The following is a 115,343-nucleotide window of genomic DNA, read 5'->3' on the forward strand; positions in this document are numbered from 1 at the left end:
TCGCGTTGCGCACGATGTTCAGGACGGCCTGGATCATTTGCTCACGATCGATCAGAACGTCGGGGATGCTTGGGTCGTAGTCGCGCACCAAAGTAATGCAGCCCTGGCTTTCCGCTTCGACCAGGTGGCAAACACGCTCCAGCACTTCATGGACGTTGCACATGGCCAGCGACGGCAGCTTGTTGGAGCCGAGCATGCGATCGACCAGATTTCGCAGGCGGTCGGCTTCTTCAATGATCACGTTGGTGTAATCGCGCAGGCTTTCTTCCGGCAGTTCACGGGCCAGCAATTGCGCCGCGCCACGAATGCCGCCCAGTGGATTCTTGATCTCGTGGGCCAGACCGCGCACCAGCATCTTGCTGGTTTCCTGCTTCGACAACTGGGCCTCTTCCTTGGTGATCCGTAGCAAGCGATCCCGAGGGTGGACTTCGAGCAGCAGCAGGGTGTCGCCGTTGCTCAGGATCGGCGTGACCGCGTAATCGACCGTCAGGGTCTGGCCGGTGAGGGCGGTGAGCATCGCTTCGCGCTTGGTGAACGGGTGCGCCTGCTGGACAGCCTGGCGCAAGGAATTGAGCGCTTCGGTGGATTCGGTGAACAACTCGCTGATGAACTGCCCATGGCTGCGCTGACCGCTAATGGCCAAGAGCATTTCCGCCGCTGGGTTCATGTACTCAAGGCGCAATTCGGCATCGAGCAAGATGGTCGCGGTGGTGAGGTTGTCGAGTAGCAAACGGTGGAGTGCGTCGCTAATGGTCATCGGGACCTCTTTTAGGGCAAAGCATGCGCAAGAAAAAAGCGCTGACGCGAGGAAAATGCAAAAACCAAACCAAGGCTCCGAAAAGAAGCGTTGGAAGCCTGAAACGGGCGTTTGACGCTCGATTGCGTGGCGTTCTGCCACCTTCGGCGGGTAGTTTCGAACCAAAATGGGTTGGAATCTGGCGAAGGTGCAACCAATCGCACCAATATAGTGCGCAAAGCTGAGTGGCGTTAGAAGAGCCGCAGAAACGGATTTTTTTCTTCTTCGGGTTTGTCGGCGAGCGGGCATTCCGGCCGTTGACCGTAATCGGTAAGCACGCAGGGTTTGACCTTGCGCTTCTGCGCCAGGGACACGCGCTGCATGTGGAATGGCTGATTGGCGGTGCGTTCGACGGTTCGGCCTTGTTCGTCGAGAACTTCCACGGACAGCTGATGGGTGCCGCGATCGATATTGCTCAGCGGGAACACCGGGCTAATGCCGGGCTCAGCCGTGGGTTGGCCATCTAGCAATAACCGGTAGCGATGGCCTTTTTGCAGGCCTGGCTCGCTGCTGATGCTGACGATGATTTCACCTGCAGTGCTGCGTACCGTGGCATCAGGCTCCGGGACCAGAATTCGCAGCATGTCGTAGTGGAACAGAGGGCTGTACTCGGCTTTCCTGGCGGTGTGGGCCGCTACGGAGGCTGTGCTGGACATTCGATTGCTGGTTGCCAGCGGCACGCGCTTGGCATCGCCGGGTTTGGGCTGGTCGGTGAAAACCCGATTGCCTTGCGCATCGATGTAAGTAAAAACCTCCGCCGATGCCGGCTGGGCCAACAGCAGGCCGATCAGCAGCCAGGCCTTCAAGGCTTGTGCACCCGTTGCACGGTGAACGTCACGCTAGGGCTTTGCTGGACCACGGTGTCGCCGTCGATCACCTGAACCGCCAGGCTGTGCAAGCCGCGGTCGATGTTCACCAGCTGCAGGATCGGCACGTTGCCCGGTTGGCCGTAGGGTTGGTCGTCCAGTACCAGTCTGAACAGGTGCGGGCCTTGCAGGCGTGGTTTGATCAGCACGTTGACGGTGAAGGTGCCGTTGTTGGCGCGCAAGGCTTCTGTGGTCGGCAGACCCGTAAGCTCGAGCACCTCGTAGACGCTGTTGGCCTGTTCGCGGGTGTTGGGTTGGGTAGGAGGCCTGGGCGCTGCCTGGGGCTCAACACTGTTGAGCGGTGGCAACTCGACCGGTTGCGCCCGCACGCCATCGGGCGGCTGGTTGCTGTACGCGGTGTTGCCGTTGGCGTCCGTGTACTTGTAGATCTGCGCTGCGGCGGGCAGGGCGATCAGCAGCAGAATGAAGAGAAAACCACGACCCATAAAATCGACCGGAAACGAAAACGTTGGGTTGCAGCATAGGTCAGGGTTGGTAGTAGACCCAAGTCGCTAAACATTTGGGCATGATTTGCGGGGTTATCAAAAGTCCATAAAAAAGGCCTCCCGAAGGAGGCCTTTCTTGTCACGCCGCTTGCGCAGGCGCTACCGGATTAGCAGCTGTAGTACAGCTCGTATTCCAGTGGGTGTACGAAGGTGCGTACTTTGATTTCTTCTTCGCTTTTCAGGGCGATGTAAGCGTCGATGAAGTCGTCGGAGAACACGCCGCCTTTGGTCAGGAACGCACGACCTTTGTCCAGCTCTTCCAGGGCTTCTTTCAGGCTGCCGCAAACTTGTGGGATCTCTTTCGCCTCTTCAGGCGGCAGGTCGTACAGGTTTTTGTCAGCTGCGTCGCCAGGGTGGATCTTGTTCTGGATGCCGTCCAGGCCAGCCATCAGCAGTGCTGCGAAAGCCAGGTATGGGTTGGCAGCCGGATCCGGGAAACGTGCTTCGATACGGCGGGCTTTCGGGCTCGACACGTAAGGAATGCGGATCGAAGCGGAGCGGTTACGGGCCGAGTAGGCCAGCATCACTGGGGCTTCGAAGCCTGGAACCAGACGCTTGTAGGAGTTGGTCGCCGGGTTGGTGAAGCCGTTCAGGGCCTTACCGTGCTTGATGATGCCGCCGATGAAGTACAGAGCGGTATCGGACAGGCCGGCATAGCCTTCGCCTGCGAAGGTGTTCTTGCCATCTTTCCAGATGGACATGTGAACGTGCATGCCCGAGCCGTTGTCGCCGTAGAGCGGCTTAGGCATGAAGGTCGCGGTGCGACCGTAGGCGTCAGCAACGTTGTGCACAACGTACTTCAGGGTTTGGGTTTCGTCGGCTTTCTTCACCAGGGTGTTGAACTTGACGCCGATTTCGTTCTGGCCGGCAGTTGCCACTTCGTGGTGGTGAACTTCGACGGTCAGGCCCATTTCTTCCAGTGCGTTGCACATGGAGGTACGGATTTCGTGGTCGTGGTCGAACGGTGGAACCGGGAAGTAGCCGCCTTTGACGCCTGGACGGTGGCCCTTGTTGCCGCCTTCGATGTCCTGGTCGGACATCCAGGAACCCTGTTCGGAGTAGATCTTGAACATGGAACCGGAGATGTCGGACTTGAATTTCACCTGGTCGAAGATGAAGAACTCTGGCTCTGGACCGGCGAATGCGGTGTCACCGATACCGGTGGCTTTGAGGTGCTCTTCAGCACGCTTGGCGATCGCGCGTGGGTCGCGGTCGTAACCTTGCATGCTCGAAGGTTCGATGATGTCGCAGACCAGGATCAGGGTCGGCTCTTCGGTGAACGGGTCCAGAACGGCGGTGGAGTCGTCCGGCAGCAGGATCATGTCGGAGGCTTCGATGCCTTTCCAGCCAGCGATGGAGGAACCGTCGAACATCTTGCCGACTTCGAAGAAGTCTTCATCCAGCGCGTCGCGAGCCGGCATGGTCACGTGGTGCTGAGTGCCTTTGGTGTCCGTGAACCGCAGATCAATCCACTTGACGTCATGATCTTTGATGAGTTGAACCGACTTCGACATAGTGTCCTCCGGGTGGCTTAGGGCTGGTAGTGGATGCCCTTAAATGTTTGTGATGCCGGCGCGAATACTCTGCCAAGGCAACCTGCCTCACAAGGGAGCAAATTGCATGCCAGTGCCCCAGCATGGGTTTTTTGCCCCAATTTCACGCTTATAGAGGCCCGAGACGCATAAAAGCCGGAATTCGCGCCCCCTAATGTAGCGCTCAAGTCTCTCTGTGACCTGTTTTGGTGCGTGCAAAACCTTCTGCACATTAACTGGTTAAACCTTGAGCAATTTCCGCTATAATCCGCGCCCCCCTTTTTCGGCAGGCCCTGCGCGCGCTGTTTCCATGAAATTAATCGTAAAAGTCTTCCCCGAGATCACCATCAAGAGCCGCCCGGTACGGATGCGTTTCATCCGCCAATTGGCCAAGAACATCCGTGCCGTGCTCCGCGATCTGGACCCGGCTGTGGTGGTGAACGGCGTGTGGGACAACCTCGAGCTGGAAACCCGTGTCAGCGACCCCAAGGCCCTGAAAGAGATGGGGGAGCGCCTGAGTTGCATGCCGGGCATCGCGCACTTCCTGCAAATCGACGAGTACCCGCTGGGGGATTTCGACGACATCGTTGAGAAGTGCAAACAGCATTACGGCGATGCGCTGGCCGGGAAGATTTTTTCGGTGCGTTGCAAACGCGCCGGCAAGCACCCATTCAGCTCCATAGACATCGAGAAATATGTCGGCAGCCAGTTGCGCCGTCAGTGCGGTGCCGCCGGGATCGACCTGAAAAAGCCTGAAATCGAAGTCCGCATCGAAGTTCGCGACCAACGGTTGTTTGTCATCCACAGCCAGCACAACGGCATCGGCGGTTATCCGCTGGGCGCGCTGGAGCAGACGCTGGTGTTGATGTCCGGTGGTTTCGATTCCACCGTCGCGGCTTACCAGATCATGCGACGCGGCCTGATGGCGCATTTCTGCTTCTTTAATCTGGGCGGACGAGCCCATGAACTGGGCGTTATGGAAGTCGCGCATTTCATCTGGAAGAAGTACGGCAGCTCCCAACGCGTGTTATTTGTCAGTGTGCCGTTCGAGGAAGTGCTGGGAGAAATTCTCGGCAAAGTCGATAACAGTCATATGGGCGTAGTATTGAAGCGTATGATGTTGCGCGCTTCTTCCCAAATTGCCGATCGACTGCACATTGAGGCATTGGTGACCGGTGAGGCGATCTCCCAGGTGTCGAGCCAGACATTGCCGAACCTGAACGTGATCGACTGCGTGACCGACAAACTGGTCTTGCGTCCGCTCATCGCCAGCCACAAGCAGGACATCATCGACCTGGCCAACGAAATCGGCACCGCCGATTTCGCCCGGCACATGCCGGAATACTGCGGCGTCATCTCGGTCAATCCGAAGACCGCAGCCAAGCGCCATCGCGTCGAGCATGAAGAGAAAGAATTCGATATGGCGGTACTCGAGCGCGCGCTCGAAAACGCCAAACTGGTGCCGATCGATCGCGTGATCGATGAATTGGGCCAGGATGTTCAAATTGAAGAAGTCAGCGAAGCGCTGGCCGGTCAGATCGTCATCGATATCCGTCATCCGGATGCTGCTGAAGACGACCCGCTGGACCTCGCTGGCATCGAGGTACAAACGATGCCGTTTTATGCACTGAACGCTCGTTTCAAGGAACTGGACCCTACTCGCCAGTACCTGCTTTATTGCGACAAAGGCGTTATGAGTCGCCTGCATGCCCACCATTTGCTCAGTGAGGGGCATGCCAATGTGCGCGTTTATCGACCGAGCTAAGTGCCCGGGGCTGTTTGCCTGTGGCTTGCGTCACCGGCCCCCCGACGCCGCCGTCAAGCTGTAACGGCAAGGCCTGACTCTACTGTAAATCGCTGCCAAGACTTGTCAGCGCACCGAATCCTCTGATCGAGATACACAAGTGATCGAAAATCTACGCAACATCGCCATCATTGCTCACGTTGACCATGGTAAAACCACCCTGGTAGACAAACTCCTGCGTCAATCCGGCACTCTGGAGCGCAACGAGCTCAACGACGAGCGCGTGATGGACTCCAACGACCAGGAAAAAGAGCGCGGTATTACCATTCTGGCGAAAAACACCGCCATCAACTGGAACGGCTACCACATCAACATCGTGGACACCCCGGGCCACGCCGACTTCGGCGGCGAAGTTGAACGCGTAATGTCGATGGTTGACTCCGTTCTGCTGCTGGTTGACGCTCAAGACGGCCCTATGCCGCAAACCCGTTTCGTGACCAAGAAGGCTTTCGAAGCCGGCCTGCGTCCGATCGTGTGCATCAACAAGGTTGACCGTCCAGGCGCGCGTCCGGACTGGGTTCTGGACCAGATCTTCGACCTGTTCGACAACCTGGGTGCCACCGAAGAACAGCTGGACTTCAAAGTCGTCTACGCCTCGGCCCTGAACGGTATTGCCGGTCTGGACCACAACGAAATGGCTGAAGACATGACCCCGCTGTACCAGTCGATCGTCGACAACGTACCAGCGCCGGCTGTTGACCGTGACGGTCCGTTCCAGATGCAAATCTCCGCACTGGACTACAACAGCTTCCTGGGTGTTATCGGTGTTGGCCGTATCGCCCGTGGTCGCATCAAGCCGAACTCCCCGGTTGTCGCGATCGGCGCCGACGGCAAGAAGCGTAACGGTCGTATCCTGAAGCTGATGGGTCACCACGGTCTGCACCGTGTAGACGTTGACGAAGCAGCTGCAGGCGACATCGTGTGCATCAGCGGTATGGACTCGCTGTTCATCTCCGACACCCTGTGCCACCCGGACACCGTTGAAGCGATGAAGCCGTTGACCGTCGACGAGCCAACCGTTTCCATGACCTTCCAGGTAAACGACTCGCCATTCTGCGGTAAAGAAGGCAAGTTCGTGACTTCCCGTAACATCAAGGAACGTCTGGACAAAGAGCTGCTGTACAACGTTGCACTGCGCGTTGAAGAAGGCGACTCGGCTGACAAGTTCAAGGTTTCCGGTCGTGGCGAACTGCACCTCTCGGTACTGATCGAAACCATGCGTCGCGAAGGCTTCGAAATGGCTGTAGGCCGTCCGGAAGTGATCATCCGTCTGGTTGACGGCGTGAAGCACGAACCGTTCGAAAACGTCACCATCGACCTGCCGGAAGAATCCCAGGGCAAGGTGATGGAAGAGATGGGCCTGCGTAAAGGCGACCTGACCAACATGGTGCCGGATGGCAAGGGCCGTGTACGTCTGGAATACAACATCCCTGCTCGTGGCCTGATTGGTTTCCGTAACCAGTTCCTGACCCTGACCAACGGTGCTGGCATCCTGACCTCGATCTTCGACCGTTACGACGTGATGAAGTCCGGCGACATGTCCGGCCGTCAGAACGGCGTTCTGGTTTCGGTTGAAACCGGCAAGGCACTGACCTACTCCCTGGAAACCCTGCAGGCGCGTGGCAAGCTGTTCGTAGAACACGGTCAGGAAATCTACAACGGTCAGATCGTTGGTCTGAACAGCCGTGACAACGACCTGGGCGTTAACCCTACCAAGGGCAAGAAGCTCGACAACATGCGTGCTTCGGGTAAAGACGAAACCATCGCTCTGGTTCCACCTGTTCGCTTCACCCTGGAACAGGCTCTGGAATTCATCCAGGACGACGAGCTGTGTGAAGTGACGCCTAAGTCCATCCGTCTTCGCAAGAAGATCCTGGACGAAAGCGAGCGTACCCGCGCTGCCAAGAAAGCCAAGGCATAAGATTTAGCCCTGGCTGAACGAAAACGCCCCCGGTCGAAAGGCCGGGGGCGTTTTTGTTTGTCTGGGGTTTGTGCGGTGCTTGTGCTGGCCCCATCGCTGGCAAGCCAGCTCCTGCAAGGTTTCGCGTCGTATATAAAATCTGTGTACGGCAACAATCACTGCAGGAGCTGGCTTGCCAGCGATGGCGGCCTGTCAGCCGCCACAAATCTCAGGAAATATCAGAACCGCTCGATCGAACGCGAACTCTGCTCGCGCACCACTTCCTTCGGCTTGTACGCGCAATACCCCGGTCGAGGACCGATTTTCGGGTGGTTGCGGCAAGTATCCGGGCGCTTTTCATAAATAGTGCACAGACGGCTCTTACGATCCAGGTACAGGCAATCGTTGTTGCTCATGCGCTGGAGAGTGAAGATTCCCGACTTCTGGTTGAACCGCTCGACCAGGCCCTCCTTTTGCAGGCGCTTGGCGATGTTCTTCGGCGGATCCCCCAGCTCGAATTCATCGACCACGCCGATACGGATCAGATCCTTGATCTTGACCTCGACCGGCAGGGTGCAGCAGCTGGACATGCACGAACCGCACATCGGGGCAGAATATTTTGCCCAGGTATCGAGTCGGTCGATCTCCGCGGCGGCGATCAGGTTGGGCTTCATCATCGGTTGTTACCAGCGTGTGCATCAGGGCGCGCGATCATACCGGGACGGGTGAATTTTTGAACAACCTTTCGCCAGATTTTTTCTTTGGTGTGCGGCAACCCTCTAATCCGGCACGGCCCCTGCATTGATTCCGGTTCACGACAATGTATTGCTGACGCTATTCGCACTTACAGGAAATACTGCCGAACCAGAGCCTCTACCGCCTGTCAGACCGACTAGGCTCAGACAACTCAAAGCTCGCTCGAGGTCCTATCGATGACTCAAGAACCACTTGTTCGCGAAGCAGAGGTGGCCGCATTCCGCGACGCCGTCTTGACCAAACTCACCTATGCGGTGGGCAAAGACCCGGATCACGCCTTCGACCATGACTGGTTCGAGGCCATTGCCCTGGCGGCGCGCGATCACATGGTCGAGCACTGGATGGACCACACGCGGCAGATTTACCGCAAAGGCCAGAAGCGTGTTTACTACCTCTCCCTGGAATTCCTCATTGGCCGCTTGCTCTACGACAGCCTGAGCAACCTTGGCCTGCTCGACGTCGCGCGCGAGGCCCTGACCGAGCTCGGTGTCGACCTAGAGCGCATCCGTCTGCTGGAGCCCGATGCCGCGCTGGGCAATGGTGGCCTCGGACGCCTGGCGGCGTGCTTCATGGAAAGCATGTCGACCTTGGGCATTGCCGGTCATGGCTATGGCATTCGTTATGAGCACGGCCTGTTCCGACAGGCCATTGTCGACGGCTGGCAACAGGAGCAAACCGAACACTGGCTGGATTTCGGCAACCCCTGGGAATTCGAGCGTCCCGAGGTGGTTTATCCGATCGGCTTCGGCGGTGGCGTCGAGACCGTGACCGATGAGGCCGGCAAGTCCAGGCAAGTCTGGCACCCGGCGGAAACCGTGCGGGCGATTGCCTACGACACACCCGTTGTCGGCTGGCGCGGGGCGAGCGTGAACACCCTGCGTCTGTGGCGGGCACGGGCCATGGAAGACTTGCACCTGGAACGCTTCAACGCCGGTGATCACCTGGGCGCAGTGGCTGAAGTGGCGCGGGCCGAGAGCATCTCCCGCGTGCTCTATCCAGCGGACAGCACCGAAGCCGGCCAGGAACTGCGCTTGCGTCAGGAATATTTCTTTGTCGCCGCGTCCCTGCAGGATTTGCTGCGCCGTCACCGCAACATGCACACCTCGGTACTGACCCTGGGCGATCACGCGGCGATCCAGCTCAATGACACGCACCCGTCGATTGCCGTGGCTGAACTGATGCGCCAATTGGTCGACGTCTATGACGTGGCGTGGGATGCCGCGTGGCAGGTCACCGTCGATACGCTTTCGTATACCAACCACACCTTGCTGCCCGAGGCGCTGGAAACCTGGCCGGTGGGGTTGATGGAGCGCATGCTGCCACGGCACATGCAGATCATTTACCTGATCAACGCCCAGCACATCGATTCGCTGCGCGCCAAAGGCATTCACGATTTCGACGTGCTGCGCGCAGTGTCGCTGATCGAAGAAGACAACGGCCGCCGGGTGCGCATGGGTAATCTGGCGTTCCTGGGTTCCCACAGCGTCAACGGCGTATCCGGGTTGCACACGCAACTGATGCGCAAAACCGTGTTCTCCGAGCTGCACAAGCTCTACCCGGAGCGGATCAACAACAAAACCAACGGCATTACCTTCCGCCGCTGGCTCTATCAGGCCAACCCTGAGCTGACCTCGATGCTGGTCGACGCGCTCGGTCCGGATCTTCTGGATAACCCCGAAGCGCGATTGCTCGATCTGGAGCCGTTTGCCGAGAAGACCGCGTTTCGCAAGGCGTTCGCCGAGCAGCGTTTGCACAGCAAGAAAGCCTTGGCGTATCTCATTCATGAGCGACTGGGCGTAGCGGTCAATCCGGCGGCGATGTTCGACGTGCAGGTCAAACGGATCCACGAGTACAAACGCCAGTTACTCAATTTGATGCACACCGTGGCCCTGTACCAGGCGATTCGCGCCGAGCCGGAAATCGATTGGGTGCCACGGGTGAAAATCTTCGCCGGTAAAGCGGCGGCCAGTTATCACCAGGCCAAGCTGATCATCAAGCTGACCAACGACATCGCCCGGGTGGTCAACAACGACCCGACCGTGCGTGGCTTGCTCAAAGTGGTGTTCCTGCCCAACTACAACGTCAGCCTCGCGGAGAGCATCATTCCGGCGGCGGATTTGTCCGAGCAGATCTCCACCGCCGGTTTCGAGGCGTCCGGCACCAGCAACATGAAATTCGGCCTCAACGGTGCGCTCACCATCGGTACGCTGGACGGCGCCAACGTGGAGATGTGCGAACGCATCGGCGCCGAACACATGTTTATCTTCGGTCTCAGCGCGCAGCAGGTTGAAGCGCGCAAGCAGAACCACGAGTTCAGCGCAGTGCCGGACATTGCCGCGTCTCACCGACTCAACGATGTACTGCAAGCGATCCGTGGCGGGGTGTTCTCGCCGGATGATCCGTCGCGCTACACCGGGTTGATCGATTCGCTGGTCGATTACGACCGTTTCCTGGTCTGCGCCGACTTCGATTCCTACTGGAGCGCGCAGATGCGGGTCGAAGCCCATTGGCATGATTCCAAGGAGTGGTGGCGTTCGGCGGTGCTGAACACTTCGCGCATGGGCTGGTTCTCGTCTGACCGGACGATTCGTGAGTACGCGACGGATATCTGGAAGGCGTTGGACTGACATTTTTGCTTGAGGCCCGGTGCTGACCGGGCCTGATCGATATACTGAGGGCGGTTCTGCCGTCAGGATTCAGAAACACCGCAATCCCTGTGGGAGCAGCTTGCTCGCGATGAGGGCCTGACATTCACCATCAATGTGAATGTAAGTCCGCCATTGCGAGCAAGCTCGCTCCCACAGGTTTTTGTGGTTTCACACTAGACTGATCCTGACACTGAATCGCCGGACACGCCCCGCCATGGGGGCCGCTTAGGGATATCGACCATGCAATGGATGTTGATGCTGATTGGCCTGGTGCTGGGCTGGATACTCGACGAGTCGTTCAGCGATGCGCTGCTGGGCGCGCTGCTTGGCCTGGCAATCGGCCAGGCCATTCGCCTTGGCCGTTTGGCTGTGCAGGCCGACGCGCAACGGCGCTTGCTTGAACAGGCGCAGGTGGCCTTGCATGCTGTCGAACAACGGCTGGCGGTACTGGAAGTGTCCGGCGTCAAAGTGCCCGAGGCCAGTGAACCGGTCATCAGCGCATCCGCTCCCGTCCCCGACATTGTGGTCGCGCAACCCCCCACTGAACTGGTCTGGGAGCTGCCGCCGGAACTCGAACCCGTCACCTCCGCAGCCACCGAAACCGGTCCTGCGCCATCGTTCGATGCCTGGAAACCGGAGGCGGTCGCCGGCGAGCCGCAGGCGCCTGCGGCACCCCAAGGCCCTGGCTTTATCGAACGCGCCATTAATGGCGCCCGTGCCTGGTTGTTCGGTGGCAACACCGTGCTGCGGGTCGGCGTGGTGTTGTTGTTTCTCGGTCTGGCGTTCCTGTTGCGTTACGCGACTGAAGGCGTGGTGGTGCCGGTTGAACTGCGTTACGCCGGTGTCGCGGCGGCGGCGTTGGGACTGCTGGGTCTTGGATGGTGGCTGCGCAGCCGAAACAATAATTACGCATTGATGCTTCAGGGTGCCGGGGTCGCGGTGCTGTACCTGACGGTGTTCGCAGCAATGCGATTGCATCCGCTGCTCGACCCTTCGACGGCGTTTGGGCTGCTGGTGGCGGTGACGGTGTTTTCGGCGATTCTCGCCATTACCCAGGATTCGTTGGGGCTGGCCGCTGCGGCTGCATTGGGCGGGTTTGCCGCGCCGATTCTGGCGTCCACCGGTAGCGGTAGCCATGTTGCGTTGTTCAGCTATTTTGCCTTGCTCAATGCCGGCATCCTGGCCATCGCCTGGTTCAAGGCCTGGCGAATGCTCAACGTGATCGGCTTCGTCGGTACCTTCGGCATCGGTTTCGCCTGGGGCGCACGCGCCTACACGCCGGAGCTGTTGTGGAGCACCGAGCCGTTTCTGATTCTGTTCTTCCTGATGTATCTGGCCATCGGTCTGCTGTTCGCCCGCCGCAAGTTGCTGGAGATCGGCGATGCGCCCGAGGGCAGCGACCGCAACGCACTCCTGCAGTGGTCGGCCCGCAAGGGCGACTACGTCGATGGCACGTTGCTTTTCGGTCCGCCGCTGGTGGGCTTCGGTTTGCAGTTCGCGTTGGTGCAACACCTGGAATTCGCCGCCGCGTTCAGTGCCTTGGCGCTGGGCATCATCTATATGGGCCTGGCCCGTCTGCTGTATAGCGGTCGTACGTTGCTGCTGGCAGAAACCTGCCTGGCCTTGGGCGTGATCTTCACCAGCCTGGCAATTCCGCTGGGGCTCGATGCGCGCTGGACGACAGCGGCTTGGGCCGTAGAAGGCGCGGGGATTTTCTGGCTTGGCCTGCGTCAGCAACGACCGATGGCCCGGGCATTCGCCCTGCTGCTGCAACTGGGTTCGGCGCTGACGTTTCTCAGCCAGCTGAGCGATGGCGAGGGCAGCCTTCTTGACGGTGTGCCGTTGGGTGCATTGCTGCTCGGTGTCGCGCTGTTGTTCAGCTTCTATCAATTGCATAAAGCCCCGCCCGAGCAGATGTCAGCGTGGGAGCGCAAAGGTGTTCCGGTGTTGGCTTGCCTCGGCCTGACATTCCTCTATCTGCTGGCGCCGCTGTTCTTCTTCACCGAGGGCACAACGATCAGTTGGGCGCTGGCCGGGTTGATCACGTTGTTTGTCGGTCTGCGCCTGCCGTCGCGTACCTTCGTGTTCACCGCCATGGCCGTGCAGTGGCTCGGGGGTGTGCTGTTCCTGGAGGTCGCACCGTTGTTCACCGAGGATTTACGGCCGTTGGCCCACGGCGGTTTCTGGACGCCATTGATACTCGGCCTGGCGGGGTTGGTCGGCGCCTGGCACGTGCAGTTCAGCAAGCCGGCCACGGCGTTTGATGGACTGACGCTGCAACGTCTGTCTCAGGCATTGCTGGTGTGGGGCGCGGGCTGGTGGGCGCTGGCGTGGGTCAGCGAAGTGCTGCGGTTTGCTCCACCGAGCCTGCAAGCAGCGTTGTTGCTGGCGGTCGCGGCGCTGAGCGTTGCGTTGTGGGCCATGCTGGCGTTGCGTCTGAATTGGTCATCACTGGCGTTGCTTTGCACTTTGCTGATCCCGGCTGCGGGCCTGATTTTGCTCGCCGCATGGCATTCGCGTTATCACCCGTCGGCCAACTTCGGCTGGCTGGCGTGGACGGCGCTGTTCGTGGTGCATTTCATCTCGCTGCGACGCCTGGCACCGCTGTTGCCTGCGTGGGCGCTCAGTGCCGCCCATGTACTCGGTTGCTGGCTGCTGATCGGCGTGCTCGCACTGGAGTTGCGTTACGGCTTGTTGCTGTTGTCCGAGCAATACAACGCCTGGCGCTGGTTGGGCTGGGCGATTCTGCCAAGCCTGTATCTGGTGCTAATGGCCGCGCCCCGAAATTGGCCGTGGCCGGTTTCGGATTATTCCCGCGAGTATCGTGTGTACGCCGCCGCGCCTTTGGCGTTGTTGATGCTGGGCTGGTTCTGGCTAGCCAATGCGCTCAGTGACGGCATGGCCGAGCCGCTGCCTTACGTACCGTTGATCAATCCGCTGGCGCTGGGATTGTTGTTTGCACTGTTCGGCGTGTACGTCTGGTCGCGCAGCGTCGTGACGCAACTGGAGGTGCGCAAGGACTACGCCGCGCGCGCCACGCAACTGATCGCTGGCGTCTCGCTCTTCGTGTTCTTTACTGCACTGGTGATGCGCACGGCGCACCATTGGGGCGGCGTGCCGTTCCAGCTCGATGCGTTGCTCGAATCCATGTTGGTGCAGGCCGGACTGTCGATCGTCTGGACGTTGATCGCCCTGAGTCTGATGATCGGCGGCCATTTGCGTCATCGTCGCGAAGTCTGGCTGATCGGTGCGGCGCTGATCGGCGTGGTGGTGGCGAAGCTGTTCTTTGTCGAATTGAGTAACCGTGGCGGGCTGGCGCGGATCGTGTCGTTTATCGGCGTTGGTGTGTTGCTGTTGGTGGTGGGCTACTTTGCCCCGTTGCCGCCCAAGCGCGCCGAAGCGGCGGATGCCGGAAAACCGGCCCCGCAAACAGGAGGAGTGTCGTCTTGAGTCAAAAGCTGAACCTGAGTTGGTTGGGCGTGGTTGCCATGGGGATGGCGCTCTCGGCTGGCGCACAGGAAAAACTCGCGGACTTCACCACGCAAGTGCCGCTGTCCGTCAGCGGCGAGGGGCCGTGGTATCGACTTGAGCTGCCATTGGCGGTGCAATTGAATGCCCGGCAAACCGACTTGAGCGATGTTCGCGTGTTCAACGCCGATGGCGAGTCACAGGCCTACGCCCTGGCGCGGGCCACTCCCCAAGCGAAAGACGGCCGAACGCTGACCGACGTCAAATGGTTCCCGCTGTACAACTCGGCGGACGCCACCGAGCACGCGCCGAGCGTGCGGGTGCAATCGAGTGACAACGGCACGCTGGTCGAAGTGCAGCCTTCCAGTCAGTTGGAGGCAGGCGAGGAAGAGTTGCGCGGCTGGCTGCTCGATGCCAGCGTAATCAAGGCGCCGTTGCAGCAATTGATCCTCGACTGGACCAGCGAGCGCGACGGCTTCCAGCGCTTTACCATCGAGGCCAGTGACGATTTGCAAAACTGGCAGTCCTGGGGAGAAGGGCAGGTCGCGCGACTGACCTTTGCCGATGAGCGGGTCGAGCAACATGAAGTCGGCCTGCCGGGGCAATCGGCGCGCTACTTGCGTTTGCTGTGGGAGACACCGCAATCGGCGCCGATCCTGACGTCGGCGCAACTGCAAAGCAGCCGCAGCCTGCCGCTGCCGTTGGTCTGGTCGCAAGCGTTGGCCGGCAGCAGCGTGAAGGCCGGTGAGTACACCTGGCAATTGCCGATGGGCGTCAATGTCGAGCGAGTGCAGGTCGAGCTGAGCCAGCCCAACAGTCTGGCGCCGGTGATGCTGTCCGGTCGTCGTGATAGCAGCCTGCCGTGGCAACCGTTGAGCAGCGGTTTACTTTATCGCCTGACCCAGAGCGGCCAGGACGTGGTGCAAGACCAATTGCAGTTGCCGGGGCAAACCGTGCAGCAATTGAAACTGACCGTGGACGAGCGCGGCGGTGGCTTGGGCGCGCAGGCACCTTTCGTGAAGTTCGCCGTGCGGGCAACGCATCTGGTGTTCCTGGCACGCGGGCCGGGGCCGTATACGCTGGCGCTGGGCAATACGACCGTGAAGGCAGCAAACCTGCCTTTGTCGACGCTGATACCGGATTACAGCGCGGCGAAACTGGCGACACTGGGCAAAGCTGCGGTGGATGGCGGGGTGGTGACACCGACGGCTGCGACAGTGCCGGTGACGGTGGGCACCGACTGGAAGAAATTCGGCCTGTGGGCGGTGCTGTTGCTCAGCGTGCTGTTCCTGGCGGCGATGGCCTTCAGTCTGTTGCGCAAACCGCCGGTCAAACCTTGAAGTCCGGGTGCTGCGCCCCCGATCGCTGGTAGCCAGCTCCCACAGGTACTGCGGTGTCCCTGTGGGAGCTGGCTTGTCAGCGATGGCGTCGGAACTGACCCTGAATTATCGAAACTGCCCTCTATCGGTGCCTCACATCCGGCCCATTTCCATCTACGCTCAACCCCGCGCATGAACTCTCTTCAGCCGATCACGTCTGATAGGAGGAAATACGCCCCGACTCGCGTTAAACTGCGCGGGTTTTTAGCCCCCCCCCATTCCTCGGAGCCTTCCATGTCCCGCGTTACCTTGAGTCGCTATTTGATTGAGCAGACCCGTAGCAACAACACTCCTGCCGATCTGCGCTTCCTGATCGAAGTGGTGGCGCGTGCTTGCAAGGAGATCAACCACGCCGTGTCCAAAGGCGCGCTCGGCGGCGTTCTGGGCAGCATGGGCACTGAAAACGTCCAGGGCGAAGTGCAGAAAAAGCTCGACGTGATCTCCAACGAGATCCTGCTCGAAGCCAACGAATGGGGCGGCCACCTGGCCGGCATGGCGTCCGAAGAAATGGACAACGCCTACCAGATCCCGGGCAAATACCCGAAAGGCGCGTACCTGCTGGTTTTCGATCCGCTGGACGGTTCGTCGAACATCGACATCAACGCTCCGGTCGGCACGATCTTTTCGGTACTGCGTTGCCCGAACGAATATCTGAGCCAGAACGAGCCTTTGAATGAAAAGGCCTTCCTGCAGCCAGGCACCCAGCAAGTCGCCGCCGGTTACGCGATCTATGGCCCGCAGACCATGCTGATCCTGACCTTGGGCGACGGCGTGAAAGGCTTCACCCTGGACCGTGAAATGGGCAGTTTTGTACTGACCCACGAAAACATCACCATTCCTGAAGCCACCCAGGAATTTGCCATCAACGCGTCCAACCAGCGTCACTGGGAAGCCCCGGTACAGCGCTACGTAGGCGAGCTGTTGGCAGGCGATGAAGGCCCGCTGAAAAAGAACTACAACATGCGTTGGGTTGCCGCGATGGTCGCCGACGTACACCGCATCCTGACCCGTGGCGGTTTGTTCATGTACCCACGCGACAGCCGCGAGCCTTCGAAGCCGGGCAAACTGCGCCTGATGTACGAAGCCAACCCGATGTCGTTCCTCGTGGAACAGGCGGGCGGTGCTTCCACTGACGGTCACCAGCGCATCCTCGACATTCAGCCGGAAGGCCTGCACCAGCGCGTAGCGGTGTTCCTCGGTTCGAAAGAAGAAGTGGCCCGCGTAACGGCTTACCACAAGGAATAAACCATGACTGCGCCCTGGCAGCCGTTGCTCGAATGGTGGTTCGGAACCTCTGAATCAGCAAAGGAAGTGGCGGCGCAAAAGGGCAGGTTGTGGTTCGGCAAGCGTGACAGCCAGGACCTCGAAGCGCGCGAGCGTTTCGGGGACTGGGTCGAGCAGGCACTGGCCGGCGGATTGACCGAGTGGGCGCAACGTCCCGAAGGTTGGCTGGCGCTGGTGCTGTTGCTCGATCAACTTCCGCGAATGATCTTTCGCGACTCTCCCAAATCCTTTTCCGGCGATCTCAGGGCTCAGGCACTGGTAGCGCAAGGCATTGCTGCGGATTTCGATCGGCAGTTGCAGCCGATCCAGCGAGTGTTCATTTATCTGGTGCTGGAGCACTGCGAGCACCTGGCGGTGCAGAACGAATGCATCTCGCGGTATATCGAGCTGGTGGCGCAACAATCCGAAGATGACCGGGCGTTGTTTGCCGATTATCTGGATTACGCCGAGAAGCATCAGAAAGTGATTGCGCAGTTTGGACGGTTTCCCCATCGCAATGCGGTGTTGGGGCGCGAATCTACGGCAGAAGAGTTGGCGTTTCTGTCGAAGCCGGGATCAAGGTTTTAGAATTGTATTGCCGCTGATGCCGCCATCGCTGGCAAGCCAGCCCCTACAGTGTCATGTGTCGGCACACAAAATGTGTGCCCGACAACGATCATTGTGGGAGCTGGCTTGCCAGCGATGGGGCCAGCGAAAGCGCCTTAGATCCTGAAACTACCCACCAATTGCTTCAACCGCGCCGCTTGCTGCTCAAGGTCAGCACACGCGCGCAAGGTCGCTTGCAGGTTCTCCACACCTTCCTGATTCAGCGTGTTGATCTCGGTGATGTCGACGTTGATCGATTCCACCACGGCCGTTTGCTCTTCGGTGGCGGTCGCTACCGACTGGTTCATGCCGTCGATTTCGCCGATGCGCTGGGTCACGCTGCCCAGGCGTTCGCCGGCCTGGTTGGCGATACCGACGCTGCTTTCGCTCTGGCGCTGACTGTCGGTCATGATGCCCACGGCCGCACGGGCGCCGACTTGCAGTTCTTCGATCATGGTCTGCACTTGCTGTGCGGAGTCCTGGGTGCGATGGGCAAGGTTGCGTACTTCGTCGGCGACCACCGCGAAACCGCGTCCGGCCTCACCGGCTCGTGCCGCTTCGATGGCGGCGTTGAGCGCCAGCAGGTTGGTCTGCTGGGAGATGCTGGTGATCACTTCCAGAATCTGCCCGATGTTGACCGTGTTGCTGTTGAGCGTCTCGATATTGCCGCAGGAATCGCTGATTTTTGCCGAGAGCTGCTGCATCGCCGCGATGGTTTTATCCACCACCTGCTGGCCGTCTTCGGCCAGGCTGCGCGCATCGCTGGAGTGCTGCGAGGCGAGGGCGGCGTTCTGGGCGATTTCCTGGGCGGCGGCGCCGAGTTGATTGATCGCCGCGGCCACGCTGCTGGTGCGCGAGGCTTGCTGGTCGGAGTTGTACATCGACGAGTTGGAGGCCGCCACCACACGCAGGGCGACTTCGTTGACCTGGCCGGTGGCCGAGGACACTTCGATGATCGAGGTGTGAATGCGCTCAACGAAACGGTTGAATGACAGCCCCAGCGCGCCGAATTCGTCGTGACCGTGAATGGTCAGGCGTTTGGTCAGGTCACCCTCGCCTTCGGCGATGTCATGCATGGCGCGACCCATGGTCAGCAGCGGTTGCATCAACAGGCTGATCAGCATGCCCAGCAGTGCGATGATGATCACCACGGCAATCACCATGGCGATGAATGCCGAGGTGCGGAATTCACTGAGCATCGAGAACGCGGTGTCCTGGTCGAGCACCAGTGCCACGTACCAATCCGCCGACGGCACACCGTTGACGTGGGTGAAGGAGATGAACTGGCGCTTGCCGTCGATCTCGACTTCTTTCATGCCCGGGCTGACGTTCGGCGCACCGTTGGGGTAAGCCTCGGCCAGGTTCTTGAGCACCAGTTTGTTGTCCGGGTGGATCAGGATCTTGCCATCGGCGCCGACGATGAACGCGTGGCCGTGACCGCCGAAGTTCAGCGAGTTGATGATCGCGCTGACGCTGGACAGGTCGATGTCGGCGCCGGCCACGCCGATCATCTGGCCCTGACGTTGCACCGGTGTGGCCACGGTGATCACCAGTTTGCCGGACGAAGCGGCGATGTACGGCTCGGTGACGATGGTCTGTTGCGCGCTGTTGGCGGCCTTGTACCAGCCACGGGCGCGTGGGTCGTAGTCTGGCGCACGGTTGCCGGCCGGGACCGAGAACATCACCCCGTCGGCGCCACCGAAGTAACTCAGCTGGAAATTGCCGGTGTAGGCGGGCAGGTCGATGATCCGTTTCAGGCTGGCCGGGGCATTGCCGTCGGCACTCACCTGCTGGGCCATCGATTGCAGCAACTGCATGCGGCTTTCCAGCCAGGTCTGGATGTTGCTGGTGGTCAGGCTGCCGAGTTCCTGCATCGACGCTTCGGTGCTGCTGCGCAAGGTCTGCCGTTGGCGATAGTCGTTGAACAGGATGAAACAAGCGAATGCGACGGCCACCACGAGGGCGGCAGCCAACAAAATCTTGTGGCTGAACTTCATGTTTCGAGTCATTGGATGAGCTACCGCAGGAAATCTGGTCAACAAAGGGGGGCAATGGCCACCGACGTGGCTTTGCGTTGCATTTGTGTCGACTGGGCGGCGCCAAAGATTAGGCGGATTTGCGCAAATCCGACGAAATACTCGATAGCCATGCAAAGTGGCTGATTTGCCGGATAAAGACAGACGAGTGGCCTAACAAATAGGCCGCCGGGCAGGGAACCAGATTGGGGTTTTCTCTTCTAAGGTTCTGCTTGGCAGTCATGCCATTCCCCATCGCCCCTGGAGTTCACATGTCGCTGCGATCCATCGCCCTGCTTTCGTTCTGCGTGTTGTTGGCTGCGTGCAGCAAAGTCAATCAGGAAAACTACTCGAAGCTCTCGGCCGGCATGGCCAAGGCCGAAGTGGAAACCTTGTTGGGCAAACCCGCCGATTGCTCTGGCGCGCTCGGCATGTCCAGTTGCACATGGGGTGACAAGAACAGCTTTATCAGCGTGCAGTTCGCCGGTGACAAAGTGTTGATGTTTTCCGGCCAAGGCCTGAAGTAAACCGGGGCGACGTGCCCACGGGAGAAAAACAATGAAGCGGTTATTGATAATGCTTTTTGCCGGCCTGGTATTGGCCGGCTGTGCCAGTTCTGGCCAGGATCCGTTGGCGCCCAAGACTGCCAACAGCGTCAACCTCAAGCGTTACCAGGGCACCTGGTACGAGTTGGCCCGACTGCCGATGTACTTCCAGCGCGACTGCGCGCAATCCGAAGCCCACTACACTCTGTTGCCCGACGGTAACGTCGCGGTGTTGAACCGTTGCCTGACAGCGCAGTGGCAATGGGAAGAGGTCAAGGGCACGGCTTATCCACAGGTGCCGGGTAAAACGGACAAGTTGTGGGTCGAGTTCGATACCTGGTTTTCGAGGCTGATTCCGGGCGTGGCGAAGGGCGAATACTGGGTGCTGTATGTCAGCGATGACTACAAGACCGCCATTGTCGGCGACCCGAGCCGTCGCTACCTCTGGCTGCTGTCTCGTACCCCGACCGTCAACGGTGTGGTGCGTGAAGACTTGCTGAGCAAGGCGCGTCAGCAGGGTTACGACACCACGCGATTGATCTGGCGGGCGTCGGATACGCAGATGGCCAAGACCTCGAACTGATAGCGCATTCTTGTAGGAGCCGGCTTGCTGGCGATTCAGGCACCTCGGTGTGTCAGGCAATCGCAATCGCCAGCAAGCCGGCTCCTACAAAGCTAGGGCGTTAGCCCAAGAGATCGCGCAGAACTTGAGTGAAGGCGCGATTGCTTTCCTCTTCCCCGGCATGCCGCCCATCACGCACGACCCACTGCCCATTCACCAGCACATCCCGCACCTGACGATCACCACCGGCAAACAACCAGCGATTCAAAATCCCGTCACCACTGGCCGTCGCCAGATACGGATCATTACCGTCCAGCACCAGCCAATCCGCACGCTTGCCCACTTGCAGCGCTCCAATCGGCTGACCCAACGCCTGCGCGCCGCCCTCCAGGGCCGCATCAAACAGCGTGCGCCCGACCATCGGCTGATCCGCGCCATACAAGCGGTTGCGCCGCTGATCGCGCAGTCGCTGGCCGTATTCCAGCCAACGCAACTCTTCCACCACGCTCAACGAGACATGGCTGTCGGAGCCGATGCCCATGCGCCCGCCCTGGGCGAGGAAGTCCACCGCCGGGAAAATTCCGTCGCCGAGGTTGGCTTCGGTGGTCAGGCACAAGCCGGCGATAGCGCGGCTTTTGGCCATCGACGAGACTTCTTCCGGGTTGGCGTGGGTCGCGTGGACCAGGCACCAGCGCTGATCGACGTCGACATTCTCGTACAGCCATTGCAACGGACGTCGGCCGCTCCAGCTCAGGCAGTCGTCGACTTCTTTCTGTTGTTCAGCGATGTGGATGTGCATCGGGCACTGCTTGTCGCTGGCGGCCAGTACTTCGCTGATCTGTTGCGGCGTGACCGCGCGTAGCGAGTGGAAACACAAACCCAGCGACTGAGCCTTTTGTTGCGCCAGTACGGGTTGCAAGCGCGATTGCAGTTTGAGGTAGTTTTCGGTGCTGTTGATGAAGCGACGCTGACCTTCGTTCGGCGCCTGGCCGCCGAAACCGGAATGGCTATACAGCACCGGCAGCAGGGTCAGACCAATGCCGGCCGAGCTGGCGGCCTGGCTGATACGCAGGGCCAGCTCGGCCGGGTCGGCATAGGGCTGGCCATCGGTGTTGTGGTGTACGTAGTGAAATTCCGCGACCGATGTGTAACCGGCCTTGAGCATTTCGATGTACAGCTGACGGGCGATGACGCCGAGTTGCTCCGGGCTGATTTTTCCGACGAGGCGATACATCAAGTCGCGCCAGGTCCAGAAACTGTCATTCGGATTGCCCGCCACTTCCGCCAGCCCGGCCATGGCCCGCTGGAAGGCGTGGGAGTGCAGATTCGGCATGCCCGGCAGCAACGGACCGCTTAACCGTTCAGCGCCATCTGCGGTGGAATCGGCCTGGATATGGGTCAATACGCCGTCGGCGCTGACCTCAAGACGTACATTATTGGCCCATCCACTAGGCAGCAGCGCGCGTTCGGCAAAGAAGGCGGACATGGTTCAGCACCCCATTGTGTGTTATTTGTATATACATATACAGACGTTTGCCTGCCCGGTAAACTCCGGCAAGCTAGCGACATCAATCAAATGACCAAGGATTAACCGTGCCGACTCCGCCTCCAGTCTCTCCGTTGGCCGCGAACATGGGCGACAGTCCGGCGCCCTTGTACGCCCGCGTCAAACAAATGATTACCCAGCAAATTGACAGTGGAAACTGGCCGCCGCACTACCGCGTGCCGTCGGAAAGCGAACTGGTCAGCCAGCTCGGCTTCAGCCGCATGACGATCAACCGCGCCTTGCGCGAGATGACCGCCGACGGTCTGTTGGTGCGCATGCAGGGGGTTGGTACGTTCGTCGCCGAGCCGAAAAGCCAGTCCGCCCTGTTCGAAGTGCACAACATCGCCGACGAAATCGCCTCCCGCGGCCATCGCCACACCTGCAAAGTGATCACCCTGGAAGAAGAGGCCGCCGGTTCCGAGCGCGCCCTGGCCCTGGACATGCGCGAAGGGCAGAAAGTCTTCCACTCGCTGATCGTGCATTTCGAAAACGATATTCCGGTGCAAATCGAAGACCGTTTCGTCAACGCGCTGGTGGCGCCGGACTACCTCAAACAGGACTTCACCCTGCAGACGCCTTACGCCTACCTCAACCAGGTCGCGCCGCTGACCGAAGGCGAACACGTGGTCGAGGCGATCCTGGCCGAGCCGTCCGAATGCAAATTGCTGCAGATTGAGAAAGGCGAGCCGTGCCTGCTGATTCGACGCCGCACCTGGTCTGGCCGCCAGCCCGTGACCGCCGCTCGATTGATTCACCCCGGTTCCCGTCATCGTCTGGAAGGACGCTTTCATAAATGAGCAGTTTGAAAGTTCTACGCGCCAAAGATTACCCGCGCATGCCGTGGAAAAACGGTGGTGGCAGCACCGAAGAAATCACCCGCGATGCCGGCACCGGCCTGGACGGATTTGGCTGGCGCTTGTCGATTGCCGATATCGGCGAGTCCGGTGGGTTTTCCACATTCGCCGGTTACGAGCGGATCATCACGGTGTTGCAGGGCGATGGCATGACCTTGTCGGTTGACGGCCACAACACGCGGCCGTTGTTACCGCTGGACCCGTTTGCGTTCAGCGGCGAGAGCAAGGTTTCCTGCACGTTGCTCGGCGGGCCGATCCGCGATTTCAACCTGATCTATGCACCACAACGCTACGGCGCGCGGTTGCAATGGTTGAGTGGTGAGCAGCGTTTTTTCAGTGAGGCCGGTACTGTGCTGGTTTTCAGTGTCAGTGAGGCGCTTGAGGTGAGGATCGGTAACAGTGCCCAGCAACTGGGTCGCCATGATTGCCTTCAGCTTGTTGGTAACATAGGTCTTCTCGAGGTTTCCACTCGCGGCGCCTGCTGCGTGATCGAATTGACAGAGCGCTGAATCACACCCTGTAGGAGCCGGCTTGCTGGCGATAGCGATCGTAAGGACGCTATCGCCAGCAAGCCGGCTCCTACGAAGCTGTTGCCCAAAGCGCACCACTTTGTTACCGAACGCCCCAGCGTGGCGCAAAACCCCGCTCAAGTAACAGCCTGCATCCCCTCCAAAAAATCTCCGCGAAAAATTTCATCTTCATCAGAACCCTTGTTTCATGGGCTCTCCAGCCGTTTCCGGATTTTTCTTGAATGCCCATCCAACAAGTTGGCCGCTTGATTGCATATGCTTGTATGTACAAGTAAAGACGTATGCGTATGAGTCACGAAGACTCAACCGTCGTCCACTGATTCGCCGGTGTGCACTGATGCCCATCGGCTTGCTCGCCCACTGCCTGGGTTGGTTTTGGATTGATTGCTGAGGAGTTTTTTCGTGACTAAATTTCGTGACGTTGAAATCCGCGCTGCTCGCGGTAACAAGCTGACCGCCAAGAGCTGGCTGACTGAAGCGCCGCTGCGCATGCTGATGAACAACCTCGACCCGGAAGTCGCCGAGAACCCGAAAGAACTGGTGGTTTACGGTGGTATCGGTCGTGCGGCACGTAACTGGGAATGCTACGACAAGATCGTTGAAAGCCTGACCAACCTGAACGACGACGAGACCCTGCTGGTGCAATCCGGCAAGCCGGTCGGCGTGTTCAAGACCCACAGCAACGCTCCACGCGTGCTGATCGCCAACTCCAACCTGGTACCGCACTGGGCGAGCTGGGAGCATTTCAACGAACTCGACGCCAAAGGCCTGGCCATGTATGGCCAGATGACCGCCGGCAGCTGGATCTACATCGGCAGCCAGGGCATCGTCCAGGGCACCTACGAAACCTTCGTCGAAGCCGGTCGCCAACACTACAACGATGACCTCAAAGGCCGCTGGGTACTGACCGCTGGCCTGGGCGGCATGGGTGGCGCTCAACCGCTGGCCGCCACCCTGGCCGGGGCCTGCTCGCTGAACATCGAATGCCAGCAGGTGAGCATCGATTTCCGCCTGAAAAGCCGCTACGTCGACGAACAAGCCAAAGACCTCGACGACGCACTGGCACGCATCGAAAAATACACCAGGGAAGGCAAGGCGATCTCCATCGCCCTGCTGGGTAACGCGGCAGAAATCCTGCCGGAACTGGTCAAGCGTGGCGTACGCCCGGACATGGTCACCGACCAGACCAGCGCCCACGACCCGCTCAACGGTTACCTGCCGGCCGGCTGGACCTGGGACGAATACCGCGCCCGCGCCAAGACCGAACCTGCCGCTGTGATCAAAGCCGCCAAGCAATCGATGGCCGTGCACGTTAAAGCGATGCTGGACTTCCAGAAAATGGGCGTGCCGACTTTCGACTACGGCAACAACATCCGTCAGATGGCCCAGGAAGAAGGCGTGGAAAACGCATTCGACTTCCCAGGCTTCGTTCCGGCTTACATCCGTCCGCTGTTCTGCCGCGGCATCGGCCCGTTCCGCTGGGCTGCACTGTCGGGGAACGCTGAAGACATCTACAAGACCGACGCCAAGGTCAAAGAGCTGATCCCGGACGACGCCCACCTGCACAACTGGCTGGACATGGCCCGTGAGCGCATCAGCTTCCAGGGCCTGCCGGCACGTATCTGCTGGGTTGGCCTGGGCCTGCGCGCAAAACTGGGCCTGGCGTTCAACGAAATGGTTCGCAGCGGTGAGCTGTCTGCGCCAATCGTGATCGGCCGCGACCACCTGGACTCCGGTTCGGTATCGAGCCCGAACCGCGAAACCGAATCGATGCAGGACGGTTCCGACGCGGTCTCCGACTGGCCACTGCTCAACGCTTTGCTGAACACCGCGAGCGGCGCGACCTGGGTTTCCCTGCACCACGGCGGCGGCGTCGGCATGGGCTTTTCCCAGCACTCGGGCATGGTGATCGTCTGCGACGGTACTGACGAAGCGGCCGAGCGTATCGCTCGCGTTCTGCACAACGACCCGGCCACCGGCGTTATGCGTCACGCTGACGCGGGTTACCAGATCGCCATCGACTGCGCCAAGGAACAAGGCCTGAACCTGCCGATGATTACCGGTAAATAAAGCAATAACCCAACCTGTAGGAGCCGGCTTGCTGGCGATTCAGACACCACGGTGTGTCAGGCAAGACGCCATCGCCAGCAAGCCGGCTCCTACAGGGATTGCCAACCCAGAATAACAATCCACAGAGGTTGAATCATGGCTGTTAACAGCGGGCGTGCAGGCAGCAAACCGTTGATCGAGAAACGTTCGATCGACTACATCCCGGAAGCGGAGAGACACGGTCGTCTGTTCAGCCAGTTCACCTTGTGGATGGGTGCCAACCTGCAAATCACCGCGATTGTCACCGGGGCGTTGGCCGTGGTGCTGGGCGGTGATGTGTTCTGGTCGCTGATCGGTCTGCTGATCGGCCAACTGCTCGGCGGTGGCGTGATGGCGCTGCATGCCGCGCAAGGGCCGAAGCTTGGCCTGCCGCAGATGATCTCCAGTCGCGTGCAGTTCGGCGTCTATGGGGCGGCCATCCCGATCGTGCTGGTGTGCCTGATGTACCTGGGCTTTACCGCAACGGGCACGGTACTTTCCGGCCAGGCGCTGGGCCAGTTGTTTGGCGTCAGCGACAGCGTCGGTATCCTCATTTTCGCCAGTGTCATCGTGCTGGTCACGGTGCTCGGCTATCGGGTGATCCATTGGATCGGCCGTGTCGCCAGCGTCATTGGAGTGATTGCCTTTGTTTACCTGTTCGCTCGCCTGATGAGTCAGACAGACGTAGGCGCACTCCTGCAAATTCGTCACTTCAGCTGGAGCAGCTTCCTGTTGGCGGTGTCGCTCGCGGCGTCCTGGCAGATCGCGTTCGGCCCTTATGTGGCTGACTACTCACGCTACCTGCCGAGCAACGTTTCTTCGGTGAAAACCTTTTTCGCCGCGGGTGCGGGTTCGGTCATAGGTGCACAGGTGGCGATGATCCTCGGCGTGTTTGCCGCCGCTTCGGCCAACGGGCAATTCGCTGGCCACGAAGTGGCGTACATCGTGGGTCTGGGTGGTACCGGTGCCACTGCTGCGCTGCTGTATTTCAGCATCGCGTTCGGCAAGGTCACCATCTCCACGTTGAACTCGTACGGCAGCTTCATGTGCATCGCGACCATCATCAGCGGCTTCCGTGGTGACCTGAAGGTAACGCGCTTTCAGCGTTTGCTCTTCGTGCTGGTCATCGTCGGTGCCGCGACCCTGATGGCGTTGCTCGGACAGCACTCGTTCCTCGGTGCGTTCAAGTCTTTCATCCTGTTCCTGCTGGCGTTCTTCACGCCATGGAGCGCAATCAACCTGGTGGACTACTACTGCATCACCCGCGAGCGTTATGACGTCCCGGCACTGGCCGATCCGAATGGTCGCTACGGTCGTTGGAACGCTCTGGGTATCAGCGTCTATGTTTTCGGTGTGCTGGTGCAGTTGCCGTTCATTTCCACCAAGTTCTATACCGGTTCAATGGTGGCGGCCCTGGGTGATGTGGATATTTCCTGGATCATCGGCCTGGTGCTGCCCGCTGCCGTGTATTACGTGTGCGCAAAAAAATGGCATGGCTCAGTACCCGATCACCTGATTCTGCCGGTCGAGCAGGACAGCATTGTACAAACTAAAACAAGCGGGGCCGGACGCGCTGCGGCGCAGGCCTGACTGGACGTGGACAGGGCTGGATGCCTCTTGACTGCCGTAAGCCCATTCATGATTAGGAGCGTCACTACAATGAAATCGAACAAGACCCTGCTGACCACTTTGCTTTCCATGGGCCTGTTGGCCAGCGCTGGTGCCACCCAGGCGGCGGGCTGGTGCGAGTCGGGTAAACCGGTGAAATTCGCCGGCCTGAACTGGGAAAGCGCCATGCTCTTGACCGACGTGATGCAAGTCGTTCTGGAGAAAGGTTACGACTGCAAGACCGACAGCCTGCCGGGCAACTCCATCACCATGGAAAACGCCCTGAGTAGCAACGACATCCAGGTGTTCGCCGAAGAGTGGGTTGGCCGCAGCGAGGTCTGGAACAAAGCCGAGAAGGCCGGCAAAGTCGTTGGTGTCGGTGCTCCAGTGGTCGGTGCTGTCGAAGGCTGGTACGTGCCGCGCTATGTGATCGAAGGCGACGCCAAGCGCAAGCTGGAAGCCAAGGCCCCGGACCTGAAAAACATTGCCGACCTGGCCAAGTACTCTGCGGTGTTCAAGGACGCCGAAGAGCCATCCAAGGGCCGTTTCTACAACTGCCCGGCCGGCTGGACCTGTGAGCTGGACAACAGCGAAATGCTGAAAAGCTACGGCCTGGAAAGCAGCTACACCAACTTCCGCCCTGGCACCGGCCCTGCGCTGGATGCCGCGGTGCTGTCGAGCTACAAGCGTGGCGAGCCGATCCTGTTCTACTACTGGTCGCCAACCCCGCTGATGGGCCAGATCGACGTGGTAAAACTCGAAGAGAAGCCAGGCGTGAACAAGACCGTGACCATCAAGGTCGGCCTGTCCAAGACTTTCCACGAAGAAGCGCCGGAACTGGTGGCTGTGCTGGAAAAGGTCAACGTGCCAATCGACCTGTTGAACCAGAACCTGGGTCGCATGAGCAAGGAACGCATCGAGTCGCCAAAACTGGCCAAGATCTTCCTGAAGGAACATCCTGAAGTCTGGCACGCATGGGTGAGCGAAGACGCAGCCAAGAAAATCGACGCGGCCTTGTAGGTTGGGCTTCTCCGGCTGTCGACAGCGGCAGTCGGATGCTTGATCGCAACCCCTTGATTGAGAGTCTCTTATGTTTCCCGAAAGCTTTACCTTTTCCATCGCCGACTGGGTCAACGGTTGGGTCGATTCGCTGGTCACCAACTACGGCGACGTGTTCCGCAGCATCTCCGATACGCTGCTGTGGGCCATCGTCAATCTCGAAAGCGTGCTGCGTGCCGCGCCCTGGTGGCTGATGCTGGCGATCGTGGGGGGCGTTGCCTGGCACGCAACCCGTAAAGTCGTGACCACCGCCGTCATTGTCGGCTTGCTGTTCCTGGTGGGTGCGGTCGGCCTCTGGGACAAGCTGATGCAGACCCTGGCGCTGATGATGGTGGCGACGGTCATTTCGGTACTCATCGGCATCCCGCTGGGCATTCTTTCGGCACGCAGCAATCGCCTGCGTTCGGTGCTGATGCCGCTGCTGGACATCATGCAGACCATGCCGAGCTTCGTGTACCTGATCCCGGTATTGATGCTGTTCGGTCTGGGCAAGGTCCCGGCGATTTTCGCCACGGTGATCTACGCCGCGCCGCCGCTGATCCGCCTGACCGATCTGGGCATTCGCCAGGTTGACGGCGAGGTGATGGAAGCGATCAACGCCTTCGGTGCCAACCGTTGGCAGCAACTGTTCGGCGTGCAACTGCCGCTGGCCCTGCCGAGCATCATGGCGGGTATCAACCAGACGACCATGATGGCCCTGTCGATGGTGGTGATTGCGTCGATGATCGGTGCCCGTGGTTTGGGTGAAGACGTGCTGGTGGGGATTCAGACCCTCAACGTCGGACGCGGCCTCGAAGCCGGTCTGGCGATTGTGATTCTGGCTGTAGTGATCGACCGCATTACACAGGCGTACGGTCGTGCACGGCATGAGGTGAGCAAATGAACAACGCAACCGTGAGCAAGATCGAAGTCAAAAACGTCTTCAAGATTTTCGGCAACCGTTCCAAGGATGCGCTGGCGATGGTTGGCCAGGGCAAGACCAAGGAGCAGGTGCTGTCCGAAACCGGCTGCGTGGTCGGCGTCAACGACCTGTCGTTGAGCATCGGCAGCGGCGAGATCTTCGTGATCATGGGCCTGTCGGGCTCCGGCAAGTCGACGCTGGTTCGCCACTTCAACCGCCTGATCGACCCGACCAGCGGCGCGATCCTGGTGGACGGCGTGGACATCCTGCAATACGACATGGAAGCCCTGCGCGAATTTCGTCGGCGCAAGATCAGCATGGTGTTCCAGAGCTTCGGCCTGTTGCCGCACAAGAGCGTACTGGACAACGTTGCCTACGGCCTGAAAGTCCGTGGCGAAAGCAAAGCCCTGTGCAATGAACGTGCGCTGCACTGGATCAATACCGTGGGCCTCAAGGGCTACGAAAACAAATACCCGCACCAGCTTTCCGGTGGCATGCGTCAACGTGTGGGCCTGGCCCGTGCCCTGGCGGCGGACACCGACATCATCCTGATGGACGAAGCCTTCAGCGCCCTCGACCCGCTGATCCGCGCGGAGATGCAGGATCAGTTGCTGGAGCTGCAAAAGACCCTGCACAAGACCATCGTCTTCATCACCCACGACCTCGACGAGGCCGTGCGCATCGGCAACCGCATCGCGATCCTCAAGGACGGCCGCCTGATCCAGGTCGGCACGCCGCGCGAGATCCTGCATTCGCCAGCGGATGAGTATGTTGACCGGTTCGTACAGCGTCGGGCGGCGGTGGTTTAAAGACTGGCAGTGTCTGTGCCGGCCCCATCGCTGGCAAGCCAGCTCCCACAGTGTTCTGTTGTGTGAACGAAATATGCGCAATACGACCACGTCCCTGTGGGAGCTGGCTTGCCAGCGATGAGGTCGGTGAAGCTGCATCAATATTCAGGTTGTAAGCACGAGGTCAAAGATGTCCCAGGCTGAAAAAATCGTTATCACCGAAGTGCCGGTCACCTGGCAGGACGTGGTCGCCGTCGCCCGTCATGGCGCACAGCTTGAACTGTCGGCGCCGATCTGGGCGCGGATCGAAAACGCGCAGGCCATCGTCCAGCGCATCGTCACCAGTGGCGAACGTGCCTATGGCATCAACACCGGCCTGGGTGCGCTGTGCAACGTTTCGCTGCAGGACGAGCAACTCAGCCAGTTGTCGCGCAACACTTTGCTCAGCCACGCTTGCGGCGTTGGCGCGCCGCTCAGCAATGAGCAGACCCGCGCGATCATGTGCGCCGCCGTCGTCAACTACAGCCACGGCAAATCCGGCCTGCATCGCCAAGTGGTTGAAGCACTGCTTGCGCTGCTCAATCGCGGCATCACCCCGCAAGTGCCGTCCCAGGGCTCCGTGGGCTACCTGACCCACATGGCGCACATCGGCATCGCGCTGCTGGGCGTCGGCAATGTCAGCTATCGCGGGCAGGTCGTTTCCGCGCAGCAGGCGTTGGCCGCAGAAGGGCTGCAGCCAGTCAAGCTGGGCGCGAAGGATGGCTTGTGCCTGGTCAACGGCACCCCGTGCATGAGCGGTCTGAGCTGCCTGGCCATTGCTGACACCGCGCATCTGCTGGAATGGGCCGACGTCATCGGTGCCATGAGCTTCGAAGCGCAGCGCGGACAGATCGACGCGTTCGATGCCGAAATCATCGCGCTCAAGCCGCACCCGGGCATGCAGCAAGTCGGTATCAACCTGCGTGCGTTGCTCGACGGCAGCGAAGTGATCGCTCAAAGCAAAGGCATTCGCACCCAGGATGCATTGAGCATTCGCTCGATTCCTCAAGTGCACGGCGCCGCTCGCGACCAATTGCTGCATGCGACCCGGCAAATTGAAACCGAACTCAACAGCGCCACCGACAACCCGCTGGTGTTGGGTACCGCGCAGAACTACCGCGTGGTTTCCCAGGCCAACCCGCACGGTCAGTCCGTGGCGTTGGCGGCGGACCTGCTGGCCATCGCCATGGCGGAAATCGGCTCCATCGCCGAGCGTCGCCTGGACCGCTTGATCAACCCGCACGTCAGCGGCCTGCCAGCGTTCCTGGTGGCCAATCCGGGGGTGAATTCCGGAATGATGATCGTGCAATACGTCGCCGCGTCGCTGTGCGCGGAAAACCGCCAGTTGGCGCAACCGGCAGTGCTCGACAACTACGTCACTTCGGGCCTGCAGGAAGATCACTTGAGCCTGGGCACCAACGCCGCGCTGAAGCTGCATCGCGCACTGGAAAACTGCACGCAGATCCTCGCCATCGAGTACTTGCTGGCGGCCCAGGCGTTTGAATTTTTGAAAGAGCAGCGTTTCGGCGCCGGCACCGATGCCGCGTGGCGTCTGCTGCGTGAACGCGTCCCGGCCTACGATCAGGACCGCTGGTTGGCGCCGGACATCGCCGCCGCTGCTGGCGTGTTGAAAGAAGCGAATTTGCTGCACAAGACGTTGCCGAACCTGAACTGATTTCTACATAAGCCAGCGTGCCAAGGCGCCAGCCCCCTCAAAAAGGGGGAAGCGACGGACAACGGAATTATCCGGAGCGTCTGGTAGTTAATAAAAAACTCTCAAAAGGAGAACAAAATGACTGCGCTAAACCTGATTCCCGGCCAACTGACCCTCGCTCAACTGCGTGACGTGTATCAGCAACCGGTGAAGCTGACCCTCGACAACAGAGCCTCCGCCCAGATCGAAGCCAGCGTTGCCTGCGTGGAACAGATCCTCGCCGAGAATCGCACCGCCTACGGCATCAACACCGGTTTCGGCCTGCTGGCCTCGACCCGCATCGCCAGCGAAGACCTGGAAAACCTGCAGCGCTCGCTGGTGCTGTCCCACGCCGCCGGTGTTGGCCAGCCGATCAGCGACGACCTGGTGCGCTTGATCATGGTGCTCAAGGTCAACAGCCTGAGCCGTGGTTTCTCCGGCATCCGTCGCGTGGTCATTGACGCGCTGATCGCCCTGATCAACGCCGAGGTTTACCCGCACATTCCGCTGAAAGGTTCGGTCGGCGCTTCCGGTGACCTGGCGCCTCTGGCCCACATGTCGCTGGTGCTGCTGGGTGAAGGCAAGGCGCGCTACAAGGGTGAGTGGATGGAAGCGACTGAAGCGCTGAAAGTCGCCGGTCTGACCCCGCTGACCCTGGCCGCGAAAGAAGGTTTGGCGCTGCTTAACGGCACGCAAGTATCCACGGCATTTGCCCTGCGTGGCCTGTTCGAAGGCGAAGACTTGTTCGCCGGTGCCCTGGCGCTTGGCGGCCTGACCGTTGAAGCGGTGCTGGGCTCGCGTTCGCCGTTCGACGCGCGCATCCACGCTGCACGTGGCCAGAAAGGCCAGATCGACGCCGCTGCCGCTTATCGCGACCTGTTGGGTGAGCGCAGCGAAGTCTCCGACTCCCACGAAAACTGCGAGAAGGTCCAGGATCCGTACTCCCTGCGTTGCCAGCCACAAGTCATGGGCGCGTGCCTGACCCAGTTCCGTCAGGCCGCTGAGGTGCTGGCCATCGAAGCCAACGCCGTGTCGGATAACCCGCTGGTTTTCGCTGCTGAAGGCGATGTGATTTCCGGTGGCAACTTCCACGCGGAACCTGTGGCCATGGCCGCTGACAACATGGCGCTGGCCATTGCCGAAATCGGCTCCCTGAGCGAGCGCCGCATCTCGTTGATGATGGACAAGCACATGTCGCAACTGCCGCCATTCCTGGTGGCCAATGGCGGCGTGAACTCTGGCTTCATGATCGCCCAGGTGACCGCCGCGGCGCTGGCCAGCGAGAACAAGGCGTTGTCCCATCCGCATTCGGTAGACAGCCTGCCGACCTCCGCCAACCAGGAAGACCATGTGTCCATGGCCCCGGCGGCGGGCAAGCGTCTGTGGGAAATGGCCGAGAACACTCGCGGGATTCTCGCGGTGGAATGGCTGGCGGCGGTGCAGGGCCTGGACCTGCGTAATGGTCTGAAGACCTCGCCGAAGCTGGAAAAGGCGCGGGCAATTCTGCGTAACGAAGTGCCGTTCTATGAGAAGGACCGGTTCTTTGCGCCGGACATCAATGCGGCGACTGAGCTGCTGGCTTCGCGTTGCTTGAACGAGCTGGTGTCGACGAAGTTGCTGCCTAGCCTGTAAGGGCGCCATCGCCGGCAAGCCGGCTCCTACTGGTTTACGCGATCTGTAGGAGCTGGCTTGCCAGCGATTCGATTTTGAATTTTGTGGAGACTAAGGGATGAAAACCCTCTGGCAACACTGCCACGTCGCAACCATGGCGCAAGGCGTCTACTCGGTCATCGAGGACGCGGCCATCGTGACGTCCGGTGCGCTCATTGAATGGGTTGGCCCGCGCGCCGAACTGCCGGCGGGCGAGTATCCGGCGGTCAATGATTTGAACGGGGCCTGGGTCACGCCGGGCCTGATCGACTGCCACACCCATACGGTGTTCGGCGGCAACCGCAGCGGTGAGTTCGAGCAGCGCCTGCAAGGCGTCAGCTACGCGGAAATTGCCGCTGCCGGCGGTGGTATCGCCAGCACCGTGCGCGCCACCCGTGCCGCCAGTGAAGACGAGCTGTTCGCCAGCGCCGCCAAGCGTCTGAAAAGCCTGATGCGCGATGGCGTCACCAGCATCGAGATCAAATCCGGCTACGGCCTCGACCTGACCAACGAGCGCAAGATGCTGCGGGTAGCCCGTCGCCTCGGTACCGAACTGCCGGTCAGCGTGCGCGCCACTTGCCTGGCCGCTCACGCCTTGCCGCCGGAATACAAGGATCGCGCTGACGATTACATCGATCACATTTGCGCTGAAATGCTCCCGGCCCTGGCCGCCGAAGGGCTCGTGGATGCGGTGGATGCTTTCTGCGAATACCTGGCGTTTTCGCCCGCGCAGGTCGAGCGTGTTTTCATCACCGCCCAGCAGCTGGGGTTGCCGGTGAAGCTGCACGCCGAGCAACTGTCGTCACTGCACGGTTCGAGTCTGGCGGCGCGGTACCACGCGCTGTCCGCCGATCACCTGGAATTCATGACCGAAGACGACGCCATCGCAATGGCCGAGTCCGGCACCGTCGCGGTGTTGCTGCCCGGCGCGTTCTACTTCCTGCGCGAAACCCAATTGCCGCCGATGGATGCCCTGCGCAAACACGGTGTGAAGATCGCCATCGCCAGCGACCTCAACCCGGGCACATCGCCGGCACTGTCGCTGCGCCTGATGCTGAACATGGCGTGCACCTGTTTCCGCATGACCCCGGAAGAAGCCCTGGCCGGCGCGACGATTCATGCCGCCACTGCCTTGGGCATGGCGCAAACCCACGGCTCGCTGGAAGCCGGCAAATTTGCGGATTTCGTCGCCTGGCAAATCGATCGTCCGGCCGACCTGTGCTACTGGCTGGGCGGCGACCTGGAAAAACGCGTCGTGCGTCACGGCATCGAAACGAGTCTGTAGGAGAGCAATTGTGGATAAGGTTCTGAACTTCAAACAAGGTCGCGTGCCGCTGCTGATCAGCATGCCCCACGCCGGTGTGCGTCTGACGCCTGCGGTTGAAGCGGGGTTGATCCCCGATGCGAAAAGCCTGCCGGACACCGACTGGCACATCCCGCAGCTTTACGATTTCGCCGCTGAACTGGGCGCCAGCACCCTGGCCGCCGAATACTCGCGGTTCGTCATCGACCTGAACCGGCCGTCTGATGACAAACCTTTGTATGTGGGCGCCACCACTGGCCTGTACCCGGCCACGCTGTTCGACGGCATTCCGTTGTTCCGTGAGGGAATGGAACCTTCGAAGGAAGAACGCGCGATCTATCTGGAACAGATCTGGACGCCGTACCACAGCACCTTGCAGCAGGAACTGGCGCGCCTCAAAGCCGAATTCGGCTATGCGCTGCTGTTCGATGCGCACTCGATTCGCTCGATCATCCCGCACCTGTTTGACGGCAAGCTGCCAGACTTCAACCTCGGCACCTTCAATGGCGCCAGTTGCGATGCACAGCTGGCATCTCAGCTGGAAGCGATCTGCGCCGGGCACCCGGACTACAGCCACGTGCTGAACGGGCGCTTCAAGGGCGGCCACATCACTCGGCATTACGGTAACCCGGCAGAAAACATTCATGCGGTGCAGCTGGAGTTGGGCCAGTGCACGTACATGGAAGAGTTCGAGCCGTTCCGTTATCGGCCGGATCTGGCCGAGCCGACGCGAGTAGTGCTCAAAGCGTTGCTGCAAGGCTTGTTGGCCTGGGGCGAGAAGCACTACAAGCACTGAAACCCTACACAACCCTTGTGGGAGCAAGCCTGCTCCCACAGGTTTTTCAGATATCGCAACATCTGCACATGACAGTCGCCACTGTGCAAATCTCAGTCGCCACAGTTCGCTTTTACCGCTCGTCTGCTGCGTAATGTTCTGGCCACGGTGCACAAAGACACCGGCCTCACAATAATCGCTGCCGCACGAGATGCTCTCTATGACAAGCAACAAACGTTTGTTCACCCGCTGTCTCTCAATCCTCTGCGGCACCGCTCTTCTGAGCACCAGCGTCCTGGCCGCTGACGACGCCTCCTGCAAAGCCGTGCGCATGGGCGTGGTCAACTGGACCGATGTGATCGCCACCAGTGGCATGGCCGATGTGCTGCTCAATGGCCTCGGCTATGAAAGCAAGCAGACCAGCGCCGTGCAGCAAATCATCTTCGCCGGCATTCGCGACAAGCGCCTGGACATCTTCCTCGGGTACTGGAAACCGGCGATGGACAAGAACATCGCGCCGTTCCTCGCCGCCAATCAAGTGAAGGTCCTGGACAAGCCAAGCCTGGCCGACGCCCAGGCAACCCTCGCGGTGCCTGATTATGTCGCGGCTGCCGGTTTGAAAACCTTTGCCGACATCGCAAAGTTCAAGGATCAACTCGGCGGCAAGATCTACGGCATCGAGCCGGGCAGCGGCGCCAACACCACGATCAAGACCATGATCGAAACCAATCACTTCGGTCTCAAGGATTTCAAACTGATCGAGTCCGGTGAGGCCGGCATGCTCGCCGCCGTGCAGCGTGCGGTGAATCGCAAGGAGTTCGTGGTGTTCGTCGGCTGGACCCCGCACCCGATGAACATCAATATGAACATCGCCTACCTGACCGGCAGCGAAGACGTCTACGGCCCGAACGAAGGCGCCGCGACGGTCTCGACCGTGACCGCTCCCGATTACGCCCAGCGTTGCCCGAACGTCAATCGCCTGCTGGAAAACCTGACGTTCACCGCCGCCCAGGAAAGCCAGTTGATGGTGCCAATCATGGAGCGCCAGACACCTCAGGACGTCGCCAAAAAATGGCTGCGCGAGCACCCGGAAGATTTGCAGCGCTGGCTGGCGGGTGTCAGCAGTTTTGATGGCAAGGACGGCGTAGTCACGGTTCAGGCTAGCCTGAAAAACTGATGACGACTTATCCTTTATCTAAACAGCTTTCGGCATTCGTCGACAAAACCCTCAGTTTCAACAGCACCGAAAGCAGCCTGAGCGGATTGCGCCAGGCCTATAGCCAGATGTGCCGGGCATTCACGCCGCCGCGTCCTGCCGGTTTGTATGTGGTCGACTTCGAATTGGCGGGGGTTGCCGTGCGTTCGTATCAGCCGCCGGTTGCACCTGCATCCGGCGGCGTGCCGTGCATCGTCTATCTGCATGGCGGCGGTTGGGTGGTGGGGGATCTGGATTCCCATGACTTCATTTGCGCGGAACTGGCCTCGACCCTCGGCGTGCTGGTGATCGCCGTCGATTACCGTCTGGCGCCGGAACATCCGTTTCCGGCAGCCTTCGACGATTGCCTCAACGTCTGGCGGGTGCTGCGCACCGGGCCGTTTCAACTGGACCCCGCACGCACGCTGGTGGCGGGTGACAGCGCCGGTGGCAATCTCGCGGCCGCGCTGTGCCTGGCATTGCGCGACGCGGGCGAGCCGTTGCCGGCGGCGCAAGTGCTGATCTATCCGGGGCTGGGTGGCGATCAGCACCTGGCTTCCCGCAGTGAGTGCATCGATGCGCCGTTGTTGAGCAGCAGCGATGTGGATTGCTACCACGCGTTGTACCTGCAAGGCACTGCGAAGCCGGTCGCTTATGCGATGCCGCTACGGGCCCTGGACTTCAAGGGCCTGCCCCCGGCCTTGATTGCCGTGGCGCAGTTCGATCCGCTGCGCGACGACGGTGTGCTGTATGCCGAGCGACTAAACGCTGCCGGCGTGGCAACGCAGTTGTATTACGGCGAAGGACTGGTTCACGGTTGTTTGCGAGCGCGGGGGCAGGCTGCCGAGGTGGATGCGTTGTACGAAACGCTGCTCGGGTATCTCGCGGAAAGACTCTGACCCTGCAAGGGCATGCTCATTGACGTAAATCGGGTTTATGATGCCCAACGGCAGAATAATAGAAGTCCCCCCAGGGATGACCTCGACCCCTTACGGAGCGCGCAATGCAGACTTTGTACCCGCAGATCAAACCCCACGCCCGGCACGATCTGGCCGTCGACGCGACTCATACGCTGTATGTCGACGAAAGCGGTTCACCGGAAGGTTTGCCGGTGGTGTTCATTCACGGCGGCCCCGGGGCCGGTTGTGATGCCCAGAGCCGTCGGTACTTCGATCCAAACCTGTATCGCATTGTCACTTTCGACCAGCGTGGTTGCGGTCGATCCACGCCCCACGCGAGCCTGGAAAACAACACCACCTGGGATCTGGTCGCCGACCTCGAGCGCATCCGCAAGCACCTGGGCATTGAAAAATGGGTGCTGTTCGGTGGCTCCTGGGGTTCGACCCTGGCCCTGGCCTACGCGCAAACCCATCCGGAGCGCGTGCACGGTCTGATCCTGCGCGGGATCTTTCTCTGCCGTGCGCAGGAAATCGAATGGTTCTATCAGGCCGGTGCCAGCCGCCTGTTCCCCGATTACTGGCAGGACTACGTGGCGCCGATCCCCCTGGACGAACGCGACGACCTGCTCAATGCCTTCCACAAACGCCTGACCGGCAATGACCAGATTGCCCAGATGCATGCGGCCAAGGCCTGGTCGCTCTGGGAAGGCCGGACCGCCACCCTGCGCCCGAACCCGCTGGTGGTCGATCGTTTCTCCGAGCCTCAGCGTGCGTTGTCCATCGCCCGTATTGAATGCCACTACTTCACCAACAATGCGTTTCTCGAACCGGATCAGTTGATTCGCGACATGGGCAAGATTGCCCACTTGCCCGGCGTGATCGTCCATGGCCGCTATGACGTGATCTGCCCGCTGGACAACGCCTGGGAACTGCACCAGGCCTGGCCGAACAGTGAGCTGCAAGTCATTCGCGACGCCGGGCATGCCGCGTCCGAGCCGGGTATCACCGACGCGTTGGTGCGCGCTGCCGATCAGATGGCACGACGTCTACTCGACCTGACCCCTGACGAAGCATGAAGGGTTTGCTGCAGCGCGTGCGTGGCGCGCGAGTCGAAGTAGCGGGGGAGGTGGTCGGCGCAATCGATCAAGGTTTGCTGGTGCTGGTGGCCGTTGAGCCCGACGACACGCGGGCCAGCGCCGACAAACTTCTTAATAAGCTGCTTAACTATCGAGTGTTCAGCGACGCAGAGGGCAAGATGAATTTGTCCTTGGCGGACGTGGGCGGCGGGCTGCTGCTGGTCTCGCAGTTCACCCTGGCCGCCGATACCAAGAGCGGGTTGCGCCCGAGTTTCTCGACCGCCGCCCCTCCGGTCCTGGGCGAGGAGCTTTTCGACTATCTATTCGGCAAAGCGAAACAGGTGCATGGCACTGTGGCATCAGGTAGATTCGGCGCGGATATGCAGGTGCACCTGGTCAATGATGGCCCGGTAACCTTCCTGTTACAGACCTGAAAGCGCTTGAAACATCTTTTTAAGCGCATTTCGACTGAAAACAGGCGTTTTTCCCGATAAATACTTTGTTACCCCTGATGCGTTGTAACGCGGCCTACTAGATAATCGCGCGCTACGGGGATCAGCGTTCGTTGGTCCATTTTGACTTAGGTAGAGACTTGTCTGGATCCGATTGGGGAATCATTTTGCCCCAGCGGAGTCGGAACAATGCTCGCCAACTTGGCAAGAGTGGTCTGCGGGACCGGGTTGCATGTACCGGCCGCCGTACAGACCCTTTAACTGGCCGTTGGTTTTTTGATCTGTTTTCGGCGAGGGTTGCTCGTGATTGTTAGTCCCTGTAACGCACCAAAATTGTCTGCCAAACGGTTACGTAGCGCTCTGGTAGCGGGCTCTGCATTGCTCTGCCTGTTCAGCGCCGGTCAGCTTTGGGCATTCAATCTGGATGATGTATCGGTCAAGGCAAAAGAACTGGCCGGGCAGAAGTACGAAGCGCCGCGCAGTAACCTGCCGAAGGAATTCCGCGAGATGAAATTCGCGGACTATCAGAAAATTCGCTTCCTGACTGAAAAGGCTGAATGGGCGGACCAGAAAACCCCGTTCAAACTGTCGTTCTATCATCAGGGCATGCATTTCGACACGCCGGTGAAAATCAACGAAATCACGGCGAACACCGTCGAAGAAATCAAATACGACCCAACCCGGTTCGATTTCGGCGACCTCAAATTCGATCCTAAAGCCACTGAACAACTCGGCTATGCCGGTTTCCGTGTGCTGTACCCGATCAACAAGGCTGACAAGCAAGACGAAATCATGACCATGCTCGGCGCGAGTTACTTCCGCGTTGTCGGCAAGGGTCACGTCTACGGTCTGTCCGCTCGCGGCATGGCGATCGATACCGCATTGCCATCCGGTGAAGAATTCCCGCGTTTTCGCGAGTTCTGGATTCAGCAGCCGCGACCGGGCGACAAGCATCTGGTGATCTTCGCGTTGCTCGATTCGCCACGCGCGACCGGTGCCTATCGCCTGACCCTGCGTCCGGGCAGCGACACCATTGTCGACGTCAAGGCACAGATGTTCCTGCGTGACAAAGTCACCAAGCTCGGCGTTGCGCCGCTGACCAGCATGTATTTGTTCGGCGCCAACCAGCCCTCGAAAGTGCTGAACTATCGTCGTGAACTGCACGACTCCAGCGGTCTGTCGATCCATGCCGGTAACGGCGAGTGGATCTGGCGCCCACTGAATAATCCGAAACACCTCGCCGTGAGCAACTTCTCGGTGGAGAACCCGCGCGGTTTCGGCCTGCTGCAACGTGGCCGCGACTTCAGCCACTACGAAGACCTCGACGACCGCTACGACAAGCGTCCAAGTGCCTGGATCGAACCCAAGGGCGACTGGGGCAAGGGCTCCGTCGATCTGGTAGAGATTCCGACCGCTGACGAAACCAACGACAATATCGTGGCCTTCTGGAGCCCGGAAAAACTGCCGGAACCTGGCCAGCCGCTCGATGTCGCTTATCGTATGCACTGGACCATGGACGAAGCTTCGATCCACGCGCCGGACAGCGCCTGGGTCAAGCAGACCCTGCGCTCCACCGGCGACGTCAAACAGTCCAACCTGATTCGTCAGCCGGACGGTAGCGTGGCGTATCTGGTGGACTTCGAAGGTCCATCGCTGGCGGCATTGCCGGCCGATGCGGACGTTCGCAGCCAGGTCAGCGTAGGTGACAACGCCGAGGTCGTTGAAAACAGCGTGCGTTACAACCCGCAAACCAAAGGCTGGCGCCTGACCTTGCGCATGAAGATCAAGGACCCGAGCAAGTCCACCGAAATGCGTGCTGCACTGGTGCAGCCTGTCGTGACGGCTGACCTGACCAAGTCTGCGCTCCCGGCGTCGAACTCGTCCGTTGCCAAGGCCGACAAAGTCGCCGCCAAACAGCAGGAGAAAGTAGACAAGGAAGCCAAGGATGCCAAGCAAGCGGAGGCTAAGCAGGCTGAAGCCAAGCCGGTTGCAGATGCCAAGGACAAGGCCAATAAAGACGCCACGCAGCCAGCCGCTGCTGACGCGGCCCCAGCCACACCGGAATCGGCGCCGACTGAAGAAGTCCTGACCGAGACCTGGAGCTATCAGTTGCCTGCCGATGAGTAATTCTCAAGTACAGCCAGAAACTCTTTACGAGTATCTGGCGCATTTGCCGATGACAGACCAGCAGCGCGCGGAACTCGCGGGCTGCAAGTCCTTCAGCGAACTGCATGAACGCCTGTCGTCCTCCACGTTCGACGCCCCGACCGAAGCCGCTCAGGCTTCGGTGGGCAAGCGCCTGACCCTGAGCACCGCCGAAGAACTGCAGGACGCCGAAATGCTGGCGCTCGACGCCAGTGGTCGCGTCTGCCTCAAGGCCACTCCGCCGATTCGCCGGACCAAAGTCGTGCCCGAGCCGTGGCGTACCAATATTCTGGTACGTGGCTGGCGCCGGATGACCGGTCGCACCAACCCGCCGAAGCCGCCGAAGGACGAACGTGTCCTGCCGGCTGCGCGCTGGCGCACCGTGGGTTCGATCCGTCGCTACATTCTGTTGGTGTTGATGCTCGGCCAGACCATCGTCGCCGGCTGGTACATGAAAGGCATCATGCCGTACCAGGGCTGGTCGTTCGTCGACCTCGAAGAAGTCCTGCACCAACCGCTGCTGCAAACCGCCACGCAAGTGCTGCCGTATGCGTTGCAGACCAGCATCCTGATTCTGTTCGGGATTCTGTTCTGCTGGGTGTCGGCCGGTTTCTGGACCGCGCTGATGGGCTTCCTCGAGTTGCTCACCGGTCACGACAAGTACCGTATTTCCGGCAAAAGCGCCGGCAACGAGCCGATTCCGAAGGACGCGCGCACCGCGCTGGTGATGCCGATCTGCAACGAAGACGTGCCACGGGTATTCGCCGGTCTGCGCGCTACGTTCGAGTCGGTCGCGGCCACGGGTGACCTGGACCGCTTCGACTTCTTCGTCCTCAGCGACAGTAACGACGCCGACATCTGCGTGGCCGAGCAGCAGGCCTGGCTGGACGTCTGCCGCGAGGCCGGTGGTTTCGGCAAGATCTTCTATCGCCGCCGTCGCCGTCGCGTAAAACGTAAAAGCGGCAACCTCGACGACTTCTGCCGTCGTTGGGGCAGTGACTACAAGTACATGGTCGTACTCGACGCCGACTCGGTAATGAGCGGTGACTGCCTGACCAGTCTGGTGCGCTTGATGGAAGCCACGCCGGACGCCGGGATCATCCAGACCGCGCCGCGTGCGTCGGGCATGGACACCCTGTATGCGCGCATGCAGCAGTTTGCGACCCGTGTGTACGGTCCGCTGTTCACCGCCGGTCTGCACTTCTGGCAATTGGGCGAATCGCACTACTGGGGCCACAACGCGATCATTCGCATGAAGCCGTTCATCGAGCACTGCGCCCTGGCGCCGTTGCCTGGTAAAGGCGCGTTCGCCGGTGCGATCCTGTCCCACGACTTCGTTGAAGCCGCGCTGATGCGCCGTGCCGGTTGGGGCGTGTGGATTGCCTACGACCTGCCGGGCAGCTACGAAGAACTGCCGCCGAACCTGCTGGACGAACTCAAGCGTGACCGTCGCTGGTGCCACGGTAACCTGATGAACTTCCGCCTGTTCCTGGTAAAAGGCATGCACCCGGTGCACCGTGCGGTGTTCCTGACCGGCGTGATGTCTTACCTGTCGGCGCCGCTGTGGTTCTTCTTCCTGGTGTTGTCGACGGCGCTGCTGGCGGTCAACACGTTGATGGAGCCGCAGTACTTCCTTGAGCCGCGTCAGCTTTATCCGCTGTGGCCGCAATGGCACCCGGACAAGGCCATCGCGCTGTTCTCGACCACCATCGTGCTGCTGTTCCTGCCGAAGCTGTTGAGCATCATCCTGATCTGGGCCAAAGGCGCAAAAGAGTTCGGCGGCAAGTTCAAGGTGACGCTGTCGATGCTGCTGGAGATGCTGTTCTCCATGCTGCTGGCGCCGGTGCGGATGATTTTCCACACCCGTTTCGTACTGGCCGCGTTCCTCGGCTGGGCCGCGACCTGGAACTCGCCACAGCGTGACGATGACTCGACACCCTGGAGCGAGGCGATCAAGCGCCACGGCCCGCAAACCCTGCTGGGTTTCTTCTGGGCGCTGCTGGTGATCTGGCTGAACCCGAGCTTCCTCTGGTGGCTGGTGCCCATCGTGGGTTCGCTGATGCTGTCGATCCCGGTCTCGGTGATTTCCAGCCGCGTCGGCCTGGGTCTGAAGTCCCGTGACGAGAGCCTGTTCCTGATCCCCGAGGAATACAATCCGCCGCAGGCCTTGTTGGCCACCGACCAGTACACCCACGAAAACCGCTGGCATGCGCTGAACGACGGCTTCGTGCGTTCGGTGGTCGATCCACAGCAGAACGCCCTGGCGTGCTCGCTGGCGACTTCCCGTCACCGCGAGGCCGAGCCGATTGAATGGCTGCGGGTCGAGAGGGTGCGCCACGCAATGAAAGTCGGTCCTGAAGGCCTGACCAACAACGAACGAGTGCAACTGCTGAGTGATCCGGTGGCCCTGGCCCGCTTGCATGAGCAGGTCTGGAACGAAGGCCATCCAGAATGGCTGGGCGCGTGGCGCAAGTCGGTGAAGGCCGACCCCCACGCACCGTTGTTGCCGCTCAAACCGTTGAGCGTGCAGCCTCAGATGGCGTAATAAAAAAACCCGCGAAAGCGGGTTTTTTTATGGCCTGAGCGTTCCCAGGCAGTTCTTTGATCATTAAACCTTGAACCTGCCCACCAGCATCTGCAAATGCGTCCCCAACCGCGCCAGCTCAACGCTGGAGGCCGCGGTCTCTTCACTGGCTGCCGAGGTCTGATCCGACACGTCACGCACGTTCAGCACGCTACGGTTGATCTCCTCGGCCACGGCGCTCTGCTGTTCAGCAGCGGCAGCGATCTGTTGGTTCATCGCCTGGATCGCCGATACGGTGCGGGTGATGCTTTCCAGTGAGCCACCGGCGCGGCGGGTCAGTTCGACGCTGCTGTCGGTCAGGGCGCGGCTGTTGTCCATGATGGTCGACACTTGCTGCGTGCCGTTTTGCAGGCCGACAATCAGTTCCTCGATCTCTTCGGTGGACTTCTGGGTGCGCTGGGCCAGGCTGCGCACTTCGTCGGCGACCACGGCAAAACCGCGTCCGGCTTCACCGGCACGGGCGGCTTCAATGGCTGCGTTGAGTGCCAGCAGGTTGGTTTGCTGCGCCACGGACTTGATCACGTCGAGCACGCTGCCAATCTTGTCACTTTCGCGCTTGAGCTCGCCCATGGCTTCGGTGGAGTTGCCGACCTCCTTGGCCAGGCGCTCGATCTGGGCGATAGCTTCGCCGACCACCTTGTCACCCTCACGGGCCTGTTGGTCAGCGGCAACGGCAGCCTCGGAGGCTTCCTCGGCGTTGCGCGCGACCTCCTGCACCGTGGCGGTCATTTCGTTCATGGCGGTGGCCACCTGGTCAGTCTCGACCTTCTGGCTGTTGACCCCGGCGCTGGTCTGCTCGGTGACCGCCGACAACTCTTCGGCGGCGCTGGCGATCTGGGTGACGCCATCGCTGATACCGCCGATCAGTTCGCGCAGACCCTGGGTCATGCTCTGAATGGCGCGTTGCAACTGGCCCAGTTCGTCCTGACGTTTTGAGGCCAGGTTGTAGGTCAGGTCGCCGGCAGCGATGCGCTCGGCGACTTTGAGGGTCTGGTTCAGCGGAATCACGATCTGCCGGGTGATGGCCCAAGCGGCGAACAGACCGAAAATCAGTGCCAGGACGGTGGCCAGCATCAGCATGTACTTGGCGTGTGCCACATCGGTGTCGCGCACAAGCGTTTGCGAGACCGTGAGTTTGTTGCTCGCCTGCAGCAGGATCTCGCCTTGGGCCGCCATGTGTTTCAGGGCATCGGCGCTGGTCACCTGGGAATCACGGTACTGACTGACCGCGGCACGGTAAGCCTTGAGCGAGTCGGTGGCTTGTTGCAAGTTGGCGATGTGTTCTTCCGGCAGTTTGGCCGGCAGGCTTTCGAGGTTTTTCAGAGCATTGTCGATCGCGTCGAGGGCGGGTTGTTCGGCCTCGCTCTTGCCGCTGTAGGTGTAGCCGCGAACCTGAAAGCGCGCCTGCTGGATCAGTTTGCTCAGCTCGATCACGCTGTTGAATGCTGTCACGCTGTCGCCTTGCAGCATGGATTTCTCCACTTCAGCGACCTTGGCTACAGCGTTGTCAGCCGTGGCGCCGAGTTTACTGCGGGCATCTTCACGGATGGCGCCGGCCTGGATCATGGCGGCGAAGGCTTGCTTGTACTGGCTGATGGCGGCCAGCTGCTGGTCGATCATGACAATGTCGGCGGGCTGTTCGATCATCTGGCGAGCAGCTTGCAGGCTGGTGTCGATCTTGCCCAACAGGTCATTGACGGCACCGGGGCCTTGTTCGCCGCGACGCGTTTCGTAGTCCAGGCGGGCGATGCGCAGGTCTTTGGTCAGCCCGTTGATCTCGGATATGAAACCGAGTTTATCGCCACGACGGGTCACATCACTCAGGCCGGTCCAGCCGGTAAAGGTGATCAGTAAGGTCAGCAGCAGCACGAGACCGAAGCCGACGCCCAGCTTGCGGTTTACGCCTACGTTTCCCAGCTTATCGGCCAGCCATTGGTACATGCTGAAACTCCCTCGGACCACACATTGGTGTTATGAGGGATTTATCGGCAGGTGAGCGGATATCTGTAGAGGCGGCCCGATATACGGGGAGGCAGGCTTCCCTGTGGCGAGGGCTAGAAGAGGCGTGCCAGCAGTGCTGTAACGGCGGTTTCGACGCGCAGGATGCGCTCGCCCAGTTGCACCGGTTGCAGGCCGGATTTGCCAAGCAGGTCGATTTCGTAAGGAATCCAGCCGCCCTCGGGGCCGATGGCCAGGGTCACCGGTTCGCTCAGTGCGCGGGGGCAGGACGGGTAGTTGCCCGGATGGCCCACCAGGCCGAGGGTGCCTTCGGTAATGGCCGGCAGACGGTCTTCGACGAAAGGTTTGAAGCGTTTTTCGATGACGACTTCGGGCAGAACACTGTCCCGCGCCTGTTCGAGACCGAGGATCAGTTGCTCGCGAATCGCTTCCGGCTCCAGGAACGGTGTTTGCCAGAAGCTCTTCTCGACGCGATAGCTGTTCACCAGCACAATCCGTGGCACACCCATGGCCGCCACGGTCTGGAACACCCTACGGAGCATTTTGGGACGTGGCAGGGCCAGCACCAGGGTCAGTGGCAGCTTGGCCGGTGGTGACTGGTCGAGAGTGACGCGCAATTCGGCTTCAGTGGCATCCAGGCGCAGCACTTGCGCCGAACCCATCAGCCCGCCGATGCGCCCGACGCGCATGCTGTCGCCGACCTCACAGCGGTGAACTTCCTGCATGTGGGTCAACCGCCGGTCACGCAGGATCACCCGGTCGGCCGCAATGAAATCGGCCTCTTCGAGAAGCAGCAGGTTCACGCTTGGGTCGCTGGCGGCTGGTCGTTGTGATCGTCAGCCGGTTGATCGTCCGGGCGTTCGCCACGTTTGCTGATCAGGCTGCCAAACAGAATGCCGACTTCAAACAGCATCCACATCGGGATGGCCAGCAGGGTCTGCGAGAAAATATCCGGCGGGGTCAGGATCATGCCGACCACGAAGCAGCCGATGATCACGTAAGGGCGGATTTTCTTCAGGTATTTGACGTCGACCACGCCGATCCATACCAGCAACACCACCGCCACCGGAATCTCGAACGCCACGCCGAAGGCGAAGAACAGCGTCATGACGAAATCGAGGTAGCTGGTGATGTCGGTCATCATTTCCACACCGGCCGGGGTGGCGGCGGCGAAGAACTTGAAAATCAGCGGGAACACCAGGAAGTAGGCGAATGCCATGCCGGCATAGAACAGAAAGATGCTGGAGACCAGCAAAGGCACGGCGATGCGCTTTTCATGCTTGTACAGGCCGGGTGCGATGAAGCCCCAGATTTGATGCAGGATCACCGGGATCGCCAGGAACAGCGAAACCATCATCGTCAGCTTCAACGGCGTCAGGAATGGCGACGACACGTCTGTGGCGATCATTGTCGCGCCGGCCGGCAGGTAAGCACGCAGCGGCGTCGAGACGAAGGTGTAGATCTGCTGGGTGAAGGCGAACAACCCGGCAAAAATGATGAAGATCGCTGCTACACAGCGCAGCAGGCGGGTACGCAACTCGGTGAGGTGCGAAACCAGCGGCATGTGCTGGTCGTTTTCTGGGAGATCGCTCATGGGGCTCGCGGCGGCAGTGTTGGGTCATGAGGGGCCGGCGCAACGGGCGCAGCCGCAGGTGTAACGGGTTCAACCGGAGGGGGTGCAGCAACAACGGGCGCAGGCTCGACAGCCGCAACTGCAGGGGCCGGTGTTGGCGCGGCGGCAGGGGCGTGTGCGTGTATCGTCTGCTCGCCCACGTGCTCGACCGGTGTTGGCTCCTGCTGGGTCGGCGAGAAGATCTTCCGCGCCTCCTGCTCAAGCGACAGGATGTGTTCGTTGTGCAGTTGCCGACGAATTTCGTCGGCACCGATCTCGCGTTCAACTTCCTGTTTGATCGCATTGAAGCTGCGCTTCAGTCGCCCGACCCACAGGCCGGCGGTGCGCGCTGCGCCCGGCAGGCGCTCGGGACCCAGCACCAGCAGGGCGACGAGGCCGACGAGCAGCAATTCAGAGAAGCTGATACCAAACATTAGTCAGTGCTCACACGTCTTTGCGGATCGGCTCTTCGACTTTCTGCGCCTGCACGTCAATGGTGTGCGGCTGATTCACGGACTGGGTGGTCTGTGGCTGAACAGGTGGAACCGGTTGGGCCGGGGTCGCTGTCGGATCGGCCGGTTTCTCGTCATCGTTCATGGCTTTGCGAAAGCCCTTGATCGACTCGCCGACGTCAGTGCCGAGGTTTTTCAGCTTCTTGGTGCCGAACACCAGTACGACAACAACCAGAATGACGACCCAGTGTTTCCAGTCAAAAATGCCCATGTTGCTGCTCCTCTCTAATCGTTATTCAGGCGGACGGGCGCGAGGCTTTCTCGGCGTGTCCGGAGAGACCGAAACGACGGTCCAGTTCATCGAGTACAGCCTGAGGATGCTGCCCCAGTTGGGCGAGCATGACCATGCTGTGGAACCACAGGTCGGCGGTTTCGTAGATCACATCGCTGCAGTCACCGCTGATGGCGGCGTCCTTGGCGGCGATTATGGTTTCGACCGACTCTTCGCCGACTTTTTCCAGAATCTTGTTCAAGCCCTTGTGATACAGGCTGGCGACATACGAACTGTCCGCGGCGGCGCCTTTGCGCTCTTCCAGTACCTCGGCCAGTCGGGTGAGAGTGTCACTCATGTTTGTGTCCTGCGGAATAGATGGCGTGCGGATCTTTCAGAACCGGGTCGACGGTGGTCCAGTCGCCGTTCTCATAGACGCGGTAGAAGCAACTCTGGCGGCCGGTATGGCAAGCGATGTCGCCGATCTGCTCGACCATCAGGATGATCACGTCGGCGTCGCAATCCAGACGCATCTCATGCAGGGTTTGCACATGGCCGGACTCTTCGCCCTTGCGCCACAGCTTGCCACGGGAGCGGGACCAATAGATCGCGCGATTCTCGGCAGCGGTCAGTTCCAGTGCTTCGCGGTTCATCCAGGCCATCATCAGGACGCGCCCGGTCTTGTGATCCTGGGCAATCGCCGGCACCAGGCCATCAGCGTCCCATTTGATCTCGTCCAGCCAGTTTTTCATCTTCGGTTCCTGAAAAGCAGCTACAAGCTTCGAGCTTCAAGCCGCAAGTAAAAGCCAGTGCGTAACGGTCTTTCGCATTGTGCAACGCCTGGCTACCGGCGTGAATTAAACATGAGTGCTAACCACAGCGCTTGAAGCTTGCAGCTTATAACTTGCAGCTGATTGATGCTATCGACGAACGACCAGATACAAACCGACCGCCATCATGATCCCGGCCGGCCAGTAGGTCAGTTCGTTCAGGGGACCGCCCGCGGCGAGGATGGCGCCACCGGCGAGATGCGCCGTGCCGAGCAGGCGCAGGAACCAGTCGTCGCGACGTCGGTGCCACGGTGGCGGCGGGTCGTAGGCGTGGGGTTGGGACATGCGTTCGAGCAGGTCGCGGGCCATGTTGGCCAGGTGCGGTAGCTGTTCGAACTGGCTCTGCACGTTGCCGATCAAGGCTTTGGGGCTGACCCTTTCGCGCATCCAGCGCTCCAGGAATGGCTGCGCGGTGTTCCACAAATCGAGGTCCGGGTACAGCTGACGGCCCAGGCCTTCAATGTTCAGCAGGGTTTTCTGCAACAGCACGAGCTGCGGCTGCACTTCCATGTTGAAGCGTCGAGCGGTCTGGAACAGGCGCATCAGTACCTGGCCAAATGAAATATCTTTTAACGGTTTTTCGAAGATCGGCTCGCAAACGGTTCGGATTGCCGCTTCGAATTCGTTGAGTTTGGTTTCCGCCGGTACCCAGCCCGAATCGATGTGCAACTGCGCCACGCGGCGGTAGTCACGCTTGAAGAAGGCGAACAGGTTGCGCGCCAGGTAATCCTGGTCTTCCGGCGTCAGGCTGCCAACGATGCCGCAGTCGATCGCGATGTATTGCGGGCTCCACGGGCTCACGGTGCTGACGAAAATGTTGCCCGGGTGCATGTCGGCGTGGAAGAAACTGTCGCGGAACACCTGGGTGAAAAAGATCTCCACGCCGCGTTCGGCGAGCATTTTCATGTCGGTGCGCTGGTCGGCCAGCGTCGCCAGATCGGTGACCTGAATGCCGTAGATGCGCTCCATCACCAGCACTTTCGGACGACACCAGTCCCAATAGACTTGCGGCACGTACAGCAGTGGCGAACCTTCGAAATTGCGCTTCAACTGGCTGGCGTTGGCCGCCTCGCGCAGCAGATCGAGTTCGTCGTAGATGGTTTTTTCGTAGTCCTGAACCACGTCCACCGGGTGCAGCAGGCGGGCGTCGGCCGAGAGTTTTTCGGCGGCGCGGGCGAGGATGAACAACCATGCCAGGTCCTGGGCAATCACCGGTTTCAGGCCCGGGCGGATGACTTTGACCACGACTTCTTCGCCGGTTTTCAGCTGCGCGGCGTGCACCTGCGCCACCGAGGCCGAGGCCAGCGGTTCGACGTCGAAGCGGCTGAACACTTCGCTGATTTTCTTGCCGAGCTGTTCTTCGATCAGCTTGACCGACACCTGCGAGTCGAACGGCGGCACGCGGTCCTGCAGCCTCATCAGTTCGTCGGCGATGTCCTCGGGCAGCAGGTCGCGGCGGGTGGACAGGATTTGTCCGAACTTGATGAAGATCGGCCCCAGGTCCTGCAAGGCCAGGCGCAATCGCGCGCCACGGCTCAGGTCCAGGGTCTTGCGCGGAAACCAGCGCCACGGCAAGGCATAACGCAGCGCTCGCAAGAACCAGGGCAGCGGCAGGGCGAAGAGCAGGTCATCGAGGCGGTAGCGGATCACGACGCGCTGGATGCGCAACAAACGGCGGACGGCAAGCAGCTTCATGCGTTATCGCTTGGGTCGAGGGATCGGGAAAGGCGCTCGAAACGCGCCTCGAGACGTTCCAGATCAAGTTTGATCCGGTCCAGTTCACTGAAACGGGCTTCGGCTTCGCGCTGACCGACGAGGGTGCGCGATTCTTCGGCCAGGTATTCGCCCAGGTTCTGGCCCAGGCTGGCAAATCCTTGCTGATACCAGCGGGCGCGGCTGCGCAGGTGGCCGCCGACCAGTTGCGTGGCGACGGGGCCGAGCCAGCGCGAGAGTTCGTACTCCCAGTCCAGCTCCAGGTCCTGAAGAATCGCCGCCAGTTCCAGCAGCACGCCGCTGTCACCGTCGAGTTCGACTTCCGGGGCGTGCAGCACCGAGGTCTTGTCCTTGCTCATCGCCAGTTTCAACAGGCTTGAGGCCGGTGCACGCAAGGTGCAATCGGCGCCGGTTTCCCACTGGGAAGCGAGCATCAGGCCTTCGTCGCTGGGCAGGATGAACATTTGCAGGGCCGGGCTGCGGCAATCGACGGCAATCACTTTGCCGGTCAAATGCGCGAGCCGCGGCAGCGCCGTGCTGTCGAGACGAAGCACCCGGTTCAGACCGAGTTCAACGCTGGCGAGCAGGCCGGCGAGCAACATCAGGGCTTGATGCCGCGGTGCAGGGCGACGATGCCTGCGGTCATGTTGTGATAGGTCACGCGGTCGAAACCGGCCTCGACCATCATCGACTTCAGGGTTTCCTGATTGGGGTGCATGCGGATCGATTCGGCCAGGTAGCGATAGCTTTCCGAGTCATTGGTGATCAGCTTGCCCATCAGCGGCATGAAGGCGAACGAGTAAGCGTCGTAGGCTTTGGACATCAGCGCGTTGGTCGGCTTGGAGAACTCCAGCACCAGCAGGCGACCGCCAGGCTTGAGCACGCGCAGCATGGAGCGCAGGGCGTCTTCCTTGTGCGTGACGTTGCGCAGGCCGAAAGCGATGGTCACGCAGTCGAAATGGTTGTCCGGGAACGGCAGCTTTTCCGCATCAGCCTGGACGAACTCGACGTTGCCCGCCACACCCAGGTCCAGCAGGCGGTCACGACCGACCTTGAGCATGGACTCGTTGATGTCGGCCAACACCACCTGGCCGGTCGGGCCGACGAGGTGCGAGAATTTTTTGGTCAAATCACCGGTGCCGCCGGCGATGTCGAGCACGCGGTTGCCGGTACGAACGCCCGACAGTTCGATCGCGAAGCGCTTCCACAGGCGGTGCATGCCGCCCGACAGAAGGTCGTTCATCAGGTCGTACTTGGCGGCTACCGAATGGAAAACCTCAGCGACTTTTTCCGCTTTCTGGCTTTCCGGAACGTTTTTGAAGCCGAAGTGAGTGGTGGGTTCGGCATCGTTGCCTTTGCGCTGATCAGTCATATCGCTGTCACCAAAAGAGAATGCGCGACATTCTAATCCCCAAGGGATGCTTTGTCTTGGCAAGGCTGAAGGTAAGATGGATCACCCTCGGGACGTTTTGCCGCAGCAGCGGTCAAGATTTACCGTACAAGCATTCACAAAACAGGAGTCATTCGATGGCCCGTATCAGTGTTGAACGTGCCCACGGCCTGGGTAAGGACGCGGCGCGCGAGAAGGCCGACAAGCTGGCGCAGAAACTCAACGAGCAATATGGCCTGGAGCCGCAGTGGTCGGGTGACACGCTGAACCTCAAGCGCTCGGGCGTGAAAGGCGCGGTGCATGTCAGTGACGATTTGATCAAGGTCGATGTGGAACTGGGCCTGATGATGTCGGCCATGAGCGGCATGATCAAAGCGGAAATCGAGAAGGCGCTGGATAAAGCGTTGGCATAACGCGCGCGATCTTGTAGGAGCAAGCTTGCTCGCGATGGCATCTATGCGGTGTAACTGAAACACCGAGGTGCCTGCATCGCGAGCAAGCTTGCTCCTACAGCAAGTGGCGACGCCACCACCTGTTTATGTCAGTTGTTAGGGTGCCGTTTCTAATTTTTCTCCCTACTTTGTGCCAGAGCCCGACACTTTTCCCGGGCAGTTCCTCAAACCTTCTGCGCGTGAGGTGGACCATGGCCAAAGTTATTTTGAAGAAAAAAATCGACGCATCGACCAGTGCTCTGGGCGACGTCAAATCCTATGCCCGCAAGGTCTGGCTGGCAGGCCTGGGTGCCTACGCCAAGGTGGGCCAAGAGGGTAGCGATTACTTTCAAGAGTTGGTGAAAGCTGGCCAAACTGTTGAAAAGAAAGGCAAAAAAGTAGTCGCTGAGAAACTCGAAGCGGCGAATGCCGAGATCGACGAAGCCAGGAATGAAGTCACCACATTCAAGGGCAAGGTCGAAGTTCAACTCGACAAGGTCGAGAAGGCGTTCGACACGCGTGTCGCAAGTGCCTTGAATCGTATCGGCATTCCGTCTAAACATGACGTTGAGACACTCTCTGCTAAGCTCGATGAGCTGACGGCATTGCTCGAACGTGTCGCGCGTAAATCTTAAGGAGAACGGGATGGCTGTTAAAAAGAACACCGAAAAAGAAGGCAGCTCGTGGATCGGGAAGGTCGAAGACTACTCCCGGAAAATCTGGCTGGCTGGTTTAGGCGTGTACTCGAAGATCGACACTGACGGCAGCAAACTCTTCGATGCATTGGTTAAGGACGGCGAGAAAGCCGAGAAGCTCACCAAGAGCGCCGTTGGCAAGAAAGTCGACGCCGCCAAGGACTCCGCTTCTTCGGCCAAATCGCGCATCAGCGGCGTGAAAGACCGCGCAATGGGCAAGTGGGATGAGCTCGAAGGCGCTTTCGACAAGCGTCTGAACAGCGCCATTTCGCGTCTGGGCGTACCAAGCCGCAACGAAGTCAAAGCACTGCACAGCAAGGTCGATACCCTGACCAAGCAAATCGAAAAACTGACCGGTGCCAAGGTTGCGCCAGTGGCGGCGAAAACCGCAGCGGCCAAACCGGCTGCCAAAACCGCGGCTAAACCTCTGGTAAAAGCTGCAGCCAAACCTGCTGCCAAGCCAGCGGCAAAAACGGCTGCAGCTAAACCTGCCGCTGCCAAGCCAGCGGCCAAACCAGTTGCTGCCAAAGCGGCTGCCAAGCCGGCCACCAAGGCCGCCGCCAAGCCGGCAGCGAAGCCAGCCGCTAAACCGGCCGCAAAAACCGCCGCGGCTAAACCTGCAGCCAAGCCAGCGGCCAAACCGGCTGCTGCGAAGAAGCCAGTGGTGAAAAAGCCGGCGGCTCCAAAAGCTGCCGCCAAGCCAGCAGTGGCCGCGGCCAAACCGGCAACCCCGGCAGCCGCTCCGGTCAGCGCATCGAACTCCGCGACCGCGCCAACCCCTGCTGTGACCCCGACTGTCGCGCCGGCTTCGTCGACGCCAACCAGTCAGTCCTGATTCTTCAGGGCTCAAGAAAACGCCCGGCCTGCCAAGGTCGGGCGTTTTTGTTTGTGCGTCATTTTGAAAACACCACGAACCCAATGTGGGAGCCTGCTCGTGAGCAGGCTCCCACAGGGATTAATGTGATCAGCGCTACTCGTGTACTTCCAGGTATTGAAGGGCCAGTTGTTCTGTCGCGGCCTTGATCGGCGGCAACAGGTGCGGCGCCACCAGCATCATGATCTGGTAAACCACCAACCTTACTTCTCCCTCTCGATCGAGAATCCGCTGATAGTCCAGCGAGAACAGCAGCGTCATGGTGATTTGCTCCACCAACTGCCCCAGCGCTTGCGTTTCACTGACCAATAATCCCTGAGCCTGCAAGCGCGCCAGCAACGAGGCCAACGTGCGCTTGAGCGCATTGAGTAAATTGCGAATGCCCTTGGCCAGTTTCGGCAGGCGTCCGGCCAGGTTCGAAAGGTCCTGGAACAGAAAGCGGTAGTGGGCCAGGCGTTCGACGATCAGGTGCAGGAACAGCCAGTAATCTTCCGGGGCCAGTTCTACATCAGCCGGCGGATCGAGCAGCGGCGCCAGCTCGGCCTGAAAGCGTTCGAACAACCCGAGAATCAATGGCTCCTTGCCGTGGAAGTGGTAGTAGAGGTTGCCCGGGCTGATGCCCATTTCGTTGGCAACTTCCATGGTGGAAACGTTCGGTTCACCCTTCTGATTGAACAACAGCAGGGCACATTCGAGGATGCGGTCGCGGGTTTTCATCCAGTCTTCTTAATATTCGGGTCCTGCCACGGCCGACATCGACCGTGGTTCGTTTGAACGTCAGCGCACGCGCACGTAAGTACCGGGTGCCGCCTCCATCGGTGGATAGTTCTGGTTACCGAGGGCCATGTGGGTTTCCTTTTGCGCCCCGGAGCGTTGCTGTATCCAGTCCAGCCACTGTGTCCACCAACTGCCATCGACACGCTTGGCGTCGTAGTACCAGGCCCGTGGGTCGCTGCTCAGTTTGCCGTTCTCGACGTAGTTGGCTTTCGGGTTACTCGGCGGGTTGAGGATGCTCTGCACATGGCCGCTGTTGGACAGCACGAAGCGGCGCTCGCCACCCAGCAGTAATGTCGAGCGATACACCGCATCCCACGGCGTGATGTGGTCGTTGATCCCGGCGACGCTGAAGCTGTCGACGGTGACCTTCTGCAGGTCGATCGGCGTGCCGCACACTTCAAGGCCGCCCGGATGGCTCAACGGGTTGTGCTTGAAGAAGTCCAGCAAGTCGCCATGCAGGGCCGCCGGTAGACGCGTGTTGTCGTTGTTCCAGTAGAGAATGTCGAACGCGGGCGGCTCTTTGCCCAGCAGGTAGTTGTTGACGAAGTAACTCCAGATCAAATCATTGGGCCGCATCCAGGCGAAGACTTTGGCCATGTCGCGGCCATCAAGCACGCCTTTTTGATAGGAGCGTCGTTTGGCGGCTTCGAGCGTCTGCTCGTCGGCGAACAGGGTCGCCGGGGAATCCAGCTGGCTGTCGAGCAGGCTCACCAGATAGGTCGCGCTGGAGACGCGGCGCAATTGTCGCTTGGCTTGCAGGTGACCTTGCAGCGCGGCGATGGTCAGCCCGCCGGCGCAGGCGCCCATCAGGTTGACCTCGCGGGCGCCAGTGATCGCGCGGCAGACATTCATGGCTTCTTCGACCGCTTCAACGTAAGTCGACAGGCCCCATTCACGATGGCGCACATCCGGGTTGCGCCAACTGATCATGAAGGTTTGCAGGCCGTTCTTGAGCGCGAACTGGACGAAGCTGTTATGCGGGCTGAGATCAAAAATGTAGTACTTGTTGATTTGCGGCGGCACCACCAGCAGCGGTTTGGAATATTGCTTTTCGCTCATCGGCTTGTACTGGATCAGCTCCAGCAGTTCATTGCGAAACACCACGGCGCCCGTGGTGGTGGCGACGGTCTTGCCGACCTCGAATGCTTGCTTGGTGACCTGCCGGGGCAAGCCGTCGTTGTGCAACAAATCATCAACCAGATGGCTGATTCCGCGCACCAGGCTGTTGCCACCGGAGTTGAAGATTTCCTTGATCGCCAGCGGGTTGAGCAGGCTGTTGGACGGCGACACGGCATCGTTGAGCAAGGCGAAGGCAAAGTGCGCGCGGGCGCGATCATCCGGGCTCATGTTGCTTTCGTCGATCCAGCTTTTGACCTCTTTCTGCCAGGTCAGGTAGGCCTGCAGGCTGCGACGATAAAACGGATTGAGGCTCCAGGCCGGGTCGGCGAAACGATTGTCCTGGGGGTTGGTCGGGTGCAAGGTATCGCCCAGCAACACGCGGCCCAATTGCCCACCCAGTTTCAAGGCGTGCCGAGCGGTGTGCAGCGGGTTGCGCAAGCCATGGGTGGCCACGCTGCGCAACGTCGAAATCAGATCCCGGCCGCGCAGGCCGGTAATCGCACTCTGTGCGTTGATGAACGCGGCGGGAGTGGGCAACGAATCCCTGGCTGGTTTGTCACGCATCAGTCAACACTCCTTCGTCTTCAGGCCAAAAACAAACACACCGAACCAGAACACCATAGACGCTGTAACGGGTTGTTGCGCGGCGCGGCATCCTGCCGACCGACAATGGGCGGTTTAGCCGCCCAATGGCGCCGGATGCGGATGCATCACTGCACGCTGACGTTCTTCCTCGAGAAATTTCATGATGATCGGCGCCACCGCTTCAGCCCGGGTAATCAGGAACAGGTGGCCGTCATCGATGATGTGCAACTGGGCGTTGGGAATGCGCCAGGCCAGCAAGCGCATGTTGACCAGCGGGATCAGCGGATCATCATCACCCGCCAGCACCAGGGTCGGCTGGTTGATCTTGTGCAGCCAGTGAATGCTGGTCCAGCCAAGACCGGCGAACAGCTGCCAGTAGTAACCGAGCTTGCCCGCCGAACGCACTTTCGCGGCATGGCTGGCGGCCAGCGTCGGGTCGCGACGGAACGAGCCGCCGTAAATCATCGGGGCGATGCGGATCACGTGGGACGGCTGGATGTAGCGTCGTGGACTGGCCATCATCCACAACACTTTCGGTTTGCCCGGCACCATCACCGCGCCTGCCGCCGTGGCCGCCAGCACCAGCTTCTTGCAACGCTCCGGATAGTCGTAAGCAAATTGCTGCGCAAGGGCGCCGCCCCACGACACGCCGATCACGTTGACCTGTCCGTAGTCGAGATAATCGAGCATCCGCGCCGTGAGTCTGGCCAGGCCCGGAAAACGATAAGGCCGGTTCGGCGTCGACGAACCACCGACACCGGGAACATCGAAAGCAATGACTTCCAGGTCCGGATCCAGCGCCGCGACGAACGGAAACACCAGCTCAAGGTTGGCGCCGATGCCATTGAAAATCAGCAGGGGCGTCAAGTGAGGCTTGCCGGGACGTACTGCCGTGCGGAGGGTCTGGCCATCCAGGTCGACGGTACGGAATATGAACGGTTGCGGCATGCTCTAGCCCTGTGGGTGGATCCTGGTTCCTGACACACATCCTGTAGGAGCCGGCTTGCTGGTGATGCGACCACTGCGGTCTGCCAGTTTCACCGGGGTGATGCATTCGCCAGCAAGCCGGCTCCTACAGGTCTGTGGGTCTAGCGTTCGTGTACATACGTGCCCGGTGCCGCTTCACCCGCCGGGTAAGCCTTGTTGCCCAGTTTCGCCGGGGCCTTCTTCATTTCACCGGAACGCTGGGCCTGCCAGGCCTGCCAATGCAGCCACCAGGAATCGGTGTGCTTGGTGGAGTTCTCTTGCCACTCCTCGGCACTGGTGGCCATTTTCTCGGTGCTGGTCATGTAGCGCGATTTCGGGTTGCCCGGCGGGTTCAGGATGCTCTGGATATGCCCGCTGCTGGACAGCACGAATTCAACGTTGCCACCGAACAGCTGTGCCGACTTGTAGCAAGACTTCCACGGCGTGATGTGGTCGTTGGTGCCCGCCAGGGAAAAGATATCGGCGGTGACCTGCTTGAGGTCAATCGGCGTGCCGCACACTTCCAGTACATTGGAGCGGATCAATGGATTGTTTTTGAACATCTCGATCAGGTCGCCGTGGAACGCTGCCGGCAACCGTGTGGTGTCGTTGTTCCAGAACAGGATGTCGAACACCGGCGGCTCGTTGCCCAGCAGGTAGTTGTTGACCCAGTAGTTCCAGATCAGGTCGTTGGGGCGCATCCAGGCGAAGACTTTCGCCATGTCGCGGCCTTCGAGCACGCCGGCCTGATACGAATGCCGTTTGGCGGTCTCGAGGGTCTGCTCGTCGACGAACAGGGCCACGTCGCTGTCCAGGGTCGTGTCGAGCACGCTGACCAGCAGGGTCAGGGCGTTGACTTTGTTCTCGCCGATCGCGGCGTAGTGGCCCAGCAGCGCGGTGCAGGTGATGCCGCCGGAGCAGGCGCCGAGCATGTTCACGTCTTTGCTGCCGGTGATGGCGGTGACCACGTCGACTGCTTCCTTGAGCGCCTCGATGTAGGTCGACAGGCCCCACTCGCGCTGCTCCTTGGTCGGGTTGCGCCAGCTGACGATGAAGGTCTGCACGTTGTTGCGCAGGCAGAACCGCGCCAGGCTCTTGTCCGGGCTCAGGTCGAAAACATAGAACTTGTTGATTTGCGGCGGCACCACCAGCAAAGGACGCTCGTGGACCTGTTCGGTGATCGGCTTGTACTGGATCAGCTCCAGCACATCATTGCGGAACACCACCGCACCTTCGGTCACGCCCAGGCTTTTGCCGACCTCGAACGCACCCATGTTGACCTGGCTCGGCATGCCGCCGTTGTGCACCATGTCCTTGGCCAGATGCGAGAGACCGTCGAGCAGGCTTTTGCCGCCGGTTTCGAAAAAGCGTTTGACCGCTGCAGGGTTGGCCGCCGTGTTGGTCGGGGCAAACGCTTCGGTCATCAGGTTGATCACGAAGTGCCCGCGGGCGACGTCCTTGGGCGAGAGGTTGCTGTCGTCGATCCAGTCGTGGAGTTCCTTGCGCCACGCCAGGTAGGTTTGCAGATAACGTTTATAGAGCGGGTTCTGGCTCCAGGCCGGATCCGCGAAGCGACGGTCATCGCTGGTCGGTTGCAGCTCGGATTTACCGAACAGCACGTTCTTGAGTTCAAGGCCGAAATGCGCAACATGCTTGGCGCTGTGCACCGGTTGCTTGATGGCCTGCCTGAGCACCATTCGAGCAGAAGCCAGTAGATCCTTTCCACGCAGCCCAACGACAGGATTCAGTCCCAAGGTGTTTTCCGAGGCCTGATACTTCAAGTCATCGTTATTCTTGTTACTCATCTACGACGCTCCATTGTCCTGAGACGAGTACCGGGGCCTGCTGTGTAGTCACACAGCCAATGCCAGGTACTACTGCTCGGGTGACCGTTAATACTGCATCACTGCTTTTTGTTCGCAGAGAGCACTGCAGGGAACTTGCCAGCTCCATTGGTTACCCGAGTTTAATTTTTTTCGCAAGCAGGCCAAACGCCGACCCTGAAGCGGAGCATTCAAACAGATGAAATTAGAAAATGCCCTCTAAAGAGCAAGAGGCTCGGGCTAGAGCATCAGCTTGACGACGGACTCGTTGGGGTCGCGGGTTTTTCCGGCCGCTTTCAGTTCGGCAAGATAATCCTCCCAGAGTGCGTCATAACGTCGCCCCAGCTCGTACAGGTATTCCCAGGTGAACAGGCCGCTGTCGTGGCCGTCGTCGAAGGTCAGTTTCAGTGCGTACTGACCGGCCGGTTCTACCTTGCTCAGGCCTACGTTGATCTTGCCAAATTGCAGGATAGGTTTGCCGTGGCCCTGGACCTCGGCGGAAGGAGAGTGCACGCGCAAGAATTCGGCGGGCAGGGTGTATTCCTCGCCGGACGCATATTTGAGCGTCAGGGTTTTCGAGGCTTTGTGCAGTTTGATGTCGGTGGGAATCATGGGAAGGAGCCTTGGGCGGAAAAGCTACAAGCAGCAAGCTTAACTCAGCTTGCCGCATGTAGCTTGCCGCTTGCTGCTCTACAGAATGTAGCGCGACAGGTCTTCGTTCTGCGCCAATTCACCGAGGTGGCTGTTGACGTAGTCGGCGTCGATCTGGATGACCTTGCCGTCATGGCTGCTGGCCAGGTCGCCGGCACTGAACGACACCTCTTCCAGCAGACGCTCGAGCAACGTGTGCAGGCGACGGGCACCGATGTTCTCGGTTTTCTCGTTGACCTGCCAGGCGATCTCGGCGATGCGCTTGATGCCGCTCGGCTGGAACTCGATGCCCAGACCTTCGGTTTTCAGCAGGGCGCAATATTGCTCGGTGAGCGATGCGTGCGGTTCGCTGAGGATGCGCTCGAAATCTTCCGGCGACAGCGCCTTGAGCTCGACACGAATCGGCAGGCGACCCTGCAGCTCGGGCACCAGATCGCTCGGCTTGCTCAGGTGGAAAGCACCCGACGCAATGAACAGGATGTGATCGGTCTTGACCATGCCCAGTTTGGTGTTGACGGTGCAGCCTTCGATCAGCGGCAGCAGGTCGCGTTGCACACCTTCGCGGGAGACGTCGACGCCACCGGAATTGCCGCGCTTGGCGACCTTGTCGATTTCGTCGATGAACACGATGCCGTGTTGCTCGACGGCTTCCAGGGCCTTGGCCTTCAACTCTTCATCGTTGACCAGGCGGCTGGCTTCTTCGTCGCGCACCAGTTTCAGCGCTTCTTTGACCTTGAGCTTGCGAGCCTTCTTTTTGCCCTTGCCCATATTGGCGAACAGGCTTTGCAGCTGGTTGGTCATTTCTTCCATGCCCGGAGGCGCGGAGATATCGACGCCGGCCATTTCGGCGACTTCGATTTCGATTTCCTTGTCATCCAGCTGGCCTTCACGCAGGCGCTTGCGGAACAGCTGACGGGTGTTGGAATCGGCCGTCGGGGCGTCGTCGTTGCTGAACCCCATGCGCGGCGGCGGCAGCAGCGCATCGAGAATGCGCTCTTCGGCGGCGTCTTCGGCGCGATGGCGGACCTTGACGATTTCCTGTTCACGCAGGAGTTTGATGGCGGCATCGGCGAGGTCGCGAATGATCGATTCGACATCGCGGCCAACGTAGCCGACTTCGGTGAACTTGGTCGCTTCGACCTTGATGAACGGCGCGTTGGCCAGTTTGGCCAGGCGACGGGCGATCTCGGTTTTACCGACACCGGTCGGGCCGATCATCAGGATGTTCTTCGGCGTTACTTCAACGCGCAGCTCTTCAGGCAGCTGCATCCGGCGCCAGCGATTGCGCAGGGCAATGGCGACGGCGCGCTTGGCATCGTCCTGGCCGATGATATGGCGATTGAGTTCGTGGACGATTTCACGGGGAGTCATGGACATAGTATTTAGCGGACCTCAAGCAAGAATGAGCCGTGGCGCGATGGCCTGCACGGGCTTACTCGGCGCAGTCCTGCTCCTCAATGGTCTGGGTGTGGTTGGTGAATACACAGATGTCGCCGGCGATGCCGAGGGCGGTTTCGACGATTTCACGGGCCGACAGATCGGTTTTTTTCAGCAGCGCGCTGGCGGCTGCTTGAGCGTAGGCGCCGCCGGAACCCATGGCGATCAGGCCGTCTTCGGGTTCAACCACGTCACCGTTGCCGGTGATGATCAGGGAAGCATCTTTGTTGGCGACGGCGAGCATGGCTTCGAGGCGGCTCAGGGAGCGGTCGGTGCGCCATTCTTTGGCGAGCTCGACAGCGGCGCGAACCAGATGGCCCTGGTGTTTTTCCAGTTGGCCTTCGAAGCGTTCGAAGAGGGTAAAGGCGTCAGCGGTGGCACCGGCAAAACCGGCGATGACCTGGCCGTGGTACAGGCGGCGAACTTTTTTCGCGTTGCCTTTCATCACGGTGTTGCCAAGCGAAACCTGGCCGTCGCCGCCCATGACGACTTTGCCGTGGCGGCGAACTGAAACGATGGTGGTCAAGGGAAGAGTCTCCACGCAGCGGGGCGAAAATGCCTTATGCCCATTCATATGGGGGTGGTGGAGTGGATTTCAACTGTAGGGAGGGAGAGGGGACGGACGGTGTGGGGCAGGAATGGATTTGGTGATAATGAGGACGCCTTCGCGAGCAGGCTCGCTCCCACAGGATTTAGGCTAACCCTGTGGGAGCGAGCCTGCTCGCGAAGAATGATGATGCGGTCTCAGCGGCTCTGGCGTTGTTGTAACAACAGGTTGCTGAAGCCGGCGCCGGCCAGTTGTTTCTGCGCGGTGGTCAGTTGCTCGCGGTTGCTGAACGGGCCGACCAGAACGCGGTACCAGGTTTCGTCCTTTACCGTGCCGGACTCAACCGCCACCGCCTGGCCGAGCAGGATGATCTGCGCACGAACCTTGTCGGCATCAGTTTCCTTGCGGAACGAACCGGCCTGCAGGAAGAACTTCGTCACCGGCGCAGCCTTGACCGGTGGCGCTGGCGGCGGCGTAATGCCGGCCAGGGCCGCCTGGGCGCGGGCGGTGTCGATCTTCGCCGCTTCGGCCGGGGTCACCGGCGTGGTTGGAATGGCCGGCACTTGTGGTGTCGGCAGGGTTTTCTCCGGCACGGCATCCGGCGGCACGATGACTTCCGATTCCGGCAGCAGGGTATAGAAGTCGTACTTCGGCTTCACCGGTTGCGTCGGGCTCGGCGGGGTCTTGTTGGCTTCGGCGATTTTGCTGGCTTTCTGTTGCTGCTCGACCTTCTCGCGCTTGACCGTGTCGCTGCCCTTGCCCGGCTCCAGTTTCATCAGAAACACGATGAACGCTCCGACCGTCAGGCCGATGGCCATCCACAACCAACCCGGGATCGGTTGCTTCGCTGGAGCTTGATAACGGCTGGCGCCACGCTTGGGTGCAGGTTTTTTCTTGGCAGCCAACTTACATGCGCTCCAGTGTTTCCAGGCCCAAGAGTTCCAGGCCTTGCTTGAGAGTACGTCCGGTCAGCGCGGCGAGGCGCAGGCGGCTCTGCATTTGTACCGGGGTGTCGGCGGCGAGGATCGGGCAGTTCTCGTAGAAGCTGGAGAACAGGCCGGCGACGTCATACAGGTAAGTGCAGAGGATGTGCGGCGTGCCTTTCTCGGACACGTTGTTGAGGATTTCACCGAACTGCGCGAGTTTCGCTGCCAGCTCGTGCTCGTGCGGCGCTTCCAGAACGATCTGGCCTTCGACTTCGCTGAAGTCCTTGCCGAGTTTGCGGAATACGCCAGCCACGCGGGTGTAGGCGTACAGCAAGTACGGTGCGGTGTTGCCTTCGAAGTTCAGCATCAGGTCGAAGTTGAAGCTGTAGTCGCTGGTGCGGTGCTTGGACAGGTCGGCGTATTTCACCGCGCCAATGCCCACCACCTTGGCGATGTTGCGCAGCTCGGCTTCGGCCAGCTCAGGGTTCTTGTCTTTCACCAGGGTGTAGGCGCGTTCCTGGGCTTCGGTCAGCAGGTCGATCAGCTTCACCGTGCCGCCATCGCGGGTCTTGAAAGGACGGCCATCGGCGCCGTTCATGGTGCCGAAGCCCATGTGTTCCATTTCCATCGGATGGGTCACGAAGCCTGCCTTGCGCGCCACGGCGAACACTTGCTGGAAGTGCAGGGCCTGACGCTGGTCGACGAAGTACAGCGCGCGATCAGCCTTGAGGGTGCCGCTGCGGTAGCGCACGGCCGCGAGGTCGGTGGTGGCGTAGAGGTAGCCGCCATCAGCCTTGACGATGATCACTGGCAGCGGGTCGCCATCGGCATTCTTGAACTCGTCGAGGAACACGCACTGGGCGCCGTTGCTCTCGACCAGCATGCCGGCGGCCTTGAGGTCGTTGACCACGTTGATCAGGTCGTCGTTGTAGGCGCTTTCGCCCATCACGTCGGCCATGGTCAGTTTGACGTTGAGCAGTTCGTAGATTTTCTGGCAGTGGGACAGCGAGATGTCCTTGAACTTGGTCCACAGCGCCAGGCAGTCCGGATCACCGGCCTGCAACTTGACCACCAGGCCACGGGCGCGGTCGGCGAACTCTTCGGACTCGTCGAAGCGTTGCTTGGCGGCGCGGTAGAAGTTTTCCAGGTCCGATAGCTCGTCGCTGGTGATCGGGTTTTCCTGCAGGTAAGCCATCAGCATGCCGAACTGGGTGCCCCAGTCGCCGACGTGGTTCTGACGGATGACTTCATCGCCGAGGAACTCCAGCACGCGGGCCACGCCGTCGCCGATGATGGTCGAGCGCAAGTGGCCGACGTGCATCTCTTTGGCCAGGTTCGGCGCCGACAGGTCGACCACGGTGCGCTGCACCGGGCCAGCCTTGCGCACGCCGATGTTGGCGTCAGCCAGGGCCGCGTCCAGGCGCGAGGCCAGGGCGTCGGTGTTCTGGAAGAAGTTCAGAAAGCCGGGGCCGGCGATTTCGGTCTTGCTGACGTTTTCGTCAGCCGGCAACGCGGCGATGATTTTTTCCGCCAGGTCGCGGGGCTTCATGCCCGCCGGTTTGGCCAGCATCATGGCGATGTTGCTGGCGAAGTCGCCGTTCTTCTTGTCGCGGGAGTTCTCCACCTGGATCGCCGGCGACAGGCCTTCAGGCAACACACCTTCGTTGACGAGTTGGGTGATGGCTTGTTGGATCAGCTGGCGAATGGTGTCTTTCATGGTCTTCTCTTTCGACCGCTGGCGCGGCGGCGCATCATGCGCTGGTGGAAAAACTGGGCATTATCCGTTGCGAAGGCGGGCTTGCCAACTATAGCGGGCAGGTTATGGATATGTGGTGACAAATCGACCGCTATCGCCGGCAAGCCGGCTCCTGCACTGATCGTGAGTGCTCACGCATGTCGGTGTCAGCGCAAAGCCCTTGTAGGCGCTGGCTTGCCAGCGATCCCAAACTTTAAGTCAATACAAATCCACCGGGTCCACATCCAGAGACCAACGCACCGCCCGCCCGCTCGGCATCTGCTCCAGCACCAGCAACCAACTGGCAAGCAACCGATGCAGCGGCGCCCGGGCCGTTGCCTGCAGCAGCAACTGCGCCCGATAACGCCCGGCCCGGCGCTCCATCGGTGCCGGCACCGGCCCCAGCAATTCGATGCCAGTCAGATTTTGTTCAACCAGCAGACGCTCAGCTTCGCTGCACGCCTCATCAAGAAAACCTTCAGCCTGCCCGGGTTTGTGCGCTTCGGCCCGCAGCAACGCCAGATGCGCAAACGGCGGCAAGCCTGCGGCGCGACGTTCGCTCAAGGCTTGTTCGGCGAACGCGAAATAACCCTGCTCGGTCAACTGTATCAGCAATGGATGGTCGGCCAGGTGCGTCTGAATGATCACCTTGCCCGGTTCTTCGGCGCGCCCTGCGCGGCCCGCGACCTGAACAATCAATTGCGCCATGCGCTCACTGGCGCGGAAGTCGCCGGAGAACAGACCGCCGTCGGCATCCAGAATCGACACCAGCGTCACCCGTGGAAAGTGGTGACCCTTGGCGAGCATCTGCGTGCCGATCAGGATGCACGGCTGGCCTTTTTGAATGGTTGCGAACAACTGGTTCATCGCGTCCTTGCGCGAGGTGCTGTCGCGGTCGACCCGTAATACCGGGTAGTCCGGGAACAGGATCGCCAGGCGTTCCTCCGCCCGTTCGGTGCCCGCGCCCACCGGGCGCAAATCGACTTTGTTGCACTTCGGGCATTGGCGGGGCACGCGTTCGACGTAACCGCAATGGTGGCAGCGCAGCTCGCCGTAACGCTGGTGCACGGTCATGCGCGCGTCGCAGCGCTGGCACTCGGACATCCAGCCGCAGTCGTGGCAAAGCAGGGTTGGCGCAAAGCCTCGGCGATTGAGGAATACCAATACCTGCTGGCCGGCAGCCAGGGTCTGGCCGATGGCTTGTTGCATCGGCCCGGAAATGCCGCTGTCCAGCGGACGGCTTTTTACGTCCAGGCGCAGAAAGCGCGGTTGCTTGGCACCGCCAGCGCGCTCAGTAAGGCGTAGCAGGCCGTATCGACCGGTGTAGGCGTTGTGCAGGCTTTCCAGCGAAGGCGTGGCGGAGCCGAGCACAATCGGGATGTTTTCCTGCCGCGCTCGCACCAATGCCAGATCGCGGGCGTGGTAGCGCAGGCCTTCCTGCTGTTTATAGGAGCCGTCGTGCTCTTCATCGATGATGATCAGCCCCGGGTTTTTCATCGGGGTGAACAGCGCCGAACGGGTGCCGATAATAATGTCGGCCTCGCCATCGCGGGCGGCGAGCCAGGCGTCGAGACGTTCGCGGTCGTTGACCGCCGAGTGGATCAGCGCGATGCGCGCATTGAAACGCTGCTCGAAACGCGCCAGGGTTTGCGGGCCGAGGTTGATTTCCGGAATCAGCACCAGTGCTTGCTTGCCGGCCTCCAGAGTCTCGCGGATGAGCTGCAGGTAGACTTCGGTCTTGCCGCTGCCGGTGACGCCGGCCAGCAGGAACGCGTGGTAACTGTCGAACCCGGCGCGGATCGCTTCATATGCCGCACGCTGTTCCGGGTTCAGCGGCAGCTCGGGTTGGGCAAGCCAGTGTTCATGACGGGCGCCCGGAGCATGGCGGCGGATCTCGACCTGCACCAGATCCTTGGCCAGCAGCAGATCCAGGCTGTCCTTGCTCAGCATCAGTTTGCTCAGCAGTTGATGGGCGACGCCGTGGGGGTGCTGGGCCAGCGTCGCCAGGGCTTCACGTTGACGCGGGGCGCGGGCGATGCGCGGGTCATCGAGGCTCGCCCCCGGCGCGGCGGACCAGAAGCGTTCCTGGCGCGCTTCGGCCAGTTCACCCTGACGCAGCAGTACCGGTAGCGCCCAGCTCAACGTGTCGCCGAGGCTGTGCTGGTAATACTGGGATGTCCACAGGCACAGTTTGAACAGCGCGGGTGGCAACGGTGGCGTGGCGTCGAGCAAGGCCAGCGCGGGCTTGAGTTTTTCCGCTGGTACCTCGCTGGTGTCAGCGACCTCGACCAGGATCCCGATCATCTCGCGCCGGCCAAACGGCACTCGCAGGCGCATGCCGGGGTGCAACTGATCGCGCCGCACGCCGGCTGGAGCGCGGTAGTCGAACAGGCGGCGCAGCGGCGAAGGCAGGGCGAGGCGCAGAATGGCGTCGGGCACGCAGGATGGTCTCTTTAGGCGGGGAAGAAAGGCTGAGCGTGATCCCTGTGGGAGCGGGCTTGCCCGCGAAGAGGCCTTTTCAGGCGGCATCTTCATCGGCTGACAGGACGCTTTCGCGGGCAAGCCCGCTCCCACAGGTTTGTGTGCAGATGATCAGCGTATTGGGGCGGGAGCCTAGCAGACGGTCGGTAGAAGCGACAGCTTGCGTGATCGGCATTGTCTGGTAGAATCCGCGGCCTAATTACGTGCGGTATTCAACAATAGTGTTGGGTGGCGGCACGCTAGCCCGAGGAAGACACCATGAAAGCTGATATCCATCCAGAATACCCAGAAGTAGCTGTTACTTGCAGCTGCGGCAACAAGTTCGAAACTCGTTCGACCTTCGGCAAAGCCCTGGCGATCGACGTTTGCAACGAATGCCACCCGTTCTACACCGGTAAGCAAAAGACTCTGGACACTGGCGGCCGCGTACAGCGCTTCGCAGACCGTTTCGGTGCTTTCGGCGCGAAAAAGGCCTAAGGCCGATCAACTTGGGAAGCCGTTGCGGTTTTTCCATGCTGATGAAAAAGGCGTCCCTTGCGGGCGCCTTTTTTGTGTCTGCGATTTGGCTTTCCGCTGCCCAGGCCTTCTGCCCCGCGCCGGCCGGCCTGACATCCGCCACGGTGCAGCGGGTGGTCGACGGCGACACGCTACGTCTGAGCGATGGCCGCAATGTACGCATGATCGGCTTGAATACGCCGGAGTTGGGCAAGAAAGGTCGCTCCGACGAACCGTTTGCCGTGACTGCGCGCAAACGTCTGGAAGCCTTGGTGGCGGCCAGCGACGGACGGGTCAGCCTGCAACCCGGTAAGGAAAGCAAAGACCGCTATGGCCGCATGCTGGCCCATGTCTACGGCGCCGACGGCGCCAGCCTCGAAGCGCAAATGCTTGCCGAAGGCCTTGGGTTTTTGGTGGCGGTCGCGCCGAATGTCGACCTGGTCAGCTGTCAGCAGGCGGCCGAACGCAGCGCCCGCCAGGCCGGGCTGGGTGTGTGGCGCCAGTCGCCTGTACTGAAAGCGGATCAGATCAGCGCCTCCGGTTTTGCTCTGCTCAGCGGTCGTGTGAGCAAGGTTCAACGCAATCGTGGCGGGGTTTGGATCGAGTTGCAGGACTCGGTTGTACTGCGCGTTGCACCCAATGTGCTGAGCCGATTCGATGTGGCTTCGCTGGAAGGCCTCAAAGGCAAGCAGGTCGAGGCGCGCGGGTGGGTGCTGGATCGCTCGCGCCGTGGCGGCCTCAAAGAAGGTCAGGCGCGATGGATGCTGCCATTGACCGACCCGGCGATGCTTCAGGTGGCGCCGTAAGAAAAAGTTGTAGACATTTTTTCTATCGATTGTGAACAGTCTATCCCTTGTGTTCCGCGGCTCTTGGCCCAAAGTCGTAGGGCCGGGCGCTTGACAGGGGTGACCGGTCAGTCTTGTGGGGATTTTGTGAGGCGCGTATCCTCGCTGACCAGTCTGTCCCACAGTAAAAGCGGAATGCCAAAATGTCTGATCTGAAAACTGCCGCTCTCGAATATCACGCCAATCCTCGTCCAGGAAAGCTGAGTGTCGAGCTCACCAAGGCCACCGCTACCGCCCGCGACCTGTCGCTGGCCTACAGCCCCGGCGTAGCCGAACCAGTACGCGAAATCGCCCGCGATCCTGAACTGGCCTACAAATACACCGGCAAAGGCAACCTGGTTGCAGTCATTTCCGATGGCACCGCGATTCTGGGCCTGGGTAACCTCGGCCCATTGGCTTCCAAGCCAGTGATGGAAGGTAAAGGCGTGCTGTTCAAGCGCTTCGCTGGCATCGACGTTTTCGACATCGAAGTCGACTCCGAAAGCCCGCAAGCCTTCATCGACACCGTCAAGCGCATCTCCATCACCTTCGGTGGCATCAACCTGGAAGACATCAAGGCACCTGAGTGCTTTGAGATCGAGCGCGCTCTGATCGAGCAATGCGACATCCCGGTATTCCATGATGACCAGCACGGCACCGCGATCGTAACCGCAGCCGGCATGATCAACGCCCTGGAAATCGCCGGCAAAACCCTGCCGGAAGCCAAGATCGTCTGCCTGGGCGCCGGCGCTGCCGCCATCTCCTGCATGAAATTGCTGGTGAGCATGGGCGCCAACATCGAAAACATCTACATGGTCGACCGTACCGGCGTGATCCACTCCGGCCGTGACGACCTGAACCAGTACAAGGCTGTTTTCGCTCACGCGACCGAAAAACGCACCCTGGCAGACGCTCTGGAAGGCGCAGACGTGTTTGTCGGCCTGTCCGGTCCGAACCTGTTGAGCGCTGAAGGCCTGCTGTCCATGGCGCCTAACCCGATCGTGTTCGCTTGCTCGAACCCTGATCCGGAAATCTCCCCGGAACTGGCGCACGCCACCCGTAACGACGTGATCATGGCCACCGGCCGTTCGGACTACCCGAACCAGGTCAACAACGTACTGGGCTTCCCGTTCATCTTCCGTGGTGCCCTGGACGTTCGCGCCAAGCGCATCAACGAAGAAATGAAAGTGGCTGCAGCCAACGCCCTGCGCGAACTGGCCAAGCTGCCAGTGCCTCAGGAAGTGTGCGACGCCTACGGCGGCATCAAACTGGAATTCGGTCGTGAGTACATCATTCCGAAGCCAATGGATGCCCGCCTGATCACCCTGATCTCCGATGCCGTGGCGAAAGCCGCCATCGAGACCGGTGTGGCGACCCTGCCGTATCCGAAGAACTACCCGCTGAAAAGCGTGGATGACGTGTTCAACGGCTAAGCCGCTGTAGCGCTTCAATCGAAAGCCCCGGCTCGTCATGAGTCGGGGTTTTTTTATGCCTGAAGGTTTTGTGTTGCCTTTAGGGCTCCATCGCTGGCAAGCCAGCTCCCACAGGGGAATGCGGTCAACTGTGGCTTGCCAGCGAAGAGGCCGGTTCAATCAATGCAAAACGGTCAGATGTAAAAAAGCCCCGCGCTTCTCTCGAAGGCGGGGCTTTTCAATGTGGCTGCGATCAGAACAAATCGATCGGCGCCACTTCATCCGCCGGCAGCGGGCTGCCCGGCGCGTTGCCGTTGCCCAGCTCGTTCACCGATGGCGGCGTGTCTTCGGCCTTGAACAGTTCGAAGTAGGCCCCTGGGGTGCTCGGAGTGGCAGCACGGCCGCTGATCGGATCGACGCGCAGACTAAGGATGCCTTCGGGCTCTGCCTGCGTGTGGGGCGGCAGGCCTTTGAGCGCGGCACCCATGTAATTCATCCAGATCGGCAGGGCGACGGTGCCGCCGAACTCCTTGCGGCCCAGGCTTTCCGGCTGGTCGAAGCCGGTCCAGACGGTAGTCACGTAATCGGCGTTGTAACCGGAGAACCAGGCGTCCTTGGATTCGTTGGTGGTACCGGTTTTGCCCGCGATGTCGCCACGGCCCAGGGCCAGGGCGCGACGGCCGGTGCCGAGTTTGATCACGTCCTCGAGCATGCTGTTGAGGATGTAGGTCGTGCGGCCATCAACGATGCGTTCAGCGACGGCCGGTGCTTGTGTCGCCGGTTGCGTGCTCAGCGTATCGCTCGGGGTGGCGTTGACTGTAAAGGCCTCGGCGACTGGCGCGGCGATGCCGTCGGTGGCCGCGTCGCCCTTCGGTACGCTCGGCGGATTGGCGACGAAAAGCGTATCGCCATTGCGGCTTTCGATCTTGTCGATGAGGTACGGAGTGATCTTGTAGCCACCGTTGGCGAAGGTACTCCAGCCGGTCGCGATCTCCATCGGCGTCAGGGTCGCGGTGCCCAGTGCCAGGGACAGGTTGGGTGGCAGGTCCTGCTTGTTGAAGCCGAAGCGAGTGATGTAGTCGATGGTCTTGCCGACGCCCATCGCTTGCAGCAGGCGGATCGACACCAGGTTGCGCGACTTGTACAGCGCTTCGCGCAAACGGATCGGGCCCAGGAAGGTGTTGGTGTCGTTCTTCGGACGCCAGACCTTGTCCAGGTACTCGTCGACGAACACGATCGGCGCATCGTTCACCAGGCTGGCGGCGGTATAACCATTATCCAGTGCAGCGCTGTAAACGAATGGCTTGAAGCTCGAACCCGGCTGGCGCTTGGCCTGCAATGCGCGGTTGTAGTTGCTCTGCTCAAAGGCAAAACCACCCACCAGCGAGCGGATTGCGCCGTTCTGCGGATCAAGGGATACCAGCGCGCCTTGGGCCTGCGGAATCTGGCTGAACTTGAGCGAGTCGTCCGGTTGGCGCTGGACGCGAATCAGGTCGCCGACCTGAGCGACATCCGACGGCTGCTTCGGATTGGGGCCCATGCTGTTGGTGTTCAGGAACGGGCGAGCCCATTTCATGGTTTCCCAGTTGACGTGTTCCTGTCCGGTGCGGGTCAGTACTTGCAGTCCGGTCTTGTCGACCTGGGTCACGATGGCCGGCTCAAGGCTGCTGATGGTGCGCTGCTTGGTCAGTTCGGTGGCCCAGGCCTCGCGAGTCTTGCCCGGCAGGCGTGATTCAGGGCCACGATAGCCGTGACGCTGGTCGTAGGTCATCAGGCCTTCGTGGAGGGCGGTGCTGGCCATTTCCTGAAGATTGCTCGGCACGGTAGTGGTGACGCGAAAACCTTCGGTGTAGGCGTCGCTGCCATAGCGGCCGACCATTTCGGCACGGGCCATTTCAGCGATGTAGGGGGCGTTCACTTCCGGAGTCGGTACGTGATAACTGGCGTTCAGCGGCTCGTTGATCGCGGTGGTGTAATCGGCTTCGCTGATCTTGCCCAGCTTGTACATGCGCCCCAGGATCCAGTCGCGACGTTCCTTGCTGCGGGCCGGGTTGGCCAGCGGGTTGAAGCGCGAAGGGGCTTTTGGCAATCCGGCGATCATCGCCATCTGCGCCAGGCTGACGTCACGAATCGATTTGCCGTAATACACCTGCGCCGCAGCCTCGATACCGTAGGCGCGGTTGCCCAGGTAGATCTTGTTGACGTACAGCTCAAGGATTTCATCCTTGGTCAACTGACGTTCGATCTGCAAGGCCAGCAGAATCTCAGTGGTTTTGCGCGAGAAGCTGCGTTCGCTGGTCAGGAAGTAGTTCTTCGCCACCTGCATGGTGATGGTGCTGCCACCGGACTGAATGTGGCCGCTTTTGACCAATTGGGTGGCCGCACGCATCAGGCTGCTGGGGTCAACGCCGTAATGGTTGGCGAAATTGTCGTCTTCAGCACTTAGTAACGCATTAATGAAATTGGGGGGAATGTCGGCGAACCTGATCGGTGTGCGGCGCATTTCGCCAAATTCTGCGATCAACTTGTTGTCGCTGCTGTAGACCCGCAATGGAATCTGCAACTGAATGCTTCTCAGGGCCTCCACGGACGGCAAACCGGGGCTAAGGTAAAGAAACGCCCCGCTCAGACCCAGAAGCAGTCCGCAGAAAACCGCGACGATGGACCAACCGAAAAATTTCAGCAGACGAATCAAGGCTTTTGGATATCCAGGGCAAAGAATGAATTTGGCATCAGGGTTCAGGCTAAAGGCGAACGACCCGCGCTTGAGAAAAAGCGGAAAAAAACGCTGGGCATTATAAGCATTTTTCCGGTGCAGGCGTCATTGGCGGCTGCTGTCAAGACGGGCGGAGGGAACGCAACACATATTACAGAGTCCGTAACTCACGGATAGTCATAGGGAATTGCTAGTGCCAGGACTCTTCAACAAAAAAGCCAATACGCTTCTAGGGATCGACATCAGCTCCACCTCGGTGAAACTTCTGGAGCTGAGCCGTCAGGGCGACCGTTATCGGGTCGAGGCCTATGCGGTCGAGCCACTGCCTGCCAGCGCGGTGATCGAGAAAAACATCGCTGAGCTCGAAGGCGTGGGCCAGGCCCTTTCGCGCGTGCTGGTCAAGGCCAGGACCAGCGTCAAGAACGTCGCCGTGGCCGTGTCCGGCTCGGCGGTGATCACCAAGACCATCGAGATGGATGCGGGGCTTTCCGATGACGAGATGGAAAGCCAGCTCAAGATCGAGGCCGATCAATACATCCCTTATCCGCTGGATGAAGTCGCCATCGATTTCGAAGTCCAGGGGGCGTCAGCGCGCAACCCCGAGCGGGTCAACGTGCTGCTCGCCGCCTGCCGCAAGGAAAATGTCGAGGTTCGCGAAGCGGCATTGACCCTGGCCGGGCTGACCGCACGGGTGGTCGACGTGGAGGCCTATGCCCTGGAGCGTTCATTCGGTTTGCTGGCCAGTCAGTTGGCTGCGTCGAAAGAGCGTCTGGTGGCGGTGGTCGACATCGGTGCGACCATGACCACCCTGAGCGTGCTGTTCAATGGACGGATCATCTACACCCGCGAACAACTGTTCGGAGGGCGGCAACTGACCGAAGAGATCCAGCGTCGATACGGCCTGACTGTCGAGCAGGCGGGGCTGGCGAAGAAGCAGGGCGGCCTGCCGGATGATTACGTGCGCGAGGTGTTGCAACCGTTTCGCGAGGCGCTGGTACAGCAGGTGTCCCGTTCGTTGCAGTTTTTCTTTGCGTCCGGTCAGTACCACTCGGTCGATCAGATTCTTTTGGCCGGTGGCACCGCTTCGGTTTCCGGGCTGGATCGATTGATCGAGCAGCAGTTGGGTACGCCGACACAGGTCGCCAATCCGTTTTTCGAGATGACCCTGAGCAGCAAGGTCAACGCCACGGCCCTGACCAGCGATGCCCCGGCCATGATGATCGCCTGCGGGCTGGCCCTCAGGAGTTTTGACTGATGGCACGGATCAATCTTTTACCCTGGCGTGAAGAGCTGCGTGAACAACGCCGCAAACACTTTCTACTGATTCTGGTCGGCGTGCTGGTGGGGTCGACAGGCGCGGTACTGATCGCCAATCAGGCCATCAACAACGCCATCGACCGACAGGTTGCGCGCAACGATTACATCGGCAAACAGATCGTCGTGGTCGATGAGCGGATCAAGCAGATCAGTGAGCTCAAGGCTCGTCGCCAGCAACTGGTCGAGCGCATGCGCATCATCCAGGACCTGCAAGGGAACCGGCCGATCAGTGGGCGGATTTTTGATCAACTCGCGCGTACTTTGCCGGACGGGGTCTATTTCACTGAAGTCAAAATGTCAGGTAAGACCTTGTCGATCAGCGGTGCGGCAGAATCGAACAACCGTGTTTCCGATCTGATGCGAAATCTGGATGCGTCCGATTGGTTCGATGCCCCCAGTCTGACCGAAGTGAAAGCGACCACCGCAGGTCAGCTGGATCAAGCCAACGTCTTTCAGTTGAGCGTGCGTCAGACGCAGCCTGCTGCCGTGGAGGGCGGGAAATGAGCCTGACCCAGTGGTTTGAAGGGCTGCGCAAGATCGACATCAATGAACTGGACACCAACAACATCGGTTCCTGGCCACCCGTGATCAAGGTGCTGGTGGCTGTACTGCTGATGGCGCTGGTGTTGTCGCTGGGTTACAGCTTTTCCACCAGCGAGCTGGAGACTCAGCTTGATCTCAAGCGCGAAGAAGAGTCGACCCTCAAAGCGCAGTTCGCCACCAAGGCGCACATGGCGGCAAACCTCGAGCTCTACACGCAACAGATGAAAGAGATGGAAAACTCCTTTGGTGTGCTGCTGCGGCAATTGCCCAGCGATACCGAAGTGCCCGGTCTGCTGGAAGACATCACCCGCACCGGTCTGGGCAGTGGTCTGGAGTTTGAAGAAATCAAACTGCTGCCGGAGGTGACCCAGCCGTTCTACATCGAATTGCCGATCCAGATTACCGTCACCGGTGCCTATCACGACCTCGCGACGTTCGTCAGCGGCGTGGCCGGGCTGCCGCGCATCGTCACCCTGCATGATTTCGACCTGTCCCCAGTCAACCCTGACGGCGGGCCGAAACTGCGCATGAGCATCCTGGCCAAGACCTATCGCTACAACGACAAAGGGCTGCGTCAATGAGCCTTGTTCGCGGATTTACCTTGGCGCTCTTGCTGGTCGCCCTGGCCGGTTGTGGTGGTGAAGACTTCGGTGACCTGGACGCCTACATGAACGAAATGCGCCTTCGGGCGCCGGGGAAGATTGAACCAACGCCGACATTCCGGTCTTACCCGACATTCACCTACAGCGCGGCGAACCTGCGCAGCCCGTTTTCCCGGCAAGTCAGAATCGACCTGGCCGGTCAGAAACATGGGTCGCGTAACGTCAAGCCAGACCCGAACCGGGTCAAGCAGTACCTCGAGGGTTTCAATATCGAGCAGTTTGAAATGGTCGGCACGATTTCCAATGCGGCGGGCTCCTTTGCGCTGTTGCGCGGGGCCGGCGGGGTGCATCGGCTGAAGGTCGGCGATTACCTGGGGCGTAACGACGGGCGAATAGTCGCCATCAGCAGCGCCCAGGTCGACGTGGTCGAAATCGTCCCGGATGGCGAAGGTGCCTGGCTGGAAAGGCCGCGGACCATCCCTTTGAAAGAGCACTCATAGTGGAACTCGAAAAATGAACAGGATTTTCTTCACCCTCGGAATGTCGCTATGGATAGCGTTGCTGTCGCCGATGGTACAAGCGGCCAATCTCAAGGCGCTGGATGTTGCAGCACTGCCAGGCGACCGCGTCGAGTTGAAGTTGGGGTTCGATGAGCCACCGCCGCCGCCCAGTGGTTACACCACGGAGTCGCCCGCGCGGATCGCAATCGACCTGCCTGGCGTGGTCAGCCAGTTGACCAGCAAGACCCGCGATCTGGGCGCCGGCAACGCCCGCAGCGCAACAGTGGTCGAGGACAAGGACCGCACGCGGCTGATTATCAATCTGACCCAGCTGACGCCGTACAGCACGCGCGTCGAAGGCAACAACCTGTTCGTCGTGGTCGGGCAGGGTGGCAAAAGCGCGGTGTCGCGACCGATCGTCACCGCCATTGCGGCCAAATCCCCGGCGCGCCCGGTTGCGTCGGCAGGCAAGGCCATTCGCGGCGTGGACTTCCAGCGGGGCACTCAGGGTGAAGGCAATGTGGTGATCGACTTGTCGGATCCTTCCATTGCGCCCGACATCCAGGAGCGCGAGGGCAAGATCATTCTCGGTTTCGCCAGGACCCGTTTGCCCGAGCCATTGCGAGTGCGCCTGGACGTCAAGGATTTCGCCACGCCGGTGCAGTTCGTCAATGCCAATGCCACCGGCGACAGAGCCACTATCACCATTGAGCCCAGCGGGGCCTTCGATTATTCGACCTACCAGACCGATAACAAACTGACCGTCAGCATCCGCCCGATGACCGCCGACGACCTGCAAAAGCGTAACGCCGACCGCTACGCCTACAGCGGAGAAAAGCTCTCGCTGAACTTCCAGGACATTGATGTGCGCTCGGTGCTGCAATTGATCGCCGATTTTACCAACCTCAATCTGGTGGCCAGCGACACCGTGCAAGGCGGCATTACCCTGCGTCTGCAAAACGTCCCCTGGGACCAGGCACTGGATCTGGTGCTGAAAACCAAGGGCCTGGACAAGCGCAAAATCGGTAATGTCCTGTTAGTGGCGCCGGCCGATGAAATTGCCGCCCGTGAACGCCAGGAGCTGGAGTCGCAGAAGCAGATCGCCGAACTCGCGCCGCTGCGTCGCGAGCTACTTCAGGTCAACTATGCCAAGGCGGCCGATATCGCCAAGCTGTTCCAGTCGGTGACCAGTGCCGAGTCGAAAATCGACGAACGGGGTTCGATCACTGTCGATGAGCGCACCAACAACATCATCGCCTACCAGACCCAGAACCGACTCGACGAGCTGCGTCGGATCGTGGCGCAACTGGATATCCCGGTGCGGCAAGTGATGATCGAGGCGCGCATCGTCGAAGCCAACGTCGATTACGATAAAAGCCTGGGCGTGCGCTGGGGTGGCTCGATCCAGAACAAGGGCAACTGGAATACGTCGGGCGTCAGCAACGGTGCCAATGCGTCATCGACCATCGGCACGCCGGGCAGCACCAGCACCAATTCACCGTTCGTCGACCTGGGGGCAGTCAACAATACCTCGGGAATCGGCATTGCCTTCATCACCGACAATGTCTTGCTGGACCTTGAGCTGACCGCCATGGAGAAAACCGGCAACGGCGAAATTGTCTCGCAACCCAAGGTGGTCACGTCCGACAAAGAGACGGCGAAGATCCTCAAGGGCACCGAGATTCCCTATCAGGAAGCCAGCTCCAGTGGCGCCACTTCCGTGTCCTTCAAGGAGGCTTCGCTGTCGCTGGAGGTCACCCCGCAAATCACGCCGGACAACCGGATCATCATGGAGGTGAAGGTCACCAAGGACGAGCCGGACTACCTGAACAAAGTCCAGGATGTGCCGCCGATCAAGAAAAACGAAGTCAACGCCAAGGTCCTGGTCAACGATGGCGAGACCATCGTCATTGGTGGTGTTTTCTCAAATACTCAGAGCAAGGTTGTAGATAAGGTGCCATTTCTTGGCGATGTGCCGTATCTTGGCCGCCTTTTCCGGCGTGACGTGGTTTCGGAGAAAAAATCCGAGCTGTTGGTGTTTCTCACTCCGCGTATCATGAATAACCAGGCGATTGCTGTGAGTCGTTGATTCTGTGCGAAATTTGATTCTTGTAGGACCGATGGGCGCTGGAAAAAGCACCATCGGCCGGTTGCTGGCCAAAGAGCTGCGCTTGCCATTCAAAGATTCCGATAAGGAAATTGAATTACGCACGGGCGCCAATATCCCATGGATCTTCGATAAAGAAGGCGAACCGGGCTTTCGTGATCGCGAGCAGGCCATGATTGCCGAGCTGTGCGATTACGACGGCGTGGTGCTGGCGACCGGTGGTGGCGCTGTCATGCGCGAAGCCAATCGTCGGGCACTGCACGCCGGCGGTCGCGTGGTCTATCTGCATGCTTCCGTCGAGCAGCAGGTCGGGCGCACCTCTCGCGATCGCAATCGTCCCTTGCTTCGCACCGCCGATCCAGCCAAGACCCTTCGGGATCTGCTGGCGATCCGCGATCCGCTTTATCGGGAAATCGCCGATCTGGTGGTGGAAACCGATGAGCGGCCACCGCGAATGGTTGTGCTCGATATTCTGGAACGTCTGCAGCAGCTACCGCCCCGTTAAAGCGCCGCGTGAAATGCGCTATCCTCGGCGTCCCGCCATGACCGCACACGGTTGTGGCGGCTGGCTACCGAACGGCGTCACACCCGCTGAGGCCGTGGACATTCGTTAATTCAAGGCAGGACGCCTGATTCCATCTTCACTGTGGGGACACATGCAGACACTCAAGGTCGATCTAGGCGAGCGCAGCTACCCGATTCACATTGGCGAAGGTTTGTTGGATCAGCCTGAGCTGCTGGCCCCGCATATTCGCGGACGGCAAGTGGCGATCATCTCCAACGAAACCGTTGCGCCGCTCTATCTCGAACGTCTGACCCGCAGTCTGGCGCAGTTCTCGGTGATTTCTGTGGTGTTGCCCGATGGCGAAGCCTTCAAGACCTGGGAAACCCTGCAACTGATTTTTGATGGTCTGCTGACCGCCCGGCACGACCGCCGCACCACCGTGATCGCCCTTGGTGGCGGTGTTATTGGTGACATGGCCGGTTTTGCTGCCGCGTGTTACCAGCGCGGTGTTGATTTCATTCAGGTCCCGACCACGCTGTTGTCGCAAGTCGACTCTTCCGTGGGCGGCAAGACCGGGATTAACCATCCGTTGGGCAAGAACATGGTAGGCGCTTTCTATCAGCCGAACGTGGTGCTGATCGATACCGCTTCCCTCAATACCCTGCCGGCCCGCGAACTGTCTGCCGGCCTGGCTGAAGTCATCAAGTACGGGCTGATCTGCGACGAGCCGTTTCTGACATGGCTCGAAGACAATGTCGATCGGTTGCGCAAGCTGGATCAACAGGCCCTGACTTACGCCATCGAACGTTCCTGCGCGGCCAAGGCTGCGGTGGTCGGTGCCGACGAAAAAGAGACCGGTGTGCGAGCCACGCTCAACCTCGGTCACACCTTCGGTCATGCCATCGAAACCCACATGGGCTATGGTGTCTGGCTTCACGGTGAAGCCGTGGCTGCTGGCACCGTAATGGCTCTTGAGATGTCCGCGCGCCTTGGCTGGATCAGCGAGCAGGAGCGCGATCGCGGCATCCGGCTGTTCCAGCGCGCCGGGCTGCCGGTCATCCCGCCTGAAGAGATGACCGAAGCCGATTTCCTTGAACATATGGCAATTGATAAAAAAGTGATCGACGGTCGTTTGCGCCTGGTGCTGCTGCGCCACATGGGCGAAGCAGTAGTAACCGACGATTATCCGAAAGAGGTTCTACAGGCCACGCTGGGAGCGGATTACCGCGCCCTGGCTCAGCTTAAAGGTTAATAAGAACGCGATGACTAGTTTGCATGCCGACGAGGCTTTCCTCGGCCATTACCAGTTGAGTCATGACCCTTTTGCTCCCCGGGTGCCTGGCTTCAAGTTTTTCCCGGCCCAGCGCAAACCCGTGCTGGGGCAGTTGCATCACCTGGCGCGTTACAGCCAGTTGCTGCTGGTGGTCACGGGTCCACAGGGCAGCGGCAAAACCCTGCTGCGTCAGGCTTTGGTGGCCAGCACCAATAAACAGTCGGTGCAGAGCGTGGTGGTTTCCGCCCGTGGCGCCGGCGATTCGGCGGGTGTGCTGCGTCAGGTTGCCCAGGCGCTGGACGTTGCCCAGGCCGAGATCGGCGCGATCCTGGATCAGGTGGTGCAACTGGCGCTCACCGGTCAGGAGGTCTATCTGCTGGTGGATGACGCCGAGCAGCTCGACGAATCCGCGCTCGAAGCGTTGATGGCCCTGGGTGCCGGTGCGCCGGAAGGTCGTCCGCATGTATTCCTGTTTGGCGAATCGTCGATGATTGCCCAGCTCGAGCAATTGAGCCTCGAGGAAGAGCGCTTCCACGTCATCGAGCTGCAGCCCTACACCGAAGAAGAAACCCGTGAATACCTGGACCAGCGCCTCGAAGGTGCAGGTCGGGGTATCGAACTTTTCACCGCGGATCAGATCTCTGATATTCACGAAAGCTCCGAGGGTTGGCCTGGCAATATCAACCAGGTTGCCCGCGATGCAATGATCGAAGCCATGATTGCCAGCCGCTCAGCGGTGAAGCGTCCAAGTATGGGGTTCAATATGCCGAAGAAACACGTATTGGCGATTTCCGCCGTCGTCGTGGTCGCGGTAGCCGCCGCCTGGTTGATGCCGGGTCGCAGCAAAGCACCGACCACTGGTGCTCCGGCCAACGAACAGGCGCAATTGCCGCTCGGCCAGGGTGCACCTCAGTCGAACGGTGGCGCGCCAGCCGTCGAATTCGCCGGTAACACGCAGCCGATGCCGCTGCCGTTGGTCGGTAACTCTCAGCCGGTCATGCGTGGTCCTCTGGCCGAAGCGGCCGGAGATATCACTGAAGGCGACGATGGCGTACCGCTTGAGGGTTCCAGCGAGACTCCGCCGACCGTCACCACCACCGCGCCGCCAGCGGGCGTTCCGGCCGGCCCTGCGCCGACCCCGGCGGCCAAACCGGTCCCGGCACCGACTCAAGTCGCTACCGCCAAGCCAGCGCCGGTTACAGCCCCTGCGGCCAAGCCAGCCCCGGCACCCGCCAAACCCGCCGTTGCCACCGCCAAGCCTGCCGAGAAACCAGCCGCCACCAAGGCTGCCGGTGGTACCTGGTATGCCGGTCAGGCACCGGGTAACTACGTGGTGCAGATCCTCGGCATCAGCTCCGAAACGGCTGCGCAAAACTACGTCAAGGAGCAGGGCGGCGAGTACCGTTACTTCAAGAAAGTACTGAACGGCAAACCGCTTTACGTCATCACCTACGGCAGTTTCAGCAACCGCGATGCAGCCGTTTCCGCCATCAAGGCCTTGCCAGCGAAGGTTCAGGCTGGTAAACCTTGGCCTCGCACTGTCGCCAGCGTCCAACAGGAACTGGCAACAACTCGCTGAAGATTCGGCGGCCTTACCCAGGCCGCCTCTCCAAGCACCTCAAAATTTCTGCACGGCATGCCGCCTCTACAGGCCGCGTGCCTTGTGGTGTCTGCGTCACAGTAGTCTTTGAGTCGTTGCGGTCAGAATTAAAAAAGTTTTGACTAGCACAGCAGATCGCTTTAAACCTTTCACAAATGCGACATAGATTTGCGACATTTCGTCGTCAAATTTGTGAGCCTCCGTGTCGGTGTGTACAATGACCTCCCTTTTGCCCCCGCAAAGCTGGCGTACGTCCAGCGCGGATGGTAAGTGGTTGAATTGAAAAGAAATTTGCCTCGATCAGAGGCAGCCTGGTGAGAAAGTGTCTATGAAAGCAGGTCTGTACCAACCAGATGAATTCAAGGATAACTGCGGTTTCGGCCTGATAGCCCATATGCAGGGCGAGCCCAGTCATACCCTTTTGCAAACGGCCATCGAGGCCCTGACCTGCATGACCCACCGCGGTGGGATTAATGCCGACGGCAAGACCGGTGACGGTTGCGGTCTGCTGATTCAAAAGCCGGACGTGTTCCTGCGAGCCATCGCCCAGGAAACCTTCGGTGTAGAACTGCCCAAGCAATATGCCGTGGGCATGGTCTTCTTCAACCAGGACCCGGTCAAAGCCGAAGCCGCTCGCGAGAACATGAACCGCGAGATCCTGGCCGCCGGCCTGCAACTTGTCGGCTGGCGCAAAGTGCCGATCGATACCAGCGTCCTCGGCCGTCTGGCCCTTGAGCGCCTGCCGCAGATCGAGCAGGTGTTCATCGGCGGTGAAGGCCTGAGCGATCAGGACATGGCCGTCAAGCTTTTCACTTCCCGTCGTCGCTCGTCCGTGGCAAACGCCGCCGACACCGACCACTACGTCTGCAGCTTTTCGCACAAGACCATCATTTATAAAGGCCTGATGATGCCGGCGGATTTGACCGCCTTCTATCCAGACCTGAGCGATGAGCGCCTGCAAACCTCGATTTGCGTGTTCCACCAGCGCTTCTCCACCAATACCCTGCCGAAATGGCCGCTGGCTCAACCGTTCCGCTTCCTGGCGCACAACGGCGAGATCAACACCATCACCGGCAACCGCAACTGGGCCGTGGCCCGTCGCACCAAGTTCACCAACGACTTGATGGACCTGGAAGAGCTCGGCCCGCTGGTCAACCGCGTGGGCTCCGACTCTTCGAGCATGGACAACATGCTCGAGTTGATGGTCACCGGTGGCATCGACCTGTTCCGTGGCGTACGGATGATCATTCCGCCTGCGTGGCAGAACGTCGAAACCATGGACCCGGATCTGCGTGCGTTCTACGAATACAACTCGATGCACATGGAACCGTGGGACGGCCCGGCCGGCGTGGTAATGACCGACGGTCGCTACGCGGTGTGCCTGCTCGACCGTAACGGTCTGCGTCCGGCGCGTTGGGTCACCACCAAGAACGGCTTCATCACCCTGGCGTCCGAAATCGGTGTCTGGAACTACCAGCCTGAAGACGTGCTCGCCAAGGGTCGCGTTGGCCCGGGCCAGATCTTTGCCGTGGACACCGAAACAGGGCAGATCCTCGACACCGATGCGATCGACAACCGCCTGAAGTCCCGTCATCCGTACAAGCAATGGCTGCGCAAGAACGCCCTGCGCATCCAGGCGACCATGGAAGACAACGACCACGGTTCGGCGTTCTACGACGTCGATCAGCTCAAGCAATACATGAAGATGTACCAGGTCACGTTCGAAGAGCGCGACCAGGTGCTGCGTCCGCTCGGCGAACAGGGCTACGAAGCCGTGGGCTCGATGGGCGACGATACGCCGATGGCCGTGCTGTCCCAGCGCGTGCGCACGCCGTACGACTATTTCCGCCAGCAGTTCGCACAGGTGACCAACCCGCCGATCGACCCGCTGCGTGAAGCGATCGTGATGTCGCTGGAGATCTGCCTCGGTGCCGAACGCAACATCTTCCAGGAGTCGCCGGAACACGCTTCGCGCGTGATCCTCAGCTCGCCGGTCATTTCCCCGGCCAAGTGGCGTTCGCTGATGAACCTTGATCGTCCGGGCTTCGAGCGCACGATCATCGACCTCAACTACGACGAAAGCGTCGGCCTCGAAGCGGCGATCCGCAACGTGGCCGATCAGGCTGAAGAAGCCGTGCGCGCCGGTCGTACCCAGGTCGTGCTGAGTGACCGTCACATCGCTCCGGGCAAGCTGCCGATCCACGCTTCCCTGGCCACCGGCGCGGTACACCACCGCCTGACCGAAAAAGGCCTGCGTTGCGACTCCAACATCCTCGTGGAAACCGCGACCGCTCGCGATCCGCACCACTTCGCCGTGTTGATCGGTTTCGGCGCCTCTGCCGTTTACCCGTTCCTGGCTTACGAAGTGCTGGGCGACCTGATCCGTACCGGTGAAGTGCTGGGCGACCTCTACGAGGTGTTCAAGAACTACCGCAAAGGCATCACCAAAGGCTTGCTCAAGATCCTCTCGAAGATGGGTATCTCGACCATCACTTCGTACCGTGGTGCGCAGCTGTTCGAAGCCATCGGCCTGTCCGAGGAAGTCTGCAACCTGAGCTTCCGTGGCGTGCCAAGCCGTATCAAAGGTGCGCGTTTCGTCGACATCGAAGCCGAGCAGAAAGCACTCGCCACCGAAGCCTGGAGCCCGCGCAAGCCGATCCAGCAGGGTGGTTTGCTGAAGTTCGTCCACGGTGGCGAATATCACGCGTACAACCCGGACGTGGTCAACACCCTGCAAGCCGCCGTGCAGCAGGGCGACTACAGCAAGTTCAAGGAATACACGTCGCTGGTGGATAACCGCCCGGTGTCGATGATCCGCGACCTGCTGAAAGTCAAAACCCTCGACACGCCGCTGGACATCAGCGAGATCGAACCGCTGGAATCGGTGCTCAAGCGCTTCGACTCCGCCGGCATCTCCCTGGGTGCCCTGTCGCCGGAAGCGCACGAAGCCCTGGCCGAAGCCATGAACCGCCTCGGTGCGCGTTCCAACTCCGGTGAAGGCGGCGAAGACCCGGCGCGCTACGGCACCATCAAGAGCTCGAAAATCAAACAAGTCGCGACTGGCCGTTTCGGTGTGACCCCGGAATACCTGGTCAACGCTGAAGTGCTGCAGATCAAGGTTGCCCAAGGCGCCAAGCCGGGCGAGGGCGGTCAACTGCCAGGCGGCAAGGTCAACGGTCTGATCGCCAAGCTGCGTTACGCAGTGCCGGGCGTGACCCTGATTTCGCCACCGCCGCACCACGACATTTACTCGATCGAAGACTTGTCGCAGCTGATTTTCGACCTGAAACAAGTCAACCCGAAAGCGCTGGTCTCGGTGAAGCTGGTAGCAGAAGCCGGCGTCGGCACCATTGCCGCCGGTGTGGCCAAGGCCTATGCGGATCTGATCACCATCTCCGGCTACGACGGTGGTACCGGTGCATCGCCACTGACCTCGATCAAATACGCGGGCGCGCCGTGGGAACTCGGCCTGGCCGAAACCCACCAGACCCTGCGCGGCAACGACCTGCGCGGCAAAGTCCGGGTACAAACCGACGGCGGTCTGAAAACCGGCCTCGACGTGATCAAGGCCGCCATTCTCGGCGCTGAAAGCTTCGGCTTCGGCACCGCGCCAATGATCGCCCTGGGCTGCAAATACCTGCGTATCTGCCACCTGAACAACTGCGCCACCGGCGTCGCGACTCAGAACGAGAAGCTGCGCAAGGATCACTACATCGGTACCGTCGACATGGTGGTGAATTTCTTCACCTACGTCGCCGAAGAAACCCGTGAGTGGCTGGCCAAGCTGGGCGTGCGCTCCCTCGAAGAGCTGATCGGCCGTACCGATCTGCTGGAAGTCCTCGAAGGGCAGACCGCCAAGCAACATCACCTGGACCTGACGCCGTTGCTGGGCAGCGACCACGTGCCGGCGGACAAGCCGCAGTTCTGCGGCGTGGAACGCAACCCGCCGTTCGACAAAGGCCTGCTGGCCGAGAAAATGGTCGACATGGCCACCTCAGCGATCAACGACCTGAGCGGCGCTGAATTCGAACTGGATATCTGCAACTGCGACCGTTCGATCGGCGCGCGGATCTCCGGCGAAATCGCCCGTAAGCACGGCAACCAGGGCATGGCCAGCGCGCCAATCACCTTCCGCTTCAAGGGTACGGCGGGTCAGAGCTTCGGCGTGTGGAACGCCGGCGGCCTGAACATGTACCTGGAAGGCGACGCCAACGACTACGTCGGCAAAGGCATGACCGGCGGCAAGCTGGTCATCGTTCCGCCGAAGGGCAGCGTCTACAAGACTCAGGACAGTGCCATCATCGGCAACACCTGCCTGTACGGCGCCACTGGCGGCAAACTGTTCGCCGCCGGCACCGCGGGCGAGCGTTTCGCCGTGCGTAACTCGGGTGCCCACACGGTTGTGGAAGGCACTGGCGATCACTGCTGCGAGTACATGACTGGTGGTTTTGTCTGCGTCCTGGGCAAGACCGGTTACAACTTCGGCTCTGGCATGACCGGCGGTTTCGCCTACGTGCTCGACCAGGACAACACCTTCGTTGACCGGGTCAACCATGAACTGGTGGAAATCCAGCGGATCAGCGGCGAGGCGATGGAAGCCTACCGTAGCCATTTGCAACGCGTGCTGAACGAGTACGTCGAGGAAACCGACAGCGAGTGGGGTCGTGAACTCGCCGAGAACCTCGATGATTACGTACGTCGTTTCTGGCTGGTCAAGCCTAAGGCTGCCAACCTGAAATCGTTGCTTTCCAGCACCCGTGCCAACCCGCAGTGATATGCGCCTGAAGAGTTTGATGAGGTTTTAAAATGGCTGAACGTCTGAATAATGACTTCCAGTTCATCGAGGTCGGGCGCAAGGATCCGAAGAAGAAACTGTTGCGTCAACGCAAGAAAGAGTTCGTGGAAATCTACGAACCCTTCAAACCCCAGCAGTCGGCCGACCAGGCCCACCGCTGCCTGGGCTGCGGTAACCCGTATTGCGAATGGAAGTGCCCGGTGCACAACTTCATTCCCAACTGGCTGAAACTGGTGGCCGAGGGCAATATCCTCGCGGCTGCCGAGCTGTCGCACCAGACCAACACCTTGCCGGAAGTCTGCGGCCGGGTGTGCCCGCAGGATCGCCTGTGCGAGGGTGCGTGCACCCTCAACGACGGCTTCGGCGCGGTGACCATCGGTTCGGTGGAGAAGTACATCACCGACACCGCGTTCGCCATGGGCTGGCGCCCGGACATGTCCAAGGTCAAGCCGACCGGCAAGCGTGTCGCGATCATCGGCGCCGGGCCTGCGGGCCTGGGCTGCGCTGACGTGCTGGTACGTGGTGGCGTGACCCCGGTTGTGTTTGACAAGAACCCGGAAATCGGTGGCCTGCTGACCTTCGGCATCCCCGAGTTCAAGCTGGAAAAGACCGTGCTGAGCAATCGCCGCGAAGTCTTCACCGGCATGGGCATCGAGTTCCGCCTGAACACCGAGGTGGGCAAGGACGTGACCATGGAGCAATTGCTCGAAGAATACGATGCCGTATTCATGGGCATGGGCACCTACACCTACATGAAGGGCGGTTTTGCCGGTGAAGACCTGCCGGGCGTGTACGACGCGCTGGACTTCCTGATCGCCAACGTCAACCGCAACCTGGGCTTTGAAAAGTCGCCGGAAGATTTCGTCGACATGAAAGGCAAGAAGGTCGTGGTTCTCGGTGGTGGTGACACGGCGATGGACTGCAACCGTACTTCGATTCGCCAGGGCGCCAAGTCGGTGACCTGTGCGTATCGTCGTGACGAAGCCAACATGCCGGGTTCGCGCAAAGAGGTGAAGAACGCCAAGGAAGAAGGCGTGAAATTCCTCTACAACCGCCAGCCGATCGCTATTGTCGGCGAAGACAAGGTCGAAGGCGTGAAGGTGGTCGAGACCCGTCTCGGCGAACCGGACGCCCGTGGCCGTCGCAGCCCCGAGCCGATCCCGGGCTCCGAAGAGATCATCCCGGCCGACGCCGTGGTCATCGCTTTCGGTTTCCGTCCAAGCCCGGCGCCTTGGTTCGAACAGTTCAGTATCCAGACCGACAGCCAGGGCCGCGTCGTGGCCCCGGAACAAGGCCAGTACAAGCACCAGACCAGCAACCCGAAAATCTTCGCCGGTGGCGACATGGTTCGCGGTTCTGACCTGGTGGTGACGGCAATCTTCGAAGGCCGCAATGCCGCCGAAGGGATCCTGGATTACCTGGGCGTTTAAGCTTCGTTAAAAACAGCACTGCAATACCTGTGGGAGCTGGCTTGCCAGCGATAGCATCACCTCGGTCTACCTGACGAACCGAGGTGTCTGCATCGCCGGCAAGCCGGCTCCCACAGTGTTTTGTGCTGCTGCAAACACTGCATGCAACCGCGACAAATTGACCCGATAGACAAAAGGTGCGGCGCTTGCCGTGCCTTTTGCCTCCGGCTCTGAGAAAATGCCCGCACTTTTTTTCCGGATGCCGACATGACTGCCCTGAAGAACGACCGTTTCCTGCGCGCCCTGCTCAAGCAACCTGTAGATGTCACCCCCGTGTGGATGATGCGCCAGGCCGGACGCTACCTGCCTGAATACCGCGCCAGCCGTGCCCAGGCCGGTGATTTCATGAGCTTGTGCATGAACCCGGAATTCGCTTGCGAAGTCACGATGCAACCGCTTGACCGCTATCCACAACTGGACGCGGCGATCCTCTTTTCCGACATCCTGACCATCCCCGATGCCATGGGCCAGGGCCTGTACTTCGAAACCGGCGAAGGTCCGCGCTTCAAGAAAGTCGTCAGCACCCTGGCTGACATCGAAGCCCTGCCGATTCCTGATCCACACAAAGACCTCGGTTACGTGATGGACGCCGTCAGCACGATCCGTCGCGAGCTGAACGGCCGTGTGCCGCTGATCGGCTTCTCCGGCAGCCCATGGACCCTCGCCACTTACATGGTTGAAGGCGGCTCGTCGAAAGACTTCCGCAAGACCAAAGCGATGCTCTACGACAACCCGCAAGCCATGCACCTGCTGCTGGATAAACTGGCGCAGTCGGTCACCAGCTACCTCAACGGCCAGATCATGGCCGGTGCCCAAGCGGTGCAAATCTTCGATACCTGGGGCGGCAACCTGTCGGCGGCGGCGTATCAGGAATTCTCCCTGGCCTACATGAAGAAAATCGTCAACGGCCTGATCCGCGAGCACGATGGCCGCAAGGTGCCGGTGATCCTGTTCACCAAGAACGGCGGCCTGTGGCTGGAAAGCATCGCCGATGCCGGCGCCGATGCACTGGGCCTGGATTGGACCTGCGACATCGGTAATGCCCGTGCCCGTGTCGGTGACAAAGTCGCCCTGCAAGGCAACATGGACCCGACCGTGCTCTACGCCAAGCCGGAAGCGATTCGCACCGAAGTCGGACGCATCCTGGCCAGCTACGGCAAAGGCAGTGGCCACGTGTTCAACCTGGGTCACGGCATCACGCCGGAAGTCGATCCGGAACATGCCGGTGCATTCTTGCGCGCGGTGCATGAACTGTCGGCGCAGTATCACGAATAACTGTCTTTGACGTGATCGAAAGCCTGTCCGGCCTGGTGCCCGACAGGCTTTTTTATGCGCAGCTTTCCTTGTTTAGCTGAGCTCACTGTTTGTAAGAATTCTTTCGTCCAATGTCGGAGAACGAGCCTTAGAGACGGTTCCTGCTGTCAGCAGGGATGTTTCCTACATAGAAAACGCATTCATCCAAGTAAGGTTCGGACCCTTGCTCAGCCCCACGGCTGAGCAATATCGCAAACATCAGCGCCAGCAATGCGCGCCTTAAATTTCGATAAGTAGTCTGGACCTCATTTGATGAAAAATACTTCGTACAAAGGAAGTGCGTTTGCCGCCTGCACTTCTTCGATGATCCTGTTATCGGCAATGTTGGCCTCTCAAAGTGCTTCCGCCCATGGCTTTCTGGAAGTACCGCCGTCCCGTGCGCTGGCCTGTCAGAAAGGCCTGAATACCCAATGTGGCGGCGCGCAATACGAACCACAAAGTGTCGGCGAAACCTTCAAGGGCTTTCCCGCCGGCGTCGGTGGCGCGCCCTTGCAGGGACCGGTCGACGGCAAGATTGCAAGCGGTGGTCACTCGCTGTTCTCCGCCATGGATGCACAGTCCGCCACCCGTTGGCACCTGACGGAAATCAAGGACCGCACGATCGATTTCCAGTGGCACTACACCGCCGTTCACCCAGCCACCAAGCACGAATACTTCATTACCCGTAATGGCTGGAATCCAAACGAAGCACTCAAGCGTGCCACGTTCGAAAGCACGCCGTTCTGCACCGTCGACGGTGGCAATCAGAAACCGTCGAACAGCGACAAGCACAACTGCACCATCCCCGCGGACAAGTCCGGTCATCACGTCATCCTGGCCATCTGGACCGTCGGTGACACTGACGCCGCGTTTTACAACGCAGCGGACGTGAACATCCTGGCGGAACCCGAGCTTCCGGGTGGCTGGACTTCCGTGGGCAGCATTTCGCCTTCGACTCCTTTGATGGTGGGGGACAAGGTCAAGGCCCGGGCGTTCTCCGCCAATGGCGAGAACCCTGAATACAGCGTCGAGATCGCCATCAACTCGGCCGATGAAGGCCTGCCAAACAACTGGTCGTTCAAGCTGGCAGAAGCCATCAACAATGCGCACAAACTGGTTCGCGCAGGCGTGCGTGATGAAAGCGGCAACATCGAGCCGGTCAAAGGCAACAACAGCGTTTACGCCCAGAAAGAAAGCGGCGTGACCCGCTACGAAGTGCAACTGAACATGCAGGAAGATGCCGCGGCTCGCCTCTCGGTAGCCTCGCAACAACCTGAGTATGTCTTGGACAAAGGCCTGGCCAAGGTCGATTTCAGCATCATTTCCAATCGCAAAATGAACGTCGAAGCGACCTTGTTCGACGCGAACAACAAGCCAGTTGGCGTTACCTCTGCCCAAGTGGACAGCGGCGCGACCTGGCTGGCGATGGATGTTCGCAGCAATCCTGGCGCACATACCCTGACCCTGGTTGGCACGACCCTCGACGGCCGGACCACTCGCCAGGATACCCAGACCACGAAGCTGACCGGTGAAGGTGCTGGTGCCGACTACGACTTCGTATTCCCGCAAGGCATCAGCGGCTACACCGCCGGTACCAAAGTGCTGCAACCGAAGACCAACGAAGTCTTCGAGTGCAAGCCGTTCCCGGAGTCGGGCTATTGCAAGCAATACAGCCCGACCGCCAACGGCTATGAGCCTGGTGTCGGTGCGCATTGGCACATGGCGTGGAACAAGCTCTAAACCCTCCCGCAGCACTTCAGGCGACCTGACCAGGGTCGCCTGAAGGCAGGGCCTTACCGTTGAACATCGAGTGAACCTGTCGTGAAGTTTTCACTGAAGGTGATGACCCGTTTCGCTTCGCGCCCCATCGTTGGCCTGCTGATTCTGCCGTTGAGTTGTGGCGTGTTTGTGGTGTGGCAGGAGTGGCTTTTTCGCGAACAATTCGCCCAGGCGTTACCCGCGATGACCACGGTCACCACGGAGCCTGCTCACGTGCCGCTGGATGCGACCGCCGTGGCCACCGTGTTTGGCTTGTCCCCTGACACCACACTTCGCGCGAGCACCGAGCCACTGACGTTGCAAGCCTGTTTTGTAGTTGGCAGCGGCTTGTCCAGAGCATTGCTGGTCGATGCACAAGGCTCGCGCCTGTATCAGGTTGGCGAGCGTTTGCCGGGTGGCAGTGTCCTGCGCCGCGTGGAAGTCGATCAAGTGGTGTTGTGGAACAACGGCCGGGAAGAACGCTTGACCCTGCAATCACCTGCAGCGCCATTTCTGCGTCCATTCAAATCGCCAACCGAGCTTCATAACCCTGTTGCTTCTGCGCGTTTTTTACGCCCGCTCTCCGGGCCGTCAGAGTGATCAAATCATGAACAGCTTCACAGGCGCGCCGGCCTTGCGCTGCGCGCTGCTTCTTGCCGCTATGGCGACCGCGACCTTTGCCGGTGCGCTGTCTGCGGCGCAAGAAAAATGGCAACTGGCGATGAACAACGCCGAACTGCGCGACATCGTTGAAGAGATCTCCGGCATTCTCGGCACCACCGTGGTGCTCGATCCCCGAGTCTCCGGGCGCATCACGGTCATGTCTCGGCAAGCCCTCGATCGTGAGGGTGTTCGTCGCTTGTTTTACTCGGTGCTCGATGCCCATCACTTCACGGTCATCGATGAGGGCGACCGGATCCTCATCACCCCTGTGAGCGAAGCCAAAACCCGCGCCGGCAGCGGTTCTGCAAAAAACACCACGGCCTCGCAATTCGTCACTCAAGTCATCGAGCTGAATACCAGCAGCGCCAACGACATTGCAGGGCTGGTCAGGCCGCTGGTGTCGGTCAATGGTTACGTCGGGCCTTCGGTATCCGCCAATGCGCTGGTGATTACCGACACGGCCGCCAATGCGCAGCGAATCGCCCAAGTGGTGCGGCAACTCGATTCCGGGCAGAGCAGCATGCATGCGGTGGTTCAGCTGCGCCACGCTCAGGCCGGCGACATCGCGCCGGTGATGGAGTCGTCGCTGGGCAAACGAAATGCCGATACCGCCATTCAGGTGTTGGCTGATACGAGAACCAATCGCCTGATTCTCATCGGCCCGCCGGCGGTTCGCCAACGGTTGACCGAGTTGGCCCGCGGTCTCGATATTCCGGCCACCGAAACCCCTGACAACGCCCGGGTGATCCGCCTGCGGCACAGCGATGCCAGGCAACTGGCGGACATTCTGGAGAGCATGGGGCAGGGCCGAAAAATGGCTCCTGCCCTTGGCGCGGGCAAGGAAACTTCGTCCGGCGCGACGTTCATGATCAAGGCCGACGAAAGCCAGAATGCGCTGGTATTGATCGCCGAGCCGGCACAGGTTCGAACCATCGAAAGCATCGTGCGCCAGCTGGATCAACCGCGGGCGCAGGTGCTGATCCATGCTGCCATCGTCGAGATCTCCGGCGACATCGCCGAAGCCGTCGGCGTGCAGTGGGGCCTGAATACCGGTGATGCAAAAGGCTTCATCAACTTCCCCGGCACCGACATTCCTATCGTGGGCGGGCTCACGTTCGACGAGAAAAAATCCGCACCGGAAGGCGCATTGCTGCGGCTGGGCAGTGACCGTTTCGGCGCGTTGATTTCAGCGTTGGCCAGCAATACCCATAGCAACCTGTTGTCCACCCCGAGCCTGTTGACCCTGGACAATCAGGAAGCGGAAATCATCGTCGGCCAGAACGTGCCATTCAAAACCGGCTCCTACGCGACCAACAGCAGCGGTGCGGATAATCCGTTCACTACGGTGGAGCGCAAGGACGTCGGCATCAGTCTGAAGATCAAACCGTACATCAACGAAGGCTCGACGTTGCGCCTGGAAGTCGAGCAGGAAGTCTCGGACATCGCACCGTCGGTCTCGGGCGTCGATTCCTCGGATTTGATCACCAACAAGCGCGCACTCAAGAGCACCATTCTGGCGGACGACGGCGAAATCATCGTCATTGGCGGTTTGATCCGCGACAGCGTGCGCACGCAACAAAGCGGGGTGCCGCTGTTGCGCGATATTCCATACCTTGGGGCGTTGTTTCGCTGGACCCGGGACACTCAAACCAAAAGCAATCTGATGGTGTTCTTGCGGCCGACCATCGTGCGCAGCAAGGAAGATCTCTCTGATGTCAGTCAGCGGCGTTACAACGCGCTGCGGGACTTGAGCCAGCCCGGAACCCGGGACAATAACTCATTGCTGCTGCCGGCCGATGCGCGGCAGTTGTTTGAACCGGCTTCCGCGGCGCCGGTGTTCGACCTGCGACAGTCGGCGCCGCCTGCGCCATGACCGGCACGAGGGATTTCTGTCAGCCACTGCCCTTCGGTTTCGCCCGGCGTTTCGGCGTGCTGCTGGCGTGCGAGGAGGGCGAGCCGAGTCTTGTGCTGCGTGGCGATACACCGCTGACGGTCCTGGCCGAAGTGCGTCGTCTCTGTGGTCGGGACTTGTCATTGCAGCTGTTGTCGCCAGATGAGTTTGCGATGCGACTGGCGACGGCCTACCGCGAAGGCCAGAGCGCTGCCGAACAAGTCGCTCAAGGGCTGGACGAAGAGCTGGATTTGCTGAGCCTGGTGGATCAGGTGCCGCAAACCGCCGACCTGTTGGAGCAGCAGGGCGATGCGCCGATCATCCGCCTGATCAACGCGCTGCTCAGTGAAGCGGTGCGTGAGCAGGCTTCGGATGTGCACCTGGAAACCTTCGAGCAATACCTCTCGGTGCGGATGCGCATCGACGGGCAATTGCGCGAAATGCTTCGGCCACGGCGTGAGCTGGCGACGCTGCTGGTGTCGCGGATCAAGGTCATGGCGCGGCTGGATATCGCTGAAAAACGCGTGCCGCAGGATGGCCGCATGGCGCTGCGACTGGCCGGGCATGAAGTGGATGTGCGGGTCTCGACGTTGCCTTCGGCCCACGGTGAGCGGGTGGTGTTGCGCCTGCTCGACAAACAGGCCGGGCGCCTGGAGTTGCCCCGTCTGGGGATGCCGGATGACATCCTCCTGGCCCTCCAGCAACTGCTGGGCAAACCCCACGGCATTTTGCTGGTGACCGGGCCGACCGGATCGGGAAAAACCACCAGCCTGTACGCCGCGTTGAGCAGCCTCAACGATCAGACACGCAACATCCTGACGGTTGAAGACCCCATTGAGTACCACCTGCCCGGCGTCGGACAGATGCCGGTCAATCCGAAAGTCGACATGACCTTCGCCCGGGGCTTGCGGGCGATTCTGCGCCAGGACCCGGACGTGGTGATGGTCGGTGAAATCCGCGACCGCGAGACCGCGGAAATTGCCGTGCAGGCTTCGCTGACCGGCCACCTGGTGCTGTCGACGTTGCACACCAACAGCGCGGTCGGTGCTGTGACGCGCCTGGTGGATATGGGCGTGGATGCGTACCTGTTGGCATCGTCACTGGTGGGCGTGCTGGCCCAGCGCTTGCTGCGCACGTTGTGCCCGCATTGCAAGGCACCGTACAACGCTGATGCGTCGGCCTGCCAGCGTCTGGGGTTGGGCACGGCGACGACGATGCAGCTGTTCAAGGCTGTCGGCTGTGAGCAGTGTCAGCAAGGCTATCGTGGGCGGATCGGGATCTATGAATTGATCAGCATCACACCCGCCTTGTCGATGTTGATTCACCAGGGCGCCAGTGAGCAGTCGTTGACCGACGAGGCTCGCAAGGTGTCGCGCAGCTTGTTCCAGGATGGTCGTCAGCGGGTGATCGACGGCCAGACCAGCCTCGACGAGTTGCTGCGCGTGACGCGGGAGGATTAGGGCATGCCGACCTTCGATTACCGCGCAGACAATGGGAAGGGCCGCCGATGCAAGGGTCGGCTGGAGGCCGACAGCCCTCGCCACGCTCGGCAACTGTTGCGTGAGCGCGGGTTGTGGACCCGTGACCTGAATGAGATCCGGACGACGAGCGCGACACCAGGCGCAGGCCGGTTGAACGCCGCTGATCTGGCGCTGCTGACCTTGCAGTTGTCGACACTGGTCCAGGCGGGTTTGCCTCTGGAAGAAGCGCTCGAGGCCGTAGCGAAACAGAGTACCAAACGCCGGGTTGCCGGGCTGCTGTCAGCGGTCAGAAGCCGAGTGATGGAAGGCCACGCGCTGGCCGCGGCGTTGGCGCAATTTCCCAAGGCGTTCCCTGAATTGTTCCGCGCCACCGTGGCGGCCGGAGAACGTTCGGGCCATTTGGGCCATGTGCTGGAGCAGCTGGCGGCGTACACCCAGGCCCGCCAGGCATCGCGACAAAAAATTCAGATGGCGTTGGTGTACCCGTTGATCCTGATGCTCGCCAGCCTTGTGATTGTCGGTTTCCTGCTCGGCTACGTGGTGCCGGACGTGGTGAAAATCTTCGTCGACAGCGGGCAACCGTTGCCGTGGCTGACCCGGGCCTTGATTAGCGTCAGTGACGGGCTGTGCAGCCATGGTTTGTTGCTGCTCGCGGCGTTGGCAACGGTGGTCGGTGGTTGCCGCTGGAGTCTGCGTCAGCCGCTGTGGCTACTGCGTTGGCATCGGTGGGTCTTGAATTTGCCGATCGTCGGTGAGGTGCTGCGGGCGATGGAAGCCGCACGTTTCGCCAGCACCCTGGCGATCCTCGGTAAAAGCGCGGTGCCCTTGGTCGACGCTCTGGAGATCGCCGCCGCCGTGATCGGCAACCTGACCATTCGTGCACGCATGGCCGATGTTGCCCGCTCGGTCCGCGAAGGCGGCACCCTGACCCGTGGTCTGGAACTCAGCGGCGATATCCCGCCGATGATGCTGCACATGATCGCCAGCGGCGAACGGGCCGGCGAGCTCGATCGCATGCTGAGCCGTGCCGCCGAACAACAGGAAAGCAGCCTGGCCGCACGCATCGCCCTGGTGGTGAGCCTGTTCGAACCCGCGATGCTGGTGCTGATGGGCGGCGTGGTACTGCTGATCGTTCTCGCCATCCTGCTTCCGATTCTCAGCCTCAACCAATTGGTGAATTGACCCATGAATGCTTTACGTCACAGAACCTCCCAGCGCGGATTTACCCTCATCGAAATCATGGTGGTGGTGGTCATCATCGGCATTCTGGGGGCCATCGTGGTCCCGCAGTTCATGAGTCGCCCCGATCAGGCCAAAGTCACCGCTGCCAAAGTCGACATCCAGGCCATCGCCACCGCCCTGGAAATGTATCGCCTCGACAACTTCCACTATCCCTCGACGCAACAGGGGCTGGAAGCCTTGAGCAAACGGCCGTCCGGTCTGCCGGCAGCGCGCAACTGGAACCCCAACGGTTACTTGAAAGCCCTGCCCGTGGACCCGTGGAATACACCGTATCAGTACCTCAATCCAGGCATTCAATCGGTCGATGGCACTTACGATTTGTACTCCCTTGGCTCCGATGGCGTGGTGGGCGGGGAAGGGCATGCGGCCGACATCGGCAACTGGGGCGGTTGACTGATGCGGCGTTTTTGTCGGGGTTTCACTTTGCTGGAGTTGATGATCGTGATCGTGTTGATCGGCGTGCTGGCGGGCATGGTCAGTTTCGCCACCGGCATGAACCCGGCGCAGCAAGCCCGACGCGAGGCCGACGCCCTCGCCGGGATGATTCGCCAGTTACGCGAAAGAGCGGTGATCGATGGCCAGGAATACGGAGTGCGCTTGAGCGCCGACGGGTACCGGGCGATGCGCCTCGGCGTGCGAGGCTGGGAGGCCGTGACGACTGTTTATCGATGGCCCGATCACCTGCGATTGCGCCTGAAGCAGGATGGGTATTCCGTCAGTCTCGGCACCGACGAAGGCCCGCCTCAACTGCTCATGCTGAGCAGTGATGAAACCAGCACCTTTACATTGACGTTCGAGGCCAGGGACAGGATTTGGTCGCGCCTTTCCAGCGATGGCATTGGCGAGGTGGTCATTGATGGCTAGGCCTCGTCTCGCCCCACGCATGCACGGTTTCACCCTGCTGGAAATCATGGTGGCACTGGCGATTTTCGCGACGCTTGCGAGCGCCGTGCTGTCTGCGAGCCAGTACGTGGTCAGGCAGTCGGTTGCTGTCGAAGAGCGGCTGCTGGCGGCGTGGGTGGCGGACAACCAATTGAATGAACTGCGCCTGCAGTCTGCGCCAACCCATGGCCAATCGCAGCACGCGGTGCACATGGCCAGTCGCGACTGGCTGCTGCGACAGCGCATCAGCGACAGTGCCGAACCGGGCCTGCTGAAGGTCGAGATTGACGTCAGCCTGGCCGATCGCGAACAGACCCTGCATCGGGCCACCGGCTGGATCTCCAACCGAGATGATTAAGCAAACCGGTTTCACCTTGTTGGAACTGGTCATCGCCATGGCGATATTCGCCTTGTTGGGGCTGGCCAGCTGGGCGCTGTTCGATAGTGTGGTGCGGGTGCAGCAGGGCAGCGTGGCTCACGAGCGTGAGTTGCGAAATCTGCAGCGCGCCATCGCCGTCATCGAGCGTGACGTGCTGCATGTCACGGACCAGCCTTTGGTGCTGCAACAAACGCAGTTGCATTGGCAGCGCGGCAATTGGCGCAACCCGCTGGACCTGCCGCGCAGCGAACGGCAAGCGCTGACATACCGCCTCGAGGATGGCGCGTTGTGGCGAGAGAGCCGGGCAGAAGGCTCGACAGTCGTGCAAAGGCAAAAACTGCTCGATCATGTTCGCGACTTGCGTTGGCGTCTGTTCGACGCGCGCACCGGTTGGCGCAACGACTGGCCGACAGGGCCGACTGCAGAGGCACCGCTGGCGGTGGAAATGCGGGTGTCGGTGGGGCGCTTCCAGGCCATCCGTCGTGTGATGTTATTGCCGGGGGCGTTGCTATGAGAAAGGGCCAACGCGGTGTGGCGCTGATCAGCGTGTTGTTGGTCATGAGCCTGGCGCTGGTGATCATCGGCGGGGTGCTGCGCAGTCATCGGCTGTTGCTGCAAAGCGCCGGGCAACAGCTGCAGCAACTGCACCTGCGCCAACTCGGCATGGCCGGGGAAACCCTGGGGCTGTCACTGCTGAAAGCGCAGCAGAAAGTCAGCGACCGGGTACCTGATCAGCTCCCGGTTTTCGACATCGACGACGCGCAGGTCAGCCTCGACATTGAGGACCTGGCCGGACGCTTCAATCTCAATGCCGTGTTGATCCAGGGGCAGATTGATCAGGTGACGCTCAAGCGCTGGGCACGCTTGCTGGCGCTGCTGGAACTGCCGGACTGGCAGCTGGAGCAAGTAGGTGCCTTGCGGGATCTGAGTCAGCTGCGCCTGCTGCCCGATGTCGTCGGTGAACAACTGCGTCGACTGGAGCCCTGGGTCGCGCTGTTGCCCGCAGACGCTTCGCTGAACATCAACAGTGCCCCGGCGCTGATCCTGCGCACGCTGGAAAGCGTCGAAACGGCTGAGGCGGACGCGTTGCTGCGCCAGCGCTCCACGGCACCATGGCCGAGCGTTCAGGCCTTTACTCAAGATCCGCTGCTATCAGGCAAGGGTTTGAGCAGCCACGGGCTGGGCATCGACAGCCGCTGGTATCGAATCACGGTCCAGGTCACTCAGGGGCAGAGCCGTCTGCGCCTGGCCACCGATGTTGAACGCGACCCACGCACGCGGCAACTGAAAATCCTGCAACGGCGTGTTCTGCCGTCGAACAGCAATGAGATAGCGCGATGAAAAACTGGCTCTACCTGACCCCGGAAGGCCTGGCTGCACCCTCGTTGGATTGGCCTTGTTGCAGGTGGTCTGAGACCGGTCAACGCCAACCCGTGACCCTGAGCCACGCGACGCAAACGTTGAAGGGGCAACCCGTCGATCTGCTGCTACCCATGGAATTGTGCAGCTGGCTGCGCAGTGAACCTTGGCCTTCGCGACGCGCTCCCGATGCACAAACCCTTGCGTTCGCGATTGAAGAGCAATTGAGCGAAGCACTGGAACGCCTGCACCTGAGCAGTGGCCCCCCTGACGGGCTGGGGCGCTATCCGGTGATGGTGATCAACCGCGAGCGATTGACCGCTGTGCTCGCGCTGCTGGTCGAGGCCGCAATTGAAGTGCGCTCGGTGTGCATCGATGCCGACGTGATGCCTCGGGATCAGGCGCTCGGTGTCTGGTGGTTTGGTCGCTGGTTGCTGGGCGGTGCGTTGCCCGCGCGCCTGACATTGACCGACGACGGATTGGCGTTGTTACGGCCGCACCTGCCATCGGACATCCAATGGCGCGATGAACGTCAGGAAGAGGCCGAGGTTGACCAATGGCTGATGCAGGGGCACGGCCAGGCGATCAATCTGTTGCAGGGTGAGTTTGCCCAGCGCCGCATCCGCATTCCCTGGCGTTTCGGCGGTTCGGTGATGTTGCTGCTCGCGCTGCTGAGCTGGGGCGCGAGTGAAACGCGCATCCGTTTTCTCGACAACGCAGGCCACCAGCTCTACAGCCGCAGCGAACAACAGTTCAAGGCGCTATACCCCGAGCAGATCCGCATCGTCGACCTCGCGGCGCAACTCCACGCCCTGCAAAGCCAAGGTGCACCCGCGCAAGGCGGCCGCATTGCGGGACTGGTCAATCTGGTCGAGCAAGTGATCGGGGCCAGCAATGTCGAGGTCCGGCGCATTGAGTTTCGAGAGGGCGATGGCTGGCGAATCCAGCTGAGCGCCAACAGCTTTGCCGAACTGGAATTGCTGCGCGAACGTGGGCGGCAACAAGGCATTGCGGTGCGACTCGACAGCTCCAGCAAGGATGGCAATCGAGTGCAAGCATCCCTGACCGTGGAGCAAGAAACATGACATTGATCGGGTTGAAAACGTTGGCCGCGAAGTTTCAGCGGCTGTCCCTGCGCGAGCAACGACTGCTATCGGCACTGGGTATTTTTGTTCTGGGTGTCGTGGCCTACATGCTGGTCTGGCAGCCCACCCAACAACGACTCGGTGCTGCCGAGCGCCGGTATCAACAACAACGGGCACTGGCGGCGCAGCTGCAGCAGGCACGGCCCCGTAGCCCCGCTGCTCAATCCGGTAACGCGCCGCTATCTCTGCGCCTCAGCGACAGCGCCACAGCTGCGGGTCTTGAGTTGCAGCAGATGGACGGTGACAACGATCAATTACGCCTGACGCTCAGCGGCGATGCCATGGCTCTGCTGCCATGGCTGGACCGCCTCGAGCGCGACGGCACCGCGCTGCAATCGCTGACGCTGGAGACACGCGACGGGTTGCTCGAGGCGCGGCTGGTGCTCAGATAGTGGCGCCGCTGCCTGGCAACGGCGGCAACTGCGCCAGTTTCAGCGCGATCAGCAGCGCGATCACCAGCAGTGTGCCGATGAACAAACCGATGCCGTTCCAGCCGCCCAGGTGCCAGAACACGCCGCCCGCCGTGCCGGCGATGCTCGATCCGGCGTAGTAGCTGAACAGGTACAGCGACGACGCCTGGCCTTTGGCCTTGGTGGCGCGGCGGCCGATCCAGCTGCTGGCCACCGAGTGGGCGCCGAAGAAGCCGAAGGTGAAGATCAGCATGCCGATGATCACCAGTGGCAGCGGGGTAAACATCGTCAGGGCCAGGCCGCCGAGCATCAGCACGATGGTGCCCCAGAGTACTTTGCGCCGACCCAGTTTGTCTGCCAGCGAACCGATTTTCGCCGAGCTGTAGATGCCCGACAGGTACACCACCGAGAGCAGGCCGACGAAGGCTTGTTCCATGTGATACGGCTCGGCCAGCAAGCGATAGCCGATGTAGTTGAACAGCGTGACGAACGCTCCCATCAGCACGAACGCTTCGAGAAACAGCAACGGCAGCCCAGCGTCGCGAAAGTGCATGGTGAAGCCATCGACCAGGCTGCGCGGGTGCAATGAGCGGGCGCGGAAGTTTCGCGATTCCGGGAGGATCTTCCAGAACACTGCCGCCGCAATCAGGGCCAGACCACCGATGACCAGCATCGCCGTGTGCCAGCTGACGAAGTCGATCAATACCCCGGTGATCAAGCGCCCGCTCATCCCGCCGATGGCGTTGCCGCCGATGTACAAACCCATGGCCAGGCCGATGTGCTGCGGATGGATTTCTTCGCTCAAATAGGTCATCGCGACCGCCGCCAAGCCGCTCAACGACAGCCCGATCAGCGCACGCATGGCCAGCACGCCGTGCCAGCTCGGCATCATCGCACTGGCCATGGTGCACAGTGCGGCGGCAAACAGCGCCGCGACCATCACCGGTTTGCGCCCGACGCGGTCGGAGATCGGGCCGGTAATCAGCAGGCCGATGGCAAGCATGCCGGTGGCGACCGAAAGGATCAGGCTGCTCTGCGCCGCGTTGATGGCGTATTCGTGGGACAGCAGCGGCATCATCGGCTGCACGCAGTAGAGCAGGGCGAAAGTCGCGAAGCCGCCGCAGAACAGCGCCAGCACCGTGCGCATGAACGCCGGCGTGCCTTTTTCGATGTAGATCTCCTTGAGTTCAGCGACGACATCGTCCTGTACGGCAGGTGGAACTTCATGGGCAAGTGGGGCGACAGCAGTTTTCACGATGGACCTCAAAGGAGCGCAGCCGGTCAGGCAATGAAAAAAGCATATCGCTGGCTATTGATTCAATCCAATATATTGTTCGACCTGTTTGATAGCTTTTACGACCTAATGGGGTTTTCATGGAATTGCGCCATTTGCGCTACTTCATCGCCGTCGCCGAAGAACTGCACTTCGGCCGCGCCGCACAGGCGTTGGGCATCTCCCAGCCACCGCTGAGTCAGCAGATTCAGGCGCTGGAGCAGGAAGTCGGCGCCCGGTTGTTCGAACGGACCAATCGTCGGGTCGAGCTCAGCGAAGCCGGTCGGCTGTTCCTCGAGGAGGCGCGGTTGGTGCTGGCGCAGGTCGACAAAGCGGCGGATGTGGCGCGGCGGGCGCAGTTAGGCGAGCTGGGTGAGCTGAAAATCGGTTTCACTTCGTCGGCGCCGTTCAATTCGACCATTCCCCAGGCGATCTTTTCGTTTCGCCAGCGCTTCCCGGCGGTGCACCTGAACCTGCGGGAAATGAGCAGCACCCAGGTGGCAGACGCGTTGGTGGATGAGTCAATCGAAGTCGGGATCATGCGACCGCTCGGGCTGCCTGACTCGCTCGATGTGGTTGAGTTGATGCGCGAACCGCTGGTCGCGGTGCTCAGCTCCAAGCATCCGTTGGCGAAGGACAGTGAAGAGGGCTTGTTCCTGTCCGCCCTGGCCCACGAACCCTTCGTGTTTTTCCCGCGCAGCTACGGCAGTGGTCTGTACGCTCAGTTGCTCAGTCTGGCCCGGGATGCGGGCTTCAATCCGCACTTTGCGCAGGAGGCGGGTGAGGCGATGACCATCATTGGGTTGGTGGCGGCGGGCCTTGGCGTATCGGTATTGCCGGCGTCGTATCAGCGGATGCGCATCGATGGCGTGGTCTATCGGCCATTGCTCGATCCCGCGGCCATATCCGCAGTATGGCTGGTGCAGCGCAAAGATCAGAAATCACCGATGGCCAAGGCGTTTGTGGAGTTGCTGACGCGTAAGGTTGAACCTTTGAAGACGTAATTCGGGTGACCCCATTGAGGTCACCCGTTTTACTTTATCGGGCACTATAGCGAAACCCGCGCCTGCAATCGTCGCCCGATGACATTCATCTAATCGTCACTGTGCAGTTTGCGTTTGCTGCGCTTTGGTTTGTTCCGCCAGTGCTATCGCCTTGAAGTCATAGGTTGGATAGAACTCGGTTCTGTAACTCCCCCACGCTGTATTTTCAAGTGCGAGATTTACTTCAGCAAGACGGGAGGCCGGGAAGCGCACTGTGACGACTTGTCCGATACCCATCATTATGTTCCAACTGACAATCTCTACGCCCGCAGGTGGAAATGCCTTATAGAATCCTTGCTTTGCAAGTTGAGCCTTGAGTTCAGCCAGGGGTCGTGACTGGTCATGCTTTAAAAATATGGTGAGCATGACGGCGTTATCTGGCGTAGCAACGGCATTTTTTACAGGAACAGTGGCTGTGGACTGCGCATTGGCAACACCGCAGAAAGCCGAGGCTATCAATATCATGGATGCCAGGAATGTTTTGAGTGATTTCTGCATGGTGAAAATCCATTTATTATTAGGAAAGTTTTCAAGCGGTGACGCAGTTTCAGCAGCACTGGCTGGATCACTTAGTGGTATTTGTATCTGGTCGAATGGCGGACTTTGTTTCTATTGTTCCGGTGTAAGGGGCATGGACTACATAAATGCGCACCAGAGGGTTAGTGTCTACCATGTCGCGAGGCACTTCGCGAGAATAGGTGAATTCATTTGAATTCAACGTTTCCAATCGTCTGGTCACGGTTTTGATTGGCCCGACATCGGGCACTAAAATATGTTTTTTTTGATCGCCAGTGACAAAGAAGTAACCTCCTCCTCCATTGTCGTACTTTGATTTTCCCGTGTCGGTGTAAAAGAACTCATAGCGATTGCGCTCGGGATCCCACGTTGATATTCCGACCACGCCAGGATAATTTGCTTTTACATCTACTTGGGGCGCCCCCTCTACATAGACCTTGGTTGTCAGCCATCGAGGTGAGGACGCCAGTGCCCGAATATCGGCGGTTGCGGAAGTTGGCTGCGCAAAACTACTTACAGGGCTGAGCAACGCTGCAAGAAGCAGGCACGTGGACGTAATTTTGTTTCTATCCATGCGAATAACCCCATGTTTTCTTTTTATTGATCGCTCGCTTTTAGTTGTCGATCTTCAGTGCGTGGAAGTTATAGGCGTGGAATGGGGAAGCGTCAATAGCGGGTAATTACTTGTAATGGTTCAGTGCTTCTTTGTTTTAAGTAATTATTTGTCGCACTTGTTTTAAAATGTGTTTGTTGTCAGGGTTTTCCCAGTTTCTTATGTTTAAAGTGCCTGTAGGAGTTGGCTGGCTGGCGAGTTTTCCTTGACCCGGAATCATTCGATCAGGACCAGCGGCGGAAAATCAACGAGGTGTTGACCCCGCCAAATGCAAAATTGTTATTCATCACGTACTGGTTACTCATCTGCCGAAACTCCCCACGCAGGTAATCGAGCTTGCCGCAGTGCGGGTCGATTTCGTCGAGGTTGAGGGTGTGGGCGTAAAGGTCGCGGTTCATCATTTCGATGCTGAACCAGGACTCCAGTGCACCGCAGGCGCCGAGAGTGTGGCCGAGGAAGCTTTTCTGCGAACTGATCGGCATGTGTTCGCCAAACAGGCTGCTGGTGGCCAGGGTTTCGGCGATGTCGCCCTGTTCGGTGGCGGTGCCGTGGCCGTTGACGTAACCGATGTCCGACGGTTGTAGCCCTGCGTCTTCCAGCGCGAGTTCCATGGCCCGGCGCATGGTGACTTGCTCCGGACGGGTGGTGTGCTGACCGTCGGCGTTGCTGCCGAAACCAACGATTTCGGCATGGATGCGTGCGCCACGCGCCAGCGCATGCTCCAGCTCTTCGAGCACCAGCATGCCGCCACCTTCACCGATCACCAGGCCGTCGCGGCCGCTGTCGTAAGGACGTGGCGACAGTTGCGGAGTGCCGTTTTTCAGGCTGGTGGCGTAGAGCGCGTCGAAAACCATGGCTTCGGTTGGGCACAGCTCTTCGGCGCCACCGGCGAGCATCAGCGGCAGGCGGCCGAACTTGATGGCCTCGTAGGCATAACCGATGCCCTGGCTACCGCTGGTGCAGGCGCTCGACGTCGGGATCAGCCGACCGGTGAGGCCGAAGAAAATGCTGATGTTCGCCGCCGTGGTGTGCGGCATCATCCGCACGTAGGAGTTGGCGTTCAGGCCCTCGGCCACCGAATTCAGCAGCATGTTGCCGAAAGCCTTGATCTCGTCGGTGCTGCCCGTGGATGAACCGCACGCGACGCCCATGCGTCCGTCCTTGATCGATTCGTCGCCGAGCAATCCGGCGTCGGTCAACGCCTGTTCCGCTGCACCCACCGCCAGCCGAGAAACGCGGCCCATGCTGCGCAGTTGCTTGCGGGTCCAGTGGCTCGGCACCTTGAAGTCATCGATGGGGCCGGCCAGACGGGTGTTGAGTTCGGTAAAACGATCCCACTCGTCCATCCTGCGGATGCCGCTGCGGTTGGCTGCGAAGTGGCCGGCGATGGTTTCCCAGTCGCTGCCCAGAGAAGTGATGCCGGCCATGCCGGTGACGACGACGCGCTTCATCAGCACAGGCCTCCATTGACGGCCAGAACCTGCCGGGTGATGTACGAGGCTTCCGCCGACATCAGGAAATTCACCGCGCCGGCCACCTCTTCAGGGGTGCCCATGCGTTGTGCGGGGATCATTTTCATCAGCTCTTCCACCGGCACGTTTTCATCGAGCATGGCTGTGTCGATCAGGCCGGGGGCGACACAGTTTACGGTGATTTTGCGCTTGCCCAGTTCAATCGCCAATGCCTTTGCCGCGCCAATCAGGCCGGCCTTGGACGCGCTGTAGTTGACCTGGCCCCGGTTGCCGATCAGCCCGGACACCGAGGTGATGCAGACAATCCGCCCGGCGGCGCGACGACGAATCATCGGCATCATCACCGGGTGCAGCACGTTATAGAAACCGTCGAGGTTGGTGCGCATTACGTCATCCCAATCATCCTCGCTCAGCGCCGGAAAAGCACCGTCACGGGTCAGGCCGGCGTTGAGCACCACGCCGTAATAAGCACCATGGGTTTCGACGTCGGCCTCAAGAGTCGCTTTGCAAGCGGCGCGGTCACCGACGTCGAATTGCAGGATACGCGCCTTGCGCCCCATGGCTTCGATGTCGGCTTGCACGGCCGTGGCCTCGGTCAGGCCGCTGCGGCAATGCAGCACGATGTCATGCCCGGCCTGGGCCAGGCGCAAGGCGATGGCGCGGCCGATACCACGGCTGGAACCGGTGACCAGTACGGATTCAGTCATGACTGGACTCCTGCGGATTCATGAAGATATTGAGCCGCCTGCGGCGGGCGATACACGTTCAGGCGCGCGGTGGCGTGAATGCCGGGCGCGTTGATGTGGCATTCGAACACGCCCATGCCGTTGTCGTCTTCCAGCGAGCGGATGCCGTGGATGGTCAACTCGGTGCCGGCCGGGAAACGTTCGACGTTGCACTCGAATTTACGGCTGCCGAGCAGAAAGCCCAAAGCCACCGCATCGCCACGTTGGCGTGCATGGCAGCCGGCGAAGGCCGCGACGCTCTGGGCCATCAGTTCGATGCCGACCCAGGCCGGCAAGCTGCCGTCGGGGAGGCTGAACAGGCCGTCGGGCTTGACGGTGAGGCGGGTGTGAATCTGCTCGTCATCGAACGCCAGGATCTGATCGATAAAGATCATGTCGCCAGCGTGGGGCAGCAGTTCGGCGAGCGGCCAGTCAATCATGGAGCGTCTCCGATAATCAGGCTGACGTTGTTGCCACCGAAGGCAAAGGAATTGCTCATCAGGTAGCGAGGTCCAGTGGACGCCAGTCGATCGGTTGGGGTCACCCATTTCAGTGGCGGTAACGCCGGGTCCGGTTGACCATCCCAGAGGTGGGGCGGCAAGGCGTGCTGTTGGTTGTCAGGGTGCAGGCTCAACCAGCAGAACGCTGCTTCCAGTGCCCCGGCGGCGCCGAGGGTATGTCCGGTCATGGGTTTGGTCGATGAGCAAGGGACACCTTGCGCAAACAGTGCGGTCACGGCCTGGCTTTCCATGGCGTCGTTATGCTGGGTCGCGGTGCCGTGCAGGTTCAGGTAGCCGATCTGCTCAGGTTGCAGCCTGGCCTGGTTCAAAGCCTTGCGCATCGCCTGTTGGGCACCCCGGCCGGACGGCTCCGGCGCGGAAATGTGGTGCGCATCGGAGCTGGCGCCGCTGCCCAGCAAGGCGATCGGTTGGCTGTCAGCGGACTGTTTGCTCATCAGGAACAGCACCGCCGCTTCGCCGATATTGATGCCCTTGCGGTTCACCGAAAACGGGTTGCAGCGTTCGCCGGACACCGCCTCCAGCGCGGAAAAACCGTTGAGGGTCAGCTTGCACAGCGTGTCGACGCCACCGCACAGCACCACATCGCACACCCCCAGATCGAGCAGGCGCCGGGCGCTCATCAACGCGCGGGCGCTGGAGGTGCACGCGGTGGAAATCACATAGGCGGGGCCGCTCAGTTGCAGCCACTCGGCGAGGAAATTTGCCGGTGCGCCGAGCTCCTGTTGCTGATAGTCATACGCGTCTGGAAAGCGCTGATCGCGGATGTAGTCGGCCAGCCCTTGACTGGCTTCGTCGATGCCCGACGTGCTGGTGCCCAGCACCACGCCGATCCGATGGCGGCCGTATGTCTGGATCGCGTGATCGATGTCCTGGCTAATTTGCAGGGCGGCTTCAAGCAGCAGTTGATTGTTGCGGCTGCGTTGCCGGCTCAGCTCGGCCGGGATCGCCGCCAGCTCGCCGCGCACCGAGCCCACCGGCAACGATCGCTCCGGCACCCAGCCGGCCTCGCTGCGCATGCCGGAGCAATCGCCGGCGAACAGGTTGCGGGCGACTTCCTTCTTGCCGCGCCCCAGCGAGCAGATCACCCCGAGGGCGTTCAGGTAGGCCGTCATGGCGTGTCACCGCTCAGGGGCGTGATTTTATAACTCGGGCCTTTGGGCAGGTTCAATTCGAAGCTCAACGGTTGTGAATAACGGACGTCCCAGCGCGCGGGCAGGGAGCGTTGCTTCCCGTGTTGCCAGGCGACGGGGTAGTTGGCCGACAGTTCATCCCGGGGCGTCAGCGCAAACAGCAAGGCAGCGAACAGCTCCCGGGCCTCCGGGTTGGGCGGTAGCAGTCCATCGGCACGCCACGCTCCGTCGACCAGTTTCTGGCGTGCCTGCGGAATGCCCAGCAGGTCCATCATCGACCAGCGAATGGCCGGGCCTTCATGCTGGATCACCAGCACCCAGTCCTGACGTTGGTCCGCTTGCAGACGCTGGATGTGCAATTGCAGTGGCAACGTCAGGCTTGGGGTTTGTTCGGGCAGCGGCGCCTGGCTGGCGCAGGCGCCGAGCAGCAGGGCTGCAGCTAACAACAGAAATCGCATGGCGACCATGAACCCTGGGGGAGAGTGTTTCAAGCGGCTGATGGTAAACATCACACAGCACCTTCCAACGGTTTGCGCGCCACCACATTGACCAGGGTTTCTTCCCGCTGGCCAAAGGGTTTCGGCTGGCGCAGGGCCAAGCGTTCAAACAGGCCGAAATCCTTGGCGCGGCTCCACCACAAGTACGGATAAGACACGTTTTGCGCACTGAACTGGAAACCTTGGTGGCGGATCATCTCCAGATACTGCGCGGCACTTTTTTGCACGTGCATCGGATGGCGGAACAGCCAGCGAATCACCCAGGTATCAATGTAAGCCTCGGTGGACTCGGCGAACAGCAGGTAACCCCCCGGCTTGAGCACGCGATAAAACTCGGCGAGGGCCTGCTCCTGCTCGACCAGATGATGGAACGTCTGGTGACAGAACAGCAGGTCGATGCTGGCGTCGGGCACGGTGAGGTTTGCGCAATCGTTGCCGATCAACTCCACCGTCATCCCTTGATTGACCGCTTCTTCGCGACTCTGTTTCAGGCTGTGCGGGTCGGCGTCCACGCCGATCAGACGTTCGGGCATGAAGGCTTGGTGCAGATAACGGAACGACTTGCCTTGACCGCAACCGGCGTCGAGCAACACCGAATGACTTGGCAACGGGTCGCTGAACAGGCTCCGCAGATCATTGATCGCCACGCGTAGCACGTGATGCTGCCAGGTGTGGCTGCGCAGGAACCACAGCCCGAAACGGGTCTCTTCGACGTAAGTGTTGCTCAGGTAGCTCATGTGGCATCCCTTGCACAGAGTTCCGACAGCATCCGTAGTCGGCGTTTGGGTTCGGTGACGAAGGGATTGCGTTCGTCCCAGGCATAACCGGCGAGGATCGAACTGATCATGCGGCGGATATCCGGAGCACCGCCGGGAAAATAAATCACGTCCTGGAAAGTCCCGGCGTACCAGCCCTCGACGTAGCAGCGGAACGTATCGACACCGCGCTTGAGCGGTTCGGCAAACTCGCGTTGCCAGTCGACCGTTTCACCTTGCAGCTGACGGTGCAGTACCCCGGCAGCCATGCTCGCCGAACGCATGGCGATGGTCACGCCGGAGGAAAACACCGGGTCGAGGAACTCCGCCGCATTACCCAGCAAGGCAAACCCTGGCCCGTGCAGGGTTTTGACGTTGGCCGAGTAGCCGCCGATGGTACGCGCTGGGGTATCCCAGACAGCATGGTTCAGCACCCCGGCCAGGCTCGGCGTTTCGGCGATGAAGCCACGCAGGCAATCGTCCAGATTGTCGGTGCGGCCTTCAAAATGTTCGGCGGCCGCGACCACGCCCACCGAGCAGCGTCCGTTACTGAACGGGATGGTCCAGAACCAGATGTCGCGCTGGGTCGGGTGAGTGGTGACGAGAATTTTTGTGCGGTCGAAATTCGGGTTGTCGATATGGTCTTCGACATGGGTGAACACGGCCTGGCGCACCGGGAAATTCGACGGTGCCTCAAGGTCGAGCAAGCGAGGCAGGACGCGACCATAACCGCTGGCATCGAGCATGAACCCGGCTTCGATGCGGTACTCGCTGCCGTCTTCACGCCTGACGCCGAGCAGCGGTTTGGCCTGATCGATCTCTACGCTGACGATGGTTTCGCCGTAGCGGATTTCTACGCCTTGCAGCGCGGCCTGATCGGCCAGCAGCTTGTCGAAGTCGGCGCGCTGGACCTGAAAAGTCGTCGGCTTGCCTTGGGTGAACGTGTCGCCGAAATCGAAGGTGCTGTAACGCTCGCCCCAGGCAAACGCCGCCCCGGTTTTCAGTTGGAAACCGGCCGCGTTGACCGCATCGAGCATGCCCGCTTCTTCGACGAAATCCAGGCAGTGGGACAGCAGGCTTTCACCGATGGAAAAACGGGGGAAATGCTGTCGCTCGATCACCAGCACGTCATGGCCTTTGCGCTTGAGCAGCGCGGCAGCGATGGCGCCGGAAGGGCCGGCCCCAATGACCACGATCGTGCGACGTTGCAATTCAACGGTTGACATGGGGGCTCCTTGCCGGGGCGGCAGCGTTAAGGGGAATCCGGTGCATGCCGGCGAGTGCCGGCAGCAGTGTCGCGATCAGGCCCATCAGCATCAACGCAAAGTAAAGCGCCGGGCTGATCAGCTGTTGTTGCAGCAGCAAGTTGAGAAAGACGATCTCGCTCAAGCCGCGAATGTTCAGCAGTACGCTTTCGCGCCAGCGGCTGGCGCCCTGGAACGAGGCGCCGGCCCAGCCGAGGCCGATCCAGTTGCCCAGCAGTTTGCTGGCAATCGGCAACAGCAGCAGCGCCGCCAGTTGCAGCCAGCCGAAGCCGTCCATCGCGCTGTGCACGTTGATCTGCACGATGCCGAACGTGAGGATCAGCGGAATGGCAATGTACGTCTGCAGACGGCTCATCCAGATCGCCGGCAGCGGCAGCACCAGCGGCGCCTTCAGCGCGGCCATGATGAGCACATAGCCGATGCCGAAGATCAGCGCATTGAGCCTGTAGTGCTCGGCCACCACCAACAGCGCAAAAAAGCCCAGGCTGTACAGCCACAACTGGCGCAGGCCGAGCAGCCGCAGCAGCAACGGCAGGCACGCGCCGGCCAAAGGCAGCAGCAGACTGCTCAGGTGCAGGCTGCCTTGGGCGATGGCGAACAGGGTCCAGCAGGCGAGGTCGATCAGGATCGCGGTCTGCACCAGGCGCCGGGTAGCGGCGGGCGGGTAATTGATGTGTCGCAGGTACAGGTACAGCACCGGGATCGCGGTAATGGCGAACAGCAGGCCGACCGCCAGCGAGCTGATCCATGGTTGCGGTGGTAACAGCGAAATGGCGGTGACGAGGCCGCAGACAAACGGAATGCAGAAACTCGGCAGGGCGATTTTCAGGCTCTGGCGGTCCAGTTGCAGGTCGATCACATCGCTGAGGATATAGCCCAGCAGCAGCGCGAAACTCAGGCTGTAGAGGTTCTTCAGCCAGGTCGGCGACACCAGCGCCGCGCCGCTCAGTTGCCAATGCGGCTCGATCCAGAAGTACATCAGCAGCGGCAGGCCAATGGTCGCGAGCAACAACTGGCTGACGATCGGAATCAGGCCGAAGTGGCGGCCGACCCGGGTCGCCACGGCGAACAGCGCCAGGGCCATTGCCCAGAACACAGCGATCATCATGCTGCGGGCTCCGTGACAGGCACGGCATGCACATGACGCCCGGCCCAAGGGGCGAGCAGGAAACTGAAGATCAGCCCCAGGCTCACCGACAAACCGAAATTGCTCACCGCCGGCGTACTCGACACCGCCAGCAGGCCGAACGACAGCCAGGTGGTCAACGCGGCCAGCAAAGTGCCCAGCAGGCTCACGGCGGCGCCGCCGACCTGTTCGCGCATGAGAATCGCGTAGTCGACGCTGATCGCCGTCACCAGCAGCAGGCCGAACAGGCTGAACAGCGTCAGCGGCTGCCCCAGCCAACCAAGGCTGGCCAGGCTGCACAGGGCGGCCAGCAGCGGCAGGGAAACAATGCGCAGCGCGCCACCGAAACCGAACGGCAGGACCAACACCAGCACGATCAGCACGCAAGAGGCGAGTTTCAGTTCGGCGGCGCTGATTTGCGTGGCCGCGAACACTATGTTCAATTCACCCAGACGATCCACCAGCACCACTCCCGATAAGTCCTCGGTCTGGACCTGCAGCAACATCGGATTGTTCACGCCTTGCAGGCTGACCATCGCCGCCACGCCGTCGTCGGTCGGTCCCAGCCACAACAAGCGATAAGGTTCCGCCAGGGGGCCGGCCAGTGCGGCGTCAATGTCTTCGACGGGCAGTGCTTGTAGCTGGGTCAGCTCCGCTTGCAGCGCCTCGACCGGCACGCCGACATCCAGCAGCGGCTGCCAGAACTGCGGCAGTTTGCCCAAGGCTTCGCGCACCTGTTGCTGGTCGCCGGGCTGGCTGACCAATTGGTCCAGCGACAGATAGCCCTGAAGCTTTTCCAGATTGACCAACTGATCCAGACGTTCGCTCAACGCACTCGAGCGTTCGAGTAGTTGCTCCTGGTTGGCAGCGCGCACCAGGAAGAACTGGCTGGTGGGCTGATGGCCGGTAATCCTGGCGATGGCTTGTGCTTCGTCAGTCAATTGTTGCGGGGTACCAACCCATTGGCGGATGTCGTTTTTCGTTTCCAGGCGCAGCAGGCCACCGACACAGAACGCGATCAGCAGCGCCAGCAATACCGGTGTACTCAGGTGTTTGAGCAGGTCTTCGCGACGCGCCAGCAAAAACGCGGAAACCCGTAGCGGCCATTGCGCCGGGCGCAGTTCCACACCCTTGAGCAGAGCCGGCAACAGGCACACGGCGCACAGATAAGCACCGAGCAGGCCGGCCGCTGAGAACAGCGCAATCTGGGTCAGCGCCGGGAACGGTGTCCAGGCCAGCGCCAGATAGCCGATGGCGCTGGTGATCAGGCTAAGGGTCAGGCCCGGCAAGGTCAGGCGCAGCGCCGGCCAGCTCTGCCAGGGTTTCAGGCTCCAGCTCTTGGACAGGTAGTGCAGCGGGTAATCGACCGCGACGCCGATCAGGCTCGAGCCCAGCACCAGAGTCATCACGTGCATATGACCGAACAGCGCCACGCAAGCCACTGCGCCGAACAGCATGCCCACCAGCACCGGGACAAACGCCAGCAAGACGCGCCAGCGGCGGAAGGCCAGAAGCAGTAGCAGCAAGATGCCGACGGTGGCCCCCCCGCCGACCCAGGTCATTTCACGGGACGCTTGTTTCTGACCACTGGCCGCATAGAGCAGACCGCTGGCGGCCAGCAATTGCACGTCGGACCTGGCCGCTTCTTCGCGACTGTGCTGGAGCAGGTCGGCCACTTGCAGCGGCAGGCTCATGTCGAAGGCGTTGCCGGTGGTTCGGGCGCGCAGCAAGACCCAGCTCTTGCCGTCGGCATCGGCAATCAACGCGCCGCTGCCGATATCCAGTTGCACCGCACCGTGTTGCGGCTGACTGTTCTGGATGCGCCCGGTCAGGCCCAGCCAGTCGTCCTGGCTTGGCACCAGACTGAAGCCGGTGAAGGGGTCGAACAACGCCTGCACCCGTTGTTGAATGAAGGCGTCGGGATGCTCGATCAATTGTTGTCGGTCGTCAGCGGACAGCATGGCCAATCGACCTTGCAGCAACTGCGTGCGCAGCGCCGGCAAGTCGGCTTGCAGGGTCCACTGGACCTTTTCGAACAGGCCGCTGGCTTGCCATTGATCGCCCAGTTTTTGCGCCATGGATATGGCCTGCTCGCGATTTTCATGGCCGACCAGTACCAGCATTTCGCGGTTCAGCGGTTCCTGCATGCGCTGTTCGGCACGCAGTTCCAGGGCATCGGGCGCAGTGCCCGGCACCAGCTCCATCAGGTTTGCCGACAGCGGCGCACCGTCACGCCATTGCCACCCGGCGAGTGCCAGCACGGCCAGCAGCAGAATCAGGAACAGCCATGGCAGCCTGCGTTCACTGGGCAAAGTCATGTTGCTCCGCGTCGCTCAACGGTTGCGCGCTGGTGCTGTCCTGCATGCGCAGCAGGGTGCTGTCGCCCTGGGTTTCCAGCAGTTCGATGCTGTGCACCAGTTCACCGCCGGCAATGTTGATCTGGTTGAATACCTGCTTGAGCAGCATCGAGCGCGGTAGCAGTGTCAGTTTCCAGCTCTGGGCATCGCCGCTCAGCGACAGTTCGAAATCCCGTTGCAGGCCGCTGCTGTCGCCTTGCAACACGGCGAGGAACAAGCGGTTCTGCTCGGCGCCAGCGCTCTTGCCCGGTAGCATCTGCCAGCCGTTGGCGTCGCGTCGGGCAATGCCTTGGGCGGTGATGCGGTAATCCTGTTGCAACGGGGTTTTCAGTAGCCACAGCAAGCCGTGGTTTTTTGCCAGGACGAAGGTGCCTTTGCTGGTCAGTGGCTGGGGCAGGGCACGCAGGTGCTTTTCCTGGACGAAGTTGCCGTGGACGACGTCGGGTTTGGCCAGTTGATCGCTGAGCTGTTGCAGGTCGAAGGCGTGGGCCAGCCCCGACAAACCGAGCAGTACCAGCGCAGCAAGGCATTGGAACACCGACGAATGTGGCGAGCGAGCTTGCTCGCGCTGGGCCGCGAAGCGGCCCCAAAACGGAAGTGGTGAGTGCTGCGCACTCAAGCGCGAGCAAGCTCGCTCGCCACGGGGAATTTGGCGAATGTCGATTCCTGTGGTCATGTCAGCATCCTTTCGACAGCATCGGTGAACACCTTCGGCGAAGCCAGCAGCATCTCGCGGTTGCTCATGTCGACCGCGACCTGCACGGACACCGCGCGGGTCAGGCGTTCGCCGGTTTGCGCATCGCTGATCAGGTAGTTGATCTTCAGCCGGTTCTCCCACTCCACCAGATTGGCGCGCACGTTGAGTTTCTGACCGAACACCGCACCGCGGACATAGCGCAATTGCAGGTCGATCACCGGCCACGCGTATCCCGACTCGCACATGGCGTTGTAGTTGTGGCCGATCCTGTCCAGCAGCGCGCAGCGGGCGACCTCCAGGTATTTGACGTAATGGCCGTGCCAGACGACGTTCATGCTGTCGACGTCAAAGAACGGCACGAGGATTTCCGTATCGGTGTGCAGCACTCCCTTGCTACGCATGCAGCCTCCAGTGTTGTTCGGCGATACGTTTCAGGCACAGGCGCAATTCGCCTTCCAGCGCGCGGTCTTCGATGACTGGCGGGAAGTCTTTACCCAACGCTTCATGCATGGCCGCGAGCGCTGGCGGCAGCGGTCGCGCATCCTCGGCCTGGCCGCGCAGCCATACCCCTTGATTGGCGGCGAGCAGCGTGGCGGCGGCGACCTGCTCGGTCAGTTCCAAAACACGGATCGCATCGCGGGCGGCGATGGTGCCCATGCTCACCTTGTCCTGGTTGTGGCACTCGGTGGAGCGCGAGAACACGCTGGCCGGCATGGTGTTTTTCAGCGCTTCGGCGGTCCAGGCACTGGTGCCGATCTGCACGGCCTTGAAGCCATGGTTGAGCATCGCGCGGTCGGCCGTGGCACCGGACAGGTTGCTCGGCAAGCCGTGGTTGTAACGCTCATCCACCAGCAGGGCGAGTTGCCGGTCCAGCAGGTCGGCGACGTTGGCCACGAGGTTTTTCAAGCTGTCCATGGCGAACGCGATGTGCCCGCCATAGAAATGACCACCGTGCAAAACGCGTTCGGCTTCGGCATCGATGATCGGGTTGTCGTTGGCGCTGTTGAGTTCGATCTCGATGAACGAACGCAGCCAGTTCAGGCTGTCGGCCAGCACGCCGAGGACGTGGGGCGCGCAACGCAGGGAGTAACGGTCTTGCAGGCGATGCAGCGGCGCGGTTGGCGCGTCGATCGCCAGATCCTTGCGCAGCCATGCGGCGACCTGCATTTGCCCCGGATGCGGCTTGGCCGCGAACAGGCGCTCGTCGAAATGCTCCGGGTTGCCTTGCAGGGCGACCACGTTCAACGCGGTGATGCGCGTGGCCAGTTGCAGCAGGTAATCGGCGCGGGCGAAGGCCAGACAGGCGAGGCCCGTCATCACCGCGGTGCCGTTCATCAACGCCAGGGCTTCTTTCGGACGCAGCACCAACGGCTGCCAGCCGAGTTCGCGATGCACGTCGGCGGCCTGCCGGCGTTCGCCTCGGAACATCACTTCGCGTTCGCCGGACAACGTGGCAGCGACATAGGACAGCGGCGTCAAATCACCGCTGGCGCCGACCGAGCCTTCTTCCGGAATCAGCGGCAGGATGTCGTGCTCAAGGAAGGCTTGCAGGCGTTCCAGCAGCTCAACGCGCACTCCGGATACGCC

General features: G+C 60.6%; 99 protein-coding genes and 2 pseudogenes (2 of these 101 running past the window's edge). 56 read left to right on the plus strand and 45 right to left on the minus strand.

The genetic code is table 11. The annotated features are described in order from the left end of the window. The 4 genes from glnL to glnA form a co-directional block, all read right to left on the minus strand. Window positions 1-757, minus strand: partial view of a nitrogen regulation protein NR(II) gene (gene glnL, locus M5G20_RS07050; protein WP_056852211.1) — the 5' portion only. Its footprint begins 329 nt before the window's first position; the window shows 757 of its 1,086 coding nt (coding positions 1-757); its start codon is at window positions 755-757; its stop codon lies off the left edge, out of view. A 230-nt stretch (window positions 758-987) separates the two neighbouring features. Next, window positions 988-1,602, minus strand: a complete 615-nt coding sequence (locus M5G20_RS07055) for a DUF4124 domain-containing protein (protein WP_273918524.1) — start codon at window positions 1,600-1,602, stop codon at window positions 988-990. Further along, window positions 1,599-2,108: a DUF4124 domain-containing protein gene (locus M5G20_RS07060; protein WP_273918525.1), complete on the minus strand. Its 510-nt coding sequence runs from the start codon at window positions 2,106-2,108 to the stop codon at window positions 1,599-1,601. The genes M5G20_RS07055 and M5G20_RS07060 overlap by 4 nt, the downstream gene beginning before the upstream one ends. Before the next feature lie 167 nt (window positions 2,109-2,275). Next, window positions 2,276-3,682, minus strand: a complete 1,407-nt coding sequence (gene glnA / locus M5G20_RS07065) for a type I glutamate--ammonia ligase (protein WP_273918526.1) — start codon at window positions 3,680-3,682, stop codon at window positions 2,276-2,278. Between the two features lie 328 nt (window positions 3,683-4,010). Between glnA and thiI the strand changes: the two genes are divergently transcribed. Beyond that, window positions 4,011-5,465 (plus strand): tRNA uracil 4-sulfurtransferase ThiI, encoded by a 1,455-nt coding sequence (thiI, locus tag M5G20_RS07070; protein WP_075947182.1) that lies wholly within the window; start codon window positions 4,011-4,013, stop codon window positions 5,463-5,465. Between the two features lie 139 nt (window positions 5,466-5,604). Further along, entirely contained in the window at window positions 5,605-7,425 is a 1,821-nt protein-coding gene (typA, locus tag M5G20_RS07075; RefSeq protein WP_034148560.1) for a translational GTPase TypA, read from the plus strand. Between the two features lie 218 nt (window positions 7,426-7,643). On the opposite strand, the gene M5G20_RS07080 is transcribed toward typA, so the two are convergent. After that, complete coding sequence (locus M5G20_RS07080; RefSeq protein WP_150735507.1) at window positions 7,644-8,081, minus strand: YkgJ family cysteine cluster protein; 438 nt, start codon at window positions 8,079-8,081, stop codon at window positions 7,644-7,646. A gap of 255 nt (window positions 8,082-8,336) precedes the next feature. Here M5G20_RS07080 and M5G20_RS07085 point away from each other — a divergent pair, with 255 nt between their 5' ends. The 5 genes from M5G20_RS07085 to M5G20_RS07105 all read left to right on the plus strand — a co-directional run bounded on the left by M5G20_RS07085 (window position 8,337) and on the right by M5G20_RS07105 (window position 17,506). Further along, complete coding sequence (locus tag M5G20_RS07085; RefSeq protein WP_273918527.1) at window positions 8,337-10,787, plus strand: glycogen/starch/alpha-glucan phosphorylase; 2,451 nt, start codon at window positions 8,337-8,339, stop codon at window positions 10,785-10,787. Between the two features lie 261 nt (window positions 10,788-11,048). Beyond that, window positions 11,049-14,258: a DUF2339 domain-containing protein gene (locus M5G20_RS07090; RefSeq protein WP_273918528.1), complete on the plus strand. Its 3,210-nt coding sequence runs from the start codon at window positions 11,049-11,051 to the stop codon at window positions 14,256-14,258. Continuing rightward, window positions 14,255-15,616, plus strand: a complete 1,362-nt coding sequence (locus M5G20_RS07095) for a DUF3999 domain-containing protein (protein ID WP_273918529.1) — start codon at window positions 14,255-14,257, stop codon at window positions 15,614-15,616. The genes M5G20_RS07090 and M5G20_RS07095 overlap by 4 nt, the downstream gene beginning before the upstream one ends. Before the next feature lie 273 nt (window positions 15,617-15,889). Then, window positions 15,890-16,900 (plus strand): class 1 fructose-bisphosphatase, encoded by a 1,011-nt coding sequence (locus tag M5G20_RS07100; RefSeq protein ID WP_015093094.1) that lies wholly within the window; start codon window positions 15,890-15,892, stop codon window positions 16,898-16,900. A 3-nt stretch (window positions 16,901-16,903) separates the two neighbouring features. After that, entirely contained in the window at window positions 16,904-17,506 is a 603-nt protein-coding gene (locus M5G20_RS07105; protein WP_273918530.1) for a DUF924 family protein, read from the plus strand. Window positions 17,507-17,640: 134 nt separating this feature from the next. Here the strand turns inward: M5G20_RS07105 and M5G20_RS30225 are convergent, their stop codons facing one another. Together M5G20_RS30225 and M5G20_RS30230 are read right to left on the minus strand one after the other, a co-directional pair. After that, window positions 17,641-18,405, minus strand: a complete 765-nt coding sequence (locus M5G20_RS30225; RefSeq protein ID WP_371317842.1) for a methyl-accepting chemotaxis protein — start codon at window positions 18,403-18,405, stop codon at window positions 17,641-17,643. Between the two features lie 93 nt (window positions 18,406-18,498). Next, window positions 18,499-19,533 (minus strand): annotated as a pseudogene (locus M5G20_RS30230) (HAMP domain-containing protein); the annotation flags it as partial. Window positions 19,534-19,811: 278 nt separating this feature from the next. Between M5G20_RS30230 and M5G20_RS07115 the strand changes: the two are divergent. Both M5G20_RS07115 and M5G20_RS07120 read left to right on the plus strand, forming a co-directional pair. After that, window positions 19,812-20,066, plus strand: a complete 255-nt coding sequence (locus tag M5G20_RS07115) for a hypothetical protein (protein WP_056725770.1) — start codon at window positions 19,812-19,814, stop codon at window positions 20,064-20,066. Between the two features lie 31 nt (window positions 20,067-20,097). Next, complete coding sequence (locus M5G20_RS07120; protein ID WP_075947191.1) at window positions 20,098-20,667, plus strand: lipocalin family protein; 570 nt, start codon at window positions 20,098-20,100, stop codon at window positions 20,665-20,667. Window positions 20,668-20,767: 100 nt separating this feature from the next. Here the strand turns inward: M5G20_RS07120 and M5G20_RS07125 are convergent, their stop codons facing one another. After that, window positions 20,768-22,132, minus strand: coding sequence for a formimidoylglutamate deiminase (locus tag M5G20_RS07125; RefSeq protein WP_273918532.1), 1,365 nt, complete (start codon window positions 22,130-22,132; stop codon window positions 20,768-20,770). Between the two features lie 146 nt (window positions 22,133-22,278). Between M5G20_RS07125 and hutC the strand changes: the two genes are divergently transcribed. The 17 genes from hutC (at window position 22,279) to mdoH (ending at window position 43,792) form a co-directional block, all read left to right on the plus strand. Beyond that, a complete protein-coding gene (gene hutC, locus M5G20_RS07130; protein WP_162135916.1) occupies window positions 22,279-22,989 on the plus strand; it encodes a histidine utilization repressor in 711 nt (236 codons plus the stop codon). Continuing rightward, on the plus strand, window positions 22,986-23,555 hold the full coding sequence (locus tag M5G20_RS07135; RefSeq protein ID WP_273918533.1) for a HutD/Ves family protein: 570 nt from the start codon (window positions 22,986-22,988) through the stop codon (window positions 23,553-23,555). Before hutC ends, M5G20_RS07135 begins: the two co-directional genes overlap by 4 nt. Before the next feature lie 423 nt (window positions 23,556-23,978). Beyond that, the gene (gene hutU / locus M5G20_RS07140) at window positions 23,979-25,646 is read left to right on the plus strand and encodes a urocanate hydratase (protein ID WP_273918534.1); all 1,668 of its coding nucleotides are present in this window, start codon (window positions 23,979-23,981) and stop codon (window positions 25,644-25,646) included. A 135-nt stretch (window positions 25,647-25,781) separates the two neighbouring features. Continuing rightward, complete coding sequence (locus M5G20_RS07145) at window positions 25,782-27,254, plus strand: purine-cytosine permease family protein (RefSeq protein WP_273918535.1); 1,473 nt, start codon at window positions 25,782-25,784, stop codon at window positions 27,252-27,254. Between the two features lie 69 nt (window positions 27,255-27,323). Beyond that, window positions 27,324-28,292: an ABC transporter substrate-binding protein gene (locus M5G20_RS07150; RefSeq protein WP_150735518.1), complete on the plus strand. Its 969-nt coding sequence runs from the start codon at window positions 27,324-27,326 to the stop codon at window positions 28,290-28,292. 70 nt (window positions 28,293-28,362) lie between these two features. After that, entirely contained in the window at window positions 28,363-29,214 is an 852-nt protein-coding gene (locus M5G20_RS07155) for an ABC transporter permease (protein WP_273918536.1), read from the plus strand. Beyond that, window positions 29,211-30,041 carry a quaternary amine ABC transporter ATP-binding protein gene (locus M5G20_RS07160; RefSeq protein WP_273918537.1) on the plus strand — a complete coding sequence of 277 codons (831 nt, stop codon included), beginning with the start codon at window positions 29,211-29,213 and terminating at the stop codon, window positions 30,039-30,041. The genes M5G20_RS07155 and M5G20_RS07160 overlap by 4 nt, the downstream gene beginning before the upstream one ends. Window positions 30,042-30,210: 169 nt before the next feature. After that, window positions 30,211-31,734 (plus strand): histidine ammonia-lyase, encoded by a 1,524-nt coding sequence (hutH, locus tag M5G20_RS07165; RefSeq protein ID WP_273918538.1) that lies wholly within the window; start codon window positions 30,211-30,213, stop codon window positions 31,732-31,734. 117 nt (window positions 31,735-31,851) lie between these two features. Beyond that, complete coding sequence (gene hutH / locus M5G20_RS07170) at window positions 31,852-33,384, plus strand: histidine ammonia-lyase (RefSeq protein ID WP_273918539.1); 1,533 nt, start codon at window positions 31,852-31,854, stop codon at window positions 33,382-33,384. Between the two features lie 97 nt (window positions 33,385-33,481). After that, a complete protein-coding gene (hutI, locus tag M5G20_RS07175) occupies window positions 33,482-34,687 on the plus strand; it encodes an imidazolonepropionase (RefSeq protein ID WP_273918540.1) in 1,206 nt (401 codons plus the stop codon). A 10-nt stretch (window positions 34,688-34,697) separates the two neighbouring features. Continuing rightward, window positions 34,698-35,501 carry an N-formylglutamate deformylase gene (hutG, locus tag M5G20_RS07180; RefSeq protein ID WP_273918541.1) on the plus strand — a complete coding sequence of 268 codons (804 nt, stop codon included), beginning with the start codon at window positions 34,698-34,700 and terminating at the stop codon, window positions 35,499-35,501. A gap of 199 nt (window positions 35,502-35,700) precedes the next feature. Continuing rightward, entirely contained in the window at window positions 35,701-36,657 is a 957-nt protein-coding gene (locus tag M5G20_RS07185) for a choline ABC transporter substrate-binding protein (RefSeq protein WP_273918542.1), read from the plus strand. Beyond that, window positions 36,657-37,574 (plus strand): alpha/beta hydrolase, encoded by a 918-nt coding sequence (locus M5G20_RS07190; RefSeq protein ID WP_273918543.1) that lies wholly within the window; start codon window positions 36,657-36,659, stop codon window positions 37,572-37,574. The genes M5G20_RS07185 and M5G20_RS07190 overlap by 1 nt, the downstream gene beginning before the upstream one ends. Window positions 37,575-37,678: 104 nt before the next feature. Then, window positions 37,679-38,650 carry a prolyl aminopeptidase gene (gene pip / locus M5G20_RS07195; RefSeq protein ID WP_273918544.1) on the plus strand — a complete coding sequence of 324 codons (972 nt, stop codon included), beginning with the start codon at window positions 37,679-37,681 and terminating at the stop codon, window positions 38,648-38,650. Next, on the plus strand, window positions 38,647-39,084 hold the full coding sequence (gene dtd, locus M5G20_RS07200) for a D-aminoacyl-tRNA deacylase (RefSeq protein ID WP_273918545.1): 438 nt from the start codon (window positions 38,647-38,649) through the stop codon (window positions 39,082-39,084). The genes pip and dtd overlap by 4 nt, the downstream gene beginning before the upstream one ends. Before the next feature lie 321 nt (window positions 39,085-39,405). Further along, window positions 39,406-41,229, plus strand: coding sequence for a glucan biosynthesis protein (locus M5G20_RS07205; protein WP_273918546.1), 1,824 nt, complete (start codon window positions 39,406-39,408; stop codon window positions 41,227-41,229). Continuing rightward, window positions 41,222-43,792, plus strand: coding sequence for a glucans biosynthesis glucosyltransferase MdoH (gene mdoH, locus M5G20_RS07210; RefSeq protein WP_273918547.1), 2,571 nt, complete (start codon window positions 41,222-41,224; stop codon window positions 43,790-43,792). Before M5G20_RS07205 ends, mdoH begins: the two co-directional genes overlap by 8 nt. Before the next feature lie 63 nt (window positions 43,793-43,855). Here mdoH and M5G20_RS30235 read toward each other — a convergent pair whose 3' ends face one another. From M5G20_RS30235 to ubiE, 11 genes and pseudogenes are all read right to left on the minus strand, one after another. Next, the gene (locus tag M5G20_RS30235) at window positions 43,856-44,719 is read right to left on the minus strand and encodes a methyl-accepting chemotaxis protein (protein ID WP_443218295.1); all 864 of its coding nucleotides are present in this window, start codon (window positions 44,717-44,719) and stop codon (window positions 43,856-43,858) included. Beyond that, a pseudogene (locus M5G20_RS30240) lies at window positions 44,711-45,772 on the minus strand (methyl-accepting chemotaxis protein); the annotation flags it as partial. The pseudogene M5G20_RS30240 and the gene M5G20_RS30235, both read right to left, overlap by 9 nt. A 113-nt stretch (window positions 45,773-45,885) precedes the next feature. Continuing rightward, window positions 45,886-46,593, minus strand: coding sequence for a 16S rRNA (uracil(1498)-N(3))-methyltransferase (locus tag M5G20_RS07220; protein WP_273918549.1), 708 nt, complete (start codon window positions 46,591-46,593; stop codon window positions 45,886-45,888). Beyond that, window positions 46,590-47,384, minus strand: a complete 795-nt coding sequence (tatC, locus tag M5G20_RS07225; protein WP_273918550.1) for a twin-arginine translocase subunit TatC — start codon at window positions 47,382-47,384, stop codon at window positions 46,590-46,592. Before tatC ends, M5G20_RS07220 begins: the two co-directional genes overlap by 4 nt. Further along, window positions 47,381-47,836 carry a Sec-independent protein translocase protein TatB gene (gene tatB / locus M5G20_RS07230; protein WP_273918551.1) on the minus strand — a complete coding sequence of 152 codons (456 nt, stop codon included), beginning with the start codon at window positions 47,834-47,836 and terminating at the stop codon, window positions 47,381-47,383. Before tatB ends, tatC begins: the two co-directional genes overlap by 4 nt. Window positions 47,837-47,846: 10 nt before the next feature. After that, window positions 47,847-48,125, minus strand: coding sequence for a twin-arginine translocase TatA/TatE family subunit (locus tag M5G20_RS07235; RefSeq protein WP_150778905.1), 279 nt, complete (start codon window positions 48,123-48,125; stop codon window positions 47,847-47,849). Window positions 48,126-48,150: 25 nt separating this feature from the next. Further along, window positions 48,151-48,483, minus strand: a complete 333-nt coding sequence (locus tag M5G20_RS07240; RefSeq protein ID WP_008047820.1) for a phosphoribosyl-ATP diphosphatase — start codon at window positions 48,481-48,483, stop codon at window positions 48,151-48,153. Beyond that, window positions 48,476-48,877, minus strand: a complete 402-nt coding sequence (gene hisI, locus M5G20_RS07245; RefSeq protein WP_007989281.1) for a phosphoribosyl-AMP cyclohydrolase — start codon at window positions 48,875-48,877, stop codon at window positions 48,476-48,478. Before hisI ends, M5G20_RS07240 begins: the two co-directional genes overlap by 8 nt. 168 nt (window positions 48,878-49,045) lie before the next feature. Next, on the minus strand, window positions 49,046-50,650 hold the full coding sequence (ubiB, locus tag M5G20_RS07250; RefSeq protein ID WP_273918552.1) for a ubiquinone biosynthesis regulatory protein kinase UbiB: 1,605 nt from the start codon (window positions 50,648-50,650) through the stop codon (window positions 49,046-49,048). Further along, entirely contained in the window at window positions 50,647-51,270 is a 624-nt protein-coding gene (locus M5G20_RS07255; protein ID WP_273918553.1) for a ubiquinone biosynthesis accessory factor UbiJ, read from the minus strand. Before M5G20_RS07255 ends, ubiB begins: the two co-directional genes overlap by 4 nt. Further along, complete coding sequence (ubiE, locus tag M5G20_RS07260) at window positions 51,270-52,040, minus strand: bifunctional demethylmenaquinone methyltransferase/2-methoxy-6-polyprenyl-1,4-benzoquinol methylase UbiE (RefSeq protein WP_150735539.1); 771 nt, start codon at window positions 52,038-52,040, stop codon at window positions 51,270-51,272. The genes M5G20_RS07255 and ubiE overlap by 1 nt, the downstream gene beginning before the upstream one ends. Before the next feature lie 155 nt (window positions 52,041-52,195). On the opposite strand from ubiE, the gene M5G20_RS07265 reads away from it, so the two are divergent. The 3 genes from M5G20_RS07265 (at window position 52,196) to M5G20_RS07275 (ending at window position 54,019) form a co-directional block, all read left to right on the plus strand. Beyond that, on the plus strand, window positions 52,196-52,471 hold the full coding sequence (locus tag M5G20_RS07265; protein ID WP_150735540.1) for a polyhydroxyalkanoic acid system family protein: 276 nt from the start codon (window positions 52,196-52,198) through the stop codon (window positions 52,469-52,471). A gap of 230 nt (window positions 52,472-52,701) precedes the next feature. Next, window positions 52,702-53,124 carry a phasin family protein gene (locus M5G20_RS07270; protein ID WP_273918554.1) on the plus strand — a complete coding sequence of 141 codons (423 nt, stop codon included), beginning with the start codon at window positions 52,702-52,704 and terminating at the stop codon, window positions 53,122-53,124. Between the two features lie 10 nt (window positions 53,125-53,134). Further along, window positions 53,135-54,019, plus strand: a complete 885-nt coding sequence (locus M5G20_RS07275) for a phasin family protein (protein WP_273918555.1) — start codon at window positions 53,135-53,137, stop codon at window positions 54,017-54,019. Window positions 54,020-54,154: 135 nt separating this feature from the next. Here the strand turns inward: M5G20_RS07275 and M5G20_RS07280 are convergent, their stop codons facing one another. The 10 genes from M5G20_RS07280 to M5G20_RS07325 all read right to left on the minus strand — a co-directional run bounded on the left by M5G20_RS07280 (window position 54,155) and on the right by M5G20_RS07325 (window position 67,063). Continuing rightward, window positions 54,155-54,775, minus strand: coding sequence for a TetR/AcrR family transcriptional regulator (locus M5G20_RS07280; protein WP_075947222.1), 621 nt, complete (start codon window positions 54,773-54,775; stop codon window positions 54,155-54,157). Between the two features lie 60 nt (window positions 54,776-54,835). Then, window positions 54,836-56,518, minus strand: a complete 1,683-nt coding sequence (gene phaC, locus M5G20_RS07285) for a class II poly(R)-hydroxyalkanoic acid synthase (RefSeq protein WP_273918556.1) — start codon at window positions 56,516-56,518, stop codon at window positions 54,836-54,838. Between the two features lie 114 nt (window positions 56,519-56,632). Then, a complete protein-coding gene (gene phaZ / locus M5G20_RS07290; RefSeq protein WP_212625992.1) occupies window positions 56,633-57,487 on the minus strand; it encodes a poly(3-hydroxyalkanoate) depolymerase in 855 nt (284 codons plus the stop codon). Window positions 57,488-57,627: 140 nt separating this feature from the next. Further along, complete coding sequence (phaC, locus tag M5G20_RS07295) at window positions 57,628-59,310, minus strand: class II poly(R)-hydroxyalkanoic acid synthase (protein ID WP_273918557.1); 1,683 nt, start codon at window positions 59,308-59,310, stop codon at window positions 57,628-57,630. A 258-nt stretch (window positions 59,311-59,568) separates the two neighbouring features. Beyond that, entirely contained in the window at window positions 59,569-59,940 is a 372-nt protein-coding gene (locus M5G20_RS07300; RefSeq protein WP_273918558.1) for a DUF971 domain-containing protein, read from the minus strand. A gap of 78 nt (window positions 59,941-60,018) precedes the next feature. After that, entirely contained in the window at window positions 60,019-61,356 is a 1,338-nt protein-coding gene (hslU, locus tag M5G20_RS07305) for an HslU--HslV peptidase ATPase subunit (RefSeq protein WP_273918559.1), read from the minus strand. 55 nt (window positions 61,357-61,411) lie between these two features. Continuing rightward, entirely contained in the window at window positions 61,412-61,942 is a 531-nt protein-coding gene (hslV, locus tag M5G20_RS07310) for an ATP-dependent protease subunit HslV (protein ID WP_007975582.1), read from the minus strand. Between the two features lie 218 nt (window positions 61,943-62,160). After that, entirely contained in the window at window positions 62,161-62,868 is a 708-nt protein-coding gene (locus tag M5G20_RS07315; RefSeq protein ID WP_095942351.1) for an SPOR domain-containing protein, read from the minus strand. A 1-nt stretch (window position 62,869) separates the two neighbouring features. Continuing rightward, window positions 62,870-64,606 (minus strand): arginine--tRNA ligase, encoded by a 1,737-nt coding sequence (gene argS / locus M5G20_RS07320; RefSeq protein WP_273918560.1) that lies wholly within the window; start codon window positions 64,604-64,606, stop codon window positions 62,870-62,872. Between the two features lie 237 nt (window positions 64,607-64,843). Then, complete coding sequence (locus M5G20_RS07325) at window positions 64,844-67,063, minus strand: primosomal protein N' (protein WP_273918561.1); 2,220 nt, start codon at window positions 67,061-67,063, stop codon at window positions 64,844-64,846. Between the two features lie 300 nt (window positions 67,064-67,363). On the opposite strand from M5G20_RS07325, the gene rpmE reads away from it, so the two are divergent. From rpmE to M5G20_RS07340, 3 genes are all read left to right on the plus strand, one after another. Beyond that, window positions 67,364-67,582, plus strand: coding sequence for a 50S ribosomal protein L31 (gene rpmE / locus M5G20_RS07330; RefSeq protein ID WP_150703410.1), 219 nt, complete (start codon window positions 67,364-67,366; stop codon window positions 67,580-67,582). A gap of 35 nt (window positions 67,583-67,617) precedes the next feature. Further along, entirely contained in the window at window positions 67,618-68,406 is a 789-nt protein-coding gene (locus M5G20_RS07335; protein WP_273918562.1) for a thermonuclease family protein, read from the plus strand. Between the two features lie 182 nt (window positions 68,407-68,588). Continuing rightward, window positions 68,589-69,857, plus strand: coding sequence for a malic enzyme-like NAD(P)-binding protein (locus M5G20_RS07340; RefSeq protein ID WP_273918563.1), 1,269 nt, complete (start codon window positions 68,589-68,591; stop codon window positions 69,855-69,857). Window positions 69,858-70,089: 232 nt separating this feature from the next. Here the strand turns inward: M5G20_RS07340 and M5G20_RS07345 are convergent, their stop codons facing one another. After that, window positions 70,090-72,528, minus strand: a complete 2,439-nt coding sequence (locus tag M5G20_RS07345; protein ID WP_443218296.1) for a penicillin-binding protein 1A — start codon at window positions 72,526-72,528, stop codon at window positions 70,090-70,092. Between the two features lie 217 nt (window positions 72,529-72,745). On the opposite strand from M5G20_RS07345, the gene M5G20_RS07350 reads away from it, so the two are divergent. The 23 genes from M5G20_RS07350 (at window position 72,746) to gspM (ending at window position 99,748) form a co-directional block, all read left to right on the plus strand. After that, entirely contained in the window at window positions 72,746-73,807 is a 1,062-nt protein-coding gene (locus M5G20_RS07350) for a pilus assembly protein PilM (RefSeq protein WP_273918565.1), read from the plus strand. Then, a complete protein-coding gene (locus M5G20_RS07355) occupies window positions 73,807-74,373 on the plus strand; it encodes a PilN domain-containing protein (protein ID WP_075947237.1) in 567 nt (188 codons plus the stop codon). Before M5G20_RS07350 ends, M5G20_RS07355 begins: the two co-directional genes overlap by 1 nt. Continuing rightward, window positions 74,370-74,993 carry a type 4a pilus biogenesis protein PilO gene (gene pilO / locus M5G20_RS07360; protein WP_273918566.1) on the plus strand — a complete coding sequence of 208 codons (624 nt, stop codon included), beginning with the start codon at window positions 74,370-74,372 and terminating at the stop codon, window positions 74,991-74,993. Before M5G20_RS07355 ends, pilO begins: the two co-directional genes overlap by 4 nt. Beyond that, entirely contained in the window at window positions 74,990-75,514 is a 525-nt protein-coding gene (locus M5G20_RS07365; RefSeq protein ID WP_273918567.1) for a pilus assembly protein PilP, read from the plus strand. Before pilO ends, M5G20_RS07365 begins: the two co-directional genes overlap by 4 nt. Before the next feature lie 13 nt (window positions 75,515-75,527). Next, window positions 75,528-77,603 (plus strand): type IV pilus secretin PilQ, encoded by a 2,076-nt coding sequence (gene pilQ / locus M5G20_RS07370; protein WP_273918568.1) that lies wholly within the window; start codon window positions 75,528-75,530, stop codon window positions 77,601-77,603. Between the two features lie 4 nt (window positions 77,604-77,607). Next, complete coding sequence (gene aroK, locus M5G20_RS07375) at window positions 77,608-78,126, plus strand: shikimate kinase AroK (protein WP_056725695.1); 519 nt, start codon at window positions 77,608-77,610, stop codon at window positions 78,124-78,126. A 151-nt stretch (window positions 78,127-78,277) separates the two neighbouring features. Continuing rightward, window positions 78,278-79,378, plus strand: coding sequence for a 3-dehydroquinate synthase (aroB, locus tag M5G20_RS07380; RefSeq protein ID WP_273918569.1), 1,101 nt, complete (start codon window positions 78,278-78,280; stop codon window positions 79,376-79,378). Between the two features lie 10 nt (window positions 79,379-79,388). Continuing rightward, on the plus strand, window positions 79,389-80,978 hold the full coding sequence (locus M5G20_RS07385; protein ID WP_273918570.1) for an AAA family ATPase: 1,590 nt from the start codon (window positions 79,389-79,391) through the stop codon (window positions 80,976-80,978). A 349-nt stretch (window positions 80,979-81,327) separates the two neighbouring features. Further along, window positions 81,328-85,773 carry a glutamate synthase large subunit gene (gltB, locus tag M5G20_RS07390; RefSeq protein ID WP_273918571.1) on the plus strand — a complete coding sequence of 1,482 codons (4,446 nt, stop codon included), beginning with the start codon at window positions 81,328-81,330 and terminating at the stop codon, window positions 85,771-85,773. 32 nt (window positions 85,774-85,805) lie between these two features. Next, a complete protein-coding gene (locus tag M5G20_RS07395; RefSeq protein WP_075947244.1) occupies window positions 85,806-87,224 on the plus strand; it encodes an FAD-dependent oxidoreductase in 1,419 nt (472 codons plus the stop codon). A 246-nt stretch (window positions 87,225-87,470) separates the two neighbouring features. Further along, window positions 87,471-88,538: a uroporphyrinogen decarboxylase gene (hemE, locus tag M5G20_RS07400; protein ID WP_150735560.1), complete on the plus strand. Its 1,068-nt coding sequence runs from the start codon at window positions 87,471-87,473 to the stop codon at window positions 88,536-88,538. Between the two features lie 291 nt (window positions 88,539-88,829). Further along, complete coding sequence (gene gbpA / locus M5G20_RS07405; protein ID WP_273918572.1) at window positions 88,830-90,296, plus strand: N-acetylglucosamine-binding protein GbpA; 1,467 nt, start codon at window positions 88,830-88,832, stop codon at window positions 90,294-90,296. Between the two features lie 81 nt (window positions 90,297-90,377). Then, on the plus strand, window positions 90,378-90,914 hold the full coding sequence (locus tag M5G20_RS07410; RefSeq protein WP_273918573.1) for a type II secretion system protein N: 537 nt from the start codon (window positions 90,378-90,380) through the stop codon (window positions 90,912-90,914). 7 nt (window positions 90,915-90,921) lie between these two features. Continuing rightward, the gene (gene gspD / locus M5G20_RS07415) at window positions 90,922-92,850 is read left to right on the plus strand and encodes a type II secretion system secretin GspD (protein WP_273918574.1); all 1,929 of its coding nucleotides are present in this window, start codon (window positions 90,922-90,924) and stop codon (window positions 92,848-92,850) included. After that, entirely contained in the window at window positions 92,847-94,328 is a 1,482-nt protein-coding gene (gene gspE, locus M5G20_RS07420) for a type II secretion system ATPase GspE (protein ID WP_273918575.1), read from the plus strand. Before gspD ends, gspE begins: the two co-directional genes overlap by 4 nt. A gap of 3 nt (window positions 94,329-94,331) precedes the next feature. Further along, the gene (gspF, locus tag M5G20_RS07425) at window positions 94,332-95,531 is read left to right on the plus strand and encodes a type II secretion system inner membrane protein GspF (protein WP_273918576.1); all 1,200 of its coding nucleotides are present in this window, start codon (window positions 94,332-94,334) and stop codon (window positions 95,529-95,531) included. Window positions 95,532-95,534: 3 nt separating this feature from the next. Next, window positions 95,535-95,984 (plus strand): type II secretion system major pseudopilin GspG, encoded by a 450-nt coding sequence (gene gspG / locus M5G20_RS07430; protein ID WP_273918577.1) that lies wholly within the window; start codon window positions 95,535-95,537, stop codon window positions 95,982-95,984. Window positions 95,985-95,987: 3 nt separating this feature from the next. Beyond that, complete coding sequence (gspH, locus tag M5G20_RS07435; RefSeq protein WP_273918578.1) at window positions 95,988-96,455, plus strand: type II secretion system minor pseudopilin GspH; 468 nt, start codon at window positions 95,988-95,990, stop codon at window positions 96,453-96,455. Further along, window positions 96,448-96,831, plus strand: a complete 384-nt coding sequence (gene gspI / locus M5G20_RS07440) for a type II secretion system minor pseudopilin GspI (protein WP_273918579.1) — start codon at window positions 96,448-96,450, stop codon at window positions 96,829-96,831. Before gspH ends, gspI begins: the two co-directional genes overlap by 8 nt. Further along, entirely contained in the window at window positions 96,824-97,366 is a 543-nt protein-coding gene (locus M5G20_RS07445) for a type II secretion system protein GspJ (protein WP_273918580.1), read from the plus strand. Before gspI ends, M5G20_RS07445 begins: the two co-directional genes overlap by 8 nt. Next, window positions 97,363-98,193, plus strand: coding sequence for a general secretion pathway protein GspK (locus tag M5G20_RS07450; RefSeq protein WP_273918581.1), 831 nt, complete (start codon window positions 97,363-97,365; stop codon window positions 98,191-98,193). The genes M5G20_RS07445 and M5G20_RS07450 overlap by 4 nt, the downstream gene beginning before the upstream one ends. Beyond that, complete coding sequence (gspL, locus tag M5G20_RS07455) at window positions 98,190-99,296, plus strand: type II secretion system protein GspL (protein WP_273918582.1); 1,107 nt, start codon at window positions 98,190-98,192, stop codon at window positions 99,294-99,296. Before M5G20_RS07450 ends, gspL begins: the two co-directional genes overlap by 4 nt. Beyond that, window positions 99,293-99,748, plus strand: coding sequence for a type II secretion system protein GspM (gene gspM / locus M5G20_RS07460; RefSeq protein ID WP_273918583.1), 456 nt, complete (start codon window positions 99,293-99,295; stop codon window positions 99,746-99,748). Before gspL ends, gspM begins: the two co-directional genes overlap by 4 nt. Here the strand turns inward: gspM and M5G20_RS07465 are convergent. Further along, window positions 99,741-101,021, minus strand: a complete 1,281-nt coding sequence (locus tag M5G20_RS07465; protein ID WP_273918584.1) for an MFS transporter — start codon at window positions 101,019-101,021, stop codon at window positions 99,741-99,743. The two genes, gspM and M5G20_RS07465, sit on opposite strands and share 8 nt — an antisense overlap. A 119-nt stretch (window positions 101,022-101,140) precedes the next feature. Here M5G20_RS07465 and M5G20_RS07470 point away from each other — a divergent pair, with 119 nt between their 5' ends. Then, complete coding sequence (locus M5G20_RS07470) at window positions 101,141-102,043, plus strand: LysR family transcriptional regulator (RefSeq protein ID WP_273918585.1); 903 nt, start codon at window positions 101,141-101,143, stop codon at window positions 102,041-102,043. 96 nt (window positions 102,044-102,139) lie between these two features. On the opposite strand, the gene M5G20_RS07475 is transcribed toward M5G20_RS07470, so the two are convergent. From M5G20_RS07475 to M5G20_RS07540, 14 genes are all read right to left on the minus strand, one after another. Continuing rightward, window positions 102,140-102,580: a hypothetical protein gene (locus tag M5G20_RS07475; RefSeq protein WP_273918586.1), complete on the minus strand. Its 441-nt coding sequence runs from the start codon at window positions 102,578-102,580 to the stop codon at window positions 102,140-102,142. A 67-nt stretch (window positions 102,581-102,647) separates the two neighbouring features. Then, entirely contained in the window at window positions 102,648-103,172 is a 525-nt protein-coding gene (locus tag M5G20_RS07480; protein WP_273918587.1) for a DUF4822 domain-containing protein, read from the minus strand. A 263-nt stretch (window positions 103,173-103,435) separates the two neighbouring features. After that, complete coding sequence (locus M5G20_RS07485; RefSeq protein WP_273918588.1) at window positions 103,436-104,662, minus strand: beta-ketoacyl-ACP synthase; 1,227 nt, start codon at window positions 104,660-104,662, stop codon at window positions 103,436-103,438. After that, complete coding sequence (fabG, locus tag M5G20_RS07490; RefSeq protein WP_273918589.1) at window positions 104,662-105,390, minus strand: 3-oxoacyl-ACP reductase FabG; 729 nt, start codon at window positions 105,388-105,390, stop codon at window positions 104,662-104,664. Before fabG ends, M5G20_RS07485 begins: the two co-directional genes overlap by 1 nt. Continuing rightward, window positions 105,387-105,848, minus strand: a complete 462-nt coding sequence (locus M5G20_RS07495) for a hotdog family protein (protein ID WP_273918590.1) — start codon at window positions 105,846-105,848, stop codon at window positions 105,387-105,389. The genes fabG and M5G20_RS07495 overlap by 4 nt, the downstream gene beginning before the upstream one ends. Further along, entirely contained in the window at window positions 105,845-107,041 is a 1,197-nt protein-coding gene (locus M5G20_RS07500) for a beta-ketoacyl-[acyl-carrier-protein] synthase family protein (protein WP_273918591.1), read from the minus strand. The genes M5G20_RS07495 and M5G20_RS07500 overlap by 4 nt, the downstream gene beginning before the upstream one ends. Next, complete coding sequence (locus M5G20_RS07505; RefSeq protein ID WP_273918592.1) at window positions 107,038-107,568, minus strand: hypothetical protein; 531 nt, start codon at window positions 107,566-107,568, stop codon at window positions 107,038-107,040. Before M5G20_RS07505 ends, M5G20_RS07500 begins: the two co-directional genes overlap by 4 nt. Then, complete coding sequence (locus M5G20_RS07510; protein ID WP_273918593.1) at window positions 107,568-108,293, minus strand: class I SAM-dependent methyltransferase; 726 nt, start codon at window positions 108,291-108,293, stop codon at window positions 107,568-107,570. Before M5G20_RS07510 ends, M5G20_RS07505 begins: the two co-directional genes overlap by 1 nt. Further along, the gene (locus M5G20_RS07515; RefSeq protein ID WP_273918594.1) at window positions 108,290-109,537 is read right to left on the minus strand and encodes an NAD(P)/FAD-dependent oxidoreductase; all 1,248 of its coding nucleotides are present in this window, start codon (window positions 109,535-109,537) and stop codon (window positions 108,290-108,292) included. Before M5G20_RS07515 ends, M5G20_RS07510 begins: the two co-directional genes overlap by 4 nt. Next, the gene (locus M5G20_RS07520) at window positions 109,524-110,684 is read right to left on the minus strand and encodes a sodium:proton antiporter (protein ID WP_273918595.1); all 1,161 of its coding nucleotides are present in this window, start codon (window positions 110,682-110,684) and stop codon (window positions 109,524-109,526) included. The genes M5G20_RS07515 and M5G20_RS07520 overlap by 14 nt, the downstream gene beginning before the upstream one ends. After that, window positions 110,681-113,020, minus strand: coding sequence for an MMPL family transporter (locus M5G20_RS07525; RefSeq protein WP_273918596.1), 2,340 nt, complete (start codon window positions 113,018-113,020; stop codon window positions 110,681-110,683). The genes M5G20_RS07520 and M5G20_RS07525 overlap by 4 nt, the downstream gene beginning before the upstream one ends. Further along, on the minus strand, window positions 113,004-113,735 hold the full coding sequence (locus M5G20_RS07530; RefSeq protein WP_273918597.1) for an outer membrane lipoprotein carrier protein LolA: 732 nt from the start codon (window positions 113,733-113,735) through the stop codon (window positions 113,004-113,006). Before M5G20_RS07530 ends, M5G20_RS07525 begins: the two co-directional genes overlap by 17 nt. Next, window positions 113,732-114,157, minus strand: coding sequence for an acyl-CoA thioesterase (locus M5G20_RS07535; protein WP_273918598.1), 426 nt, complete (start codon window positions 114,155-114,157; stop codon window positions 113,732-113,734). The genes M5G20_RS07530 and M5G20_RS07535 overlap by 4 nt, the downstream gene beginning before the upstream one ends. After that, window positions 114,150-115,343, minus strand: the 3' portion of a protein-coding gene (locus M5G20_RS07540) for an HAL/PAL/TAL family ammonia-lyase (protein WP_273918599.1). It continues 351 nt past the right edge of the window; only the last 1,194 of its 1,545 coding nucleotides appear in the window; its start codon lies off the right edge, out of view; the stop codon is at window positions 114,150-114,152. The genes M5G20_RS07535 and M5G20_RS07540 overlap by 8 nt, the downstream gene beginning before the upstream one ends.

The organism is Pseudomonas sp. TNT2022 ID1044 (assembly GCF_028656895.1).
Taxonomy (GTDB): domain Bacteria; phylum Pseudomonadota; class Gammaproteobacteria; order Pseudomonadales; family Pseudomonadaceae; genus Aquipseudomonas; species Aquipseudomonas reinekei.

Excerpts from the sequence above, each read along its gene's own strand:
- M5G20_RS07060 (WP_273918525.1), bottom strand. The coding sequence starts at position 2,108 with ATGGGTCGTGGTTTTCTCTTCATTCTGCTGCTGATCGCCCTGCCCGCC.
- glnA (WP_273918526.1), bottom strand. The coding sequence starts at position 3,682 with ATGTCGAAGTCGGTTCAACTCATCAAAGATCATGACGTCAAGTGGATT.
- thiI (WP_075947182.1), top strand. The coding sequence starts at position 4,011 with ATGAAATTAATCGTAAAAGTCTTCCCCGAGATCACCATCAAGAGCCGC.
- M5G20_RS07080 (WP_150735507.1), bottom strand. The coding sequence starts at position 8,081 with ATGATGAAGCCCAACCTGATCGCCGCCGCGGAGATCGACCGACTCGAT.
- M5G20_RS07085 (WP_273918527.1), top strand. The coding sequence starts at position 8,337 with ATGACTCAAGAACCACTTGTTCGCGAAGCAGAGGTGGCCGCATTCCGC.
- M5G20_RS07090 (WP_273918528.1), top strand. The coding sequence starts at position 11,049 with ATGCAATGGATGTTGATGCTGATTGGCCTGGTGCTGGGCTGGATACTC.
- M5G20_RS07100 (WP_015093094.1), top strand. The coding sequence starts at position 15,890 with ATGTCCCGCGTTACCTTGAGTCGCTATTTGATTGAGCAGACCCGTAGC.
- M5G20_RS07105 (WP_273918530.1), top strand. The coding sequence starts at position 16,904 with ATGACTGCGCCCTGGCAGCCGTTGCTCGAATGGTGGTTCGGAACCTCT.
- M5G20_RS30225 (WP_371317842.1), bottom strand. The coding sequence starts at position 18,405 with ATGTACAACTCCGACCAGCAAGCCTCGCGCACCAGCAGCGTGGCCGCG.
- M5G20_RS07115 (WP_056725770.1), top strand. The coding sequence starts at position 19,812 with ATGTCGCTGCGATCCATCGCCCTGCTTTCGTTCTGCGTGTTGTTGGCT.
- M5G20_RS07120 (WP_075947191.1), top strand. The coding sequence starts at position 20,098 with ATGAAGCGGTTATTGATAATGCTTTTTGCCGGCCTGGTATTGGCCGGC.
- M5G20_RS07125 (WP_273918532.1), bottom strand. The coding sequence starts at position 22,132 with ATGTCCGCCTTCTTTGCCGAACGCGCGCTGCTGCCTAGTGGATGGGCC.
- hutC (WP_162135916.1), top strand. The coding sequence starts at position 22,279 with ATGGGCGACAGTCCGGCGCCCTTGTACGCCCGCGTCAAACAAATGATT.
- M5G20_RS07135 (WP_273918533.1), top strand. The coding sequence starts at position 22,986 with ATGAGCAGTTTGAAAGTTCTACGCGCCAAAGATTACCCGCGCATGCCG.
- M5G20_RS07145 (WP_273918535.1), top strand. The coding sequence starts at position 25,782 with ATGGCTGTTAACAGCGGGCGTGCAGGCAGCAAACCGTTGATCGAGAAA.
- M5G20_RS07150 (WP_150735518.1), top strand. The coding sequence starts at position 27,324 with ATGAAATCGAACAAGACCCTGCTGACCACTTTGCTTTCCATGGGCCTG.
- M5G20_RS07155 (WP_273918536.1), top strand. The coding sequence starts at position 28,363 with ATGTTTCCCGAAAGCTTTACCTTTTCCATCGCCGACTGGGTCAACGGT.
- M5G20_RS07160 (WP_273918537.1), top strand. The coding sequence starts at position 29,211 with ATGAACAACGCAACCGTGAGCAAGATCGAAGTCAAAAACGTCTTCAAG.
- hutH (WP_273918538.1), top strand. The coding sequence starts at position 30,211 with ATGTCCCAGGCTGAAAAAATCGTTATCACCGAAGTGCCGGTCACCTGG.
- hutH (WP_273918539.1), top strand. The coding sequence starts at position 31,852 with ATGACTGCGCTAAACCTGATTCCCGGCCAACTGACCCTCGCTCAACTG.
- hutI (WP_273918540.1), top strand. The coding sequence starts at position 33,482 with ATGAAAACCCTCTGGCAACACTGCCACGTCGCAACCATGGCGCAAGGC.
- M5G20_RS07185 (WP_273918542.1), top strand. The coding sequence starts at position 35,701 with ATGACAAGCAACAAACGTTTGTTCACCCGCTGTCTCTCAATCCTCTGC.
- M5G20_RS07190 (WP_273918543.1), top strand. The coding sequence starts at position 36,657 with ATGACGACTTATCCTTTATCTAAACAGCTTTCGGCATTCGTCGACAAA.
- pip (WP_273918544.1), top strand. The coding sequence starts at position 37,679 with ATGCAGACTTTGTACCCGCAGATCAAACCCCACGCCCGGCACGATCTG.
- dtd (WP_273918545.1), top strand. The coding sequence starts at position 38,647 with ATGAAGGGTTTGCTGCAGCGCGTGCGTGGCGCGCGAGTCGAAGTAGCG.
- mdoH (WP_273918547.1), top strand. The coding sequence starts at position 41,222 with ATGAGTAATTCTCAAGTACAGCCAGAAACTCTTTACGAGTATCTGGCG.
- M5G20_RS30235 (WP_443218295.1), bottom strand. The coding sequence starts at position 44,719 with ATGACCCAGGGTCTGCGCGAACTGATCGGCGGTATCAGCGATGGCGTC.
- tatC (WP_273918550.1), bottom strand. The coding sequence starts at position 47,384 with ATGAGCGATCTCCCAGAAAACGACCAGCACATGCCGCTGGTTTCGCAC.
- tatB (WP_273918551.1), bottom strand. The coding sequence starts at position 47,836 with ATGTTTGGTATCAGCTTCTCTGAATTGCTGCTCGTCGGCCTCGTCGCC.
- M5G20_RS07235 (WP_150778905.1), bottom strand. The coding sequence starts at position 48,125 with ATGGGCATTTTTGACTGGAAACACTGGGTCGTCATTCTGGTTGTTGTC.
- M5G20_RS07240 (WP_008047820.1), bottom strand. The coding sequence starts at position 48,483 with ATGAGTGACACTCTCACCCGACTGGCCGAGGTACTGGAAGAGCGCAAA.
- hisI (WP_007989281.1), bottom strand. The coding sequence starts at position 48,877 with ATGAAAAACTGGCTGGACGAGATCAAATGGGACGCTGATGGCCTGGTG.
- ubiB (WP_273918552.1), bottom strand. The coding sequence starts at position 50,650 with ATGAAGCTGCTTGCCGTCCGCCGTTTGTTGCGCATCCAGCGCGTCGTG.
- M5G20_RS07255 (WP_273918553.1), bottom strand. The coding sequence starts at position 51,270 with ATGTTGCTCGCCGGCCTGCTCGCCAGCGTTGAACTCGGTCTGAACCGG.
- ubiE (WP_150735539.1), bottom strand. The coding sequence starts at position 52,040 with ATGACTGATCAGCGCAAAGGCAACGATGCCGAACCCACCACTCACTTC.
- M5G20_RS07265 (WP_150735540.1), top strand. The coding sequence starts at position 52,196 with ATGGCCCGTATCAGTGTTGAACGTGCCCACGGCCTGGGTAAGGACGCG.
- M5G20_RS07270 (WP_273918554.1), top strand. The coding sequence starts at position 52,702 with ATGGCCAAAGTTATTTTGAAGAAAAAAATCGACGCATCGACCAGTGCT.
- M5G20_RS07275 (WP_273918555.1), top strand. The coding sequence starts at position 53,135 with ATGGCTGTTAAAAAGAACACCGAAAAAGAAGGCAGCTCGTGGATCGGG.
- M5G20_RS07280 (WP_075947222.1), bottom strand. The coding sequence starts at position 54,775 with ATGAAAACCCGCGACCGCATCCTCGAATGTGCCCTGCTGTTGTTCAAT.
- phaC (WP_273918556.1), bottom strand. The coding sequence starts at position 56,518 with ATGCGTGACAAACCAGCCAGGGATTCGTTGCCCACTCCCGCCGCGTTC.
- phaZ (WP_212625992.1), bottom strand. The coding sequence starts at position 57,487 with ATGCCGCAACCGTTCATATTCCGTACCGTCGACCTGGATGGCCAGACC.
- phaC (WP_273918557.1), bottom strand. The coding sequence starts at position 59,310 with ATGAGTAACAAGAATAACGATGACTTGAAGTATCAGGCCTCGGAAAAC.
- M5G20_RS07300 (WP_273918558.1), bottom strand. The coding sequence starts at position 59,940 with ATGATTCCCACCGACATCAAACTGCACAAAGCCTCGAAAACCCTGACG.
- hslU (WP_273918559.1), bottom strand. The coding sequence starts at position 61,356 with ATGTCCATGACTCCCCGTGAAATCGTCCACGAACTCAATCGCCATATC.
- argS (WP_273918560.1), bottom strand. The coding sequence starts at position 64,606 with ATGAAAGACACCATTCGCCAGCTGATCCAACAAGCCATCACCCAACTC.
- rpmE (WP_150703410.1), top strand. The coding sequence starts at position 67,364 with ATGAAAGCTGATATCCATCCAGAATACCCAGAAGTAGCTGTTACTTGC.
- M5G20_RS07335 (WP_273918562.1), top strand. The coding sequence starts at position 67,618 with ATGCTGATGAAAAAGGCGTCCCTTGCGGGCGCCTTTTTTGTGTCTGCG.
- M5G20_RS07340 (WP_273918563.1), top strand. The coding sequence starts at position 68,589 with ATGTCTGATCTGAAAACTGCCGCTCTCGAATATCACGCCAATCCTCGT.
- M5G20_RS07355 (WP_075947237.1), top strand. The coding sequence starts at position 73,807 with ATGGCACGGATCAATCTTTTACCCTGGCGTGAAGAGCTGCGTGAACAA.
- pilO (WP_273918566.1), top strand. The coding sequence starts at position 74,370 with ATGAGCCTGACCCAGTGGTTTGAAGGGCTGCGCAAGATCGACATCAAT.
- M5G20_RS07365 (WP_273918567.1), top strand. The coding sequence starts at position 74,990 with ATGAGCCTTGTTCGCGGATTTACCTTGGCGCTCTTGCTGGTCGCCCTG.
- pilQ (WP_273918568.1), top strand. The coding sequence starts at position 75,528 with ATGAACAGGATTTTCTTCACCCTCGGAATGTCGCTATGGATAGCGTTG.
- aroB (WP_273918569.1), top strand. The coding sequence starts at position 78,278 with ATGCAGACACTCAAGGTCGATCTAGGCGAGCGCAGCTACCCGATTCAC.
- M5G20_RS07385 (WP_273918570.1), top strand. The coding sequence starts at position 79,389 with ATGACTAGTTTGCATGCCGACGAGGCTTTCCTCGGCCATTACCAGTTG.
- gltB (WP_273918571.1), top strand. The coding sequence starts at position 81,328 with ATGAAAGCAGGTCTGTACCAACCAGATGAATTCAAGGATAACTGCGGT.
- M5G20_RS07395 (WP_075947244.1), top strand. The coding sequence starts at position 85,806 with ATGGCTGAACGTCTGAATAATGACTTCCAGTTCATCGAGGTCGGGCGC.
- hemE (WP_150735560.1), top strand. The coding sequence starts at position 87,471 with ATGACTGCCCTGAAGAACGACCGTTTCCTGCGCGCCCTGCTCAAGCAA.
- gbpA (WP_273918572.1), top strand. The coding sequence starts at position 88,830 with ATGAAAAATACTTCGTACAAAGGAAGTGCGTTTGCCGCCTGCACTTCT.
- gspD (WP_273918574.1), top strand. The coding sequence starts at position 90,922 with ATGAACAGCTTCACAGGCGCGCCGGCCTTGCGCTGCGCGCTGCTTCTT.
- gspE (WP_273918575.1), top strand. The coding sequence starts at position 92,847 with ATGACCGGCACGAGGGATTTCTGTCAGCCACTGCCCTTCGGTTTCGCC.
- gspF (WP_273918576.1), top strand. The coding sequence starts at position 94,332 with ATGCCGACCTTCGATTACCGCGCAGACAATGGGAAGGGCCGCCGATGC.
- gspG (WP_273918577.1), top strand. The coding sequence starts at position 95,535 with ATGAATGCTTTACGTCACAGAACCTCCCAGCGCGGATTTACCCTCATC.
- gspH (WP_273918578.1), top strand. The coding sequence starts at position 95,988 with ATGCGGCGTTTTTGTCGGGGTTTCACTTTGCTGGAGTTGATGATCGTG.
- gspI (WP_273918579.1), top strand. The coding sequence starts at position 96,448 with ATGGCTAGGCCTCGTCTCGCCCCACGCATGCACGGTTTCACCCTGCTG.
- M5G20_RS07445 (WP_273918580.1), top strand. The coding sequence starts at position 96,824 with ATGATTAAGCAAACCGGTTTCACCTTGTTGGAACTGGTCATCGCCATG.
- M5G20_RS07450 (WP_273918581.1), top strand. The coding sequence starts at position 97,363 with ATGAGAAAGGGCCAACGCGGTGTGGCGCTGATCAGCGTGTTGTTGGTC.
- gspL (WP_273918582.1), top strand. The coding sequence starts at position 98,190 with ATGAAAAACTGGCTCTACCTGACCCCGGAAGGCCTGGCTGCACCCTCG.
- gspM (WP_273918583.1), top strand. The coding sequence starts at position 99,293 with ATGACATTGATCGGGTTGAAAACGTTGGCCGCGAAGTTTCAGCGGCTG.
- M5G20_RS07470 (WP_273918585.1), top strand. The coding sequence starts at position 101,141 with ATGGAATTGCGCCATTTGCGCTACTTCATCGCCGTCGCCGAAGAACTG.
- M5G20_RS07475 (WP_273918586.1), bottom strand. The coding sequence starts at position 102,580 with ATGCAGAAATCACTCAAAACATTCCTGGCATCCATGATATTGATAGCC.
- M5G20_RS07480 (WP_273918587.1), bottom strand. The coding sequence starts at position 103,172 with ATGGATAGAAACAAAATTACGTCCACGTGCCTGCTTCTTGCAGCGTTG.
- M5G20_RS07485 (WP_273918588.1), bottom strand. The coding sequence starts at position 104,662 with ATGAAGCGCGTCGTCGTCACCGGCATGGCCGGCATCACTTCTCTGGGC.
- fabG (WP_273918589.1), bottom strand. The coding sequence starts at position 105,390 with ATGACTGAATCCGTACTGGTCACCGGTTCCAGCCGTGGTATCGGCCGC.
- M5G20_RS07495 (WP_273918590.1), bottom strand. The coding sequence starts at position 105,848 with ATGATTGACTGGCCGCTCGCCGAACTGCTGCCCCACGCTGGCGACATG.
- M5G20_RS07500 (WP_273918591.1), bottom strand. The coding sequence starts at position 107,041 with ATGACGGCCTACCTGAACGCCCTCGGGGTGATCTGCTCGCTGGGGCGC.
- M5G20_RS07505 (WP_273918592.1), bottom strand. The coding sequence starts at position 107,568 with ATGTTTACCATCAGCCGCTTGAAACACTCTCCCCCAGGGTTCATGGTC.
- M5G20_RS07510 (WP_273918593.1), bottom strand. The coding sequence starts at position 108,293 with ATGAGCTACCTGAGCAACACTTACGTCGAAGAGACCCGTTTCGGGCTG.
- M5G20_RS07515 (WP_273918594.1), bottom strand. The coding sequence starts at position 109,537 with ATGTCAACCGTTGAATTGCAACGTCGCACGATCGTGGTCATTGGGGCC.
- M5G20_RS07520 (WP_273918595.1), bottom strand. The coding sequence starts at position 110,684 with ATGATGATCGCTGTGTTCTGGGCAATGGCCCTGGCGCTGTTCGCCGTG.
- M5G20_RS07525 (WP_273918596.1), bottom strand. The coding sequence starts at position 113,020 with ATGACTTTGCCCAGTGAACGCAGGCTGCCATGGCTGTTCCTGATTCTG.
- M5G20_RS07530 (WP_273918597.1), bottom strand. The coding sequence starts at position 113,735 with ATGACCACAGGAATCGACATTCGCCAAATTCCCCGTGGCGAGCGAGCT.
- M5G20_RS07535 (WP_273918598.1), bottom strand. The coding sequence starts at position 114,157 with ATGCGTAGCAAGGGAGTGCTGCACACCGATACGGAAATCCTCGTGCCG.